Here is a 115,343-nt window from a genome sequence, read left to right as displayed (position 1 = left end):
GCCAGCGAGGTAGGCTCTCAGCATGATTTAATTTCTTCGGCCAATAAGTTTGGCTTTTCAGGTCTGGCGTCAATGGCTATTGTACACACTGTGGCTTTAGCGCATATTGTAGGCGGTCTGATGATCGCATTCGGATTGCTTACAAGACTGGCTGTAGTAATACAAATGCCTATTTTATTGGGTGCGATATTTTTTGTAAACCTTACCCGGAACTTTACATTCTTCAATTCTGAATTGTGGCTGTCAATTATTGTGTTTATGCTTTTGGTGTTGTTTTGGATAGTAGGTTCAGGTCCATACTCAGTTGATAATATGATTAAGCTCGACCGGCAACGCTAACACTGATCTTTCAGTCTTCCTTACAATAATAAAGAGCCTTAACGGGCTCTTTTTGTTTGTGATAGACAAAACGTCGCAATCTTCATAGTATTTAACCTTCCGCCAAATAATATTTATAATTTTCCCGAAACGCTGATGTTACATTCTGAATTTTACCAATTGAATAAATTTAAGTACGTTTGGGATAATATTTAACTGACTATATGCGATTTAAAAAACCACTTGATCTACTACTACGCGAAGCCGCGGAAAGCGGCGAAGGCACATTACGCCGCACGCTTAGCAGCTTCAACCTGGTAACAATGGGAATAGGTGCCATTATTGGTGCCGGTTTATTTTCGTTAACAGGTTTGGCTGCGGCTAATAATGCCGGTCCTGCCGTTACCATTTCATTTGTTATTGGCGCTATTGGCTGCGCTTTTGCAGGTCTTTGCTATGCCGAATTTGCCAGTATGATTCCTATTGCCGGCTCGGCTTATACTTACTCATACGCCACCATGGGCGAATTTATGGCCTGGATCATCGGCTGGGATCTTGTGCTTGAATATGCGCTTGGCGCCGCAACCGTTTCCATCAGCTGGTCACAATACCTCGTAAAATTCCTTCATTTATATGGTATAACCATTCCCCCTGAGTTTACTATGTCCCCCTGGGAAACAGTTACTCTTGCAGATGGCAATATAGTTCATGGTTATTTTAATCTTCCCGCTGTATTTATAATTGTTTGCCTTTCATTATTGCTTATCCGCGGTTCGAAAGAATCGGCATTTGTAAACAATCTGCTGGTAGTATTAAAAGTTGCCGTAGTACTGGTATTTATAGGTGTGGGATGGAGCTATATCAATCCTGCTAACCACGTGCCTTACATCCCTGAAAACACAGGCGAATTCGGTCACTTCGGCTGGTCGGGCGTATTGCGTGGTGCAGGTGTGGTGTTCTTTGCTTTTATTGGTTTTGATGCCGTATCAACCGCCGCTCAGGAAGCTAAAGACCCGAAAAGAGGCATGCCTATCGGTATCATTGGTTCATTATTAGCATGTACCGTGCTTTATGTACTTTTCTCACACGTAATGACAGGCTTGGCCAACTATACCGAGTTTAAAGACAGCGCAGCCCCGGTTGCCGTGGCTATCGCTAAAACTCCTTACGCATGGTTACAAAAAGCTATTATCGTGGCTATACTTGCAGGTTACACTTCAGTAATCTTAGTGATGCTAATGGGCCAATCGCGCATATTTTATACCATGTCGAAAGACGGTCTTATCCCGAAAGTATTTTCAAACGTACACCGCAAGTTTCAAACACCATACAAATCGAACCTGTTTTTTGCTGGTTTTGTTAGCTTGTTCGCTGCGTTTGTACCCGTACATGTGGTAGGCGAAATGGTATCAATTGGTACTTTATTCGCCTTCGTACTGGTATGCGTGGGCGTTATGGTGATGCGTAAAAGCGACCCAAATACTCCACGCCCGTTTCGTACGCCTTGGGTACCTTTCGTGCCAATTGCCGGTATATTAATTTGTATACTTATGATGGTTTCATTACCGTTAGATACCTGGTTACGTTTGGCAATTTGGATGATTCTTGGTCTGATCATTTACTTTGTGTACGGTAAAAAACATTCACTGATTAGACACGGTGTGGTTAACCTGCCAAAAGACCCGCCAAATCCACAATACACTGAATAACAAAGTATCAATCATAATAAAGAAGGCTCTGTGAAAACATTCACAGGGCCTTTTTACTTATATATGCATGCCGGGTAAACGAGAAGGACATGGAAGCAACCATTTATGGGTACTTGTAATAATTTGTGTGATCAACTCCATGGGGTTTGGTATTATAGTACCGCTCCTTTACAGCTACGGCAAACAATTTGGCATTACCGAACAAACACTTGGCCTGCTTACGGCGGCGTTTTCAGTCGCGCAGTTTTTTGCCACGCCGTTGCTGGGTTCCCTTTCTGATAAATGGGGCCGGAAACCCGTACTGGTAATCAGCCTTATAGGTACCTGTATTTCTTTTATCCTCTTCGCTCAGGCACGCAGTATCATTATGCTTTTTGCGGCACGGATACTCGACGGGTTAACAGGTGGAAACATCTCCGTCGCGCAAGCCATGGTATCAGATATATCCGACGAAAAGAACCGTGCTAAGAACTTCGGGATACTAAGCTCAGCATTTGGTTTTGGCTTTGTTGCCGGGCCTGCCATTGGCGGCGTTTTAAGCAAGTATGGCCAGCACACGCCATTTTACTTTGCTGCCGGCATCGCGTTAACGGGTGTATTGCTTACGTTGTTTTTTCTAAAAGAAACCAACACTCATAAGGATGCTAAACAGAAATATCATTTTAATTATGCCTGGCTGGCTACCATTTTTAAAGAAAAAGTAATAGGCATTTGTATACTGATAAGCTTTTTGCTCACCATGGCGCAGTTTGCTATGATAGTAGGCTTCCAAACCTTTACTACCGATGAGCTAAAACTCTCGCCTACCCAAACCGGATTATTTTATGCAGGCTTCGGTGTAACTGGGATCATTATGCAGTTGCTGGTACCTTTCTTTACAAAAACATTAAAATCAAAATCCTTTATTTTGTTGCTGTCAACCTTGGTATGCCTGGCTATGATGGCCCTTAGCGGATTTGCTAATGGATTAATGCTGTTTGCCATAGCGATAGGTATTTACGGGTTATTTAACGGCCTGCGCAACCCCATGCTGAACGCCATTATTGCCGATCATACTGCCGAAGATGAGCAGGGAAAGGTGCTTGGCATTAATCAGTCGTACATTTCCATTGGCCAAACGCTTGGACCGGTTACCGCAGGTTTTATCACGGCTATATCGCTGCACAGTATTTTCTTTTTAGCATCTTTGTATATTCTTGCTGCCTTTTTGCTGAGTTTCCGGCTCAGGTCGCAGGAGCCTAACTAAGACCTCATATACATATGCCGCCACTAATTTTTAAAGAGATCCTATCGGTAACCATGATCCTCTTTGCGATCATTGATATCCTGGGTACTATTCCTATCATTATTGATCTGCGGCGACGGGCAGGACATATCCAATCGGAAAAGGCAAGCCTGGCGGTATTGGCGCTTATGATTGCTTTTCTTTTTATCGGTAATGAACTACTTGATATTATAGGCCTTGATATTCAATCGTTCGCAATAGCCGGTTCAATAGTGATATTTATTATCGCCATGGAAATGATATTGGGCGCACGATTCTTTAAGGAGGATGATATGCTGCCCCAAACAGTATCAATCGTTCCCCTTGCGTTCCCGCTTATTGCCGGCGCAGGCACCATGACCACCCTGCTTTCGCTGAAATCACAATATCAAACGCAAAATATATTGGTGGGTATCGTTATCAACACAATCATTGTTTACCTGGTACTTAAAAACGTAAAATGGCTGGAGCACCTGCTTGGTAAATCAGGCTTAAATGTTTTGCGTAAAGCCTTTGGGGTAATATTGTTAGCTATCGCGATAAAATTATTCAGGAGTAACTCCGGGTTGTAACGGAGCGGTGAGCCTTGCCACAAACATCGTATCTGCCTTTCGCTCGTAGCCTTTCAGCACTTTTTGCTCTTCCAGTTTCAGGCCAAGCTCTGATGTCAGGAAATCAAACATTTCTTCATTCTCGGCTTTAAAAACAGAGCAGGTGATGTAAATAAGCGGCTTACCGGGTTTCAGGTATTTAACCACATTGGCGGCAATGCTTTGCTGCAGCCGCTGAAAAAATGCAATCCGTTGTGGATTGAACTGGCTTATCATTTCAGGTGTACGTCCCCATGTTCCTGAGCCGCTGCAGGGAGCGTCGAGGATGATACCATCAAACGCATAATCATGCATTTCCTGCTCAGGGTTTTGGGTAAGATCGAGTATCTTTTTCTGATACTTCATCAGTCCGGCTTGTTGAAAACGCTCGTCGAGGTTGGCAAGAATGGACTCGCGCACGTCTGAAACTACCAGTTTTATGTTGGGTTCAATTTGATGTAACAGTAATGATTTGCCTCCTGAGGCCGCGCAGGCATCCCACCATTTGTCCCATTTTTCAGGACGAAAGTATTTGGCGGTTTGCTGTGATGAGTAATCCTGCACTTCGAAAAAGTGCTGCTTGGGAAAGATATTTTCAAGCCTTGTACCATTGGGCATGCTCAGGCAGTTGTTGCCTTCATCTTTAAACGGTATCTCAGCCTTGTTTAAACCTGCTTTTACCTGCTGCTCATATCCTTTTATCACACGAATGTACAGATCAGGCTGCATAAAGAAAGACTCAAGAAACTTCTGCTTATCAATATCCGCTGATAATTCGGCATGCCATGGAAAAACATCGTTCAGCTTAAAATCAGGGTAGGCAGCTTTTATCATGGCTATCTTTTCCTTTATGCTGAAATTAATGCAAGCAGCCCATTCAGGCTTGAAATGCTGCAGAAAAGAGTTGGTTTGGGTGTTGCACAAAAATTCGGCAACCAGTAAACGCTCCTCAGCGGGCAGATCAGGCAGTGCCCTGCCTAACCGGAAGTAATTATACACTAACCTCCCCGCTACCTTACGGTCGGTTGAGCCCATTTGCTTATTTTGACGGTAAAAGCCGGGCAGAAATTTACCTAAGGGCGTATCAGCCGGATATTCATCCAATATACGTGTGAACGTTTTTAGCTGATTTAATGCCTTCATTCTACCAGTTTTAGCTCAAAGTTAGCATACTTTAACACGTCGACATGCGTATTCACCCAACCCTGATTGCCTTTTTTAATAAACTTGAAACTGTTGTGCAAGCCGGTAAAATCATAGTCATCCAGCTTTTCCAGTTTCTTAGGATCATCAGCAAGTATCTGACCAAAAAATAAACCTTCGTCAAAAGCTTTGATAGCATAGTCAGACGGTTCGGCATGATAAGCTTTACGGTAGTTACGGATAAAAGTTATGGCTGATACCGATTTATAATTCACATTATCAGCCGAAGTAATATGCGCGTTTAACCGCTGCATTTGCTCAGCTTTTAAAAAGGTAAACTTCTCCCATTTTGGGTGACCAAATAATGCCATTGGGTACTGCCGAGAAAGTGTGTCGAGCGAGTACAGTGTTACTTTCAAAAAGTTCTGCTGCGTTGAGGGAATAACCACAAAGTTTTTATTAAACTTGGTCATTTGCGGGATAAGCGGCTTTAGATTACCACGCGATACGGTGTATTGAATAACCTTGATCTTCTTTTTACTCAGACTGTCTATGGCCTTTTTAAAGTAGCTTATATAAGCCTGTTCATCGCTGTAACCGGAAGTTAGGATAAAAACCTTCTTGGTAACGGCTTTATCATTAACAAATTCGGCAGCACGGCGGGCATGGTACTCAAGCGGCGGGATAATGGTAATTACCCTTGAATCGTTATAAGTTGCCGGGGCAGCCGGAGATAAAGGCGACAGGATAAGTTTTTTGCCCGGATTAGGTACCGATACAAACGACTTCATGCCATCAGGAAATACCGGGCCAACTACAAGATCACTTGTACGTATCTGCGGGTTAAGCGCCAGCGCTCGTGATTGAGCGGGCTCATCTTTCGAATCGTTAACCAGTACACGGAAATTAGCGCCGTCGGCAGTAAGCGAATCAAGCGCCAGTTTAAAGCCCCGGTAATAATCGAGTGCGAGCGAGGCTTTTTTTAACCCGGCAGAACTATATTTTCCGCCGGGATTTAAATGATCAAGGCCAAAAGGCAATATCAGCGCGATGGTTGAATACCTGTCTGATGCCTTTTTAACCGGCTTGGAGACATCCTTACCGGCTTTATTTTCAGTTTGTTTATTAGCAGTATTATCAGCTGGTTTGGTGGGTATTTTGGTAACCGGGCTTGTTTTTGGCGAACATGACCATATTGCTATAGCCATCGTCAAAAAAAGCGTCAGTTTATTCCCACTCAATAGTAGCCGGCGGCTTCGAGCTGATATCATATACTACCCTGTTGATCCCCTTTACGTTATTGATGATCTCGTTAGAGATTTTAGCAAGCAATTCATACGGCAAATGGCACCAGTCGGCCGTCATTCCGTCTAATGATTCAACCGCACGAAGACATACCACATTTTCATAAGTACGCTCATCGCCCATTACTCCTACCGATTGTACCGGAAGGTAAATAGCGCCTGCCTGCCAAACTTTATCGTAAACACCGGCAGCCCTTAAATTGTTGATATAAATTGCATCGGCTTCCTGTAATATCTGTACTTTTTCGGGGGTGATTTCGCCTAATATCCTGATAGCCAATCCCGGACCAGGAAATGGATGGCGGCCAAGAATATTCGGGTCGATGCCTAAAGCCTTCCCAACGTTGCGAACTTCGTCTTTAAACAAGGTGTTCAGCGGCTCAACAACTTTCAGCTTCATAAAGTCGGGCAACCCGCCTACGTTATGGTGTGATTTTATAGTTGCTGATGGCCCTTTTACGGATACCGATTCGATAACGTCCGGGTAGATAGTACCCTGTCCAAGCCATTTCACATCCTGCACTTCGTGAGCGGCATCGTCAAATACCTCTATAAATACACGGCCAATGGCCTTGCGTTTTTTCTCAGGATCAGTTAAACCAGCAAGTGCGTCATAAAAGCGCTGTTTAGCGTCAATGCCTCGTATATTCAGACCCATGTGTTTGTAAGAATCAAGCACCAGCTCAAATTCATCTTTACGCAACAGGCCGTTATCAACAAAAATACAGTGAAGATTAGCGCCTATAGCATGATGCAGCAATACAGCCGCTACCGATGAATCAACACCGCCCGAAAGACCAAGCACTACTTTATCGTTACCCAGTTTTTCTTTCAGCTGCGCGATGGTGGTTTCGATGAACGAATCAGGTGCCCAGTCCTGTGCGCAGCCGCAGATGTCAACTAAAAAGTTATGCAGCAGTTGCGAACCGTCAACACTATGCGTCACCTCCGGGTGAAACTGGATACCGTATGTTTGTGAACCACGTACATGGTAAGCGGCCACACGCACGCTGTCGGTACTGGCTATTACCTCGTAATCGTCTGCCAGGCTGGCTATGGTATCACCGTGCGACATCCATACCTGCGAATCTGCAGGGATCATTTTCAGCAACGGGTTATCGTGATTGATATATTGCAGATTTGCTCGTCCATACTCCCGTGTGCTTGATGGCAGTACTTCGCCCCCGTTAAAATGCGCCAGGTATTGCGCACCGTAGCAAACACCCAAAATAGGCAGCTTGCCATGAAACTTCCTGAAATCGAAATGCGGGGCATCGTCCTGACGCACCGAATAAGGTGAGCCCGAAAGGATAATACCTTTTACGCTGCCATCAATTTCCGGAAAATTATTGAAAGGGTGGATCTCGCAGTAAATGCGAAGCTCCCTGACACGGCGTGCTATAAGCTGAGTAAACTGCGAGCCGAAGTCAAGAATTAGTATTTTTTCTTGCATGGGCAAAGATAGGAATTTGCCTCCATATCTAAGTTAAGAGATTAAGATTATAAACCGCAAAAGGTTAAGGTCGATATTCAATTGTAAGCCAAGAAATAATTCAACTATGACCACCAGATTTCCATTGCTGATATGCTTCGCGCATACAATGTCCGCAAGGACGATAATTGTTTCCAAGCGCTTCTTCAATTGTGCTAAAGAATATCCGATTTTCAGCTTTCATGCGCTTGCCCGATGAACAATTAAGCATACCATAAATTTTAAGCCTTACATTGCCTGCACATGTAATTAAGCCATCATCAATCAATTGTTTAAGTTTTCGACTTCTCCGGAAGGATGTTTCGCCGAGTTTAGTATGGTTTATCATTTAGCATCATGAAATATCACACCCAAAGTGTAACGGCTTCCTGAAGTCACTTCGCTTACGCCATGGCGCATGTTCACCCGGTGATAACCCCGGCTGCCCTGCACCGGCCTGAAGTTGGTTGTGAAAACCAGCAGGTCACCTTTAGCAAAGTTTACCACCATAGCTTTCGACTGTGCCCTTGGGCGCTGCTCAACCAATACAAATTCACCGCCGGTAAAATCACTGCCGGCTTCGCTTAACAACACAACCGCCTGCATAGGGAAGAACACATCGCCATAAAGGTCCTGATGCAACGCATTATAGCCGCTTTGTCCGTATTGCAATATCAGCGGAGTAGGCTTTACCTGTCCGGCCTTATGGCAATGTTCAATCAACTCTTTATGCTGCTCAGGAAATTGCTTTTCAATATTCAGCACCTTCATCCAGTTATTAGCTACAGGCGCAAGCAAGGGATAAATGCTTTCGCGTAACTGCTGTATTACATCAGGCAATGGGTAGTCGAAGTATTTGTATTCCCCTAACCCATACTGATGGCGTTCCATGATAACTGTTTTGCGGTATAGGCTTTCGGTTTTATAGTCACCGATCAACCTGTCACATTCCTCGGCGGTAAGCAAGCCTTTTACCAGCGCGTATCCTGTTCGGTTAAGGTCAGCTGCCAGGTCATCTTTATTTATGCCGTTTATTTTTTGCTGTATGTTCATGATGCCTTTTCGATAACTGCTTCTACACTTGCCGCCTCCCAGCCTATCATAGCCGATTTGCGTGTCGAACCCCAATGGTACTGCCCTGTTTCCCCTGTTGATTTAATTACCCTGTGACACGGAATTAAAAAGGCTACTGGGTTATCACCTACCGCGCTGCCAACTGCTCGGCATGCCGTAGGCAATTGTATATCCTGAGCTATTGTTGCGTAAGTTGAAAGTCCGCCAACGGGTATTTTCAATAACGCGTCCCAAACTTTCAGTTGAAATGGCGTGCCTTTGAGGTGCAGCTTTACCTCATTAAGTTCAGCCCAGTCTTTTTTAAAGATAAACAGCGCGTTTTGTTGATGCACGTCGGCAAACTGGCTGTAAACAGCATTTGGAAATTGCGCCTGCAACATTTTTAATGCGGCCTGTCTGTCATCGGCGAAAGCCATATGGCATATACCTTTTGTTGTTGAGGCCACAATGATATCGCCAAAAGGCGTTTCGGCAAAGCTGTAATTGATGTTGAGCGCAGCGCCGCCATTTTTATACTCGGCAGGCGTCATACCTTCCAGGTTGATAAACAGATCGTGCAGACGACCTGTACCACTCAATCCGGTTTCGTAAGCCGTATCAAACAGTGTCGCCTGCTTTTGCTTAAGGATGTTCTTAGCATGTTCGATACTTAAATATTGAATGAATTTCTTCGGGCTAACGCCTGCCCAATCGGTAAACATCCGCTGAAAGTGGTACGGACTAAGATTTACTTTTTCGGCTACTTCATCAAGCGATGGCTGCGCTTTAAAATTGGTTTTGATGTAATCAATAGCATGGGCTATGCGTTGGTAGTTAATAATTTCCTGCGTTTCCATTGTCGTATTATTTACATCAAAATTACCTGTAGGCGGCAGGCAATAAAACCCGTATCTTGCTCAGTTACCTTGTTTAAAAATACTATTTTTGATATGAATAACAGCCTGAAAAATGAAACACCTGTATAACTTGTCGTTAGCGCTTTTGCTGCTTACTGCCTCATGCGGACCAGACAAACCGGCCAACGAACTTAAGTCGGCCACAATGGAAGTTGTTGCCTTTCAAACCGAAACCATGTTCAACGTTACGTGTGATAAGTTCGATTACTATTATAAAGACAAATGGCACAGCAAAACGATTACCGATAAAGCACAGCTGGACAAACTAACCAAGCTGATTGACGCCTTATACCGTACCGACAATAGTTATGAGCCTGATGTGCGTGGAAAAATACTGCTCACCAATACTGATGGCAGTGTTGATACTGTTTGCATGGACAGTAAAGTAACGCGGTATAAAGGTGTGAGTTATGAAACAACGACTGAATTGGCGAATTTTGTGCAGCAGCAGTAATTTGGGAGTAATAATGTCGAAATTTTTTAAGCTCAGTTCTCCGTTAGGAATGGCAGAGTGATTTATGCAAGCCAGTGGATGTTCATTTTCTTTGTCATAGCCACAAAGAAAATGAACCAAAAGAAAATGCCTATCCGGAAAAAACCTACCAAACACACAGGCAAAACTCCCGGCCACGGTTTTCCGGAGGGGCCTTTGCCCGCATTTTAAAAGCAAATCCACTTGTTAAGTATTTACCCTTTCTGGGTCGAGTAAAACAGAGCCTGATAAACCTTTAATAACCTGAACAATGCGGCATCAGCATGGCCGGGAAGTAAAGGCCAAGCCATAGCACTAACTTCAAAAGGCCAGGGTGCAGCCGCGAGGTTTCTTTCTTGGTACTTCTTTCTTTTACGGCAAAAGAAAGAAGTACATCCACTAACATTCAAGAAAGCACACCCCCTTCCTAACGAAGCACGAAACTTAAGCAGACTACTTCGTAATGACGTGTGACAATAATTATATCACTCCATACAACTCACCACCCTTTTCTCCCATTTTATCAACCAGTTTCTCAACGGCAGGATCTCTTTCCAACACAGGTGCGTGGTGCGGTTTAATGCGCGCGTCAATAATCAGCGGACCGGTACAGCCCCAGTGCTTATGTTCAGTAACGCTACCTATACCATAAATATCGTGTGATGGGTTGCTGCGGGTAAAGGTTACCCAAACCAGGTTATTGATGTTTTGCGCGGTGAAGCCGGCATCATCACAAAAAATAATCAATGGCAAGCCGTTTAAGTTCATACCGGTGAAGTGTTCTTCCAGTATCTCTACCATCAGGCTGATATCGCTGCTTTTTATGTTGGCAGGTACCTCAACCGCCAGTACGCCCGGCATAGCCATTTTAAACCCGGTAAATGGCCGCGGCAGGCTGAAACCAACCGGCAATTCATTCCACAGCTCACGTTTTATATCTCCGGCTACTGTAATGGCTACTTTGCTGCCGCTATTTAGTCCGCTGCCACTGTAATCAAGTGTATCAATGGTGGTTTTGGTATAAAAATGTAAGTCGCGGGTAAAGTCGGCGCGCTGCAATATATGTTTCAGGAAAGCACCTATATCGTGTATGTCCAATAGAGGATTATCCTCATGGGCGGCTATCAAAAGGTATTTTGCAAGGCTAAGTTGATTTTTGCCCAAAATATGGTTAGCTATTGTTAATATTTCCTGCGGGCGGCGTTCTTTTATATAAGGTGTATAACGCTCACTGCCTATGGCGAACAACAGCGGATGCACCCCTGCAGCATCAACAGCGTTTACTGCATGCAATCCGGGTATTTCTTTGGGTAAAGCCGAACGGGCTATCTCATGTATCAATGCGCCAAAGCTGGTATCTTCCTGCGGCGGGCGGCCAACTACCGTGAACGACCATATTGCATCCTTACGGTGATACACATTATGCACCTTCATTAATGGAAAATGATGCGTTAAGCTGTAGTAACCAAGGTGATCGCCAAACGGGCCTTCCGGTTTATTTTCATGTGGATAAACAGTGCCGGTTATCACAAAATCAGCATTGGCACTTATACAAAAGCCCTCGTCATCATAAAAATAACTGAAACGGCGGTTACCCAAAGCTCCCGCGAAAGTCATCTCCGACAGACCTTCGGGCAAGGGCATAACAGCAGCTACCGGGTGCGATGGCGGACCACCAACAAATATGCTCACCTTAAGAGGCTGACCTTTTGCGTTCGCTTTAGTTTGGTGTACGCCGATACCACGATGCAGTTGATAATGCAGGCCTATCTCTTGGTTTTGAACATACTCGTTACCGGCAAGCTGGATGCGGTACATACCAAGGTTAGCGTTCATGATGCCGGGTTTATCAGCATCTTCGGTATAAACCTGGGGCATGGTAACAAACGGACCACCATCCATGGGCCAGTTCACAATTTGCGGTAATTCGCTTATTTGGGTACGGCCATATTTTATAGGGGCATCGGTACCCGACCGCATAGGCAAGGCCGATAACGCTGTAAGCGCTACATCGGCATACTTAAACGGCTGCTTTATTGCTTTAAGCGGATCATTTTTTATGTCGACAAGTTTTTTAACCTTTTCAAGCGTATCACGAAAAATGAATTTCGACCTTTCTAACGTGCCGAACAGATTTGATACAGCCGGAAACTTGCTCCCTTTTACGTTTTCGAAAAGTATCGCCGGACCATTATTTTCAAACACCCGCAAGTGTATAGCAGCCATTTGCAGATATGGATCAACCTCTTGTTTTATACGCACCAAATGGCCATGCTTTTCCAGATCGGCAATGCAGGCTTGTAAACTTTTATACCCCATTGCCGCTAAATTACGCACAAAATTTATAATGCCTTTAACAAATCCATTATGGCACAGCCTGAGGCATTCCAGTTAAGGCGGGTATCATATTCGTTAAACGATGAGAGGCAAAGCTGCTGATAGGCGTTATAATTGAGAAACTGATTATGTATATATGCCGCATATTCAGCCGCATTAGTTTGCAAAGTGAACATTTTGCCGTTTATATCATCTTTTATAACCGATGAGATTCCGCCGGTATTAGTTGTAATACATGGCATGCCAAATGAATTGGCCTCCGGAAAAACAACCGGCGTACAATCGGCACGAGTGGGCAATAGCAGGAAATGGCATTGGTTGAACAGGTTACATAATTTGTTCGCGCCTTCAACAGTATGTTTACTGATGAAGCCATGATCAATAATATATAGCGGCTTGTTGTGCAGGACATTTGCAGGTATACCTGCCACATGCAAAACCGTCGGCAATCCGTTTTCATTAAGTAATCTGGCAACTTCAACAGCAATGTTGCCTCCCTTGCGTTCCCATTCAACGCCTAAAAACAACAAATGGCACGTTGTGGTGTCCCTTTTGTGAACTATTGCCCGGATATCGCTAAGTACACGACTATCATCTACATTGGCTCCAAACGGCATAACTTTAACTTTTGCAGGATTTACATTATAATTTTCAACGGCCGAACGCGCCGCCCAATCAGATGAATAGAAAGCCAGCGAACAACTATCAAGCGCGGCTTGTTCCACCTCGTTTCCATGCCTGATGCTTTCAGCACAAATATTGGTAAGAAAGGGATAGTAATCAATCATACCGGCAAAGGTTGCATCGGTATAAAATACTTTCGGCCTGTTACTTTTTATATAAGCCAATGGTATTGTTGAGGGAGAAAAGATTATATCGGTTGAAAGTTTTATACGGCTTTCTGCCTGCCGTGCTGCCTGCTTAACAAGCCGTGGCTCTCTTTCAGGCAGAAAGCGTTTACCTAAACGGCCATATATCTTACTCTTAAAATCATAATATTTCGGTACCTGAATATTTATATCACCCACCATGTCGAGATCAGCTTTCTGCTGCCTTAGCGCTGATGCTATATAGTACCCAAGACCCGACCATTGGTGAACATCTTCGGCATTATAGGTGGTGATGTAACTAATATTCATTATAATTGTAAATCAGACAGTTAACCTAAATTATTTTCAATTAACAAAATGACCGAAAATACCTGCAAAACCATTTAAAATTTTTATTATTGCCGCTGATTTGTTGAATTATTGATAATTGAAATATTAATAACGATTTAATATAATACTACATCGACCTTAACATTAACTAAACAATTTCGGCAAAAAAACATTTATTTAGTTTAAACCTTACATCACTTGTAAAACCTTTAAAAATACCATAAAAAATGAAACCAACGCTACTGATATTAGCCGCAGGCATGGCAAGCCGTTACGGAAGCATGAAACAGGTTGATGGCTTTGGCCCGAACGGCGAAACCATTATTGATTATTCTATTTATGATGCTATTAAAGCCGGTTTCGGTAAAATCAGCTTTATCATCCGCGAGGAGTTTGCCGAGTCGTTCAAGGCTATATTTGAGCCAAAACTTAACGGACGCATTGAAACAGATTATGTATTTCAAAGCTTCGACCTGAAACCTTTTGGTATTGATAAAGAAATTGAACGCGCTAAGCCATGGGGTACAGCTCATGCCGTATTAGCAGCCCGTAACCAGGTAAAAGAGCCATTTTGTGTAATTAACGCTGATGACTTTTACGGTTACGACGCTTTTGAAAAAATGGCAAAATTCCTCACTACTGAAGTTGCTGACGATAACTACTCGCTTATTGGCTACCAGATAGACAAAACCTTGTCAGACAATGGTTCAGTATCGCGCGGTGTTTGTAAAGTTGACGAAAACGGCAACATGGTTGGTATTAACGAGCGTACCGAAGTTTATTTTAAAGAAGACGGTACCGTTGCCTATAAAGAGAATGGCGAAGAACACCCGCTGCCAAATGATGCCCGTGTATCAATGAACTTCTGGGGCTTCACTCCTGCGGTTTTTGAGCAAAGCGAGCCTATGTTTAAAGCGTTTGTTGAAGCAAACGAAAGCAACCCTAAAGCCGAATTTTTTATACCGCTGGTTGCTGATGAACTGATAAAATCAGGTACCGCTAAATTTAAAGTGATTCCTACCGCTAACAAATGGTTTGGTGTTACTTATAAAGAAGATAAGCCAATTGTACAGCAAAGCATTTCTGACCTGTTGGCACAAGGTGTTTATCCTGAGAATCTTTGGGCGTAAGCTTTAGACCACTCTATAAAAATCCCGCTTTAATATTAAAGCGGGATTTTTTGTTTTAAAGCGCCATTGCGAGGAACGAAGCAATCTCTACTCACGCAAACCTGCCTAAAAGCTTAGAGATTGCTTCGTTCCTCGCAATGACGCTTTATATAATAACTATAATGTTTGTTTACGCCTGACCAACCGGTCCGCCGAAGTTCATCGGGAAGCCGTTATTTTCTTCAGGGATGCGAATGCGGCCGTTGATATTTTCAAATTTGTTAATGTTATCTTCCAAAGCCGTTAACAGGCGCTTGGCATGCTCAGGGGTAAGTATAATGCGTGATTTTACTTTTGCTTTAGGCACACCAGGCATAACCCGTATAAAATCGAGCACAAACTCTGAGTTTGAATGCGTGATGATAGCCAAGTTAGAGTACACACCCTCCGCAATTTCTTCTGATAGTTCTATGTTAAGCTGGTTTTCGTTCTGTTCTTCCATAGGAGCTAAAATAGTAAAGGTTTTTATTTTAATAAATCTGCAAATGAATTAATGTAGCTGCCCGAAAGGCCGCTTACATGCTGGTTATTGTATCCGCAAAAATCAATCCCATTTGCAACGGCTGCATCAAAATCATTTACCGAATCACCTATTAAAACCACATCACTTTTCTTGTAATCGTTAAAAGCAATAATCTGCCGCACCAGTTCAATTTTAGAAGTAGGCGAACCATGTATTGATTTAAAGTATTGCTGAATATCAACCGCACCGCAAATGGTACGCAATTCGGTTTGATCAGATCCGGATACAACGTGCATGATGTATCTGGTAGCATTTTGTTTTATAAACCCTAAAGCATCAGGTATCAGCAAAGTCTCATCCTGTAGTAATGACAGCATGATCACCGAAAACTTTTCAGCCAGGGCAAGCACTTGTTCTTCAGTGATCTCTTCATTACGGATCTTTTCAAAAAAATACCTGAACTTATAGTAGCGGGATAAACCACCATTTACTTCATGAAAATCAAGCAACTGCTGTACCTGTTCAGTCGGGTAATCTTTTAACACTTCGGCAAAGCCTTTGGTACGGACAGGCATCGAATCCATAATCACGCCGTCAAAATCCCATAATATAACTTTATATTTTTGCAGCATTACAATCGTTTAAGTACTTCTTCAATATCCTCGGGTGTATCAACAGCTACCGAATCGGCTGATAGTTCAAGCATACGCACATCAAACCCTAGTTCGATAAATCGCAATATTTCAATATCTTCCTGTTCTTCAAGCGGTGTTTTGTGATAGGTTGACGCAAATTGCTGAAGAGCATCATACGGAAAAGCATAAATACACACCTGCCGCCATGCTTTAACAAAACTACCCGCCTTGTTACCCGGTATGGAGCTGCGTGACATATAAAGCAAACTGCCATCAGGTTTAAAAACAACCTTGGGCACCGACAAGCTACGGTACTGCTTTTCGGTATTAATAGCACAATAACCGTTCAATATTTCACCAGGATACCCTTTCAGGCTGACGATGATCTTTGTGATATCATCAGGGTTAAATACAGGCTCGTCGCCTTGTACATTTATGTAATAATCTGCTTTTATTTGTTTTGACACTTCGGCAATACGGTCAGTCCCGGTTAGGCAATTGTCTGAGGTAAGCAGTACATTCATATCGTGATCTTTGCAATGCTGCACAATACGTTCGTCTTCAGTAGCCACATAAACTAGGCTTTTGTCAACCGCTTTAAGGCACTGCTCATAAGTGCGCTGCAACATGCTTTTCCCTTTCAGATCAATAAGCGGCTTACCCGGAAAACGCGACGACTTGTACCTTGCCGGAATAACAACGATATATTCCATTTATATAAACGTGTAAACAGATGAAACGTTTAATTTTTTATAACGCGTAGGCGTTAACGATTGCAGTTTGATGCCGGCATACTTTTCAAATTCACCAAACAGATATTCATTTTCCTGTATCAGGGTCATTTGAGTTTCGTTTATACCACCGGCATAACCATCGTAACCGATAATAAATATTTCGTTGGGTTTTAATTCGAGCGCTGTTTGCAATGCCAGCGCCGCATGCGAATCAGTCACTTTATCAGTAAAAGTTACTTTTTCCACCTCAAAAGCTTTTTCGCTAACAAACGGCGGCACATAGGTGCCCATTTTACGGGGATAAGGCGGCAGCACACATGTACCGTTAAACGGTGCCCGGGCGAATGCCTTTTCCAGCCTGTCCCCTTCGTTACCTACCAGACAATAAAACTGATCTACATCCAAATCCTTATACGATGCTGAATTTTTTGAACTGGCATGTACCAGTGCTATATCATCAAACCGGCTGATGAATTGCTTAACCGCGTCGGCATGGCTGGTAGCCGAGGGCCCTCCGCCAATAATGAGTACCTTGCTGTATTGTTTTTGCGGTTTAAACAACTCGCACTTTTGATTGTCGCTGATGTTATTCTTTTGATTTTGAAGCGCACGTACAATACTATTAAACGAATACAGCCGTGTAGTTACCCAATCCATAACATCTTTCTGCGGAAGCGAATTGGTGCCCGATATCATATATGGCACGTTGGTACCCCATTGGTGTTTTTGCAACAAAGGTTCAAAGCAATCAACCGCGTTGCCCAGTGCATTAAAATCAACCTGAAGCTGATGCTTTGTGTTGAGTACGCTTAAAAGCAGTTCGGTTTTCAGGTTACCGGCTCCCCTGCCCATTCCTAAAATGGTAGCATCAACAATGTCAGCGCCGTTATCAATCGCGGAAAGCGTATTTATCAGCGCCAGCTCAAGGTTGTTATGCCCGTGAAAGCCAATTTTGCACAAGGTATGCTCACGCACCATGGCTATAGTTTGCTTAACGTCCTCTGGGTAAACACCACCGTATGAGTCAACCATGTAAAAGTAATCGGCAAGCCCGTCAAGCTGTTTCAGGTTTGTCGGCAAGTTATTTTGTTGCGGCCACTTAGACATGTACATTACATTCAGTGCAACCTCAAATCCTACTGTTTTTATCTTTTCTGCAAGTGCAAGGCTGTTACCTAAATTTTGCGGAGTAACGGCGATGCGCACCAGATCAACCAAACCTGAGCAGGGTTGCAGCAAATCACCAACATTTTGAGCGCTTACTTCTTTTTCATTAAGTATAACAGCAAGTTTTTTATTACTCAACTTTTTTATGCGTTCAAGCTCATACACCGGGCAGTAAAAGTACTTGCCGTGATAAGCTTTCATCGGGTGGCTCCGGTACCCTAACTCTATATATTCAACAGGCAAGCGGTTTAACGATTGGATATAGGTGTCAACCTGCGCGGTATCAAAGTCCCAATTGGTATAATAACCGCCGTCGCGCAGTGTACAATCTAAAATTTTAAACATCCGCCTAAAGTTTAATTTAAGTGTAATTGGCAACTAAATATACAATTTTATTTCATGCGGCAATAACCACTTGCAAGTATAACTGCCAATATGTAAGTTGCATAAACTTTTGATTAAACATGACCTCAACACTTACCGCAACGCCTAAAAAGCGCATCGAATCAATCGATATTTTGCGTGGCATCATTATGGTGATTATGGCGCTCGATCATACCCGTGATTTCTTTATGCCGCAGGAAGGCCCGCATGCAGTTAACCCAACCGACTTATCCCGGGCCTCTGACGCTTTGTTCCTTACACGTTTTATTACTCATTTTTGCGCGCCGATATTTGTTTTTCTTGCGGGCGTAAGTGTAATGTTTGTGTTAAGCCGCCGTACCAAAGCGCAGGCTTCCGGTTTTTTGATCAGCCGCGGTTTATGGCTTATTTTGCTTGAAGTTACTGTTATTGGTTTTGCCTGGAATGTTAGGATTGACCCTCACTTTGTATTCGTACAGGTAATTTGGGCTATTGGTGTAAGTATGATTGTGCTTGCAGGGCTTATCTGGCTACCTAAACCGGTGATAGCACTTTTTGGTTTGATATTAATATTCGGTCACAACGCTTTCGATAAAGTAAAAACCACCGACTTTAGCGAAGGCGGCGCCATATTATGGCAATTTTTGCATGTGCAGGGCTTAGCCGATTTCCATAACGGTTACAGGGTATTTGTATTATATCCTCTTATTCCGTGGATTAGCGTAATGGCTGTAGGCTATGTTTTTGGCAGTATATTTAAAATGGATGCAGCCAAAAGAAAAAGGTTACTACTTACTATCGGAACCTCAAGTTTGATATTGTTTGTAATACTACGCTCGGGTAATTTCTATGGCGACCTTTTGCCCTGGAAAGAGCAGGGGTCACTGGAGAGAAACCTCCTGTCGTTTATCAACGTAACAAAATATCCGCCATCACTTGATTACCTGCTTATTACCTTAGGCGTAGCTAACCTGGCGCTTGCCGGACTTGAAAATGTAAAATCGCGCTTTACCGACTGGATGCTTGTATACGGGCGGGTGCCGCTGTTTTATTATATACTGCATTTTTACCTGCTCCTCTTCTTCGCGGGCATTGCATACTTCGGCATAAAAATCATAACACGCGATGTAGGTGTACCGTTATATGGTGTGTACTTGATATGGTTGACTATTGTTTTTATTCTCTACTTCCCTTGCCGCTGGTACATGAAATATAAAATGACGCATAAGCAATGGTGGCTGAGTTATTTGTAAAGAGTGTTTAATCGGTACCGGCACTTAATTGGGGAATATGCCTTTTAAGTATTTTATAAAGTTTGTCTGTTTCATCAGACATTCTGCTCCAGTTACAAACTGAAGAGTAGTTGCACGTACGCTCTAATTGCTCACCGTAAAAAACAGATAATTTTAACTTACCTACAAATTCAGTACAAAATTTGTCTGTTTGAGCCGGACGTTCAATTAGGCTATTTACAAGATAGTAGATGCTGTCGCGTTCATCATTTGAAAATTTAAGTCTTGTTGTATCAGGCTTAACATAGCTTGTATCAGATGATAACGCATAACGGTGATGAAGATTAACTAATCTGCTAAAAGCACTGCCATTTACAATAGTTATTTGCCAATTGCTCTCCGAAGTTATCTGTAAATATGTCCAATCAACATTATCACTTAAATCCTTTTTCGGCGAATTACAACTTGCGAACAGAAATGATATGCAAAATAATAACAGACCAGACAATTTCATGGTAAGGATTGGTTGGTTAATTGAATCTAACAATAATATTCTAATATTTGTTAAAAACAAAACTACCCTGCCATGCCCGAACTACCCGACCTGCAAGCCTTCAGCCATAATCTGAATAAAATATTAGCCGGTAAAACTGTTAAGGAACTCAAGTCAGATTCAGCAAAGCTGAATATTTCTGAAAAGGAATTGAATGAGACTCTTACAAAGCAAGAAGTTAAAAAGGTTTACCGTGAAGGCAAGGAATTATACATTGAATTTTCAAAAGGCGATATACTTGCCCTGCACCTGATGCTGCATGGTAAGTTGTTTTTATTCAAGGGGAAGAATGATAATAAGTTCGCTGTTTTGGATATTCTTTTTACTGATGATACCGGCTTAACACTTACTGATTTTCAAAAAGCCGCGAAGCCAACACTTAACCCGGAACCTAACGAAGCGCCCGACGCATTATCAGACAAAGCCGATGCGGAATACTTTAAGGCTATTTTAGGCAAGAAACGTACGAACATCAAAACAATCCTGCTTGACCAGCACATTGTAAAAGGCATTGGTAATGCTTATGCCGATGAGATTTTGTGGCATGCCAGGATATCGCCGTTTTCAGTAGCCAATAAGATTCCTGAAAGTAAAATAGAAAAGCTTGTAAAAGTAATCCGGAAGGTGTTAACGGATGCCGAAGAGCAGATATTGAAAAAGCATCCGGATATCATAAACGGCGAAGTGCGCGATTTTATGCTGATACACAACGCTAAAAAGAAGCAAAGCCCTAACGGCGCCGAGATCAAAATAAAGGAGGGCACACGCAAAACATATTATACCGACGAACAGGAGTTGTTTGAATAATTATTTATTAAACCATTACCCATTCATAAGGTTATAGATTCAAATAAGGTTATCAAATGAAGATCAGCAAATACTTACATTCGTGCCTGTTGTTTGAGCAGGACGGTTATAAACTGTTGTTCGACCCGGCCAAATTTTCGTTTGCCGAAGGGCGGGTTACTGCAGATATGTTCACAGGTATAAATGCTATAGTAATCACACATATCCACCCCGATCATTACGATGCGGAAATTTTGAAAAGTATCCTTACTTTGAATAATAACGCTGTTGTTTATACTAACAAGCAAGTAGGCGGGCAAATGGATAAAGATGGCATAGCCTATCAAATAGTTGAAACAGGTGATTTAACGCTCGGCCCGTTTGCATTAACCGCTTTCCCGCTCACCCATGAACCTTTGCTGGATAATCCGATACCCGAAATGACCGGGTTTGTTATTAATGGTAAAGTACTGCACCCTGTAGATGCCTTAAGCGATGAAATGCCACAATATAAAGGCATTGAACTGTTGCTACTGGTAACCATGGCGCCATTTACCAACGAACTTAAAATTGCCGCTTTTGCTGATAAGATGCAGCCAAAACAGATACTACCTGTACACGACGGTTACGCGCGCGACTTTTTTGTTAAACAGCGTTACGCCAACTACAAAAAGCATTTCGATAAGCAGGGCATCACTTTTCATGAAATATTAGATGTAGGCGACGGCATCGAACTGTAACTACCAGTCGCCGCCCGGCACCAGCGCGGCAAAGTTGGTTTTATACTCGTTCGCTTTTTTCTCAAATTTTGCGGCTAATGATTTTTCGCCGTAGGCTTTGGTGTAGTGGGTTATGTTATCTAATATATGCACACCAAAGCGTACCATACGCTCGTCAATTCTACTCGGGGTATCTTTAAATACGCTGTAGTTGTAATCAATCTCGTCAGTTAAATAATTATAAATATAGCCCGTAAATTTGTTGCCCAGTTTATGATCTCCAAGGCGGTAAGCGGTTTCGGCCATAAATGATTTTCTTGCTGCCACATCAATAAACGGGTTAATATCAGGCATCACCTCATCAAACTTGTTCAGCACTTTCAGCGCCATGTCATTGCGCCCTTCGGCGGCAAGGCCTTCAGCAAGTGTCAAGAATGTAGTCACCATCACCGGGTAAAACATAGTAACTGACTGCTCGTCCAAAAAGCGGGCATGTTTGTAATTTCCAAACTTGAATTTGTTCATTACATTATTATACATCACCAACGTGTTCACTTTGCTGCCCTGGTCATCAAGCGTAGTATCAGGTTTTAAAGGAAGTAAACGATAGGTAAATCCCTCGCGATATAAGTAATCATCAAGTCCTATCAGGTTACCTAAACCGGCTGTAACGGCAAGGCATACCGGGCGTTTCCAATTGTTGTGCGCCAGTATATCCAGTATGGCCAGGTTGTTTTTAAGTATCAGGTTTGAATTATAGGTCCAGGTCAGGCTGTCGGCCATCATACCTTTTTGCGCAGGTGTTATCACTTTGTTACGCATTACATCATCAGCATTTACTGTTAGCTTTAGATGTTTTGTAGGGAGATAGTTTGACACCATGCCGCTTTGGTATTCAACATGTGTTGCAGGATCGTCAGACGTAATAAAATCAAACAGCTCTTTAACTTCAGTATGACCTTTTATTCCGGCATCGCTAAAATAAATCACATCACGCACACCATCTTTATACTTATCAAACGGCATAGTAATAGGCAGCGGGTCCGATTCATTTATTTTTCGCTGCATTTGGCGTACCAGCCAGTCGCCGGTAAGCAGGCTTAGGTTAACCAGGCGCACGTCAGGGCGTACATTTTCCACTTCCTGAATATACCACAATGGATAAGTTTCGTTGTCACCAAAGTTAAACAGGATAGCGTTTTTAGGGCACGATATTAAAAAGTTGTAAGCCATATCATGCGCTACCATTTTGGTAGAACGGTCGTGACCGCGCCATTCTTTGCAAGCGATTAATACCGGTGCGCAGATTAAACAGGCAGCTATGGCTATATAAGCAGCTTTCTTTTCATCAAGCTTGCTTTTTAGCAGGTGCGCCAATCCCACTACACCTAACCCTATCCATATACAAAATGCGTAAAACGAGCCAACGTATGAGTAGTCACGCTCACGTGGTTGTATTGAAGGCTGGTTTACATATAATACAATAGCAATCCCCGTGAAAAACCATAGCAATGCTATAATCAGCGCATCACATTTTTTATGTTTAAAATGATAGTACATACCCAGCAGGCCTATAATAAGCGGAAGGCCATACAGCGGTGAATATGATGTGCTATGCGTTACCGACTTTGGCAAATGCTTCATCCCGTCAAAGATTCCGCTGGTCCAGTTTCCATCAAGGGCTGTCATGTTTTGCTGTCCGTCCATATCGTTATAACGGCCTACAAAATTCCACAGGAAGTATCTCACATACATCTGATAGATCTGCCAGCTGAACATAAAACCAAGGTTATCGGCAAAGTTTGGCCGGTGATCTTCAGACATGTTCATCCACTGCTTATAAAACTGCGGGTCGTCGCCATCGTTACTGAACATGCGCGGCAATATGGTATTATGATCGTAAACGTAGGTTTGCTTTTTACCGGTTACCTCATACTTTTTTTCACCTTTACGATATAGGGTTTCACCATCTTTAGCCTCAACAAACTTGCCGTCAAAATAAGGCCCGTACAATAGCGGACTTGGTGTGTATTGCACGCGGTTAAGGTAACCTGCAAGTGTAAAAGCATTATCAGGGTGGGAGTTATTTAATGTTGGATTAGCAGTAGCCCGGATAGGCACATATGCAAAATTGCTGTAACCTAAGTAAAGAAATGAAAGACACAACAAGCCCAAATTGAGGTAATACTTTTTACGGCGAATACTGTAAAATATCCCCCAAACAATAGTGCCTATCAGTACAGCGAAGAATACGAAAGCCCCACTTCCAAAACCTAATCCAAGCGTATTGACAAAGAAAAGATCGAACCAGCCACTGAATTTTACTGTGTACTGGATAATGCCATACTGCACAAAAGCAAGCAGCACAATAGCCAGCAACAGCACACCAAGGCCTTTTTTAAAGGTGATATCTTTACCACGGCGATAATAATAAACCATAGTAAGCGCCGGAATGGTCAGCAAATTAAGCAGGTGTATGCCGATAGATAAGCCCATTACATACGCAATAAACACCAACCAGCGGTCGGCGCCCGGCTGGTCGGCACGGGCATCCCATTTCAGCATTGCCCAAAAAACAACGGCGATGCACAGCATGGATAATGCGAAAACAATTGTTTCAACCGCCGAGAACCAGAAAGTATCTGAAAAAGTAAAGGCCAGCGCTCCCACGAGCCCTGCTCCCATCACAACTATATATCGGGCTTTTGAAGTAACACGGTATAAACCGGCTGTAAGCTTTTTAGCCAGCGCGGTGATGCTCCAGAACAAAAACATCACCGTTGCTGCGCTGGCAATAGCTGAGCACAGGTTGGTAAAATAAGCCACTTTTGTACGGTCGCCGAATGATAACAGCGAGAACACTTTGCCTATCATAGCAAAAAGCGGGTAACCCGGCTGGTGTGATACCTGCAAGCGGTATGCACATGAAATAAACTCGCCGCAATCCCAAAAACTCACAGAGGGTTCAAGGGTTAGCGCATATGTGATGGCTGCAATAATAAAACAAAGCCAACCAAGCAGGTTGTTCAGTTTATTGTATGACATGTTCAGGAGTTGTAAAAATTATTCAATGCGGTAAATATCCTGTTTTTTTAAACGAATACCTTTGAGTTAACAATTTTTAACAACAATTAACAAAAGCAAAAAATCCCTATGGCAATGCCATAGGGATTGAATTACAAATGCAAATAAAGCTATGGTTTTGTATAATTTTGGTTACTATTTTCTATCTTGTGCCCATATTTATTGCACATGCAAGCTACCCGCGCAATTAAATGCCGTAAAATAGCCTTAGCTGCTTTTATGCTGCTTATTACAGGCGTTGCCTATTCACAAACCACACAGCTACCTTACCAATATCAGTTTTATCAAAAATTTAACGCTGATGTGTTTTCTGTAAATAACAAGGCACACACTGCTTTAAAACCGTTTTTTATTGACAGTGCCCTTACTCCACGTTATGACTCGATAATGAGTTCGGCTAAATATCCGAACCTCAAAAGTTGGTTTTTAAGAAAGGTATTTAACGAACATGTGTTCGACGTAAAAACCGATGATTTTACTTTCTATGGCGATTTCATGGTCGATCTGTCAATTGGCCGCGACATTCAGGGTAAACGTACCACCTGGCTTAATACACGCGGTTTTCAGGCCGGTGGCACCATTGGCAAAAAGTTTTCCTTTTATACCAGCGGATATGAAAACCAGGGACGCTTTGCCGGTTATTTAATGGATTATGTTGATTCATTACATATAGTTCCGGGCCAGGCTTATGACCGCGAACCTCAGTCACAAACAAAAGACTGGTCGTACGTCACCGCGGTGATCACCTATGCGCCAATTAAACAGTTGAGCTTTACGCTGGGACAAGACAAGCATTTCATAGGCGATGGTTACCGCTCATTGTTATTATCTGACTACGCCAGCCCCTACCCTTTTTTCAGGGTAACTGCTGATTTGGGACCTGTACAATATACCGCTATATGGGCACAGATGCAGGATCACAACGCCATAAAAACCGACAGCCATTCGGGTCTTCATACCAATAACCGCCGCAAGTGGACGGCAATACATTATATTGACTGGAACATCACCAGCCGCGCCTCATTAGGTTTCTTTAACGCTTATGTAGTGCCTGAGTCTGACGATAACGGTACTCGCCGTGGGTTCGACGCTAACTTTATAAATCCTATCTTCTTTGCAAGCTCAATTGGCTCATCAAAGCAGCCGGGCAATAGCATTGCAGGCTTTAATGCAAAATACAAATTTCTTGACAAGCATGCCGTTTACGCGCAGCTTTTACTTGATAAGGTACAAGGCCTTGAAGGTGGTGGCTCACGTACTACCAAGGGCTATCAGGCGGGCGTACGCGGTGCTGACATTTTTGGCGTACGTAATCTGAATTACTTATTCGAGTACAACACTGTTGATCCATACGCTTATACCGGCGCTGAAAGACTAAGCAGCTACAGCTCATACGCCGAACCGCTGGCCCATCCTTATGGAGCTAACTTTAAGGAAATGCTTGGAATACTTAACTATTCAATAGGAAAGTTTGACTTTCAAGGTAAAATGATCTATGCAAAATACGGCATTGATGTTACCGCTACAGATAACTACGGCAAAAATGTAACCCGGCCATATAATTCGACTACTGCAGCCGGTACATCTGTGGGACAAGGCTTTGATACCAGCCTGAAGTTTGCCGAAGGTACCATATCATACATTGTTAATCCGCGCTATAACCTACGTGTTGAGGCCGGAGCAATTGTTCGCCAGCAAACAAACGATGCGGGAACAGTTAATACAACCTGGCTTACCTTTGGCGTGCGCACCAGTTTCAGAAATTTATATAACGACTTTTAATTCCGCAGCAGTTACCACTCTACATTATGTGTTTCTGTTTCAACCAGTTGTGTAAGCACAGCTTTTAACATAGCCTCGCGTGCCCAAAGCTGTTCGTTGGCACTTGCGTCATGATTGTACCAGGTTATAGGTTCATTGATTTCGATACGCGCCTTGTACACATACTGCTTTTTAGGATGCGTTTTTGTCCCTTCGTAACTGTTAAGCCCTTCCGCTTTTATAATCTTTGCAAAATGCCTCAGGGGCAAAGTTAATTGCAGGCACTCGTCAAGAGTGTTCTTAAAATCCTGCTTATCTTCCAGCCAAAGCGTTAACACTTCATCGGTAATATCATAATCGGCAATAGAGATACGGCTATAATCATAGTCGACAGAGATAATGAGCCACCAAAGCTCATCTTTTAGTTTTTGAGATAATTTTATCATGGTTTAATTTTTATACTTATTCAAAGCACACAGCTTTTGTGAGGACATAGCAGTTCCCTCCGGTTAGGTTAGCCGGCTTGTTTTGATTTTAAATAGACTTAAGCAGTTTTAGAACTCAGGCAGCCAACCGGGAAAATGCTGTTGAATAGCAGCAATTTCATGGCGGTATTTAGCACAGGCTGCTAAATAACCTTCAAGCTTTGCATCATCGGCCTGTGAACACTGATTGGGTTTATTATATATGTCTTTAACTTTCGGTTGTAATTCTGCTTCACACAGGGCTGAATAGGCGATGTACATAATTGGTATTGTTAGTTTCGGCTTGTTTCTGGATGTATCTGTACTAAAAAGTGACAAAATCTTTATTTTCTGTATTTTTAATTTGCGATTCTAATTGAACATATTTAATTTAGCATCGTTTAACAATGCAAATATAAAGAAATATCTTTATTATAAATCAAGAAAAATCTTTAAATATTTTTTACATGGATACATCTTCAAAGCCTGGAAAAATTAAAACAGTTCGCCCGGAGACGTTAGAATTTATTATTCTATATACTCAATTAAAGGGCAAAGCATTTCAAAACAATGCACAATTAGCGGAAGCACTGGGCTATAATTCGGCAAGTACAATCACCGAAATTGTAAAAAGCAGGCAGAATATCGACATAGAAAAGCTAAAGGCGTTTAAAGATATTTACAGAGATTTTATTGACACACCCAAGAGCAAAGAAAATACAGAAGTAATTACAGAAAGAAAGAAGTTAGTGGAGGGAATACCGATGTATGAAATAATAGCGACAGCAACAGGAGTAGAAGTGTATAATGACATTAATGATACCCAGCCCGTTGGGCACATGAATTTCCCGGGTATTGAAGACTGTGATTTTGCACTCCCTGTTTGGGGTCATAGCATGTATCCTTACCTTGAAAATGGCTGCTGGGTTGCCCTAAAGATTATTCATGACAAAAAGATACTGCCCGGTGAAGTTTACTATATTGAATGGGGCGACTACCGCATGTACAAACGCTTGCTTGTTGGCGATAGCCCGGATGAAGTAATAGCCCATTCAGACAATGTAACAGAGATGATAGGCAGCCGCTTAAAGTATGCCCCCTTCCCTATCAAAATAGCGGAAATAAAAAAGCTTTGCCTGGTAAAGGATATTCATAAAAAGCACAATCATTAACAGTTTGACGCAAGGCGGACGTTTATAATGTACCTGCTTATTATTTTCGCCCGATGATACTTCGCCTCGCTACATTAAATGATATACCGGCTATAATGCAGATTATTGCAGAAGTTGTTCCGATGATGAGAGTCTCGGGTAACCTGCAATGGGATAGCAACTATCCCAATCCCACTATATTCCGGCAGGACGTTAAGCTAAACCAGCTTTGGGTGGCTATGGTTAATGATACAGTTGCAGGTGTTGCCGCTTTTACAACCGGCCCCGAACCTGAATATGCAGCAGCCGGAATCGACTTAAATATACCGGCAGTAGTAACGCATCGTCTTGCAGTTAGTCCACGGTTTAGGGGCATGGGTATAGCTGCTGCGCTATTTAAACAAGCTGAAGTAATAGCATCAGAAAAAGGTATAAATTACGTTCGGACAGACACAAACGTTAAAAATCAGGCGACAACAAAACTATTCCCTTCGTTAGGCTATGTCAATAAAGGCACAATAACCCTTGCATCACGCCCGGGGATGCTTTTTTACTGCTACGAAAAGCGCGTTGACATGTGATTCGCACTACAGGACAGCAACTTATCCACAATTTGTTGATTTTTCAACATTCTATTGCATTTATAAAAAACATCTGATTAAATTGGGTAATATAATCAACCAAATTATAAGCTGCGAACCTTTCCCCTAAAAAAGGCGCAACCTAACTTATGAAACAACCGGTATGGATGCTTTAACCATTACAGTTATTGCCGCATTAATTTGTGCAATAATTTTATTTGAAGTAAACAAAAGACAAACCTCTAAAGGAACTTTGTTTCTTAACGGCAACAACATCAATACGCTAATTGATGCCGATAAAAAAATAAGGGCCATATTATACAGTATTGATAACGCCCATATACAGGGGGTTGAAAGTGACTGGCCTGATATGATAGCCGAACAACTGATGTATATCACCGATCAGTATATTAGCAACAATGTGACTTTGAGCGAGTATAATGCCGCTCTTGATGAGTTACTGAACGCAAGGTTTGCATATATCGCTTAAGTTGTTATAATGTAATTTGTAACATCTATTTTGCACAAACATTTAAGTTTTTTGAGCAACATTTCTATTTACAATTGCATACAACAAATTAATTGTTAGCAATTTGCAACTTGTTACTACCGATTATCGTAAAACAAAAGAAGCAGTTCATAGTTGTGTATTCAACTTTGAAAAATAGCATAAAATTTGCCATGGATAATTTATACCTCTTTGTTATTGCCGGCGTAGTCATCATAATTTTGATGATACAGTATGATAGTATTCAGCGTAAGCGCCTTAAGAAAGTTTTAAAACAAACGAATAACGTTGAGCCGCTTTTTATGATGAAATCGGCAGGGCAACAACTTAATACACTTAAAGCCACAATGGCTGAGTATGAAAAGAATTTAGCCAACATACAGGACAACGGCGTACTTGATAAAGTAAAAGCCAGGCTTGAAGAAACCATGCACGCTTACAACGAAGGCAGGATGCCGCTTCAACAATATTATGATCGTTTAAGTAACATGAATGACGTTTTGATAAAACATAGCGCTAAAGAGAAAAAAGCGATAGCTGTATTTGGTAATTGAATATTATTACACCTGATAACAGAAAAGCCCTTTCGCATTGAAAGGGCTTTTCTGTTTGTTTTAATTTATAAAAAAAGGTTTATTATACTTGCAGTGTAATGACAGATGAAGGCATTGTAAAACGGTTAAAAGTAATTGTGGGCGAGAATGGCGGCCAGGTGGGCCTCGCCTCTGCAATCGGTGTCGACCAAGGTTTTATAAGCAAGGTAATTAACCGGAAGCAGGAAATGAGTTACTACCTTATCCGCAAGCTTTGTTTTCAGCTTAAATACTCTCCCGAATGGCTGATACTTGGCACCGGCGATAAAAAAATAAATAAGCCCGATAGTGCTAAACTAATAACCGAAATACAAATGCTGCGTACTGAAGTGGATATTTTACACGCACGCATGCGCACTTACGAAATTGAAATGGCCGAGCTTAGAAACCATATTTCTGATAAGCAGGCAGGCTAATCATCTTTTGAAATTTCTTAATTTTAAGGCAAAAGGCGGCCTGCCCCGGTCTGTTTGTATTGTTACCGCCCTTTGGTTGGGTACGCCAACCAGTATCATAAAGTTATTATGTTACACAGCGAAGAATGCCGCTGGTAAATGCAGAGAATTTCCGGGTGATATAAAATAAAAAAGCCGATAAACGGCTTATATTTTATAATTCGAATACCGGAGTATTATTAGTACTGCCATTTGGCTCGGCAGTAATTTCATGTTTACGTTTATAATATGTAATTCCGGCAGTTAATACTGCTATACATATTAATAATGTAACAACTATAATGATATGGGTACCAGGCATTGCAAATGATGCGGAAGCGCCGGTTAAATACAAACCCATATCGGGTATAAGCAATCCAAAAAGCGGGAAGCTTAAAAAAATCCTGAATTTTATGATATCTTCCATAATCACACTATTTTGTTACTACTTTGCAAATATATATAATAAATTGTTGACATATATACAATAAAATTGTTTTATTGTAAAAAGGGCTATTGTCTCCCTTTTGTCCCCGTGTTTTCACTGTGTTATTGTAGATCAACTATAGGTTAAATCACCTACACTGCAAATATCAGATACCGGTATTGCGTATTTGTTAAATAATCCTAAACAATGACCCCTTATTTTACTTTTATAATTATTGCACTATTACAAATGGTACCCATATTTTTTACAATTGACAACGATTTGCCGGTAATGATAATACCTGATACCCAAGCCCATGTTGATGGTCATCCTGTACTCACATACCGGTACAATGTTTACTATGACGAAGGATTTAATAATAAACAAGAAGAAAGGGAGGATTCACTTCTATTGCAAAGCAAAACTGATCCGGGATACATGGGGCAAATAGTGATTGAAGACCCCGGCCGTTTATTTACTTATATTGCAGACGGAAAAACTGAACTGACAACTGAACAAGTTGAGGAAATCATAGAAAATATCAACCATTACCGCGATCATCCCTCATTATGGCAATATTAATTAGATAAGTTATGAGCACATCATTCCTGGGTTTACGCACTACTATTTATAAGGTACCTGACATGGCTGCAGCTAAAAAGTGGTATAACGCAACTTTTGAAACAGAACCGTATTTTGATGAACCTTTTTACGCAGGTTACAACATCGCCGGTTACGAGTTAGGCCTTCAGCCCGATGAAAGCAGTTCAGGAAATAACGTTGTAACTTACTGGGGTGTAAACGATGTGAATGAGCAATATCAGCGTTTATTATCACTTGGTGCCGAAGCGTTTGAAGAACCACAAAACGTCGGCGGAGAAATTGTTGTTGCTGCAGTAAAAGATCCTTGGGGAAATATTATAGGCCTAATCTATAATCCGGAATTTAAAGTTGCCGGCTGAATAAGGTTAGAATTTAAGGTCGAAACTGCCTGTAACTTTATACATCACCGAATCCTTTATCGCGCCTTTTTCTAAGAAGGTGGTAAATGACCCTTTTGCTTCGATACCTTTTTCCTCTTCTTCTTTATACTTTTTAAGATTGAGTTTACCTAAATCGAGCTTATGAGCTTGCCTGCTTAAGGTGTAGGCTACGGCTTGTGAATCCAGTTTAAAAAGAAGTTGCCCGCCTGCCACAGTAGCTTTGGTTTTATTAACCGCCGCTCCGGCGCCGCTGATTCCAAAACTTACAGTGTGCGCTTTATTTATGGCGGTAATACCAAAATATTCGCTTCCGGCAGTATCAACTTTTATGAATGCAATGCTATCAACAGCGGCATCAAAAGTATAAGTGCTGTCTTCAAGCACTACTTTTAACTTACCTTCGGTAGCTAAAAAACTTCCGATGGAAGATGAAATAGCAGTTGAATCAGTTTTTTTATCAACAAAAGCATTCAGGTCTTCATCTTTACGACAAGAAGAAAGCACTGCTGTACCCAGCAGAAATATTGTCAGCATAAAATGAGTAAACCTCTTTATATTCATACCTGCAGATGAATTTCTATAAAAGTAACAATTACTATCTGACATTAGCAAGCAAATTATTTGCCAGCCTTGTTTTTAACATTATTTAACGAGGATATTTCTGTTTCAATAAAATTTTCTTTGAAATGCCAAAATCATTAGCAATTATTCGTATATTTGTATTCCTGGTTGTTCAACCGATAATCCTTTACCTTATGAATTCTTGTTTTACTTCTGCAGGGAAACTGCGGACAAAAATTTGCGCCTATTTTAAAAACCTGAAAAAGGCATCTCCTGAAATTAACGATACAAGTACCAAAACCAACGCTTCAGTTAAAGCTGACAGTCCTGCAACCATTAGCGGACTAATGCTGCATTTAGGTTTTAACAGCCGCAAAGAATATGACGAATATGAAAAGAACGGCGAATTTAGGGATATATTGAAACGCGCACGCTTACGCATAGAAGCTGAATATGAAAAGAAGCTTCATTATCAATCATCAACCGGGGCCATATTTGCGCTTAAAAATTTAGGATGGAATGACCGTGAAGAAAATGAGAGCTTTAATGGTGCTGTAACCCTGAGTATCGAAATAGTGAACAGCCCGCATAACCCGGCCTCTGCCGAAAATGAAGTGGCATTATAATATACCTGCAAGTTAAATCTTAACGAACACAATAGTTTCATTTTTCACATATTCAACACCTTCAACTATATAATTTGCCGAAGTGTATACTGTTAAAGATGTGGTGCTAATGCTATCAATTGTATACTTTGTTGTAACTGTAGTATTACCTCCATTCTGGTATTGAATAAGCGTAATTGTAGGGTCATCATAAACAAAATTAAAATTACTTTTAAAGTAATCAAGCTCAGGCCTTGAGGTTGATGCGCCGCCGGTACCGTCTGCATTAAAAATAATATAGTCGGCTGTTGTGAAGTTTCCGTCACCCAAAGCTATTGATGATATTAATGCATCATCTTTAAAAATCTTTTGAGTATAGCTCTTCATTTGCCATTTACCCAGTATAGTAACGGGCTGAACCGTTCTTTTTGAGCAAGCTGCAAGCAAACATATAACCATCATGGCTAAAAAGGCTTTGTAACGCATAGGTTTAATATAAATTGGTTTTGTTTGCAATATACTCATCAACCGTAATAAATTAAAATGCTAAAAATATTTGCAATCAAATCTAAGTTTTTGTATCTTTACATGAGTTGTATGCCAAAAGGCATATTAAACATAAACCCATTTATCACTCTTACCTGTGAAAACTTCAATCGTATTTTCATGTAATTACTATGCGCATTCGCACGTGGTAGTTAATCAGGGTGGTACCAACTCGGGTAAAACATATAGTATATTACAAGTACTGTTTTGCAAGGCTGCCCTTGTGTCTAAATCAATAGTAACTATAGTAGGTCAGGATATCCCTAACCTTAAAGCCGGAGCTATTAGGGATGCATTAAACATCTACTCAAGCGAACCTGCTTTTATAAAAGCGGTAAAAAATCATAATAAAACCGACAGAATATTTGAGTTCCACAATGGTAGTATTATTGAGTTTAAAAGCTATGATAATGCACAGGATGCCAAGTCGGGTAAGCGCGATTACCTGTTTATTAACGAAGCCAACGGCATAAGCTGGGATATATATACTGAGCTTGCATTACGTACAAAGCGGCGCATTTATATAGACTATAACCCTAACGCCGCCTTTTGGGTGCATGACAATTTGTTAGGCAAACCTGATGTACAGCTGATTATTTCAGACCATCGCCATAATCCATTTACTGATGAGCATGTACGCCATAAGGTGGAATCTTTAAAAGAAACTGATATTGAACTTTGGCGAGTATATGCCCGGGGGCTCACCGGCAAAATAACAGGGCTGATATTTAAAAACTGGAACATATGTAACCAGATTCCACCGAATGCGAAACTTATAGCAGCCGGGCTCGACTTTGGTTTCACAAATGATGAAACCGCTTGTTTACAAGTTTTTAAGCAGAACGGCGAACTTTGGGTTGATGAAATATTGTATGAAACAGCGTTAACAAATATTGAAATAGCTGAAAAATTGTACAAAGCAGGACTTCAAAAAAAACATGAGCTGATTGCCGACAGCGCCGAACCTAAATCAATAGAAGAACTGCGCCGGCTTGGATGGAACATAACTTCCGCCCGCAAAGGGCCCGATAGTGTAAAAAACTCCATTGATATTTTACAGCGTTACAAGATCAACATAACCGTTCGGAGTATTAATTTACGTAGTGAGCTAAGCCGGTATAAGTGGAAAACAGACCGAAGCGGAAAAACACTTAACGAACCCGTTGACGCGTGGAACCACCTTATTGATGCGCTGCGTTATGTTGCTCTTAACAAATTGCGGATTAGCGGAAATGGTAAGCTACGTACCAGGCTACCACAAACAATCGGTGACAGCCACTTCGACGATTTGCAAATTAAAGGTATGCTGTAAGAATGCACTATTCCAACTAACCAATTAATTGGGTAACACATTATGATAAAAAAAACAGTTAAAACCATTACCGGGAAGCTTTCTATAAGTATTCCTCAACATTTGGGCGATATAACACTTGGCCAGATGATAGCCTTACAGGAACTTACAGATTCTGACGACATAAAAACGCTGAGTATACTTTCTGGTATACCTGCCGATGAACTTAAGCAGGTGAACAATGCTGATGAACTGAGCGATTTAGGAAGCCAGGTACTATTGTTAGCATATCAAATGAAAAACTTATATGATAGCGAGGCAATACCTGAAAAGATCACTTTTTTATTTGAAGGAAAAACTAAGCACATCAATGTAATCAAAAACCTTTCTGTAGAGCCTGCAGGTGCTTTTATGGCAGCCCGTGATATTATATCAGATGAGATATCTGCCCATATAAAAAAGTATGGAGAATATAACTGGGAAGAGAACTTTAATCCTTCGTTAAACACTTGCTGCCAAATACTGGCTCATTACTTTTATTGCCGTGTTACGGATAAACCATATAATGAATACGCCATTGAAGCCTTTACCGAAACCATTAAAACTTTACGGGTAACGGAGGCTCTGCCCATTTCAAAGCATTTTTTTACGAGTTATCCCGGCTTTTTGAAACCGAAAACCGGCTTTTGGCATCGCGCCCGACAGCTATGGAACAACGCGCGGGAATACAATCGTTTGAAAAATTTAAATACATCAACACAATAAACGCGCTTGCCGGAGGAGACATTACCAAATGGGATATTATTTTAAATACCCCATATAACCGTGTACTTACCAAGCTTTTGCTCAACAAAACTGAAGCCGAGTATCAGCGTAAATACAGTGAGCTAATAAGCAGCAGCTAATAATTATCCATTAAAACTATACCTATGCCTATACGTAACCATGTAGAGGCCATTGTGCATTTGCTTAACGAAAATTTGGGCTTTGCATATGGCACTGCTAATGAACTGAACTTAACAGCCGATTCAACAATCTTTCCATGTGCGTTTATGTACCCGTTACAACCGGTGATACTATCACCACAAATTAACGGCGCTGTTGACAACACTTATACTGTTAGTGTTTTACAAAGGGAAGTCACTGAAATAAAAAAAAATAATTTTTAAGCTTTATTAATTTTCAAAAAGCTTTTTAACCTTATTTGAATTTCAAGCTTATTCATCGTTGAAAGCTTTTTACCAAACTTCAGAACAGGATTCTCAATAAAATGCCATGACAATGCTCCTAAGACAATAACAACCGGCATTGTTATAAGCAAACTTTTAAACGGAGTTATTGCGGGCAAATAACATGCAATTGTTTGTTGTACTAAAAATCCATAGATATAAATTCCGTAGGAATAATCGCCCGGGAGATTTATATTTTTTAGAAAATTAGAGGCACCAAGTGTTAACACGTTATAAATTATAGCAATTTGTGCAAATGGAATTACATACCTTAACGCTAAATTTTTGTATACAATAATAGATATGATCAATAATATTATGGCTACTTTGTAATCAAGATATATATATTTTTTAAAGAAATAGCTAACGCTTCCCATTAAAAAAAGCATATAAAGTATTATACTATTTGGATTAACTTCCCAAAAATTTAAAGTAGTGCTAAACAGGTACAGAGCTACCAATATATAGCTTACAATCATTAACCATTTATTTTTAAAAACACCTAAACAACCTAAAATAAATACAATTGAATAACATTTCAATTCCATAGGTATTGTCCAAAGTGAGTTGTTAACAATTCCAGGTACGTGGTTCTCAGTAAATACACCCGGTAAATAATATTTTAGATTAAATATCAAACTATTACTAATCATGTATTTCCATGTAATTATATCGGTAAAATATCTATATAAAGAAACTTTAGTTACAATAGGACCTATTAAAAATACTGTAAATAAGGTACAAACAATAAGCGCCGGCCATAAACGACAAACACGCATAATAATAAATGAAAGGCGTGTTTTGGAATGATCAAAACTTGAGGTAATAAACAAGCCACTTAAGAAGAAAAAAACCCATAATCTAAGATAGCCTGTTTCAATCATTTGAAAATTATTAGGAAACAAAACCGTCGAATGATTAACTATCACCATAGATGCAGTAATCAGGCGAATTAAGCCATAATTATTATTACCTCGGACTATAGCGGTAGATAATGTTTTCATTATTATGATTGATAACTGGCGAATCCTAATATAAGATTATATCTAATAATTGACAAATTAGCCTCAACTCAACATCTCTTATTATAGAGAGGTTTTTGCTCTTTAAAATAAGCTATTTGCCTTATTTCTCAAATTTATATTTTGGATGTTTTCAATCACATAATGGCTTTAGTAGTCAAGCAATAATATAAGGCTGCAAGTCCATTGTTTATCAAACCAATTAAGATGAGGTATGGGATTAAGCGCCGGATTAATTCCCAACTAAACTATGTTAACTTACTAATGATTAAAATAATAAATACTGCCTAGCCAGCTCATCATTCGGAATTGCAATATGTTCTACTGGAGCCTTACCAGACACTTTATAAACCTGAGTTTCTTTAAACCTTGATGCCACTACAATTTGCGTATTACCGGCATGCTGAGTAAATAGTTGATGTACCAAGTCGGGGCAATTGTTATCTTTTGAAAGGTGCGCCAGTAGTAAATGGCTCATAAAAGAAGGCCGGTGATCTAAAAATAATCTTAGCGCCTGCGTATTTGAAAGGTGGCCTTTACCACCGCTGATGCGGCGTTTTAAAAAGTAAGGGTAGCGTCCGCTTGCCAGCATCTGCTCATCATAATTGGCTTCAAGAAAAGCGGCGTGGCATTGTTTAAAGTAGCGTACAAGATTATCGCAGGGTGCGCCCAAATCGGTAAATACACCTATGGTTATGCCATTGCAGGCTACGGTAAAACTATGCGGATGGGCGGCATCATGCAGCTTAGAAAAAGGTGTTATCACCAGGTCGCCGATGGTTATGGGTACATGGTCGGCAAAATTTACCACACAATCAAGCATCAGCCGGCCGTGCAGCATGGTTGCAGGCGTAATGTAAACAGGCAATTTATATTTCCGGCACAAAACGGCTACGCCGCTTATATGGTCGCTGTGCTCGTGCGAAATAAATATCGCCTTAACCTTATTCATGCTGAGGCCGATGCGTGCCATACGGCGTTCAACCTCGCGGCAGGAAATGCCCACGTCAATCAGCACCGCCTCGTTGCTGTTGCCCACATAGTAACAGTTACCGTTACTGCCCGAATTCAATGATGCGATAAATAATGACATGCGTACTGCAAAGTAACAGTTTTTGCAGTTATCGTGATAATAATTTTAGCAAAAAGAAAAGTGTACCTAAAGGCGTTTATCCTAACTTAATGGTACCATAATACATCTTGTTATTTAGTATTAGAGATGTTGAAATAAATTCAGCATTACAGCTTTATTTCTTTTCGGCAACAAGTATATAGTGGTTAAATAAAAATTCTTTTTTGATAAGCTCGGTTTGCATAATAGTGCAGCCTAAGCGGGTAAGCATTTGCTCATATTCAGCCAGATCATACTGATGGGGGTGAAGTATATCGGCAGGCTGCATCCTGAAAATGTGTTTAAAAAACTGATGATTATGCGCGTCAATAGAAACCACGATCTTGCCGCCCGGTTTGGCGCATTTGTAAAGCGTTAAAAATGCTTCATCCAACTGCGAAACATGGTTTATGGCATTCATGCAGAACACCACATCAACCGGTTCGGTACAGGTAAAGGCCTCAAGCGTTTGAGTATGGAAGGTTGCATAAGGGTACATTTCCGGCTTAAAATGGGGCAGGGTAGCGCTATAGGTATCAAGCAAAGGGTCAACCGCGGTTACTTTGTATTTATCAAGCACAATAAAGATACCTGCGGGGCCGCAGCCGGCATCCAGAATTGACTGACCAGGCTGCATACCTAATTTGCCGCCAATACTGTCAAGCACATTCTTCCAGTAGTTTTTTTTCCATTCAAGGTATGTGGCAACGTCTTTATGGGCGAGGTACTTTTTCCACCAGCGGGCTTCAAATAGCTGGGCAACACGCCAGCGCAATGTTTTTACCATTAAGCAGGATTATCCGGTTATCAAAAAGCCGAAACTACATTTTTTTATCAACTAATTGCAACCGGGATAATGTTTTTACAATGGAATCCGGAAGATTAGTGTTATTTCGCTTTTTTCTTTTTTGCTGAAGCTTTTTCCTCGTTTTGTTTAGCTCGAAAGGCTACTGCTTTACGTATTAGTTGCTCGGGTAGTGCGTCATCAGGTTCAAAGTGGATGGTGGAGCCGGTGATCTTTAAGTCTTTAATGTCCGCCTTCAATTGTTTAAGCAAAGGCGGACTCATAGCGTATAAGCTGCAATATTTTTTGGTTACGCCAATAGCCATCAGCATATAATAATGGAAGCATGGCACACCGTAACTCATCATCTCTTTTGCATCAGGCAATTCCGATTTTATGATAGTACGCAGCTTTTCCAGCTGCGGTCTGAATGCGGGAGCTTGTTGTGCAATATACTCATCAACAGTGCCGGGGGCTTCAGCTGCTTTTTTCATCGCCATAGTAATCAGCTGTTATAGGCTTCTTCAATTTTAGCTATGTCTATCTTGCGCATCTGCAACATGGCTTGCATCACTTTTTTCGCCTTTTCCTTGTCTTTATCCTTCATCCGGTTTATCAGCGCGGTTGGTGTTATTTGCCATGATAAACCAAACTTATCTTTAAGCCAGCCGCACATACTTTCCTGACCACCGCCCGCTGTAAGGTTATCCCAGTAATGATCTACCTCTTCCTGTGTATCGCAGTACACCACAAATGAAACCGACTCGTTAAACTTAAAATGCGGACCACCGTTAAGCGCCATAAAGGTGATATCATTAAGCCTGAATTCAGCCGTCATTACAGTACCTTCGGGCATGGGACCATTGGCCGGGTAACGCGATATATTTAATATCTCCGAATCTTTAAATATTGATGTGTAAAAGTTCATGGCTTCTTCGGCTTCGTTATTAAACCAAAGGCAGGCTGTCATCTTTTTCATAGGTATGATTTATAATGGTTTTTAAATTTCAACTATACAAACATACAAGTGAATAAGTACTTAAGCCATGTGCAAAAGCGACAATTGAAGGGGTGTGTTGCGACATTATGTTTTTAAAACAACAAAGCCCCGGGTATGCAGGGCTTCGAACATTAAATAATAAACAATCACTATATTAATTATAACCGGTATTTTGTGTCAAATTTGGATTAGCAACAAGGTCTGACAGCGGAACAGGAAATACATCACGATACTCCTCAAAGCTTTTGCCCTCTTTTACATTGCCCTTCCATGGCCACATATAAGCGCTGCCGCTGAACTTTTTAAAACGGATCAGATCGGTACGGCGCTGTCCCTCCCACATAAACTCGCGGCCTCTTTCCTGAATCATGAAATCAAGCGTAAGCTGACCGGCGGTAATATTGCCTGCTGTATTACCTTTAAAAGCGCGGGTACGTACAAGGTTCACATATTCAATGGCTTGTGCGGCAGAGCCCCCGGTGCCGCCACGTAATACCGCTTCGGCATACATAAGGTAAGCATCAGACAAACGGAACATTGGAAAATCAGTATCTACAAACACTTTCGCAGGATCTGACCCTGGTGCGCCGGTTGAGGTAACATTTTTCCACTTGGTTATCGGATAACCATCAGCGAAGTTTGAAATAGTAGTTATGTCGATATTCTGTCCGCTTGAATGAAATAACGCGCGGCTGTCGGTAGTATATGTCCCGGCAAACTGCTCAACTACAGGCCTTGTTGTACGCAAGCCATACCATCCGCCATCGATACCAAATGTTTTAACATCCATGTTACCTCCAACAGGAGCATGTACCAGGTAGGTTGTACCGTTATAGGTTTTCATGTTTACAGCATCAGCCGGAATGGTAAAGATGATTTCGTTTGTACGAAGGTTGTTATCGGCCAAAAATAAGTTCTGGTACGTAGGTTCAAGGCTGTAGCCTGCGTTTATTATTTTGGTGCAATAGGTAATGGCATCGGTATATCGGGCAGTGCCTGTGTACACCGCGGCGTTCAGGTAAAGTTTGGCCAGAAGCATCCAGGCGGCGGCCCTGTCAACGCGCGGATACTCATTAGTGCGCGGCTCAGGCAGTTCATTTTCAATAGCTTTAAGCTCGCTTTCAATGTAGTTAAATAATTCAGTACGGCTGCCCTGTTTGGGAAAGAACGCTCCCACCGGATCGTTTTCGGTTATAAACGGCATTTTGCCATACATATCAATGCCATGCCAGTAAGCGAAAGCACGTAGAAAACGGGCTTCGGCACGAAACTCATGCGTAGTTTCCACATCAGCACCTGTAATACCATTTGCAGCAAGCTTTTCGTCGGTAGTATTACGTAAAAACTCATTTGAATACATTATCTGGAGCATAATACGGTTGTACATCGCGCCTATAAGCAAGTTTTGGGATGTCCAGTCTGACTGATGCAATGGGAGCAGGTAATTGTCATTCCAGGCTATTACAGCCTCATCAGTGGTGAGTTCCTGCATTTGCCACCAGCCACGTATATAGCCAACGTCAACACCACCAATATCAGGGTTGCCATCGCCCGAGCCTTGCCCGGTTAAAGCCAATGCACCATAGCATTTTGCCAATACGCTTTTATAATTTTTAAAATCGGTATACACACTTGCCGATGTTACATCGTAAAACGGCTTGCGGTCAAGGTCTTTTGTACATGATGACAACATTAACAATGTCGCTCCCGATAATATTAAGGTTTTTATATAATTGATTTTCATTGCTCTTCTGCTTGTATTAAAATCCAACATTTACTCCAACCGAGTATATCCGCGGACGGGGATATACATTTACATCAATACCGTTATTGGTAATCTCTGGGTCGAGGCCCGAATAGCCTGAGATCAGGAACACATTCTGCACGTTTGCCTGCAGCGCCAGTGTTAAATTATTGCTTACTTTACCAAAGTTGTAAACTAAGTTTGCGTTATCTATCCGCAAAAAAGAGGCTTTCTCAACATAGATATCTGAATATTGCTGGTTGGTTAAAAAGCGGGTATCCCTTATGCTGCCCGATGCATTACCCAAAAAGTTGGCAAATGCCAAAGCCGAACCATTGCCTGTACCCGCGGCTATACTGTTATAATTATAACCACCCAGGTTTGAGCGTAGGGTGAACGATAACGTGGCTTTTTTGAAAGTAAGATTATTGGTAAAGCCCAGCAGTACGTCGGGGTAATATGATTTATAGTGATAAAAATCGCCTTCGCCGCCACCCTTGCCGTCACCATCCAGATCAGCGTATTGGCCTTCAAGTGGTTTGCCATCTTCGCCGTAAAGCTGTTTTTTTACATAATAGGTAAAAGGGGCATAGCCAACAGTATTATATTGTAGTGATTCACCCGTAAAACTGGTAGATATTGGCACCCCAACCGGGTCATCAACCCCGGTAAGGGTAAGATTGGTTACTTTGTTGTCGTAATGCGTCGCGTTAAAATTGAAGCTCCAGTTAAAGTTTTTGGTTTTTAGAGCATTTACATTTATGTTAAACTCAATGCCTTTTGCTTCAATATTACCAACATTGGTGGTCAGCAGGTTTTTAAAGTTTGAACCTGCCGGTGGGGCAACCACGCTTATCAGGTCATTGGTTTTTTTAATAAAGTAGTCGATGCTACCATATATCCGATTGTTTGCAAAACCATAATCAAGCCCTATGTTATATTGCGAGGTTTCTTCCCATTTTATATTTTCATCATAGGCATCGGGACGTAGCATGGTGTACCAGGTATCGCCAAATGGGTACAAAGAACCTGTAGCACTTTGGTTGTATTTGGCCAAATACGGATAATCGTTACTTACAATGTCCTGCTGGCCGGTTTTACCATAACCAAGGCGTAATTTCAGGTCAGATACTGTTGTTGAATTCTCCAGAAATGCTTCTTTATTAACACTCCAGGCAAAAGCTGCTGATGGAAAATACCCCCACCTGTTATCCTTACTAAACCTTGAAGATCCGTCGGCACGCATGGTTGCAGTTAATGCATAACGGTCTTTAAAGCTATAATTTACCCTACCAAAATACGAAATCATCGTGTTTTGTGTTTTGGAGGGATTTGCCACTACGTCAGGGTTTGTATTGGTTTTTATAACCATGCCCGGGGTATTGCGCAGCCAGTCCTGGTAGCTGTAACCTGCCGTTACATCAATATGGCTTTGTATAGCCGACAGGTCTTTTGCGTAGTTCAGGTAAAAATCCATCAGCTTATTCTTTTTATCCTGCCAGTAATAAGACAGCTGACCCTTTGTTGCGTAAACTGATGCCAGGGTTGGGTAAAACGCGTCGCGGCCATCACTTTCAGAAATATCATAGCCCAAATTCAGATTAGCATGAAGTTCAGGCAGAAAATGGAACTTGTAATCTAACTGAAGATTACCCAGGCTGCGGTTGGCTTTGCTGGTGTTTATTTCCTGCAGAAGCATGCTTAATGGGTTTTTAGTTGCCAGTAACACCGGCGTACCGTTCGGGTCAACCCATTCAAAATAGCCGCCCAGGTGATAATTGGTTGCTGACGTTGGCTGAGACGCATCATAAACGTTAGGTGCATAAACCGGTTGTGTTGGGTTAAAGGCGATGGCCGCTCCGATGGCGCCGTTGTTTGCAAATCTTGATTTGGTTAATGTACCCTTAATGTTTATATTCACGCTAAGGTGGTTGTTAAAAAATTTGGGGTTGATATTCAAGGCACCACTTATACGGTTGAAGTTTGAGGTTTTTAATATCCCATCTTCATCCAGGTAACCAACCGATAGCCTGTAAGGCAACCATTTTACACCACCACTAAAGCTTACGGTATTATCAGTTTTAAAAGCTTGCTGATAAATAGCATCCTGCCAGTTTGTGTTAGCGTTACCTATATAAGCCAAACTTGCCGGGTTACCCTTGCCCGATTTTACGTACTCGCCCAGCGCGTATTTATACTCCTGTGCGTTAAGCACATCCACTATACCGATTTTGTTTGAAAGCGATTGCAGCGTATTAAACTCAGCCTTTACATTACCACCTGAAGCTCCTTTTTTTGTAGTGATGATAACAACACCATTTGAAGCACGGTTACCATAAATGGCAGCTGCCGATGCATCCTTTTGTATGGTTATCGATTCGATATCCTGCTGGTTGATGGTGCTTAGAGGGTTTGCCAAACCCGCAATACCGTTGTTATCAACCGGTACCCCGTCAATTACAAACAGCGGATCGTTACTTGCATTTAGTGACGCACCACCCCTAATAAGGATACGCGTGCTTGCGCCGGGCGCACCACCGCTTGACAGCACCTGTACACCAGCCACTTTACCCGCAATTAATTGCTCAGGGTTCGTTACCGAGCCTTTATTAAAATCTTTGGTTGTAACGGTAGATATTGAGCCGGTTACATCAGTTTTACGCAACGTGCCATACCCTACAATAACTACCTCATCAAGTGACGTTGCCGACTGCTTTAGCGAAAAGTTAACGATTGTTGCAGCGTTGTTTACGGTGACACTAAGTGTTTGCGTTGCAAAGCCTATAAACTGCGCCTTTAAATTGTATGTCCCGTTACTTATATTTTTAATGATATAATAACCGTTACCATCGGTGGATGCGGCAATTGAGGTACCTTCAACAGCTATGGTGGTTCCGGGTACGGGCAAGCCTACATCATCAAGAACGCGGCCGGTTATGCTTCCTGTTTGCCCAAACACCGTAACAGCGCTAAATATGAGCAAACACAAAATACAATAAATCTTGTAGTAGATTTTCTTCATAATTTGATTCTGGTTTGTAAAAGTTTTATAAATAACCCGGCTACTTAAACCGGTTATGTTTAGCTTTAATTGGTTGGATATGAAATCAAATGTATGCGGACTTGTATATGCAAAAAATGCTTAAAATGGAATTATAGTGGGGAATATTGGACAGGAACCACTGTTATAGAGAAATAACAGTTAATATTATCAAGTTAAGCAAAGGTGCTATTAATTTAACAATCTAATGTTATAACACGTAAAGTGATAATGGACTAAGTGAGATGGGATCTTTAAAAACAATCACATTCAAATCATTAGAAAGAGGCTATTGTTTAAAGTGGTGCCCGGGACGAGATTCGAACTCGTACATCCTTACGAATGCCACCCCCTCAAGATGGTGCGTCTACCAATTTCGCCACCCGGGCTTTACTTTGTAGAATGTTTAATGGGGTGCCCGAGGAGAGACTCGAACTCTCAAGAGACAATTCTCAACGGCTTCTGAGACCGCAACGTTTACCAATTTCGCCACCCGGGCCGGTTGTAAAAGACATAAGCCTTATGCAACGGGCTGCAAATATATAAGTTTTACAATTTCGACTGAAATTATTATTAAATTATAAGATCATGATTAAATTGCTTTATGAACAATTTTATAAGAAACTCTATAACTATATTTTTTATTGTTATAGTAATTAAGTCGGAAGCACAAAAAATAAACATTTTACATACTAAAACCGGTATAAGCCTAAGGGGCTTAACAGTTGTTGATGATAATACTGCATGGGTAAGTGGAAGTAAAGGTAGCGTTGGTTTGACTACCGATGGCGGAAAGACATGGCGTTGGCAACAGGTAAAAGGCTTTGAAAGTGCTGATTTCAGAGATGTAGATGCATTTGATGATAAAGAAGCAATTATTATAGCTTCAGGCTCTCCTGCTTTAATCTTAAAAACCGTTGATAGCGGAGTGAATTGGAAAGTATGCTATCGAAATAATGACAGCTTATACTTTTTAGATGCTATGGACTTTATTAATAAAAAGCATGGATGGGTTATTGGCGATCCGGTAAATGGAAAATTTCTGTTGCTTGAAACAAAAGATGCAGGTAATAAATGGGTTGAAAGACAAGATATCTCTCCTGAAGCAATTACCAACGAGGCTGCTTTTGCTGCAAGCGGCACTTGTTTTAGGGCTGATAAATCCAACTTGTATTTAGTTACCGGAGGTGTAAAAAGTAGGCTGCTTGTATTCAATTCTTTTGATATAAAGAACTTTAACATTCCAATAAAGCGTGGTAAGGCCAGCCAGGGAGCTTTTTCTTTGGCAATTCATTATAATAAATATGTTATTGTAGGAGGTGACTATGCGAATGATAAAAATACTGACTCAGTGGCGTGTTCTGTAACGAAAGTTGAAACAGTGCTTTCCCGGAAAGGCCCACTTGGTTATCAATCATGCGTTGAGTATTGTAATGGCACAACTTATTTAGCTACAGGCACTTCAGGAAGTAATTTGAGCATAAATGATGGAAAAAGTTGGGAGCAAATAGATAACAGAAGTTTTAACGTATGCCGTAAAGCCCGGAAGGGAAAGCTGATTTTATTAGCCGGTAATGATGGCCGGATAGCTGAATTTAAATAATAGTGCATTGACAATTAAGGCATTATTAACTGTTTTAAAATAAAATGAAATTTGGCTTGCGCACTTTGTATAATACTTCTATATTTGCACCACTTTAACGGAAACGGTAAAGGATGATTCCGTAGCTCAGCCGGTAGAGCATAACACTTTTAATGTTGGGGTCCTGGGTTCGAGTCCCAGCGGGATCACCGGAAAACAAAAATCAGAGAGTAAGGCGCATGCAAATGCGCCTTTTTTCGTTTAAAACGCACTTTTTACAAATTAACAAATCAATTTTTATCAAATAAAACCAATATTCCAGGTGCCCAATTAGTTGGGCACCTGGAATATTAAATTTGGGCACCTGGAATTGTGGGAATGACTTGTGAGATAGTATTTTAAATAATCTGCGTATCTCCGGTAGCTACCGGAATAACTCGATTTATTAACTTAAAATGGTGCCCAATTGTGAAAAATCACCAAAATTTAAACCTGTTGTTCTGGCACAGGAAATCAAAAGCCGATAAAAATGGCTACGCGCCGGTAATTTGCCGCATAAGTATCGATGGAGAACTTGAAGAAGAAATATCCATAGGTAAGAAGGTCCATATTAATGAATGGTGCCGCGAAAACAAAAAAGCATTAGGAGACACTATTGCTGCGAGAGAGACAAACTTGAAAATTATCGAGTTGTCAGTAGACCTCAATCGCTATTTCATTGTGTTGCAGACTCAATATGAGAGAATTACTCCGTTAATGCTAAAAAATCTCTATTGTGGAAAAGAAGTTGGACAGCGAAAGCAACAAAAAAAGCGCCACGTGGGTAAAAGGAAAGAACCTTTGCCAACGCTTCTTCAAGCCACGGACATACACATTGCCAACTTTGCAAAAATGGTTGAGAAAGGTTTGCGTTCAGCTGAGACGCTTAAGCAATGGCGTGCTACCCGTAAAAAGTTAGTAAATTTTTTACAATTTCAGTACCGAGCTACTGACTTAGAGTTGGAGGAAATTGAATTTGTTTTTGCAAAGCAGTTTTATCATTATCTAACAGTAGAGAATGATAAAGTTATCGGTGAAGCAGCAGCAAAAAAGCAAATTAAAAACACCAAGGAGATATTGACGTTCGCGGAAACGAGCAATTGGATTCATAAGAATCCAATTCAGCGCTTTAAATGCGGTGGCGACGAAACAGAAATTCCGCCGTTGGAAATGTATGAGGTTAATAAAATCTGGCGTAAGGACTTGCCTATACAGCGTTTGTCAGAAGTCAGGGACGCTTTCATTTTTCAATGTTTTACCGGGTTTGCGTTTCAGGATGTGTATGCGATTAGCACGGAGAATATTATACCTGTTGGGATTTCAGGTGAACGCTGGTTAATCAAGGACCGTGGTAAAACGAACGTTGCTGAGATGGTTCCGATTATGCCAATCATCGATGTGATTTTAAAACGATACGAAGATCACCCATGCCGGACTAAAAAAGGCCTTTTGATACCGGTCAACAGCAATGCTCGCTATAATGGTTATCTGAAAGAGCTGGCGGTCATATGCGGAATTAGGCGGGAATTAAATACCCATCTGGCAAGGCATACATTTGCAGATATTATGCTTAATGAGATGGGGTTTTCACTTGCGGAAGTTAGCAAGATGCTTGGCCATAAGTCAATAAGGACAACCCAGCGCTATACCCGGGTGAGAAGGCAGCTTATTAGTAAAACGTATTCGTTAGTAAAACACACGTTGTTTACCGAGGACGGTGAACTTCGGCAAGTGGCACTTTAATAAGGCACTAATCTATACTGCCCCAGTAGTTAGACACTCTCCGGGTATTTTTTTGATTAAAAGCAGGCGTCAGAATAAAGATTAAGACTTAAACTTGTTATCATTTTCCAGAGTATAAATCAACAATTCTTTTTGATATCTGATGTCAACCGTTTTACGATTTTGTAATTGTAGATGAGTTTTGGTGTGTTTTAAGTATAATGTCAATTAAACCGACTTTCTAGTTTGATATCATTTTGTACAAGTCCTATTTTATAGCTATTGTACAGTCTGACAAATACCTGCAACAAAGTGTGACGGTAAGCTGTATTGTACGAGAGAGTCATGCAAGTTCTTCATGGCGAAGCTGGAGTGGTACAGCTTTTGAAAGCGTCTGCTTAAAGCATATAAAAGAAATTAAAGCGGCATTGGGCATCGCAGGCTGATCGGCTTCGACAGGTAATCGTCCATTCCGGCGTTTATATACGCTTCTTTGTCTTCACTTAAAACATTGGTCTTGCCGAATCAGCTAACGACCGGATACGCCGGGTAACACCCGAGGGAGTTATTACAACCGTAAACATCCCCAACGCACGCATTTCAGGGCTAAGTTGAAATTCAACAAAAACATTTTTTTTCGAACAGCGGCACGCTTAAATCAATTTGACCTGTAAAGAGGTTTAAAGGAACGTTATTCAATTTACTAAATGAATAACTATTGGGTGTTTGCCCTATGTAATTGGGAGGTATGTTTGGATCATCCTGGCTATAAGCTAACTTTATGTTAAGACAAAAAAAACTTAATATAGATAAATAGTAAAATAACTTCATTTTTTAATCGTGTTGGAATTTCATTTATAAATGGTAGTTGAAGAAAAAGGAAGATTACAATACCGACAAAGGTGCTCTGTGAACAGGAGCATGCTAAACAACAATGCCGCGAAAGGTAGGAGCAGTTTAGGGAAACAGTACCAGCTAATCATCTACTCTTAATTTTATACGCTAAAAACCTCATCAGAAAAACTATACAGGTCAATACTCCTATAGTTAAACCAAATGATATGTCGGTTCTCATAGGTATTTTATGCCCACTTGCATGATATATAATCCACATGAATATTGTTATACCTAGCAATACAAATGTAACCACTCTAATAATTTGAATTATTAAACTCATATTAATTCATTTTAATCGTCCCTTGAAACCCTGCACCTATTAGTAACTTTATTGCCTGACTGAATTGATCTTTTGATATGCCTTGAAGATTCAATTCTTCATCTTTTTTAAACGCTACTTTTTTACCTGCCATCAAACGTGTTATAATACCTGCTGAACGGGTAAGAATTGATGCCGCCATAGTAGACCCCCACAAATCATTTAGCATTTTACCAGCTGATGGCAAGTTAAATCCTAAATGGTCATTAGTCTTAACCCCCATGTGGGCTGTTGCGTCCTGTAAGGCATGGATGCCTTGTCCTAATTTACCTAAATCTTCACCACCATTAGAAGCAAAAACATTATCCCAGCCAAATTTCAATCCCCTTAAAGTAGCTTGCTCTTCGGTCATTCCAGCATCCGCTTCAGCATCACTCATCATTGAGTGCCACATACTGTTCTTTTCATCTTGAGATTCCGCAGTTTTACTGTAGTCAATTCCAGCTCTATATCCATTAAAACGTGTATTTGTTGTATGTACCCACCAATCCATATACAGTACTCCGAAAGAAGGATGGTCAGCATACGTACTTGAATAATGAGCCATCACATCAGCATCCTTTTTTGAATAGCCTAATGCCAATAAAGCTTTGTAAGTGATATTATAATGAACTGAAACCGCATACCTTCCATCATTATCCATCATTTTTATTGGATTGTTCAGCACGTAAGTGTACGAACCTATATCATGGGTTTTTTCAGCAAGCGGATCTATTGTAACCAAACGTGCAATTACCGGATCATACAACCTTGCGCCGTAATCGTACTGGTCAGTTAAGTCAGCCATCAGCTTTTTGCCGTTATAAAGATAACGGTTATTATCCGGATTTTGTCTGCTGCGGCGAAGGCCGAATGCGTAATATTCGTCTTCCTGAATGAGCTGCGGTACTAGCATGGTGGTATTCGTAGGGTCGCGCTGGAAGGATGCCCTCGTGTTGCCCAGGTAGTCCTTCAGATCGTACTGGTAATAGTAGATATCCTGTACATTTGGCCCAGGCGCCGGCAGCAGCGCTCTACCTTCTTCCGTTTGTATGTATTCGATGTTACCACCATTGTAAACAATGCCATCTACGTAGTCCCTGGTGCCGTCCGCGGTGCTCACCGTACGCAGCTTCCTGCCTGTCGCGTCATAATAGATGGTCGCTGTCTGCGAACCGTTTAGCGTATACGTTATCTTCTGCGGCAGGTTTAGCAGGTTGTAAGCGATCGTCCTGCCCTCGCCGTTCGTCTTGGCATTCCCGTTCGCGTCGTAGTTCGTCCCGTATGTCCGGAAGGCTGCCGTGTTTTTGGTCACCGTGTTCAGCCGGTTTGTGTTATTGCTGCTGGTATAAGAGTAACCGAGAGTATAGGGGCTGCCACCCGGTACTGCTCGGGTGAGTGAGGTGATATTGCCGTTAACGTCATAGGCAACCATTTCGTCAAGCCCCGTACCACTTACAGCGCTGGTCAACCTGTTCAGCTTGTCATACTGGTATTTAAACGATACATTGCCGCTGTTTACCCCGTTATAATTGAACTGCGAGATATTGCCGTTGTACTGACGCGGTGAGGCTGTCTCGTTATCCGGGTCCTCGTACTTCAGCGACTCGCTGAATGCGCCGCCGAGCCCTACCGTGCCTAGTGTTTTTAACCAGCCCCGCTCGTTGTAGCTGTAGGTCTGCTGTCCCAGGTAGTTCGTGCCGTCTGTGGAGTGGTAACGCTTGGCTGTTACCTGTCCTATCTCGTTGTATTCTGTTTTTGACAGGTATACCTGTATGCCGCTCGGCGCGCCAAGCTTGGTGATCTGCCTGCCGATCTTCGTTTTGCGTAGCGCATGGTCGTATTCATACTGCATACCTATATACTGCTGGTAGGCGCCGTTCACATAATGGCGCCGCTGGCTGGTGTTCAATTGCCCGGTAAAGCGGTAGGTGTTGTCATAGGTGTCATAATTACCCTCAGCTACCGCGCCGCCTACATAATGCTGCTTGTAAGATTTGATGACCTGTGCTTTGTTGTCATAATAGTTTACCGTTAACAACATTGCCAGCTGCGTACCTGCGGCTGTTGCCGGGTTCAGTACGGCTACCTTGCTGGCCAGCAGAAGGCCGGTCGTCATGTTGCTGGCGCCTGTCGGTGCTGAATATGTTGCCGGCAAGCCTAGTATATTGCTGTACCGGTCATAATAGTTTACCGTCAGGTAAGTAAGGCCTGCTGTTGTAGGAAAAGCGCTGCTGGTATAGCCTGTCCCTGAAGCATTGGCTACATCTGGTGTTTCCCAGTTCGTAGCGATACCGTCGATCTCGCTTTGGATGCTCTGGCGAAGCGTCATGCTGGGCGAGTTCTCGGCGTTCGGGTCAGCAGCTGTTGCATATATCTTTGTGCCGGTCATCACTACCCTGCCCATCGCGTCGTATTTAGTAAAGGTGATCTCCTGGGATGTCTTGCTCCGCTGAACGGCGTCCTGTGTCGCCACCACCTGGTCAAGCGTGTTATAGAACATAAACTCCCAGCCTTTGCCGGGCAGCTTCTTCTGGGTCAGGCGCTGCCTGCCATCATAACGGTACTGGTAGCACAGGTTGTCCAAAGTAGCCTGCGTAAGCGTGCCTGAAGCAACATCCCCGTTCGCTTTCGGTGGGATCACAAAGCTCAGGTTACCAAAGTCATCATATACATAGTATGTCGATAACATTTGTACCGTACTGCCGCTTTTGTTGTACGTCCGCTTTAATACTACATGATCTTCCTTGTCCTTATACTCTTCAACGGTACCTACGCAGCCGTCCGGATCAACATTCGCAATACCAGCTGGCTGCCAGTTCTCGTCTTTGGTGATCGTTACATACAGCTCTCCTGCATCATAGTAGGCTTTGTTTGTCACCCGCTGCAATGAGCGCACCTGGTTGGTTCCGATAACCGCTTGCCATAATACCACACGCTGTGAGCCTCGATTGATATCAGCCGGTGTTGTATTAAGCGCTGTAAGGTTGTTTGTGGTATACGTAGTCATTACCGTACGGCCTGTCGTTGCCGTACGGTTACCTGTTACCGGCTGCCATACCGCTCCCGGGAACCCTTGTTCAGCTACCCTGTTGAGCGGCGAGGGCTCGAAAACCGTTACCCCGTACGGATACGCTGTCTGCACTACACCGGGGTTAGTTCCGGAATAATAGGCCGACTGGCCGGTGTTCGGCAATAATGCGTCAGGCCTGTATGCGCCTGTCGCCATTGGTGTCGCGTAGGGCAGGTACTTCTTCGCTTCTCTTCCATACTCGTCATACCCGAACGGCTGAATGATATCCTTGCCTGATGGCGACTGCTTGAACTGCACTGTCTGTAGCGGACGCCCAAGACCGTCGAAATACTGGATGCTGATCACCTGGTCCGCTGTGTCCGGGTTCACGCTCGTCACTCCGCCAAGCCTCGTCTTGCCCGCTACCTTGATGTCACGCGTGATAATAAAGTTCTGGTTCGTCGATATCTGCGCAAATACCGGTGTTATACTAAATACCGAAATGATCGCTACTGTTATAAGCCTTGCTAATGACAGGTTAGGTTGTTGGTTTAAACGCATCCGGCTTATTGCTTGATTAGTTGATATAATAAAACGCTCATTTAGGGTACAATAACATCTATCGGATTTGAATCTATCGGACTGGCATTTATGAAAGAACGAACAAAAACTCTGTAAGTCTTACCTAATGCCGGAACTGTTATCACGCGCGGCGAGGTACAGTCTCCACCTGAAAAAACGACGGATGCATTTGGATTGGCGATATCAAGATAGCCTATAGCGCATCCCGGTGCACCTGCAAGCGGTGTGAAATCGACCGTGATGTTGGCACCGTTAACGGTTGCTGAATTGACAATAGGCGTAGAAGGAGGGACATTTATTTCTTCAGGCTCCGATTCTTTAATTACACCATTACTGTATTGATCACCCAAAGCCTGTAGAGATGCCCGGATACCGGAACTGTTATTTGCTGTGGGCTGCCACAAGCTGAATTGAGTGTCGTTCTGACTGTAGCCCCCGCAGTTACATCCAGATATTGGATCTGACAGGAACTACTACCTGGTACACTTTCAAATGCGAGGTCTATTTTACCGTTGGTTACTTTAAGCGTTGTAATCGTTGGCTCGGTAATAAAGCCGCTGTTGACAGGCCTATAATTATAGACAAAAGCTTTAGTAGTGTTCCGGTTTTGATCCTTAATAACGGTTAGCCTGCCGGACTGATCATAATTGTAAAACACAGGCGATCCGTTTGCACCCGAAATTGTCGTCGCACCTATAAGCGGGTCGTATGTAAAAGTAGTCATTTGGGCGTCATCGGGATAAGCCCTGAGTTCATCAATGTAACCGCTGCCTGATATCGCAATAACGGATACCCCCGAAACAGTGTGATCGTAAAATGTCCATCCGTCAACCGTTGTTTCGCCTTTAAGTGCGGCTCCAACAGTTCCGCTTACGGCAAATGGAGCAGCATTCTTTGTCCAATATGTCACCTTGAATGTTTCTTCGTGGTTAGCATTTTTGCTTAATGGTACTGAGTTTAACAAGTAGCTTTTTTTACCCGTAAACGCTGTTGAGGTTGTCACCGAACCCAACGTATAGTTCCAGCCGGAATCATTCCCTTCAAAAGAAGTGTACGCTACCTCGCCTGCAACGGCATTCTTAGTTTCGGACACAGGCAGTTGGTGTTTGTAGTCATAGCCTTTGACCAATTGGGCAAGGTCGGCGATGGATATGCCTTCACCGATGCCGATGCTCACCAGGCCTTCCTAGGTAAAAATTCTGGATCAGTTAGTAGCAAGCGTCGGCAAGGTCGTCGGCAAAGAGGAACTCGCATTTTGGCGAGCCGGTACCCAATATGGTTACTGATGGCAAGCCCTGTTCCTTTTCTTCGTAGAAGGAGCGTATTAAGGCCGGCAGCACATGCGAGTTTTCGGGGCGATAGTTATCGTTATAACCGTACAGGTTGGGTGGCGTTACTGATATACTTACAGCCGTACTGCGCACGATAAGCGCGGCACATTTTATGCCTGCAATTTTGGCTATCGCGTAGCGCTCCTTGGTTATTTTTTTAGCGCGCCTGTGTGTTTAACTAAACAAAAATGCATACATAGCAAATGCCGCCACCTAAGATGAGTAACACCATTCCTAACACAAAAGAACGACGCATGAAACGCAACTCTTTGTATTGGTCCGTGCTATAATCATCCGCTAATCTACCAATGGTGGCAATAGTCAACATAAAACCAATCAACACTAATATTAGGCCAAGTATTATCATATATCCTTACAAGAAGAACTATCCGTACGCAAAGTTTAAAAATTTCACTGAGCAGTTGTTATATTTAAGCAATTAATTATGAATGCAAAAAGTGAACTACCTGAGCTAGCGGCTTTATACAAAAAACGTGAGGAACACCAGGCCATTATCGCCGCGCTTGATGCTGAAATCCGCGTATTAGAAGATAAGCAGAAAAAACCTGTCGATTGGAAAAACCGGGCGATTGATTGCCTTCAAACACATAATCTTCCGCTTAGAACATTAAATATCCTGGACTATATAGTTAGCAATGAGCCGCAATTAAACACAGCAGATCCTTATAAACGACGCTTCCAGTTTCAGGCTGTTTACGCCACCTTAAACGGACAATGTGAACACGGCACGTTAAAAAGGATAGCCATCCCAGGGTTTAAAGGTTATTTTTATGGATTAAATACCTGGTTTAACAAAGACGGCAAACTTAAGGCTGCTATCAACCAAAAACTGCAATATGAATTATGGAGCAATCCTCATAGCATTTTTAAAGCTGGCAAATGAAAATAAGATGGTTTACAATTTCGAAATACAAGATCCAAAATAATGCAAATTTAACACCACCCGCAAGGATTTTTTGTTACATTTGTAATAGATAAGCCTATTACTGGCTATGTCACTAAACCCATAATAGCACTCACTTTATATCATATGCGGATTTTAGTTTTTGGCATCAATTACGCTCCGGAACTTACAGGTATAGGCAAATATACAGGCGAAATGTGCGAGTGGCTTGCCAGCCATGGTCATGAAGTGAACATGATCACCGCAATGCCTTACTATCCCGAGTGGAGCGTACATTCATCGCATAAAGGCAAATGGTGGCATACCGAAAAAATAAACGGTGTAAAGGTTCACCGCTGTCCCCTATACGTGCCTAAAGAAGTTAGCTCAATGAAACGCATTATCCATGAGTTCACCTTTTTGCTTAGCAGCCTGGTTTACTGGTTTAAGTTCCTTTTCGGCCAAAAGCAGGATGTGGTGATGTGTATAGTACCGGCTTTCCACCTGGGCTTCATGAGTTTGCTATACAGCAAAATACGCGGTGTTAAAATGATCTACCACGTGCAGGACCTTCAGGTTGATGCCGCCAGGCAGCTTGATCTTATAAAAAACAAAACTTTCCTGAACCTACTGTTTAAAATGGAATATTTCATTCTGAAACACAGCAATTACGTATCAACCATTAGCAAAGGCATGCTGAACAAGATATTGCAGAAGGGCATACCGGAAGCAAAAACCTTTATGCTGTATAACTGGGTTGATACGCAGCATATCAGGCCATTGTCAAAAGAGCAATCGTTACGCAGTAGACTGGGACTTGCGGAAACAGATAAAGTGGTGATCTATTCGGGTAATCTGGGCGAAAAACAGGGGCTTGAGATCATTGTGGAAGCCGCTGCCGCCTTGCCAGATGTTAACTTTTTGATATTTGGTTCGGGCGGTGGCAAAGAGAAGCTGCAGGATTTGGTGTACCATAGCGGCGTTAGCAACGTAAGCTTTCATCCGTTTTTACCGTATTCCGAATTGCCGAATTTGCTTGCTACTGGCGATATACACCTGGTACTTCAAAAAAGCTCAGCTGCCGATTTGGTGATGCCATCAAAACTGACAAGCATCCTTGCGGCGGGCGGTTGCCCACTTGTAACGGCCTTGCCGGGTACCAGTTTATATGATATCATCCACGAAAATGATATGGGCCTGCTCATTGCGCCTGATTCAGCAGCGCTGCTTACTGACTGCATCGCGGAAGCCTTTACCAGCGAACTGCAAGTAATACGGGCCAACGCAAGGGCGTACGCACGTCAAAGCCTTGACAAAGATTTTATCCTAGCCCGCTTTGACAAGTTTTTAAGCACCGGTAAAAAGGATGCGCAAACCGAGGCTGTTGCCGTGTAATACACCTTGATTAACGCATCTCTTGTGCTTGTAACTTTTTTGTTATAGGGTTACCATGATAATCCTATCAGAACCTGTCATGCGTAAAATCAATGTGGCGACTATCACCATTCTCTTGTATTTCTTCCTTGCCTCAGCCAGGAAGCAGCCATTGAACCGGATACAGACGACAACAACGACACGACTGAAGTTGCGCCTAAGGCAGGTCTCAACTTAAAAATTATCCAAGTACCGCACTCCGTTGGACATTCGCCTTCTCTCGACTGATAAAGGTTATGTCGTTGGCGGACAGTAGCGGAGCTGCCGGCAACAATACCACTGAAGTGTTTCAGTATAATCCTTTAACTGATCAATGGCATCAGATGAATGACTATCCTGGTAAGGGAATGGGACTGATCGCGGGTTTTTCGATCAACAATAAAACCTACCTCGGCACTGGTTTTAACTTTAGCAGCAACACAAAGCGATTTTTGGTAGTTCGATCCCGCTGGCGATACATGGACTCAAAAGGGCGACTTTTCCGGAGGTAATAGACAGGGCGCCGTATTTTTTACCATAGGTAGTTCCGGATACTTGCTCGGTGGGCTTTCGCTACCCAAACAGGACCTGTGGAAATATACACCCGCAACCGATCAGTGGACGCAAATGGCCGATTATCCCGGAGCCGGGATCGCCGAAATGATCGGCGCTTGATTATTTGCTTTATTCATTAAGCCCTTTCTTTATATTTGGCCAATTATCCAGTCGTAATAGGTTAATTAGTTGCTTTGTTAGTGTTACCTGTTAATTTTGTGCACGTTAGCGATAAGCGTAGCAGGTAGTTTTTTTATATAAAAACACCAGATCCTGCAGTTTATATTAGCCTACATTTGTGAATGATTATAATCTACCTTGTATTCTTAGAGTTACTATGTTTTTTATAAAACTTTTATTGTTTGACGATAAATAAATTATAATTTTTTTCGTTTTTAAGCGATTTGATTAAGCGTCTAATTAATATTGATAAGGTTAAACCTTACGAATGTTTAATAGTCATACCAATCATTCGATTGTATATTTATGAAAGTCAGTGTCAAAAAAAAATGCTTTGCCGTAGCTATTTTAATAATTTTTGCATCCTCCTCTTCATTTGATATCAATCATCGAGCGGTAAATTATGCAACTAAATTCCCATTCCAATCGGCAGGATTAAATGAGCGGCAAGCAGCAGTGCACTTGCTTAGCCGATTTACCTATGGAGTCACAACAGACCAGATTGACGCCGTTGTAAAAACAGGTCTTGAGGATTGGTTTAAACAGCAACTAAATGGCAATTTACCAGATGACTCATTAAATCATCTGATCAGTAACATGGATGCAGTTGTTATGACCAATACCCAATTGATTACCAAATACCCCCGCATGAGTCAAATTATCAAGTTGGCTGTGCGAGATGGTGTTATAGAAAAAGATTTAATCAAAGCAGACAATGTCAAAAGTCGCGCGCTCTTGCTTAATTATTTACATCAAAAAGATATGGGCACACAGCAAGAACTCTTTCAGCAGTTTATCAGCCAAAAAATTTTAAGGGCTGCTTATTCACAGAATCAGTTGCAGGAAGTAATGACTGACTTTTGGTTTAATCATTTTAACGTCTCAATCACTAAAGGTCAATGCGCAATATTTATACCGGCTTACGAGCGTGATGTGATACGTCCGAATGCCTTAGGCAAATTTAAGACGTTATTAATCGCAACTGCTAAGTCACCTGCTATGTTACTTTATTTGGACAATTTCTCAAGCTCCAGTTCTAACATAACAGATATCAAGCCCATAAGTAACCGCAAGCGTAAGGAACTGGTTGCTGGATTGGATAAAAAGCTAGACACTGTTGATTCAAAAAAAATAAACGAATACAAAAATCTAAAGCCTCAGAATGTAAGAGGTTTAAATGAAAATTATGCAAGAGAAGTGATGGAGTTACATACTCTTGGAGTAGCAGGAGGTTATACTCAACGTGATGTTACTCAAGCAGCCCTTATACTCACTGGTTGGACAATTTATCCAATTGGCGATGAAGCTAACTCAAACGGCATACGCAGACTAATGAATGGTTTGCGACCTGAACAACTTGATAATGAAGGGTACGTGCACGATGGTGATTTCCTGTTTACACCTAGCCGCCATGACAAAGGGAAAAAAAATGTGTTAGGTGAACAATTTGGTCCCGATAACGGTTATCAGGAAGGGATAAAGCTTCTTACAATGTTAGCCGGCCATTCATCAACTGCAAAATTTATTTGCAAGAAATTGGCGATTCGTTTTGTCAGTGATAATCCTCCTAAAACACTTATAAACAGAATGGCAACCACATTCAAACTTAAGGATGGAGACATTAAAGAGGTACTATTGACCATGGTTTCCTCGCCCGAATTCTGGAGCACAAACTCAGTACGTCAAAAAATTAAATCGCCGTTTGAGTTAGCTATTGGGGCAACAAGAACTTTAAATGCCAAAATTATTCAACCCTATCAACTTTACAGTTGGATAAGTAAAATGGGAGAAAAAAGATATTATTATCAAGCACCTACAGGTTTTCCAGACAAAGGCAATTACTGGATAAACGCTGGCTCCTTACTTACTAGAATGAATTTTAGCATAGCACTGGCATCTAATCGTATCCCTGGTGTTAAGGTAGACTTGCCTGCGTTGAACAACTACCATGAGTTTGGAAATCAACAAAACGCCCTAATACATTATAGCAAAATCATATTGCCAGAGCGCAATTTAAGTGAAACTATTAAGCGAATTACACCCATTCTCAACAACTCGCAGTTCACGCGAAAAGTTGAACAAAGAAACCCTATAATGATCAAGTCAGAAATTCAATCAAAGGCTACTGGTCACACCATATACGAAAACGCAGAAGCCAAAAAAAATAAAGATATACAGCCTAACGCAGGCAATAACTCTATATTATCAGAGTTAGTAGGGTTAATACTTGGATCGCCAGAGTATCAGCGCCGTTAATAAAAATAAAATAAGTTGACTTATGATAAGCAGAAGAGGTTTCCTTAAATCAGGCGGTTTAGCCTTGATGGGAATAAATTTGATTGGTGGCATACCCAGCTTTTTAGCGGAAGCTGTCGCTGGCGAGCAAATTATAAAGCCGTATGGCAAGCGTAAAATATTGGTTTGTATTTTTCAACGTGGCGCCATGGATGGACTTATGGCAGTTTCTCCATTTACAGACCCTTATCTGAGATCCGCACGACCCACCCTTTTTATGTCAGCAGCGAAAGGAAGCACTGTAGGAAAGCCCCTGATCGATTTAGATGGTCATTACGGCTTACACCCAGCTATGCGGGCCTTTGAACCGATGTTCCGTGAAAAACGGCTTGCGATTGTACATGGCATAGGATCACCTAATGTAACCCGTTCACATTTCGATGCTCAGGATTACATGGAATCAGGGACACCATTCAATAAAGGCACAAAAAGTGGATGGTTAAATCGGGCAGTGGGCCTATTAGGCCATGACGCAGTAACTCCCTTTACCGCAGTTAGCTTAACTCAAAATATGCCTCGATCTTTCTATGGCGATAATCAAGTTGTAACGGTTAACAACTTGCAAGACTTCGGCATTCAATTGAAAGGCAATGTCACCGGCGCAAAGGTAACAGCCAAAACTTTCGAAGAGGTTTATGATAAAGCATCTGCTGGGTTACTTCACAATACTAGCAAAGAAAGTTTTGATGCTGTCAAGATGTTACAAAACGCCGACATTAAAAATTACAGACCAGCGAACAATGCGAAATATCCGTCTTCGGCACTAGGTAAATCACTTAAGCAAATAGCGCAATTAATTAAGATGGATGTAGGTCTTGAGGTTGCCTTTACGGAATCTAATGGATGGGACACACACTATAATCAAGGCACAGAAAACGGCATCTTTGCAAGCAATGTAGCTGATTTGAGTAATAGTATTAACGCTTTCTGGAATGACTTGAGCGTATATCAAGATGATGTAACGTTGATGACTATGACAGAATTTGGCCGAACAGTACACCAAAATGGTACCGGAGGAACGGACCACGGCCGGGCTTCTTGTAATTTTATATTGGGAAATAATGTTAATGGAGGCTTAGTTCATGGAATTATGCAATCGCTTTCAGTAGAGACCTTAGAAGACGGCCGCGATTTACCGGTCACAACAGACTTTCGAAGTGTATTCAGTGAAGTAGCTGACCAACAATTAAAAATAAAGAATGACCGCGTCCTGTTTCCCGGATGGGACGGAAAATCTATCGGAGTAATGAGTAGAACTTAGCAATGTACATTAAACGTAAGTTTTAATTTCTATGCACGATTTGAACATTAAACAATAGAACCTACTTAGATTTATATAAGTTACTTATTTTTGTTTTTTAGAAGCAATTCTTTTGTCTTAAGTATGATGAAATACTCGTATATCGCCTGCAAAGTTGCATATGTTATACCAGCTGTCCCATCCAAAAACGCTCTCCGCCATATAATCATGTAAAACCATTTAATGATATGACGCCCTGGAATCTTAAAAAAAATTCCTTTCTGATGAAACCTTTTTTCTGAAAAATCTTTACTAAACAAAGCTTTGTTGAGTGAAAACTTGACATTATTGTTGTGCTCATATATCCATCGCTCAGCTTCCATAGATGAATATAAGTTGTGCTTATCTAACCAGTGACGATAACCTTTTGAAAATGGATAATGGTCAAAGAATCCATCTAGCTGTTTCACATTTCCTTCCACTTCAAGTACTTCATTGATTTCACGATGATATTTAGCCTTGCCACGTCTTATCAACCGCACATAATACGGGGAAATCTGCGCATATTTTAACCACTTAGAATTTAAAAAATCTCTACGTCGTATTCTGAATCCGTTTACTCCAGTGGTTGTGTTCGCCAATTCGGCTTCAATGATCTCAACTAAATCTTTGGGAATACGTTCGTCCGCATCTAATATAAAAACCCATTCATATTTGAACGGAAGTGAAAGGGCGGCATTTCGTTGCGTCGCATAACCGTCGAAAGCTCTTTGCGTAACTGTTGCTCCTGCTTGAAGAGCTATATTAATAGTTTGATCCGTACTAAAAGAGTCGAATACATGAACATCATCACTCCAATTAACCGATGCTAAGCATCCCGGCAAATCTTGCTCCTCATTCTTTGTTAGAATAACGACTGAAAACATTTAACAAGCTTTATTTTAAAATCTTTCTATCTTTTATGAATACCGCAGGGTTACCGCCAACAACTGTCCAATTTTGAACATTTTTATATACAGCCGCTCTTGCACCTACCACCGCTCCTTCACCAATTGTCACGCCGGGTCCAACAAATGCATCTGCCGCAATCCATGCCCTATCCATTATAGTAATCGGCTTCAATACCAAGGTGTGATTAGTATCTGTAAAATCATGTGTTGATGCACATAAGTAAGCTTTTTGCGAGATAGTAGCATTGGAACCAATGACAATCTTTCCTTGGTTGTAACAATCCACTGCAGGTCCAATACAGGTAAAGTCTCCGACTTCTAAGTTCCAGGGTGCCCAGATTTTAACAGAAGAATGAACCGTACAACTCGATCCAATTTTTGCACCAAAGCATCTTAATAAAAAAATCCTCCATTTTCTAAAAAGCCGAGGTGAAAATGGTCTAAAAAGAAAAAAAGAAATAAAAGCCCATAAGACCCTGCTTAACTTGTTTTTCAAAGAAAAGACATGCCTTACCTCGGTCATATTTACACTAATATCTTCCATACAAAGAAATCTAAATTATTTGTTGACCTGCTTTAGCCGGAAGTAAGAGATTTTCCTTTTGATTATCCTTGATGCAGAACTCGAAATTTCAAGCAACCTGAGTAATTTTAACTGAACTTGCATTCTCTGCTTATAATAATTATAATCATTTCTTTGCAATGCAGTTTTAAAATTTTCCCGAGACCTTAACGTTACATCAAATCTCATGGCGTATATCAACTTTCTAAGTGGGGGCATGATGAACTCCCCAGGTTTTACTCTTTTTATAGGCCGCCATAAACCTTTCCTATCAACCTTTTCTAATCTATAGGAGAGTCCATCACGCCTTTGCCGAAATCCCCCCGATTGGGCACTTATAGCATCTTTTTCCGTTAAATCCTCAAGATAAACCCTATCGGTGACTTTTGCAGCATTGACTAGATCATTCAATTCTGAATTGCGTACTATAAGTAAATTAGTGCCGCTAGAATCAATTTCAAATTGAGGGAGCCAAGCATCACCTATTGTGAGATCAGCCGTTTCACCAACAACATCATCACAAAAGTTACATGCAGGAAGCATAAGCGCTCCTTGGTTAAACTTTCCCCCGACCACGTTCCCTGAATCCTCTCTTATTTCATAATCACCTGCATAAGCTGTAAAAACGTAAGCCCTAGCAGGGATATCATCTGCTTTAGTCCTGTATTTAAACCTAACGGCATTTTCAGGTAGAATACCTTTCCCCCAGCCTAATGATAATGTCCAGTTAATACTTTTTAAATGCCCGCATACTAGAGCAGCTGTATATATGATTGAGTCTTTAATTACAGGATCTACTAACTGGACTCGCCTAATCGCTTTTACCATGCATGGCAAACCGATGAACAGATACTTACCAGGTTTATCTTTGATCATTTGTAGTATTTCGGAAACTTCAATTACATGATACTTAGTTCTTGCACCTTTTGTAATTTCCTCTATTGTAGTACTTATACCATACTTAAAGAAAGGGTCAAGGGCACCTTCTCTTTTGTTCTCCTTTACATGAATTACACCATCAATCATACCCTTCATAAATAGCTCCGCGCCTACCCAAGTGCCAAAACCTCCAGAAGTCCCATTGTTTCGATATTGCCCTTCTTTGACGTATCCAGCATACACGTCTTGAAATGGGCCTATATATTTACTCGGATTGTCACAGTTATTTAAAAACGAAGCAGCCAAGACATTTTCATTAAATTGTGGGTTCAATGAAGGACAAACAAACTCCATCTTTTCAGTCGTTGCTGTGTTATTTTCAATTGAAAAGCTACTCAAGTCTGGGTAATATTCTCCATAGTCATTAATCTTCATTTCAGTGCCCCCGACAAAAGAACATGCGCCACAACCTACGCAATAACCGCCCCTTACTACTTTGTTTAAGTTCTGTATGTTAGATGAATTAGCTTCCATTTGATTATTTATTAATTGCTTCTTCCAAATAGGCCAAAGAAGCTGTTCTTTTTTGTTCTAAAATTTTTTTCACGTTCACGTAATCTATGACTAAGTCTGGAAGTTCCACAAAAGGTCTACCTTCTTCAATTAATCGATCATTTAATCCTACCATCGATAAAAGGCTTTGCTGCCTGCTATTATTGTTTTTACTACCCGGTGTAATGGTGTAAAATGGCTTCTCAAAAATCAATGAAAATATTGTCCCATGGAATGAAGTTGTAATTACAATCGCTGCATTTTGATATAGACCCAAAAATTCACGGGGTCCCATATCTCTGATATTAAGTATCTCAGAATCCGGTTCTACTCTCATTTCATTTTTGCAAACGCGGATAATTTTAAATCCAGTTTGTCTTTTTAAGTGCAAAGCCAATTCCTTTACATAAGGAGAGTCTTTAAAGACGAATAACAAGATATATGGTTCAGAACTTTCGAAAGGCTCTAAAACTTCGGTCCATTCTTGTCTAGATAAAAGCAAGGTAGGATCTAACACATGCACGGCATCTTTCCCGGAAATATCTTTTATAATTTTTACACCGTCAGACTCTCTCGTTGAGATAAAGTCTAAGTTGTTTAGCAACGTTGCATACGTTTCATGATAGGCTTTATCAATTGAGCCAACTCCGAAACTTGATGCGTAAGATATTTTTTTTGCGTTCTTCGGCGCAAAAGTTAAGTAGTATGGCTCAATGCTCGTATGATTATTAGGATTCCACACTTGATCGCTGCCTACAATAAATATATCATATGGATGTTTTGCATTATATAGTTCCGAATAACTACGATAGGTTTGCGACATACAGGTGTATTTCGAATGGAAATCTGAAAACCTTCTTTTCCTAACCTTTGCGATTCTTGGGTTACTAAGTGCACTGTATCTATCAAGCCATTTCAGCGCAAACTCCTTTAGTTTGCTATATACAGAACGCTTGAAAAGCGGAAGAGATTTAATTTCAGAACGATGTTCAGGATTTTTGTAATATAAATAATTAATCACTTCATTCTCATAACCAAGCAACTTTAACTTGTGATGCAACGCAAATGCTTGTAATTCTGCACCATAATTATTGACGTTCAGAATCGTGATTATACCTATTTTTTTCATCAAATTATTGTTAGCACTTATAGAAGTCTAATTCAGATATTTCTTAATCTAGTTTTTACTGAGCAACAAATGGCAAACGATACCACCTCTCAAGGAATACCCCTCGAATATCTAGCTAAATCAAATGCCTTCTCTTAACACCTATTATTCCATTCTTAACCGTGAAAAACTTCATTATGAACATTGTGAAACCACAGTCATATTAAACGAGCAGAGTTACATTTTAAAAAAATCACTGCAATCATTAAATATATGTAACAAATATAAAAAAAAACCGCCTTTTTTTTGAAATGTTTTCGATAATTAGCTTGTTAAGGTATTATTATTTTAATGACAAGAAACTATTCTTAAATACGACAAGACTTAGCGAACTAATATGTAAGTTCATACATAAAATGCCATTAAAGTAGACGTATTCGATTACACATAATTAATTAAACATTGCATTTTGAAAATCAAGTGTAGATTTTATAAATAGGTTTAATTTATATTACATTAAAGTGAACTAGTTCTCCTTGACCTTAATTATGCTGTTACGAAAGTGTAACATCGTGGAATTAAGCGAAGTAAGGTTGAGAAATATTATAGTACCAGGTGCAAATTAACATTCCATAGGCAGCAACTTTGATAACCTTAAAGTAAGCAGCATGTATCTCATAACTATTAGGGTTAATAGTTCAAATATCAGTTAAACGTCTGAGACTATTCTATCATACAGTCCTAGTCTTTTCCAATAATTCAAGCAACCGCACAGAAACTTTGTCTATAAAGAAAAGTTCTTTAAAGGCAGTTTTAGCATTATTAGACATTTTATTTTTTTCTTCCTGCGGAAGCTCAAGCCATTTTCTCATGTTTTTGAAGACCCCGTTGTTAGTGTCCTCATCAACAAAACCACTACCAGATGCCTGAATTTCACGCCAAATATTTACTTGATTCGAAATAATTACCGGCTTTCCGCAGGCCATAGCCTCAACAACAGCTACACCAAAATTTTCCTGATGGCTATGTAGTATAAACGCTTCAGCATTATAAAATGCGCCCCATTTTTGATCCCCGAGTAACAATCCTGGAAACTGAATACTTTGGCAGCTTGCAGCTTTTTTTATCATCTCCTTACCATATTCAGTATCACATCCAGGCCCCGCAATGACAAGTTGAGGTATATTCTGATACTCGCTAATTAGATTTTTGTATTCATCAATTAATAAATCTACACCCTTTTTAGGATCTATTCGTCCAATAAAAAGGATGTATCTATCTTTATAATTTCTTATTTTCCTACCCACTTCATTGTCCATCGTAAGTGAGTACCGAGGCGGTTCTTCCACACCTAAGCCAACTACATTCTCAGTTTTAGGCCTATAACCCTTAAATGTAGTTCTAGCTAATAATTTTTCAGTTTCACAAGTAAAAAGCAGGCCATCTGCCTCGTTAACTACCTTTGATTCAAGGAGACGCCAAAAAAGTATGTTTCTTAGTGCCTTTATTTTTCGCCCTTTTGCCTTTTGAAAATATGGATCCAGCATACCATGTGGCATGACAAACAAACGTGCTCTTTTGTTTCCAAACTTTTTCCAGACAGAGTAAGTACAAAATGAATGATACTGCCAAAGTCCGTGTATTATAATAACGTCAAATCTTACTATATTATCTCGCATCCATGCTTTGAACTTAACGGAGTACCTCCAAGGATTTTTTGTAGGACCGCATTTATGGATTTCAAAATCATCTCTTATCGCCACCTGTTCTTCTGGATTATCTAAACAAACTACGGTATTTGACGCTCCTTTCGAAAGCCCCAAAATCATAGTTCTCAACGCCTGGCTTACCCCTCCCGCTTTAGGATCTATACTTGATACAACATGTAATATATTCATTGTGGTGATTTTAAGATTGAATTAACTCCACTGCTCGTTTAACCATATCATTTAACAGTAGATTTTTTTGAACATAGTTTTTGGCTTGTTTACCTAAGAGGCTAAATTCTTCTAAACCAATTGCACCCAATTTTTCGATCATTTCATCAACATTTTCAAATGTAAAACCATTTGTTCCATGTTTTATATAATGGTACTCGACGCACTGTTTGATGTTCTCTGAACGTTTGAATGTAAAAATTGGCTTTCCGTAAGCCATTGCTTCGACAATGGATAATCCTACCCATCCCGGTTGGAAATATATATCAGCAATTGAAAATAGTTCGGCCTTGATTTCATTGTTGTATAAACCACCGAAATCATAAACATTTTTATAACTCGAAAAGTCCGGCTTCAAACGCCCATCTCCAATTATTATAAATCCATATCGATTTTGATCAAGTGCGTGAATTGTTTGTACTAACAAATCCACACGCCTATCTTCGGAATTAAATCTGGCAGCAAATATTAATACAATTTCTTGGGTGATGTTGTATTTATTCTTTAAATCATTTTTAGGCTTAAGAGCTTTGCTTAAGATTTCGTCAACATCAGATATTGTATTATTCAATGCGGCATACTTTAAATTCGGAAATTTTTCCTTCCAGATCAAAGCTTCTTTTTCTGTATAAAACCAAATTCCGTTTGCAAGCTTGATCATATATTTTAGGCCGATACTTGGCCTTTGCTCTTCCTTAATATATCTTTTTACTGAAATACCGTGTCCCCAAAGTATAATCTTTTTCCGATGGAATATTGTGGTTAGTAATAAAATCCAAGTCGAAATATGTGACATGTCTAACATGAGGACAACAGTTTGACTATCACTTTTTAAAAAAGGGAATGGATTGTAAAAAAGGAAAGGCCCAATTTTAATTTTGCGAAGTGGAATTATTTTCACATCCCCTTTTTCAAAATTATTGTCCACTATTGCTTTTACTTCATAGCAGTAAATATTTACGGGCATCAGTTCTTTGATTCCATTAAAGAACTTTTCTCGATAATGAGGGACAAATGGTTGAAGTATTGGTAACATTTTATCAACTATAATAGATCATGCAAAAGACAATATCGCCCAAAACACAAATACAGGAATGCTTACATTATCCAAAAGCAGTCCTTCAAAAATAGCTCCTGTCAAAAAAAAGAAAATGAGCCCTCCATACGCCGCAGTGGCATGACGCAACTTTGCCCCGCCAACAAAATGTAAGATAATAAGTTTTCTAATTCCTAAAATCAGTGAGGCGAATAAAAAAAAACTACCTACAACGCCTGCACTTACAAATGCGAACATATACGAATTTGACGTTGGAATATCTTCTCTTCCATAACCAAAGATTGGAAACGTCTTGGCATAAGTCTCAAGGGTTTTCCAGGTACCTTCACGTGTATTTCCACGGTCAGTATAGTCATAATCTGATATGTTCACGTTAAAATAAAGAAAAACAGCGATACAAAAACATGTCAATATGCTAAAAAAACGCACATGCTGATTCTGTAGTGACATAATGGCTATGAACGCACAACCCGTAAATGCGGAGAGCATTGATGACCGCGATTGAGCTAAAAAGGCAAGTAAAAAACCGGCGAGTATAGCCAAAGACAATAGGAACTTTTTGTTGAACGTTTTGCTTTCAATAAATAATGCACTGGCAAGTACACTCATGACTCCACCGCACATACCAATGAAGTTTGGCTGACTAGTTAATCCAAAAAACCGGCCTTTCCAAACCATTGACCCGATATTAAAAAGGTATAATATTAAATTTAGGCCAACAAAACATAATATGCCATAGAAAGAAATATTTAAAAAGGCAACCCCCTTGCCATTAAATTTATATGAACTGATTATGTAGGAGAAGTAATAAAATATAATGAAGTTAAATGAAAGATCTAAGAGCATTGGCCCGACCTTAAACGAGTAAAAAAAATCAGTTAACACCAATATTTGACCAAAGATAAGATAGCAGATTGAAGCGGCTGAAGGTTTCTTAAAAAAAATGCGATCTTTGGTGATTAATATAATAATAAAAGTCCCCAATAAAGCCCCCCCTATCAGAGATAACGACACACTCTGAATAAGGCTAAAAAGTGTTGGTATCGAGTAAGTTGGAGCAGTATTAGTAACACCAGGAGCCCGGAAAGACGCAAACGCAAATATTAGCACCCCCAAAATGGGAATCCACTTTTGCGCCCTTGAAGTGTTAATAAGAGAATTAGTCATTATAGACTTCCACTTTAACAATATTTAACATTTGATTTGTCACCGCGGCCCAAGAACGCTTTCGAACTTCAAATCTCGCTTGTACTGAGATTTTCTCATATAAGTTGTTATCAGCTAAAATCTCTTTCAACGCTTCATATATAAATATTCCTTCGTTATTTTTTATAAATATGCCAGTCTTTTTATCTTCGATAAGGTCCAATGTGCCAGGATATCTTACAGATATGGGAACGAGCCCTAGAGCTTGATACTCTCCTATTTTTAGCAAATGATTATATATTAAATATTTAGACGCAGAATAAGCATGTAGTCCAATTTCACATTCCGCGACAAAATTCATTGCCGATAGGAAAGGAATACGCCCAGTGATATGGATTCTTTCAACGTATGGGTGCGTCTCGACTGCTCTTTTTATTTTTTCCTTCTCACTGCTAGTTCCATCAATTTGCCCCACAAATTTCAATGTCGCATTGGGAAATTCTGCTCCAATAAATTCAAACGCCTTTAATATCTCCATGCACCCTTTATCCATTCGAACCCTTCCGATATTACAAATCGATTGTTTTCTTTTCAAAATTTGTGTCTTAACAATGCTATCGATAAGACTTAAATCAACGCCGTTTTTTAATTGATGGAAGCGTTTAAATTTAAGTTGCTCTTCCGCTAAAACTCCGCTGTTTATAAAACATAGTGCTGTAGCATCCGCGATTGTATTGTTATAAAGTCTTAATCGCAATGCTCGCTCTAATTTCCAAACTAAGCCAGTTTTAATCTCGTACCGATTATAAAAAGGCGGATCCCATAAGAGAACGTACCAAGATAGATTGAATATTTTTTTTAGTTGTTTAGCAATACTGGTTGCCCATTCAGAGAAGTCACAAATTATGACATCGAAATCATCATGTTGCTTAAAATATTCGTTATAGAATCTTTTGACCTTTGACGTCGAAAATCGCGACAGACGGGTGTCATATAAGTCTGTATAAATTATTCTGTGAGCTAAATTTTTAATTTCATCATTGATTACTGCTTTTGATTTGGCAATGATTGTACAAGAAGAGTTTAAACAAAGATTGTAAGGCTGTTGATAGGCATTACTATTTTCAGAAAACGTAGCAATATTTGCGGAACAAATATATAAGACTTTCATTATTTGAGTTTTAGTTTAAGATAATAATGTTTTCTTAACGGAAGGGTAAACTCTCTTTAAAAATACGACACATAAACTAAGCAACCACGCTAAACCAGCTATAATAAATGCAGTACTAAACTGAAAATTTCTGTTTATAAATGCCGGAAAATCATTGTTAGTGGTTAATATGGTAATTAAAAGCAGCGTCCATCCAAATAACATCGGGGGTAACACTAATCTTAAAAAGGCCTGAAACCGACCTTGCAAAACCTTACACCATACAAAATACATATAGGGAAAAAAGATCAAATGACTCATAATCGAATAAGCTCTTGCAACACCGACAATACCATATGGCAACCCTAATATAATTGCAAGAACTAACAAAGCTGTTGTAACGACTCCACAATAGAACTGGGATTTCGTTTGAAATCTTGATGCAAATACTGCTCCTAACGTAATGTACACGGGTTGGTGCATGCCTGCTAATGCTAGCCAAAAAAATGATGGAACAACTGAATGCCAGTTCGCGCCCCAAACAATGTGTATAAACTGTGGAGCAAAAGCAGCACAAAGACCCATAACTGGGCACGACAACCACAATATGTATTGAACAATCTCGCCGTATCCTCGAGTCATAGCTGCTATGTCGTCCTGCTTTTTGGATAATGTAGGGTGTAAAACTGATGATATGACACCGCCTATTGCACTATTAAATGTTGTCATTATTAAATATGCACGTGAATAAATTCCTAAGCTAGCTGCGCCAAAGTTTCTACCAATAAGAATGTTATCAAGATTTCTTTGGAAGTAATTAACAACTTGAAAAAGTGTAAGGTTACCAGTAAAGTTGTAAATTTTTTTGTAAAGGCTTGGAGTCCATTTAAGAGAAATAGCCTGACGTGAAAAATATATACAAAAAGTTAACAACAAAAATGCACGTAATAGTAGTTGCATAATTAATGACCAATACCCCCAGCCAATATAAGCTAAGTACACTGCTATAAGTGATGACAGCAGAGCAGATGAGACAGTGGCTATGGACAACAATTTAAACTTTAATTGCTTTTGCAAAATTCCCTGCGGCACTTGTGTTAATGCAGTTAGAAGAAATGTAGGAGAAACGCTTAAAGCCACCATGGTAAGGCGGTCATCCTTATAGAATATTGCAATCGCAGGTGCAAGTAAAGCGAGTATGCTAGAGGCAATAACTCCCGATACTAAACCTAATGTAAAAAGAGAATTATGTTCATCTTTTCCAAACTCTTTATGCTGTACAATTGTCGTCGAAAGTCCGGTGTTAGCGAATATTAGTAAGAACGAATTTATTGTTACGATCATTCCTACAAGTCCAAAATCTGTTGGAGCTAACAAACGTCCCAATACAGCAGCGGTCAAAAATGACAGTCCCATATTGACATATTGGCCCAAGCCGCTCCATAAAAACGCAGTCACAGACTGTTTCCGTATATTTGCCATTAGTTCTTCTTTCTGAACTTATCAAAAAATGAAGTCTTATTCTTAGCTTGGTCATCGAAGTATCCTTGTCCACCATAGCCATACCCGTAGCCATAGCCGTAGCCATACCCATACCCATACCCATAACCTCCGTTGGATTGCTTGATGTCGTTGACAAGAATTGTCAGTCTTGGCATTTTTTCAGAAAATGATAGGTCTTGAACTATTTCCAATTGCTTCTTAAAAGTATATCCATGACGGACAACATATATAGTCATATCTGCCGGTGAAGCTAGTAGTTGAGCATCAGTTACCAAACCGATTGGTGGTGCATCCATTATAATATAATCGAATTGCAACTTTAATTCAGTCATTAATGAAGCAAATCTTTCGTTTAATATTATCTCCGTTGGGTTTGGTGGTGTTGGACCTGAACTAATAACGTACAAGTTGTCATTGACAGTGGATGGTCGAATTATATCCTTTACTTCAATTGAAGGTGTTATTATATAATTTGTAAAACCAAAATTATTATCTATACCTATTTTTGCAGAAAGACTTGGTTTCCTTAAATCCATTTCCATTAATAAAACTTTTTTTCCGGAAATAGCCAATACGACACCAAGATTTACTGCGGTGAAAGATTTCCCTTCTCCTGACATGCTTGATGTAACTATTATGGTCTTTTTATCATTACCCCCAAGGAAAAATTGCAAGTTAGTCCGAAGCGCCCTAAATTGTTCTGAAATCACACTCCTTGAATCTTCCTTCAATACAATAGATGTTAAATTCGGGTTATTTATTATTTCACCAATGATAGGCACGTCAGTTGCAGTGGTAATGTCTTCCTTAGATGAAATTTTTGTGTTTAATAAACCTAGAATATATATGGTTAAAAAAGGCACCAAAATACCTACAATGATTCCAATAAAATAAACCAACTTTTTAATTGGACTTTTGGGTGTACTGTCTGCTTTTGGAGGGTCTATGAGTCTTGAACTTGAAATATTTGATGTTTTTGAAATTGCGGTTTCCTCACGCTTTTGCATTAAAAACACATACAAATCCTGTTTAATTTGTTGCTGCCGGGCCAAGTCTAAATATGTTCTTTCTCTAGCAGGAACTGTACCAACTTGGGATGAAAGTTGATTAATATTTTTTTCTAAATTGCTTTTCGTTAATAAATACGAGGCTCTTGCAGTAGATAAATTTGCTAACATATCCTGCCGTAAGCCTGAAATTTGTTGATCTAAATTTTTGATGAACGGATTATCCTCCGTAGTCGCTAATAACCTCCGCTCCCGTTCAATAATCAGGCTATTATAACGCGTTATTAAAGCGGCGAATATTTCGTTGTCTACCATCCCACTCGGAAATACTCTCTTATTTTTCTGTTCATCTTTCAGATAAGATGTCAACTGGTCCAAGATGCTTATTTGCAAAATAACCTTACCTAGTTGATCCTCATATTGGCTAGTATTCTGAACAAGCAATCTTCCCTGTTCCGTCATATCCGCAAGCTTACTTCTTTCTTTGAACGATTGAATGGTTCCTTCTATGTTTCCAAGTTCTGATCCAACTATCGATAAGCGGTCTTTAATAAATAAAATTGTACTATCTGCAACTCTATTTTTGTCATTAATATTTTCTTGCTGATAAACTTGTATAAGTTTATTGATAATATCCTCTCCCTTTTCTTTTATAGCATGATTTAAACTTAAATCAATTACGGATACCATTTTGTTAGGCACCGCTATTGTTAAGCTATTCATCAAGGCGTTTACTTTATTATCAAAATTTTCAAACTGAACGGAAAAGTCGCCGTCAGGAGCTACATTTGATTTGGTCAAAAGAATTCTGATAGTTCCGATATCATCTAATGTAAAGTACTCCCCAATTTTAACATCCTTTTTTATATCGTCGTTAAAAATTGACGCGCCATTATTTTTAAATACTAAATTAAGCTTTGAGGACTTTATAGATTTCACTTTTTTAAGAAATTCAACCCTAAATGGCGGGTTATAAAGTTCTGATGCGGAAACATGACCCTCCAGACGATAAGTGATGTCTAAATTCAGAGACCGCACTACTTTTTCCATTAAATAACGGGTTCTTAAGATTTCCGCTTCATTATCTACGGTACTGGTAGTGCTCAATAACTCATTTAAACCTCCTATCGAACTCATTCCTTGACTTCCTTTATTATCGTCATCTTTGATGAATAATTTTGCATCAATGGAATAAACGGGAGGTGTATATTTAAGATACAAGGATGCCGCAAAAAGGCTAACTATAAGTGAGGCCACGAACCATGGCCACCTTGATATAATTCCCTGAACGAAATATAAGCTTTTTTTGATTTCTTGTGGTTTTGATGTTAAGTTGCTTTGAAAATTCGAAAAATTATCCATCTAAGTGTAATTGTTATAGCCGGGTAACCAAAAGTACTAACAACGATAAGGCTGATAAGGAAATTGTTATCGCTTGTGTTCTCGGAGCGTTGTTTGACGCTATTTTTGCTTTATTAGGCTCTATATATACTATATCGTTCTGTTTTAAATAGTAATGCGAGGATTTGAAAATACTTGCGGATGTTAAATTTAGACGAGTAGCTTCTTTTTTCCCATTATTCTCTCTAATCACTAATACATTTTCTCTTTTACCATAAATTGTTAAATCGCCGGCTAACCCGATTGCATCAATGACTGAAACTTTTTCATTAGCTACTGTAAAACTTGCAGGGCGGTTCACCTCTCCTAATACGGTAATCTTAAAGTTAGCGAAACGTACTTGTACAGTTGGCATCTTGAGATATTGTGAGGCTCTTTCAGCAATTATATCAGCGGCCTGATGAGTAGTATAACCAGCGACAGTAACTTTGCCAACCATTGGAAAGTTTATACTCCCATCCTTTCCAACTAAATAACCGGGAGTTGTTTGCTGAGATGATGCTACACCCATACCTGTACCTCCAGATGTAGTAAATGATGGTGCCTGATTTACAATTCCTGTGACCTCTGGATCTATTGTTTGTATCGTAATGCTCAAAATATCATCAGGTGCAATTAATGGCTCTTTAAAAGGAGTAGTTTCAATATCTACTATAGAACCAGAGTCAGGAATATTCTCAAAATAAGGAATATTTTTTGGAGTAGAGCATGAAGTTAAAAGAAGGAATAAAAGTACTGCATTAACGAGGAAAGCGGAGCCGAATTTGAAAATTTTCATTACCAAGTGTAGTATATTAGAGCAAATTTAAAAAAAATAAACTTATGTTGCCATTTTTATATAATCGGTATTACGATTTAATAGAGGCACTGGGCCAAGTTAAACAATTAATGATACTTTTAAATTACTATAATTTAATTAAATTAATAGCGACATCATTCGCAGGACTTATAAGGCGAGCAGTGCACTAATTACAATTATAGTGCCAGCACAACAGCATCGAATTTTGCACCTACTTTTATCTTGAAGACTAGTTACCGATTTATACCCCCCCTTAAAACTTCGCATATTCATGAATATATTCCATCATACATGCACTGAAATTGATTTCGTTTCTAGTCGGAAAGCTTGAAACGACAACAACGTTAATCAATTCTTAGGCAAATAAATTTTTGACTTAAAATCAGATTTAATGTTTAACATCAAGATGATGTTTTTTAGGGATAACGTTTTTTAAGAAAGGTTTTTCAGCAACTAAGTAAAATAACCAAGATACCGTCAATATTGCTGGAAGCCCTATCAGTAGTATTCCAATGATGCTTGGTAAAGCACGCAAATGAAATGGGAGTATTATGTAGCGCATAAATATCTCGATAATAGGCGCGTGAATAAGATATATACTATAGGCAAAAGTTCCGATAAAAACTAAGGGTTTAAATGACAATATCTTCTTTAAAAGTGGCGCAGTGTTTATTGATAAGAATATCAATAGTAAACATATAAATAATGCCATCAGGAAGTCAGTAGTTAACGAGCCAGAAGTGTAAATGGGACTTTCATATCTCCGTAATATATATTTAAAGTGCTCACAAGCAACGATCAGGCCAGCTAAAATCGGAAGAACAAGGATTGAAGACTTATGTTTAATAAAAAAAAGGCGTATCTTATTTTCAGAAAATGAAAGGTGACAGGCTAGCATCCCAAGAGCAAAACAGCTGATAAAATTAGGGCTGATGGCTTGAAAATCTAAATTCAATCGGGAATGTGCCAGCACAATACATAACGCCAAGGTTGCTGCAAACGATATTAACATAGCTTTCGCAGCGCCCAATCTTCTCCAAAAAACCACCAGTGGCGGAAATAGAAAGTATATATACCATTCTACGGCAATAGACCAGAAACAGTAATTTATAGTTCTTGAAGTATCGCCAAAAATGTTATGAATAAGCAAAATGTGTGTTATCAAAACTTTGGGATTCAAAATCGCAACACCATTCCACTGAGTAGCGGAATTGTTATCAATTACGGAAACAATAAGTACTATTGCGAAAAGCATAGCCAGGTAATAGGTCGGTAGAATCCTTTTTGCACGTTTGCGAATAAAATTCCCTGTTGTCCCTTTTAAATAATTATTATTTCTAGTTACAGGCAGCATTAAGCAAAATCCCGAAAGCACAATAAAAGCTACAACAGCGCTAGGCCCGTAAATAAAAGGGTATGATATAAGCCTTGCGACTAAGTTGGTTTTGACATCAACCTCTCGCATAAAGTGATATAAAAGAACGTACATGGCTAATACTGCCCTTAGACCGTCTAAATAGTTTAAATGAATTTTGGTTTCGTTTCGGTTTATGGTTTGCTGTATAGTAACAGGCGCTTCAATAATAGACTCCATTTATATAAGATTAGATACGGAATTGGCTAAAGTAAAAGTTAATATGACAAAGAGTATCAGCGTTAAATAATCAAGACGGCATTCACCATCTAAAAAAGAATGTAAATTAAAATGGGATATCTAAATCTTCCGGGTCCCAAGCCTGGTTAATGTCAATTAAAAAACCGTTGCCTGGCGATGCGGATTCTGACTCAAACAATTTTCCCGTGAGAACTGTTGTCTTATTGGCGCCAACAGTCACATCCCTTACCAGTGTTGTATTCTGATAGTAGGAACTGCCTTTTTTAACAGCTATTTCAACATTGAAAGATTTCAAAGTATTTAACGTCACAAACGAAAGTGAATAACCGGTAAGACCAACACTCGACGTTGGTAGTTGGACAGTCGTTCCAGCATATAAGTCTGTTGACAGCGTCAGAGGTATACCAGTGGCTATCTGAACCCCATCATAAATATTTGTGGTTTGTCGAATAGTTATCGATTTTATATCCAATGGAAGAGCGTCCTCAATCACCACTCGAACACGTCCCACCAGTCTTTCGAGGATTATAGAACTATTATTATTAGCGCCGTCAATTACCAAGGCAAACTTTTTATAAAATGTATCCGAAAAAGAATCTGCGCCTGTTGATCTTGTGTAAGAAATTTTGTCCTCTGATAATCGCTTAGGCTTATAAATTAACCCAGATTGGCCTCCTACAAAAACAACTGTGTAATTACCATTAGGAAGATTAAGGTTAAGGTTACCAAAGTTAGCTTGCGATGATAATTGCTGGATCGTCATCGCCGGCTTACCGTCATTACTGTATACTACACAATATAGAATGGAAATCACATCCTCAATAGGAATTGCTTCTGGCGTGTTATGTGTCGTTAGTTGGCTAGTTGAAGTATTATCAAAGTCAGTCTCTTTTTGGGTAAAGTCACGTACATCAAAGCTGACTTGATATTTTTTTCCATTCTCTTCATCTTTTATTGACTGGCTTTTTTTACAAGAAAGCACTACAAAAAGGATAATAGAAATACATAAAAAAATTTTCATACAACTTGTTATATGCAGTTATTATAAACTAAAAGGGTACTAATAATTTATTACCTTAAATATCTCATCGTCCCAATCTTTGACGAAATTGACGTTAACATCGTTATTATTTGAAAACATACTTCCTGATAAAACGGTGCGTTTATTTTTAACCAACTTGATGTTATTTATCGTCTTATCCGCTAAAGTATCCCCGCTAGCAGATAGACAAATTAAACGAATTTTTATTGGTGCATATGTGTTTAATATAATGTACCCAAAATTGTAGTTTGCTTGCCCTAATCTATCAACGGGTATAATATTATTAAACCTTTGTGCCGCAGGACCCGATGGTTTTTGTGTATGACAATCATAGTATCTATATTCATTGGTAACCGTAATTGCGAATGAGTGAGCATTACTTGGCAAGGCGTCGTTGATATTTACTTGAAGTTGGGCGACAATCCGTTCTAACGAAACTGACTGGTTTACGTCTGCGTTTGTTATTGTAAGAGGAACGCGGGCGGCAAACGTGTCAGACCACGCTATATTAGCAGAATTTGTTGCATACTGCACCGCAGTTGAATAAAGCGATAGGCCCTGCTGGCCTGCTACAATATAAACCATATAATGTCCAGCAGGCAAGTGATCTACAATCATCCCAAAATTATTCGACGCGCTGTCCTGACTTATTGTTCTCAAAACCGTCGGATTGAGACTTGCAGTATCTGTTACTATGTAGTAAAGTGTTGATGCAGCTGCACTCGCAGTAGAATTCTTTCGTAATGCTTTTCCCATTAGCTTTTGATTCCCATCACTGTTTTGAGTGGTGTTAAAGGTTACTGTGTATGTTTTATCAGTAGACGTAGGCCTATTGCTTTCATTTTTTTTACAAGCAATTGAAGTTAAGATAACAGCTAACAAAAAAAATAAAAATTTATTCATGCGAGGATTTTTGATAAAGTTAAAAAATATATTTTTATAAGGATAAAAATTTAAAATTCAAGAAGTTTCAAATTAAGCTGGGCAATTACAACCAGAAATGACACAGCTGCTATTATTTATTTCTATAAGGCCTGAAGATAATTTTAAGACTCGTTTTACAAACTCCCGTTGTTAATTATTTTAGATCTCAGAACTCGCTAAAAGGTATGTCGCAACAAAACATTAATGTTTTAAGAATCAGTTATAACCTCGTTGTCTATAATCAATAACGCATTCAGATACTGAGAACCAAATATTCCACAACCTCGAACTCCTCACTTTTACACAAAAGCGACACAATCCCTACTGTTTCCGTTCGGTAGTAAACTGTTATGTTCCAGAAAACGTTAGAATATTACCTTTATGAACCGCTAATGTATTTTTACTTGACATTGTTGTTGCCGATCTGCTTACTAGCGGCGGCGATAAAAAACTATAATGCACACGAAAGATTACAAGGCTCTGGAAACCTTCCAGATCTTTTCAGGACGAAAAGAAACTATATGACATTTTCTTTTTTGGCCGCTCTATCCGTCCTGTTAATCGCCATTATTTCATTTATGAGATAAATGATTCCTCGTTATTTGATAGAAATAATTTAAGATCAATAGCAACCTCTATGTCTTCTAGTAACAATCAATGTGATAGCTCATCAGGCCAATTTTCGACGGATTTCGCCATGATTTCACTGTGACGCGTTATTTTACTTACTATTAAGCCAACGTTGATGGCAGCAAGGGTAATAATTAAAATTAACATAATTAAGGTTGTGTGGCATGCGTTGAAATTTAAAGCGATTTTAATGAATTACAAATGGTTGTTTATAAGTTATTGCATTTAATAATAATTTCCTGCTAGTTTTATCGCAGCACTAATGCTAATCGTGATCTTACTTGAAGGTTTTCAAACGATCGTACCCTAAATTCAACAGGCCTTACCATCAACAATACCACACTTATCTAAGGTTAAAATAGGAACTCAGAATGACTGACTTAAAATAAACGGAATCGAAATAAACGATCACCTGGTTAACACGCCGAGATGTACTCCAATGAGTGAAATTACAGTATGAGCCCCATCTTATCAAGCAGCAGTCTCTCTTTACTTATAATAAGAAAGCCAGGTTCACAAACGGCTCTTTTATTTATTATAACCGTTTGCCTTAAAATATTTATAAATACGCTTAGCGATAAGTTCATTGCCAGTATCATTAAAATGAGTTGCATCCCGCCTTAGGCCCTTTGGGAAAACCCCATTTGCAATATAAACCCGGTCTTCATCAGTTGGTCTATAATTGACTGCTAACATTTCCTCGTCCGTTGGAGGCGTCATTGGCACAAAGTGTTGTCCGTAGATTACCTCAAGCTTTTGATTGGTTAACATAGCTCTGTTATAGCCTCTTGTGCCTTTAATCTCTCCAATAGAATTGAGGATACCGACCACTAGATATTTACCCGATTTGTTGTAGGCAACCATCTTTGCTGCGATCTCTATTACACCATAGATAGTGCTATCTGAACTCGGTTTCAAATTAATATTATTACGACCAATCCAATAAATTCCGATACAATTATTTTGTTTGCGTCCATCATCCGGAATAAACAAAGCCCGGGGTTGAATAACAAGTGATGTCTTGTCAAGTGATCGAATAATATACTGAGAACCCTTACGAACTATTTCGCATGCAACTCCATTGACAGTCCCACGCATTCTTGCTGCATCACTGCTCGAATTTAAAAACCAATTAGGGACAGTTTCGCCGGCTATCTCAGATGTTATTTCGATCACATTCACCTTTGATCCGCCGTCTATTTTATTATTTTCTATAGTGATATTCAATGGCAAACCACCTTGTCGTCCTGCTATCTGTTGCGCGGTTTGTCCGCCAATGCCGTTGTTATAAATTGATACGTTGAGTAAGCGACCAAGGAACCTAGGGTAGTTGGAAGTAGCAGAACCAGATGTTAGGCTATCGCCATCGGAATTTATCGGCAATCCTTGGATAAGTTCATTTGTTTTTCCGCAAGACAAAATAAGCAGAATCAAAGTAAGAAATATTAATCTCAGCTTAGTGTGTGTTAAAGGCATATGCGCAATAAAACGCAAATGTATGGTAATAGTTTTTGACAAGAAAGATTTGTAAATGGCTGAAAGCATAAACAAGCTTAACAGTTCGCGTTTTCTGAAACAAATACATACCGAAGAGCCATATGTAATGGACGCAGAACTAACTTCCAAAACATTTCTACAATCACTTATATTTAAGATAACGACTCATTTTACTGATCCTTGACGTGAATCCTCAAAAAGGTGCATTCAGCTGTTGATCTTCTAATTAAGAAGCAGTGCGCGACTCGCTCAACACGTGCATGTGATTATGAGTATCCACATTTGAACAACGTGCTGACGAAGCTTGTAATTGTTTAAAGCAACAGGGGCCTTTACGACTACGCAACAGCTATTGAACTTACCGAAATTCTTGATTTGAATTAAAGCGGATAGCTTAATCTGTGCGACTGATATTTTTTCAAAATAGCTGATCCAAAGCGGCTTTTTGCTTGCATCTGTATAAAAAATCAGTCTAACGAACGCAAGCAAAAGAGCAAATTTAGTGACCGTTCCAAAATACTCAGACGAATGATCGTTAACTTTTGCTAACGACATGGTGTGCCAGCGCGGGATCGCTCAGTAATTTTTCCATTTTTGGATCAATAATATCGCAAATGTCATGTTTGATTTGCAAGTAATTGCGCTCAACGATACCGGGGGTCATTCGCCTCAGATCCGGCAATGGTCTGTATCCATTGATTTCTTTCCTGAGAATAACATGGTCATTTATAACATCACAATGAATGGCCTTTACCTCAATCTTGCTTATTATCTAATGCAACCATTAATGCCAGATCTTAAACCACAGTTACGCTGCAGAAAGTGTAACAACTTGTTCCATTACCGTAAAAAAACAACCGGTATTATGAAAGCCATTTTCCTGTTTTTCCCAATAAAAGCATTCTTTTGCGCCAAGTGCCTGACGACAGGATATCGTATCCTTTCCGATAAACGATACCAAAAATATGAACAGATATTATGGTTACGTGCTATTTCTTAGGTTTCGAATAACAATTCATTTCGAAAACAACAGGCTATTGTTTAGCTAACCTGAGCGGTATTGCTGAGCTAATCCCTTAAATACTTTTATTGATTGATCTTTACTCTTTCAATCAACAAAGCATGGTTCTATTAGGACGTTCAAGAATTTTGGGGTATTAGAAGCGTATCAATAATCTATTAGTAAAGTTAAACGACCTTTACCTGTCAATTACGACGCTATCATAGTTGTACTCAACCTTAAGGACAGCCACTCCGCTGTGGGTTACGTTCATCTGCTTAGGATATCCATTATTTATTATACGTGTGATTATAGAATTCCAGGTTATTATTGCTGATCCGCTTGTTGACCGCGCTGTATATATCGTTAAAGGCCTGCGTCAATATGTAAAAATAACCATTAAAGCCTGAAAGAGGACTATTTTTTTTGTCGTAACCAAAATTCACAATGAAAGTTGGAACATTAGGATTATCGTTATCATATAAGCCCCGCTTTGCGATATTATCACTATAGTCATATTCAAACTGATATTGCTGTTGCCGGCCAACTACTTTTTCAATACGCCCATGTGTATCTATAGTAGTCGTCAGCGTTTCATCATATCCTTCAGGGTAATCGTAAACGGTCGTAACCATATTGCCTGAATACGAAAATGTCAGTTTTGCCAAGGATAATATTCCTTGCCGATTTTAACTACTTCCTTAACTTTTGCGTCAGCATTGTATTTTATTTCAAAGTAAACAGTAAAATTTCCTGAGGCGGCTTTATATGATACCGTATGTTTAAATAATTGTCGATCAGTAATAAATTCAAATGTTTCCGTCTTTGTAACTGGTGATGCGCCATGCAGGTTGCAACTAAGGGACTAGAAAAGGTCAAATGGACCGCAAATGTTAGCAGATAGGATTTGTGATTGAGCATTTATCTATTGAAGGCAAAACACGTTTGTAAGGATGAGCCTCAGATGCTTAGGTCGCTTTCATCGGGTGTTTCAGCCAAGTTAAATCAAAAGCAAACAGCTTGTGTAAAACTTTTTTTTTAGTAAAAGCAAGATATCTTATTGTGTCACAAAAAGTTTTTCTTGCTCTGCCAAGGGCAAATTCACAACTCGTTTTTAGGGATTTAGATATTTTTAGAAATGTGTGGCAGAATGTCAGTGAAAATCATTGCAACAGACAACATTTTCAGACTGAATATCTTTTCAAATCTTGTTAAATTTAGCTTATTGCACTATCGTAAAAGACAACTGTTATTATGAAGCCGCTTTCTGCTTCTCCAAATAAAGGCTTTCTTTGCGCCAAGGCCTGAAGACAGGGTATCATATCCTTTCGGATAAACAATACCAAAAATATGAACAGGTATATGGTTGCTTGCTGTCGGCTTGGGTTTAAATAACGATTCATTTCGCCGAATAACCAACAAATCATCAACAACAATCTAAGGCTAGATTATTTATATTCTTAATTAAATTAGTATATTACTTTTGTAAGTGTTTATTTTCAAATAGATTAAGGTTGTTGAAGTGTTTTAAAAAATAAAACAACTTATAAGAACTGGCTTTGTAAGGCATGCTTGCCTCAAATGCATGTGGCGCTGTTGCTGTTGATTTTGTAAAACACAATATCATATACATAGAAATGGTAAGAGAGCCGGTAGGTAATCGTCACCGTGTTTTAGTGCGCAATCACCTATCACTGCAGAGCTCTACAATCTTATAATTTAATGTATATGAACGCCTGTTAAAAAATGTGCGGTTGCCTAAATCACTGCCTTTTCAGCTGTTATTTGCGAGGAAAAGCCCGTAGCCATTTTATAAAGAAAGCCTGTTAATTGGTAAAAGGTCCACAGTATTCTTCGCCAATGAAGACAAACCAAGCGTAGCTTCAGGAACAGCAACTTGGGCTGGTAAACAGAGTGTAGATTGGAACAAAGGGTGAATTACAGGAGTCATCATCTCGTATCCAGCCTTACTATCAATACATAAATTCTAACATCAAATATTATGGACAAACAAAAAACAATTGGAGAACTGATTCGTGTTCAGCGAGCGATAAAGGGTTACAGCCAAGAGTATATGGCTTTCCAACTGGAAATATCCCAGCCGGCCTATTCGAAAATCGAACGGAATGAATCAGACATCACAGTCACACGGGTATTTGAAATTGCAGAAATTCTTGAGATTTCGGCTTATGAGCTCATGCCCAAACCAAAATACGGATGCACGATTAATTTTACGAGGATCAGTCAGGTTTTCAGCAAAGTGAGACAGTTGTTTCAGGCTTTCCGCAAGGTGCAACTTAACCCGTAATAATTGCATCGATCTTGAACGAGTAGTTGGAATACAGAATTCTCATTGGTCCTACATGTCTGATCAGAGGGAAGCCGGATTCAATTTAGTTTTCCTAAATCTCGAAATCTAAGAGGATCTTAGGTGCAACGTTTAAACCTTTTGCGAGTTTAAAAATTGTCAAAAGCTGAATGTCCTTTTCTCCCGATTCAATTCTGGAAATAAATTTTCCGTCTGCCAGTTCTGATGCCACCGCAAGTTCGTCTTGAGTATATTTATTAGACAATCTCAGACGCTTGACATTCTGGCCAAACTGAATTTTAAATTTTTTGAAATCAGCTTCCAATGTTAGAGTATAGATTTATACTGCAATATCAGCTATTAAATATTTAAAAAATCGTACGATCGTACAACCTATTGAATTATTTTTTATATTTGTTTTGCGATACTTAAATATCTTATTGATATAAGCACTCGCTTTTTTGTCTCGACTTTGAAACCTGAGAAATTTCCAAAACCAACGAGACCAAGAGTGAACTGCCCACGCCATAGGTGTGGGCCTCTCTTGCCGTTGGTTGGGCCTTCTCAGGTGCCCTAAGTCGGTAAGTTGGGTCCACGCCTATGGCGTTTTTATTTTCTTTGCTATTTGCGTGACTCGCTTACCATCCTAAACTTTTTGTTTTGTTATATGGAAGCTGCACTGTCTAACTTTTCTTTTCCTGACGATCTGCCCTTGAGGGATGCGCTGTCAAAGTTTTTTCTTGATAAGACGCCGCAATCGGTCAATCTGTTTTTCTGGCGTATATTTCAATGCTGGGTGACCAAGGAATGTTATATAAAGGACGTGATGTCGGATGAAGAAGTGGCAATGGTGCTTGACCAGCTTAATGTGCTGGTCAATGCGGCGTATAAAGAATTTTGTGTAGTTGGTTCTGTTGATTTACCCAAGAAAGGAGAGCAGGATGGTTAAGCTCCCCGTTTTCACCTGGCTCCTATTAATCAGTCCGCCTGAATGACGGACGAAAGCGGCAACCTACAGTTAATAGTTTATGGGTTGCCGTTTTCTGTTCTTTTCTCGCCGAATTAACCTCTTTTTTTAATTTATCACCCTCTTTAAATGAAGCACAAAATTCGCTTCCCGGGATCCCTATTGCCTTTCCGGAAGCAGCTATATTACCCATTAACCGATCACTTTTATCGTGTAGGTAAGCGATTTATCATTGAGAATCTATACCGTATAGCTATATTTTTCCTTTGGCTGCTGGTTTGGTTTATCATTCCTGCCAAATGCGGTGCTCAGCAAATAACGCCCGTTAAACAGGGCGAAAAGGTGCCGGAAATGCTTCTTGAAAACATCATCAACTTTTCTGGTGCAACAGCTAATATAGCCGACTTTCGTGGCAAGTTGTTGATACTCGACTTCTGGGAATCATGGTGTAAGGGCTGCCTTCTCCTTATGCCAAAAGTCAAGTCATTACAGAAAACTTATGGCGACCGCATACAAATCTTGGCGGTTAGCGCACAATCTGCGCAGGTCATCGAAAAAATTGCGCAGGTCAACAGCCTTGTCAAGGATAATCCGATTCCAATGATAACGGGCGACCACAAACTGGCAGCGATGTTTCCGCATAAGCTGGTACCGCATCTCGTATGGATCGGAACTGATGGTATCTACCTGGGAGCGACAGACCAATCTGAACTGTCAGCTGTCAATATAGACCATATCCTTTTGAATGGCAAAGCCGCGTTCTCCGAGTACAAAAATGACCTTTTGACCTTTGATGCCGATAAACCGATATTTAACAGTTCAGGTTTCGGTGACAATTTCTTGTTCAAGTCGGCCATTTCCCCTTATCAACCTGGCGTTCCGGAGCAGTCGGGCCTCGACAATATGGGCAAGCAACTTCGTATGTATGGCATCAATACCGACCTGTTCCGCTTGTACTGCCTGTCGTTACACCTGATGTCAGATAGCTTCCCTCCCAACCGCATCATCTATTCTGACACTACGCTTCACCGCAAATTCCGTTATGATCCAAAGCTGAGGAACCGTGAAAGCATGTACTGTTACGAACTGATCGTGCCGGCCGAACGTAAGGAGTTGCTGCGTCCGCTAATGCGCAGTGATCTTTTACAAGCTACCGGCATCAAGGTGAGTTTGCAAAGACATCAGATGAATTGCTACATATTGCGCCGGAGGCGTCAGTCAACACAGGTTACAGCGCCGCATGTTGCAGTCATAGCGGACGACATTCAGCCCTTCAAATGGACCAATGAACTGACGAGCTATTTGAACAACCTGCGCGGTATGCCTCCGGTCATCGATGAGACGGGTGGCGATGTAAAGCTGAATGCAGTAATCCGCTTTGACAATATCAGTCTTGAGGCGCTCAACGAGAAGCTCAGGCCGCATAACCTGGTTTTAAGTTCGGAAAGCAGGGAGCTCGACATGCTTTTCGTGGACACCCTTCATAACCAATCTTCTCAATTAACAGAGTAAATCGAACCCAAATCCTTTGACATGAACAAACAATTCCTCCTTTGCCTCCTGGCACTATTATTCTTTTTTGACGTGAGCGCTCAGCGACTTGTCACCGGGCAGGTACTGACTGACGACGGCAAGCCAATTGCCGCCACTGTCGCATTAAAATTATCGAAATCACAAAGTGCAGCCGGCGCCGATGGTCAGTTTATCATCTTACTATCACGCCAATCCGACACGCTGGTCATATCGCACGTTGGTTTCCGTTTGGCCCGTGTTCCTGTCAGCTGGCCGGTTACTAGACCTTTAACTATCGTACTCCAGTCGTCTGCCACAGAATTGGAGACTGTTGTGGTTTCGACTGGTTACTACCAGCTGCCCAAGGAACGGGCGACGGGCGCGTTCTCACAGATCAGCGAAAAAACGCTTAATAACAGCGTCAGCACCGATATTCTTTCGCGCCTAAAGGGAAACGCCAACGGCATTTCTTTCGATGAGCGGAATGACAACCAGCGTCAGATCAGCGTGCGTGGTCTTAGCACCATTAACTCGAACACTCAGCCGCTTATCGTACTAAACAATTTTCCATACGACGGGAGCCTTAACAGTATCAACCCGAACGACGTGGAAAGCATCACCGTCCTTAAAGATGCCGCCGCGGCCTCAATATGGGGCGTTCGCGCAGCAAACGGCGTAATCGTAATAAATACGAAAAAGGGCTTAACGAATCACCGCGAAATCAGTTTCAACAGTAACCTGACTGTCGGACGACCACCTGACCTGCGTGAAATACCCGTGATGGCGTCAAAAGATTATATCTTTTACGAACGCTACCTGTTTGACAACGGCTTCTACAATGCTACAGAGAACGATCCGACACATCCCGTGCTTAGCCCGGCCGTGGAACAGATGATCCTCGCCCGTGACGGCAGTATTTCCGCAGGGGAACTCGACAGGAGGCTTGCGGAGTTGAGTAGCTATGATGTCCGTGACGATTTCCGAAAATACCTTTACCAAAACAGGATCAACCAGCAATATGCGCTGAATGTCCGTGGCGGAACCGACAAACAAATTTATTATTATTCCATCGGTTACGACCACAACAGTGACAACCTTGGTGCTACAACAGGCAGGCTGAGCTTGCGTACCGATCACCAGTTGAATTTCGGGCGTCTGACAGCGAACCCGGTGCTAGCCTTCAGCCGCTCACAGCTGGATAACGGCAGACCGGTATGGTCCGCTGTAAAACCGGGGCTAAGTTCTTTCATTTACCCCTATGCCCGGCTGGCCGATGGTGCAGGCAACCCCGCGCGTTTGTCAAGGGACTTTCGTGACAGCTATGCAGACGCGGCGGTTGCTAACGGGTTAAGTGACTGGTCTTATTACCCTTTAAATGATTTTAAAGAGCGGCAAACAGCGACAGCGATAAACGATCTGGTAGCCGGGTTAAACCTGGATTACAGGCTTACCGGCGATCTCCATGCTCAAGTCCAATACCAGTATGAATGGGTAGACACCGAACTTTCCGACCTTTATACAAAAGATTCTTATTACAGCCGCGATCTCAAGAACCGCTTCACCCAGGATGACGGTTCAGGTAACCTCAGCTTCCCCGTGCCCGAGGGTGGTGTCATGTACAAGAACAATGAGGGCTTACGTTCGCACAGCGGCAGGGCGCAACTGAAGTACAGCCGCAACTGGGGCGCACATGACATGAACATACTCGCGGGTACTGAACTGCGCAGTATCAATACCGAAAGCTTCGGCAATACCGTGTACGGTTATATGGTAAGTTACTTTCAACAATACTATGATCCGGGAAACTACCAGGGCATTCCCTATCAAACAGGTTTCACGGAGCTCAACAACCGGTTCCGTTCATATTATGCTAACGCCTCCTATACCTATCTTGAACGGTACACCGTATCCGGTAGCCTGAGAAAGGATGCATCCAATATATTCGGGGGCGACGCCAACAAACGTACTGTCCCCCTATGGTCGGCGGGCGTAGCCTGGAATATTTCCAATGAAAAGTTCTTCCCTGCCGGACCGCTGAACTACCTGAAACTGAGAGCGACATACGGGTACAACGGGAACCTTCCCCGGAATCTTTCTGCAAAAGCGACCCTATCTCAGGACCAGGGCAATTACAATAACCAGCCATACGCCTACATTTCCAGCTTTCCGAATGCATCGTTACGATGGGAAAAAGTATCCGTCACCAACATCGGCCTGGACTTCGGCACCAGCAACAACCGGTTGTCCGGGTCGGTGGAGTATTACTATAAAAAAGCCACTGACCTGATCGGGAGACAACCGATCGACCCGACGGTAGGCATCCCTTCGGCATCGGTGGTGAGGAATATCGCTGATATGCAAACCAAAGGCTGGGACGTCCAACTCAACAGTCTCAACTTAAATGGCAACTTTCGCTGGCAAACCACGCTTATCTGGAACTATAACCGCGATAAAGTAACCCGTTACAGCAGTACTAATACATCCGGTTACAACTTTATAACCGGCGGGTTCGGCATCAACCCCATAGAAGGGAGGCCGGTGAGCAGCGTGCTCAGTTATAAATGGGCCGGCCTTGACCCGGAGACAGGTGACCCGCGGGGTTTCGTTAACGGTCAGCCAAGCCGCGACTATGCGGAGATTATATGGAACGGGCAGCTAAGTGACCTGGAGTACCACGGACCAGCCCAGCCGGTACACTTTGGCAACCTGAACAACACATTCAGTTATGCGGGCTTTTCCCTTTTTGTAAATGTTACCTACCGCTTCGGCTACTACTTCCAGCGTCCGACGATGTCTTATTACTACTTTGTCAGGAATGGCCGTAACCACAAAGATTTTGCACAGCGCTGGCAGCAGCCCGGAGACGAGAACAGGACGAATGTCCCGTCGATCCCTACATTAAGCAGCAACACGTATGAACGTGACTATTTCAACTCCTACTCATCGGCATTGGTGGAAAAAGCGGATAATATCCGGCTTCAGGACGTAAACCTTTCCTGGTCACCGGGACTCGGAAAAGGAAGCAAGCTTAAAGCTATCGGGCTTGAGCAGGTTACGTTTTACATTTACGCCCGCGATTTGGGAATTCTGTGGCGGGCGAATAAATCCGGGCTCGATCCCGATTTCGGACCGGAAGCGCTTTCTCCATCGCCGAGTTATTCGTTCGGCATCCGGGCTAAATTCTGACGATCACCCATGCGTCATTCTTACATATTTAAAAAGCACACAATGAAAAAATACCTGATATTATTGATACTTGCATTCGCTGTTGCGGGATGCAAAAAATTCCTGGACGCAAAACCTGATGGCAGGCAGATCCTCCCCGAAGACGACCTGCAGAACCTGCAATACTTTTTGGATGACACGTACACCATCAATCAGCGGATTCCCTCTGCAGGTGAGGTTTGTTCAGACAACATTTATTTCACCGATGAACTTTGGCAGGGCCTGTTTCAGTCCTCAGCGACTTCGGCCAACCTGTATATCTGGTCACGGAATGTATTCAACGACAATGACAGTAATGACTGGACGGTTGGTTACAAGATCGTCTTTAATGCGAACGTGGTATTGGATGCTATCGATAAGACACCTTATAAGTCCGCCGCAGAAAGGGACGACGTGAAGGGACAGGCATTGTTTTTCCGGGCACTGGCGTTTTACCATCTGCTGCAGGAATTTGCGAAGCCTTATAACCCGGCGACTGCATCTGCGGACAAAGGAATCGTCCTGCGTCTTTCAGCGGACATCAGCAAGCCATCTTCCCGGGCGTCCCTAGCGCAATCTTATGAACAAGTGATAGCCGATTTGCAGTCGGCCGTTCAGCTGCTCCGCGTAACGCCCAAATTTAAATCCAGACCGTCCAAAACAGCGGCACTCGGCTTATTGTCGCGGGTCTACCTTGCGACAGGTGATTATATAAATAGCCTAAAATACGCTAACGATTACCTCACGATCGCCCCGGAACTAATCGATTATAACACTCAATCGCCATCGCCGTCATACCCATTTCCATCTTACAATAAAGAGGTAACTTTCGACGCAAGACTGTTTCCGCACACCGCTTTCAGTGCCGCGTACTTCCGGGTCAATAGCTCGTTGTTTAACAGCTATGCCGCCAACGATCTGCGGCGCACGCTTTACTTTCAGGACGGCAGCGACGGCAACATTATGTTCCGCGGTAGTTATTATGGGTCCCGTCAGTTGTTTGGCGGCATAGCCACCGATGAAATTTATCTGAATGCTGCGGAAAGCAGCGCAAGAGTTGGCAACACAGCCCATGCCATGGCGCTGATAAATGAACTGTGTGAAAAACGTTACCGCTCCGACAACTTTACGCCGTTCGTGGCGGCGGATAGTAAGTCGGCCCTGGAAATCATACTGGCGGAAAGACGGAAGGAACTGGCTTTTAGGAACCTGCGCTGGATGGATATACGACGGTTATCCCGTGACCCTGATTTCGCTGTATCGGTAAGCCGTACGGTCAGCGGCACAACCTATGAGTTACCGGCCGGAAGCGAAAAACTGGTGTTGCCGATCCCACAAAAGGTTATAGACTTGGGTGGTATCGAGCAAAATTAGGCTAAAGTTAGGTTGGACTGGGTTATAGCAAAAGGGGGAACCGATGGTTCCCCCCTATTTTCGCTGCTAATTAAACTTTCTTCTTTCAGTGTCAGGATCGGTTAGAACCGATGCCATCGGATGGCCGCTGGTTCCGTCTTCCTCACCCCTGATCGCACAAAGGGCGCCGTTGCCGTTACAACTCGGCGTGCCGCTGGTTTTGTTATAGCTGGATGCCTGGTTTGCAGGGCCGCCGTTATATAAGAACCAGGCTACAGCAAATTTGCCGTGTTTAATAGGAGCCGGAGCTTTGAAGGCGAAAGAGGCGGTGAGGCCTAATACTGCCGCTAGCAGCGACAAACTCAATTTGAACTTTTTCATGGTATTGGAATTATGGTTAAAAATTATGGATATGTTTTTTCAGTACTGGTTCTGCACAGGCTCCTTGAACCGGGGCAGATGATTGCGGTTAATTGGCTGTTGACCTCCTTTCTTTTGCAATTGTCAATATGGAGATGAGGGTCAGCAATAAAAACGACAGATTAAATAGCAGGTGCTGCAGCCAGCTTAACTCGCTGATCAGTCCGCCGCACGGGCAGGGAATTTTTGGAAACCAATGCAAAAGGACCGCGGCGCTATAGCCAGTGAATGCCAATAGCAGCATTGCCGACAGGGCCAGCCCCGCAAACACGGTTGATTCGGCGATCAGCATAATTACGGCCAACAGCTCCGCCAACGGTAATGCATAAGCCAAAAACGTAGCAAGCTTTGCACTGAATACCTGCTGTTGCATTTCATAAGCATAGCGCTGGAAGTCCCGCATTTTAGCGGCAACGGCGTAAACCCATAGTATAATGAGGAGGAAGCGTGCAACAGGTGTAATCCATCGAAAGTTTGCTAATCCAGGCATAAAACAAAATTGTATACCCTATAGTGCCAGAAGGTGTCCCTTTGAAATTTTCTTCCTTTTTTTAGAATCAGCGTTTGGTCGTTCTGTCTTTGGCATTTGCGCCATCATCAGAGTTGGCAATAAAATAGCGCTTTTCCAGGCGGTCATAACGGATGTCATGACCCTTCTCACGAAGATAGGCGAGCATGCGCTTTACCGTTCTTATGCTGCAATCAAACCGTTCGGCCACACCGGCGATATCGCGCAACCGCTTTTTCCCGATCAGTTCGAGCAGGTACTGCAGTCTTTCTTCATAGGTTCTGAAGTTCATAGGCCGTTAGGTTTGATAAGGCATGAAAATTCAGGTAAAAGGAAATGATATACTAATACTTGCAGTTATACTTTATCTGCTTGTATTTATGGCAGATGTCCCTATGACAATCATGTATTCATAGGCAGTTTATTGAAAAAAGTCGTGCAAGATCATTAAGGCGGAAATTGATTCAGGAAATTATGCTATATACAAACGTTTTAAATTATTCCTAAAAGTTGTTATTAAGCAGCGGCAGAAGATGGAATTTCGGGCAATCCTTAATATTAAGGAGAAACGCAATCATCGACTTATGAAAGAATTGACAGATGAGGACGCCGGGAAACTAACCGGCGGCGACGCAGCACCGAAGGCCGCATGTGCCGCCGCAATCGCCTTTAACGCCTCGCTTGGCGGCCTGTTCGGCGGAGCGGGTGCGGTGCTCGGCGCGGCTGTCGCTGCAACCGGCCCGGCATGCCTGGGCTGGTGGTAAAATCAGCAGGGTTGTCTCAGGACAACCCTTTTAACACCTCCGGAAATAGCCCAACTGTCACGGTGATGCCGCCAAGGGCACCATAGAAATGCTGTTCGTGGTTCATTCTGCTACTTATATCCTTCTTGCCCACCCACCACAATATAACCAGGTAGAATAATCCACTATAAATGTTCGATACAGCACCTATGCCCGGCACGTAAAAAACTATCCGGTCCGGAAGCATCAGCATACTGCTGAACATACAGGCCATAACACTTCCTGAACAGCCGGCACTTAAATAACCGCGATCATTCCGGTGATGAAACGCAACCGCAACGCCTCCTGCTAATAGCCCCGAAAAATAGACCAGTACAAAAATTAGCATGTGTCCTGCAAAGCGGAGCGATTGTTCAAGCGGTGCACCGAAGATATAAAGCATACCAAGATTTACTGCTACATGTGGCCAGCTGTTGTGGACGGCATCAGCGGTAAACAACCGGTAATATTCCTTTTTGTGTATGATGCTGTACGGGGCTAATAGTAACTGGTGAAGGAGCGGACGGCGCCACATACCAATCGCACTGGTTAAAGCGATAATAAAAAGAAGGATAAAAGTCAACGGCGACTGGGAAAACTGTTCGGAAAAGGCAGGTGTCATAAATAATATTCTTCGTTTTTTTCATAACTCCTCCTAATAACTTATATCTATAATTGATAGGTTTCGGCACGATGGCTACAGATTTTTGGAGAAAAAACAGCCTGCCATGCGTTTAAAAGCAATATACACAAATTTCCCTGCAATCATTTGCCTTGCCGCACCGCCCGTCCTCGTTTGGATTTCCGGGCGCCTCGTCCTCACTCCTGCCATGTTCGAGCGAAGCGGCTTCGGCACTGGCGGAGAACATTATCACTTTGCGATTTATTATAATATACAGCGCTGGGCGTCCGCAACCAGCGAAATACTGCTCGTACTGAAGGTGTTGGCGGTCAGCTGTGCCCTGGACGCAGGAGCTTACCTGCTTGATCTGCCGGTTAGCTTTAAAAAAATTTTACGCCCTGTACTTTTCGCTGAAGTCAGCTTTTTCGTCGGCGCGGTGGTAAAGCTGATCTGGTTTAAAATGGCTTACACAAACGGAACGCTGCAGGACTGGCAGGGGTTTCATCCCCTGTCGCTTGCCATGCTCTTTCCAACAGCAAATGTTTACCTGACCGGCCTGCTGGAAACACTGAGCGTTTTCGAAGTGGCGTACTGGTATCTTTTGGCGGAAGGCATCCGGCACGTATCCGGCGGGACATTCGATCGTTGCCTGCAACTGGTCGTCCGGGCTTACCTGCCGGCCCTGTTAATCTGGTGGTTGCTAATTTCTTTTCTACGGTTAACTCTTTTGTCAAACGCATAACATGATCACCATGGATCACTTCCGTCACATCCGTCAAGCTTTCCAGCCGCAGCTGGGGAGCAACGACTGCGGACAAGCCGCCCTGCAAAGTCTGCTCAGCTATCTCGGCATTAACATCAAGTATAACGAACTGCTTAACCTATTACCGCCTGATAAAGGAGGTGTTTCGCTGCTTGACCTCAAACGAACGGCAGGGCTGGCTGGTATGAACGCAACATGCCTGAAGGCAGAAATAGACGACCTTGAGCGCCTCGAACTGCCTGCTATCCTACACGTCTCAAACGAATTGCGTGCCCATTTTATGGTCTATTATAAACGACGCTACTCTAAGGGTGTTGTGCAGTATATGATCGGAGACCCATCCGGCTACATTTCATTCTTTGACAGGGAAAAGCTGGAAGCATTCTGGCAAGTAAATGCAGTGTTAGTCGTTAAAGACACGAAAGCAGGGTACACTGCTTACAGCAAAACACTGTCCGTTAGAGACCTTTTTATGCTACACGGACGCTTTCCGGTAATACTGACGACAGCTATCATTTATATGCTGCTTTCCCTGCCCGTCTTCGTTGCGTTTACACTGGGCCACAAACTTATCCGGACTGGGGATAACTATATAATTTGGATCATGATTTTGGGAGGGAGTGCTGCGCTTGCCAAGACCGCTCTTGCATGGATTAGTAATGCATTAACGTCGAGATCGGAGGAACGCGTTCAGGATGCGCTAAAGACCGGATTTGATTATATTAAACATAGCAAAGAAATCCCCTTAGTTGCCGACGAACCAACCCGGTTGACCGCGGCATTCCGTTCGCTCACAGCTACTATTCTTCCGGACCTGATCTTCCTGGCCGTATTGATCATATCGCTAGGCAGCTCAAACTGGTACATACCTGCAGTCATCGGAATTTATGTTACAGGCATTATGTCCTTACGATGGCGCGCAAGATACGCCCTTTTGTATAACCACCGGCAGTTGGCCGATCTTAACTATATAGCAGATACCGCGTTTGCCTCCGGGCGTAACGCAACGGCTCCCGCTGTTTATAAACGGCGCGTGGCTGTGCTCGACAGATGCCAGCGCGCATTCAAAGCTACCGAAAGGCGTAACCAGGTAATAATAGACCTGTTCGGGATAAGTATGCTGTTGGTCACCCTGCCCGCGCAGGAAAAACTTTTCGGTGGCCCGTCTATTGTGACATTTCTCTTCATTATCTATGTATTTACCGGCAGGCTGTACACCGAATTGCCGAAATTTTTCCAGGGCGTTATCGCCCTGGAGGATTACCATCGCCGAATGCATATTATAGCATGCTGTGATCCGCAACAGGCATACTCGCATGCTGAAGATGGTCGGTAACATTCGACACGACACTGCATTTCTTGCCCAATTTCATAGGTGATACTTCCCTCACCTTTCCGGCTTTCGACACATCAAATCCCCTGCATATGAATACAATAATTAAAGCCCTGCCCGGCAAGGTCAGGCAACGTATTGAAGCCGTCAGCCGATCCGCTGAGCCATTGTCACGCCTCCAAGAGGCATTATCGGTCATCAATCCCGCCCTGCAGCAACTGGAGCGCTACCTTAATGAAAACCCCGCACTGGCAGCCGAGGACGAGATCATAGTCTTCCGTGAGATCCGGCCACAGTTGGTCGCCTCCCTTGTGGAAGAACAACTTCGCTACCGCATTGCAGTCAACAAGCCTATTGGCACACCTGCTTCACAGGTCAGCTACCTGGAAGACGAAATAGAAGCTATTAAAACCTATTTCCGTCAGCATGGCTTCCACTATCAGTATTACCGGAACGGTTTCCATGAGCTGGATGATCTGTTTTTCCGGCAGCAAATATCCTACAGCGCCACACCGATCATCCCCGATAGGTCAGCAGCATTCTCTACATCCGTCAGTGAGCTGTTCGCCAGGTTTATCGCCTATGAGCTGATACAGGAAGAACTGGTAGGCGAAATCAACCGGTTACAGTCGCCGGTTAATCGTCCGGGTAGCCAGGAGCAATCCCAGCTGATATGGACGGGGGAAGTAATCAACGTGGTAGAGCTGGCCTACGGGTTATGGCTTACCGGGCAGGTTAACAACGGCAGCGCCAGCCTCAATCAGATCATCTGCTGGCTTGAAGATAGCCTGCAGGTACGCATAGGAGTTGCTTCCAAACGATTTGCTGAAATCGGCAGGCGAAAGATCCGCAGCCTGACACGCTTCCTTGACCAAATGAAGGCCGCGGTCTCCAGAAAAATCCAGGATGATTTCGGCGACACATGATGAGCGGGGCCGCGGCGAAAGCCCCGGCCCCGCATTCGTCAGTACGAAAACTACCGAAAAAAACATGAATTACCACCGCTTACGTTGGTAGCCGGGACTATTCAGCTTCGGGAAGAGGTCAAACTCAATTCCTTGATGGCCAAAAAAAATCGTTCGGTAGTACGAATGGCTACTGAAAAAATCTCCATCGTTCGACGGAATTTTGGGTCATGGCATTACCGGGTTATCCGGTTACGCCATGACAAGATCTTTGACATGCGGGGATGAAACATTATCCGGTTAGCACCCGGAAATATTGCGAAGGTGAGATGGCATCAACATACCGAAAACGCATAGGCAGACGAGAGTCCGGTTCGTAGGAACCGACGTGGGTAGTCCCGAAATATTAACCGGCAGTAGCGAATAACCTCGGGACCGTTACCCGCTGCCGGTGCAGCAATTCCAACTTTAAATATTACAATATTATGTCAAGTTTACTAAACGCAAAAGACCTGAAGGAGCGCGCGTCCATCAATGAACTATTGGAGCGGCTCGGATTCAAACCGGTGAGAAAGACAGGTAAAGAACACTTCTATGTCAGCATGCTCAGGGATGACGATCATACGCCATCCTTTGCTGTTGATGATGCGCTCGGGGTGTGGTTCGACCACGGAACAGGAAAAGGCGGGAACATCATTGATTTCGGACTCGCATTCTGGCAAGAACTCACCTTCCATGAAGTGGTACTAAAGCTACAAGACAAAAGCCTTCTCAGTCTTGCTTCATTGCCGCTGCCACGCAAGCACCTTTCCGAAAAAATTCCAAATTATGTCGTTGAACAGATCAAGCCTATTGGCAGCCATCCGGCTATAACGGGATACCTGAAAAGCCGCGGGGTGTTGGAAATGGCCCGCAAGGATATGAAGGAAGTGTATTACTATATCGAAAACAGCAGCGGCCAGCGCCGGCGTTATTTTTCAGCAGGGTGGCAGAATAGCCTCGGCGGTTGGGAAGTTCGGAATAAGTATTTCAAAGGCTGCCTCGGGCATAAATCAATCACACGCCTGCCCGGCAACCAGAAGAAGCTGGCCATGTTCGAAGGCTTTATCAATTACCTCAGTTGGAGGACGGAAAACGTCCTCGCCGACGACAGCGTCATCGTGCTCAACTCACTCTCCATGCTTGGCATCGCAAGGCAAGAGGCGATCAACTACCCCGACATTAACATTTACTTCGACCGGGATAACCAGGGTGTGCTGGCCACAAAAGACCTTATCAAAAAACTGCCCTACGCCCGTGACAAATCGATGGTATATGATGGGTTCAATGATTACAATGATAAAATTATGCAGCAGGAAAAATTGTCACGGGCACGTACAGCGCAGGTTTTCTCAGGCAGCTCCCTTAATCGTTAGGAGGCGCATGACATCTCCAAAGTACTTAAACAGCATATAGGCCTGGAAGTTATGAATGAAATGCCTTCCAATCATCGGCATAATGTTTTATTGACCTGCCCTACAGTACCACTAACGATGCATGGGACGTTCCCATCGATTTTTGTTAAAAACTGGCCGTGAGAGAATTGACGCACAGCCGATAGGCATACCAATAAGCTGAAAAACTCGCCAATCCTTTCATCAGCGCATGCAAAAAACCGTTTATTTTTCCTGCGGCGGCAAGATGTCTTTTTGTCCGACAAAAAGTCCCTTGCCTTACCGCTCCTACGTTAAGGTGTCAAACTCGCGACTCGTTATCTTATGGCAAAAATCCCAAGGCTACAGGGCCGGCCAAAGCTTGAGGGCGGCCACCGGAATAAAAAGATCGATGCACGTTTCACTGAAGAGGAGTATGCACTTATCCTCGCCATGGAAAAGACATTCGGCATCAGCAAAACTGAATTAGTACGAAAACGGGTACTTGAAGAAGCGGCAGCCATTATCGTCAACGCCGCCGAACTGATCCGCGAATTGCACAGCATCGGTATTGAACTGGGCAGGACCGGCAACAATATCAATCAGCTGGCCCGGTACGCAAACCTGCTTAATCTGAAAGGGATTTTGTCCCCTGTGGTCGCCGAGCGGTTCCTGCTGTTGATGGAACACTACCAGGCGAAGCAGAAAAGTCTGGAAGTGACTTTACGGCAGGTTGTGCGCAGGATGGGTAAATGACTATATCCCGTTATATAGTTATATAGTTATATAGCTATATAACTATATAACTTGTTACAAAGCGTCTTATATGATCGTTCGGATCCTTTCTTCTGCAGCCACCTTCAACGGCGTCAGCTACAACACCGGCAAGATAGGACGCGGAAAGGGTGAATTGATGAAAGTGGCCAACTTCGGCGCCTTTCAAGCGCTAAGTACCTTACGTCCGGAAGATTATAAGCATTACCTGAAAATGCATTCAGCACGGAATAAGCGCGTCAGCGCGCCCCAGTTTCATGCGGTCATCTCAAGCAAAGGCAAAACATACAGCGCGGCTGAACTCGCAGGCATTGCCACTCAATGGCTTGCTGAAATGGGTTACGCCCAACAACCATATCTCATCGTCTATCACAACGACACGGATAACAACCACGTGCACATCGTGTCCACACGGGTCACCGCTGATGGCAGGAAGATTAGCAGCGCATACGAGCATATGCGTGCGGTACGCTCGTTGAACCGGGTTATCGGCCTGAATGAGAAACAAACGGTAAGTTCCGAGCTGCATAAGGCACTGGCTTACCGTTTTTCAACGAAAGCACAATTCGCTCTGCTCCTTGAAAGAAAAGGCTATGTCGTAAAAACCATCGCCGACCAGTTATCGCTGATCAAATTTGGTAGTGTACAGGAACGCGTGCCGGTCGATATCGTCGAAAAGCGCCTGTCCGCGTATGATAAGGTCAGGGCAGCACAGCTGACCGCTATCTTTCATAAACTGTTGCGCGCTGGTGGGGAAAACTTTACCGAAAAGCTCCATTCGCAGTTTGGCATCGAACTGATTTATCATGCGAAGGACGGCAAACCTGCTTATGGGTATACCGTAATTGACCATGCGCGCAGAGCCGTCTTCAAAGGCAGCGAGATTATGCCGCTAAAAATGCTGCTGTCCGTTTTATCAGCTGACAGGGAGAGCGAAAAAATTGTCCAGCTTAGCAGCTTCAAACCTGTTTTTGATGGTGAATATTACTATGATGAACCTGTCGTTTACGATGACTTTAATCGCATTGGTATCGCTGACGATATCGATGACGAGGCCATTCACGGCCCTAACCGACGCCGGAAACGGCAGGTCGGGATGAACACACGTTAACCTTAAAACTCAATTTTCATGGTCATACTTATCGGCAATCAGAAAGGCGGCGCCGGTAAAAGTACATTAACATTACTGCTGGCAAACTACCTCGCTATCGACAGACATTGCATGGTAACCGTTATCGATATGGACTACCAGCAATCGCTTTATCAAAAGTTCGAAACGACAAAGGTATTGGAGAACATCGAGCCGTACCAGGTCATTCCGGCGTCCCTCGACGAATACCCGCTTATACGGGACACCATTGAAACCAGTAACGACCAGGTCGTGCTTATTGATCTTCCCGGCAAACTCGACGACGACGGCCTGCTGCCGGTCTTTCGCGCTGCCGATCTGGTCATTTGCCCGTTCGCTTACGACGAGTTCAGTTTCCGGTCGACCATATTGTTCTCAGTCGTTCTCCGCAAGATCAATGACAACGCTGTCATTATCTATATCCCTAACCGCATAAAGGCGAACGTAAAGTATGAAACGCTTGCTGACGTTAACGAACAACTGACAAAGTTCGGTGAGGTAACACTGCCGGTACCGGACAGGATTGACTTCCAACGCACCAGCACTTTTATGACCCTGCCATCCATTTTGCCGGTGATCCGCCCTGTATTTGAACACATCTACCAGCACTATTTAATCCATTTACATCATGAGTGAGATCAAAAGTCTTGCCGACCAGCTGCGGTCCAAGATCGCGGGCGGTTCGCCAAATCCACCTGCAATACGGCCGGCTGCCCGCGAGCCGCCCGCCGTTCCTGCTATACTCGAACAAATGAGGATGTTCAACACCGCCCTGCACAAAAACATGGTGCATGTCCGTTTCGACGCGAAAACGGTTAAGGCCATGAACAACTTCAAGCTGGCAACGGGCGTCGACCTGAACCGCTTTATTGCTTTTTCCGTCCGCCATTTCTTTGACACACATCCGGAACTTACAGACATCATCAAAGATTACATTCAAAACCTTGACCTATGACCTGGATACAATTTACAGGCTGGATATCCAGTCTTTACATATGCTATTATCTTGTTATCCTTGTGCTCGACAACCGCCGTTTACAGCACAATAAAACCGGCGAAGCCATGAGTGAGGTACTGACCTTTCCGGGCGAGGAGATCCCGCAGGTCGTTTCACCGATTGAAACACCAGCGCAGAAGGCACAGCCAGATGTGATCAGCAGCGGGGGCGTGACCCTGAAAAGCCTGTTCACCCTCGCGCGCGAAGAGGCGATTATCTATACCAGGCCGGTAAGCTTTTAATCATTATGATTGTCTTTATCATACTGGTACAACCGGGCCTTTCCGAAATGGCGCAGGTCCGCAGCGATCTCAGCCGTTCTTTTTTCTCTGCTGTCAGCTGCGCGTATATTCTCGCCGCCATCTTTGGCATCTTAAGTGCCTTGCGCATTTATCATAACTGGCAGATGGGGCGTGAACGGATTACTTCAGATGTAGCCGCCTGGTTCTATGCCTCGTTATTCATGGTGCTTGCAGGCACTTTCATCAGGTTTCTTTACGGCCTGTGACCCTAATTTCATTTATCCACTTATTTAGTTAACAAACATGAAAAGTACAAAACCATGGTTCTTACTGGCCATAATATGGCTCATTACACAGGTGCAGGCATTTGCCCAAAGCGGCGTAACCGGCCTGAATACTGCAACGACAACGCTTAAGACGTACGTTGGCCCCGTAACCAATATCTCACTGGTTATTGGCGGTATCGTCGGAATCGTTGGCGGCATCCGCGTTTATTCCAAGTGGAACTCGGGCGACCAGGATATCAATAAAGAGCTTATGGGCTGGGGCGGCAGCTGTGTATTCCTCGTCGTATCTTCTTTGGTTATCAAAGCTTTCTTTGGCCTTTGATGGGAAGACAGTATCCGGTTTACAAGGGGCTTCAGCGGCCCCTTGTCTTTCGCGGTTTCAAAGGCAAGTTCATCTATTATGGTGTCGGCTGCCTGCTTGCCGGGCTGGTCACCGGTGCGCTCGTTATGGCGCTCGTCAATATGTATGCGGGCGTCGTCGTGCTTGCCGCCATCATAGCCGGAGGACTGATCGCCATTGCTCAGCGGCAGAAGAAGGGGCTTAGCGATAAGTCGCGTACGTCCGCAGTACAGGTTCATCGGGTTAACTTGACAAAAAGGGGGAAACATGTTACTTAAACAAGTGTTCAAGCTGCCGTATATCGGCATGGACGAGTACGAGAACCTGCCGTTGATTTACGGCGCGGACGGTTCATATTCCGTTGTACTACGCCTAGTAAATCCTGTTATGCCTTACGGAGCTTCCGCATCTGCCTATGATGAGTTTCACCAGTTGTTTACCGCAATCGTAAAAACCATCGGCAACGGTTATCTCCTGCAGAAACTGGATGTTTTCAGTCACACGGCATACCGTTCCAAACCGGTGAATGAATATCTGCGGCAGAAATATAACGGGCACTTTGAGGGACGCGAACAGGTTATCCTGCAAACGTATATGTGTATTTCACGTCAGGTAAGAAAAGGGCGCTTTTATACATATGACCCGAGAGAGATCAATGCATTCAGGCAGGTGCTGGGTAAAGTGACCGATTTGCTGGAAGCATCAGGAATGTCGCCTGTATTACTGATGGAAGAGGAAGTGAACCGGCTGGTCAAACAAATGCTTTGCATGAACTTCGGTGACAGCCCGCTTGCACTGGATAACATACTGCCCGGTGACACTGAATTGAAAATGGGCACCCGTTCCGTTAGATCCCTTACCCTTGTGGATACCGATAATATTGACCTCCCGCAAAAAATTGGCACTCACATCGAACGGAATGACAAGGATGCATTACGCGGTTTTCCCACAGATGTTATGAGCTTCTTGCTGAACGTACCTGACTGTGAGACGATCATCTTCAACCAGGTGTTCGATATCCCGGCACAGCCCGACATGCTTAAAAAACTTGAGCTTAAACGGAAGCGGCATTCCGGTATTCCCGATCCGGCTAACCTGCTTTGCGTGGAAGATATCGACGCACTGCTGAACGATGTGGCCCGTGATAACCAGTTACTGGTCAACTGCCATTTCAACATCGTAATTGCCGCGGAACAGGCAAGGATGCAGCGGGCGGCAAACTTTGTGGAAAGCGCCCTTTTCAATCAGGGTATCGTTATCAGCAAAAACGCCTATAACCAGCTCGAATTGTTCCGCACCATCTTGCCCGGCAACGCTGTTGAACTGAAATCCTACGACTGGTTTCTCACCACCTGCGATGCGGCCCTGTGTTTTTTCTTTAAGGAACGGTTGCTTGAGGATGAATCATCTGACTTCCTCATCCGCTTTACCGACAGGCGCGGTATACCGGTAGGTATTGACCCGTCCGACCTCCCTATGCGCAAGGGACGGATCAACAACCGCAACCGTTTTGTTCTGGGTCCGTCAGGTTCCGGCAAAAGCTTTTTTATGAACGCCCTGATCGAGCAATATATGGCCTACAATATGGATGTCGTGATCGTTGATACCGGGCATTCATACTCCGGTCTGTGCGAGTATTTCGGCGGCAGATATATTACGTACACAGAGCAGTGTCCGATCACCATGAATCCCTTTGCCATTACTGCCTCAGAATACAATATCGAGAAAAAGGATTTTCTCGTTACGCTGATATTCCTGCTTTGGAAGGGAGCCGATGGCCAGGTAACAACCGTCGAGAGTGATGTGATCAGCCAGGTTATCAGCGCATATTATGCGCAAGCCTTTTCACAACAGCTCGGCAGCAAGCTGGGATTTGATGGCTTTTACCAGTTTGCACTGGAACGGATACCGCAGATAAAGCAACAGGAAAAAATTTCTTTCGACCTGGATGAGTTCCGCTTTGTGCTCAAAAAGTTCTGCAAAGGCGGTGAGTACGGGACGATCCTCAACGAGGATGCAGATCAGTCACTGTTCAGCGAACGGTTTGTCGTGTTTGAGATTGATAATATTAAAGAGTCGAAGATCCTCTTTCCGATTGTAACGCTGATTATTATGGACGTATTCATACAAAAAATGCGTCACCGCAGCAGCCAGCGCAAATGTCTGATAGTGGAGGAGGCCTGGAAAGCGATCGCCAGCCCACTTATGGGAGGCTACTTATTATTTCTTTACAAAACGGTCCGTAAGTTTTGGGGAGAAGCGATCGTGGTCACACAGGAACTGGGGGACATCATTGGTAACCCTATTGTCAAAGACAGTATTATCAACAATTCCGATACAATCTGCCTGCTCGATCAGACCAAGTTTAAAGATAATTACGATGAAATCGCGGCGTTGCTGGCGATCAGTGAAACCGAACGCAAAAAAATCTTTACCATCAACCAACTGGATAACCGCGATGGACGTGACCGTTTCAAAGAAGTATATATCCGCCGTGGCTCCATAGGTGAAGTGTACGGCGTCGAAGTTTCCATCGAACAGTACCTCACCTATACCACCGAAAAGCCCGAAAAGTCAGCCGTAAGTATCTACACTTTGCACTTTCAAAGCTATCCGGCCGGCCTTGATGCGTTTGTACGTGATATGAAGACTAGCGGTCTTCCGCTCCATGCCTTTATATCTGTTGTCAACAAGGCGGGACATCCGGTTAATCATTCAACTTAATTTTATGAAAAAACTATTTTTTCTTTTACTGTTCTTCGCTTGCGCTGGTTATGCTTCTGCACAGGTGCTGTATATAGACCCGGCAACATCTTCTGCCATATTTGCCCATAGTTCTGCTATCAATGGCCAGCTTAATACCACCAACAATAACCTGACTGCCATACAGCGCGGGCAGCTCGCGGTATCCGGCCAGCTGACAATTGTAAACGACCTGCAAAACAAAATTTTAAAGGCCTGAGCGAAGTAGGGTCTATCGTGCGTAACCTGAGTACCGTAAAGGAAATCAGCGATATCGGTATCGGGATTGTCGAAGATGTCGGCAGGGCGGTTATGATCGCCCGGTCCGATCCCGTGCTCTTACTGTTCGCTGAAGAAGGCGCCCGCGAGTTCCGGTCACGCGCCACCTCCCTCGCGCTGGAGGTAGGTGCTTCCGCATTACAGGGGGGCAGGAATAACCTGATGGACTCGGGTGAGCGGACAAAGCTGATCAACCACATCGCTTCCGAAATGCGCATACTCCGCGGTCTTGCCTATGGCATGGAACGCGCCATGTATTGGGCAAAGATGCGCGGCATATGGCGTTCACTCAACCCTTTCGACGAATGGGTGAATGTCGACGTTCAGATTGCTAACGGGGTATTATCCGAAGCCAAGTATCTTAAGAAATGAAACAGGTTTTGGTTTTCCTCCTTACTATGATGGCAGCATCCGCGGCCTGTGCACAAAAAAGCGCGCTGAATATACCGGGACTTTGGCAGCTGGCCGGTGACTCCAAATCTGAGTATAAACTGCAGGTCAGTGCGCGCGACCGGCAGTCGGTCACCACTGCCAATGAAGCGGCAAACAAAACACTGCTGGCAAAGCTCGGCGCCACCTACCATGATCTGCAGCAGCGGTTCCATACGCTAGGCACACTGGTCAATATAGCCAACATCGGCCTGCAGGCGCAAAGCATGGTCAGCCGCATTGCAGTTAACCAGCAGGAACTGCTGCGGCTGGCACGACAAAATACTGTGCTGATGTCGCTCGCGTACCGCTCGGAGGCAGCTTTTGCAGATAAAGCATACCGGCTGCTCACTTATGTGACCGGCCTTTGTCTTACTATAGGTGATGTCAACCGGATGAAGGCCGCCGACCGTAAAATCCTTTTCGATTTTGTATTGTCCGAACTTTCGCTCCTCCAGGACATGTCAGGTAACATGCTCCGCGAATTCCAATATACCAACGTCGCAGCGGCGATGCGCTCATCAAACCCTTTTCAAAACTATATCGATCACGACAAGTCTGTCGCCACTGAGATCATCCGAAATGCCAAACTGTTAAAGCAATGAAAAGAATCTTAATTGTTTTGCTGTTGGCATCGTCATGTGCCGCCTTTGCTCAACGGGTAGTATTTGACAGGGGGCATTTTACTGCCGTTAATGAAAACGCGGTCGTCCGGCAGGCTGCTGAACTTACCCATAAGCAGTACCTCGAGAAGATCAATGACAACCTGAAGACGATCAATGTTAACGTTGGTACCGTCGCGCTGGCACAGACGATGATTTATGAGGCCCTTTCAAATGTGAACTCCGCGTTGAAGAACGGCCTGGCCTTCAGGCAGCTCGGTTCGCTCGTCGCCGACATTACCCATTACAGCGATCAGGCGACAACGCTGGCAAGGTCCGATCCCGCCTTACTTTTGTTCGCGCAAGACATGGGAAGCGAGATCCGCGCAAGAGCGACCCGGCTTGTCACTGATGTCTCCGCGGTCATTCTGAAACAGGGCGGCAACATGCTTGCCGATTTTAATGCCCGTGATCAGCTGATGCAGGAGGTCATCAAAGAGCTGCGGATCATCAGCGCGCTTGCCTATGGCGCATGGAAAGCCATGTTCTGGGCGAAACAACGCGGCATCATCGCTTCTCTCAATCCGTTCGCCGCTTACATCAATACCGATAAACAAATGGTCAGTGACATTATCAGAAACGCCAAATACTTACATCAATGAAAAGTCTTCTTTTAATAATCCTGACACCGCTGCTTTTATGGCAGCAGGTGTTCTCTCAGAAAATGATAAAGGACGAAGCCATGCGCTACCAGCAGGAACGTATGGTCTTTAAGCAATGGGACAAGAATAAATTTAAGCCCACTGCAGGGCTGCTCGGTGTCAATCCCTATTACTGGGCAACATGGGGATTGATGCCCTCCTATAAGAAAAAAGATCTGCGGCCGTTGAGCGCCTCCGGGCCGCAGACACAGCGGCTTGTACTCGCAGGTGCCATGAACAACACCAGCAACGAATATAAAAAGCAGTCCGACGGCATCAGGAACACCGCGCTTTCCGAGATCGCCGGTCAATCCGGTGCACTAAGTGACTTTGATCCTTTGTGGCTGCTCTACTATAGCCGTGAACTGAGGCCGGTGCTCGAGTGGTCGCCCGAGGCGGTGCTTTTGCCGCTGCCGACCGCCATCAGAACAAAGGTCGTCTGTGAAGGCCTTTTCGACTGGTATACCGCTGAACTGGCCTCGCTCAAAGAACGGCTCCTGGCGGCGCGGTCCGTCAACCTTGATCGCGGCACACGTATCATAGCCTGGCACCGCCTGCTGTTGCAGTACCGTCAGCTGGAAGCGGCATGGAGTACGCGCACCGCCAACGGGGTGCACAACGCCGACATGCTGGAACGGCAAAGCCGGGTAAAGTCCATGCAGGTTAAAGCCGATGGCTGGAGCCCGTACGCTGACGTCGAAATTGCAAAGCAGGTGCTCAAAAACCGTAAATACTAAGGTATGGATACTGATTACAAAAAATCGCTCGAATTCCTACAGGGAAACGGCGTCTATGAAGAAGGGATGATGGTCTTCCTCAAAGGGCTTAAAGACAGCATCTGGACGCATTTCGACTTGTTTATTACCGACGCCAAAGCGCTTGCAGCTATCTTTATGATCATTTACTTCGCTATCCGTTCTTATGAAATGATGGCGGGAGATAAGCAGCTGGAAATCATGCCGCTGCTACGTCCGTTCGGACTCGTCATGGTCATCATGTGGTGGAGTGCATTTGCAAAAGTCGTCGCCTTCCCGACTGATCTTGTCGCGCTTAAAACCGAGGAGATGTTCAACAGCGAGCAAACCAACGTCAATAATCTGCGCTATACCCGCGCCGATTATATGATGAAGGTCGCCAATGCGCTTTACACCTACCAGGCGCAGACTGAAGTCGCCGAGAAGGAGTCTGACAGCTGGTACGGCCGTGCATGGGAATCTGTGACGAGTTCTGTCAAAGAAGGTATTTCCACTGTTGTAACGCCCATAATGGAGCTGAAAAACCGGCTGGCCGTTGGCATGCAGTTGCTCATGACGCAACTGCTTGAACTACTGGGCATCTGGATTCTCCGCATTGCCGTTTACATCATCTTTATGATCCAGATCATTTACTCCTCCCTGCTGGTTATCCTTGGCCCCTTTGCCGTTGCGGTAAGTATTCTACCGGCGTTCCGGGATAGCTTCAGCACCTGGATCGCCCGTTTTGTGTCCGTCAACCTGTATTCCGGGATTGGTTACCTCATTATGTACCTGTGTTCGCTGATGCAGAAATATGCGCTTACCTCCGAGATCATGAAGTATAAGGAACTGATCGGCGCTGACGGTTCCAACGCTAACCTTGAAAAGATGGCATGGTTTGCCGGGAACGGCGTTCTGTCATTCGGAACCGTGATCGTGGTTTTCCTAATCGGTGCCATCTGTATGTTCACCGTACCCAGCATATCCACCTGGATCATCTCCACATCGGGAATAACCTCGGCTTCATCAAGCTTCGGCCGTAACGCCTCAACGGTTCTTGGTGCCGCCAAACGTGCAGCAGGCAGCATTTTTTAATCACTAATGATTACTGTATGATCAGAAACATCGAAACCAAAATCCGTCTTGCCACTTTCGTCGCGCTCGGAAGCCTCGCGGCCGCCGTTATCATCTCAGTAGGCGCCTGCAGCTTTGCCTACCGGCAGGTATCGAATGCCCGGAAAAGCGTGTACATACTGGATAATAACATACCTGTACTCGCTAAACAAACAGATGTCGAAATGAACCGCCCTGCCGAGTACCGGGCGCATATCGACCTCTTCCACGCTATCTTCTTTTCGCTGACTCCCGACGACAAATACATTGAATATGAACTAAAAAAAGCGATGTATCTCATTGATGAGTCAGGGGCGAAACAGGTAAATAACCTGAAAGAGAACGGCTACTTCAACTCTATCCTCTCTTCGAGTTCTGTATTGACCTTGCAGACAGATTCCATTGCGCTGGACATCCCACGGAAGTACTTCCGGTTCTACGGAAGACTAAAGATTGACCGCCGGAGTGCCACCGTTATCCGTTCGCTCATCACCGAAGGTTACCTGAAAGATATCCCGCGCAGCGACAACAACCCGCATGGGGTGCTCATCACCAACTGGAAGACCCTTGAAAACAAAGACCTCGATAATGTTCAAAAAGCTTCGTTCTGACCGCGATCCCGCACGGACGGTTTTTGACGAGGTCAGAAACGAGTTCGGCAAATACGTCACAAAAGCCGGCGAAGCATTTCAAAGCTTTATCCTGAAATACCCTAAGATGGTGTATGTCTTTATGGTGGCGCTTATCCTTATTTCGGCAGCTTTCATGTTTACAGATACCCTGCACAATGTCAACGATAAGGTTGAGACCAACCAGCCGGTTCAAAAGAACGCATTCTCTCCGCTTGGCGGATTCGGGCAGATCATGGAAACAACAGATGCCTTACAGGAGACCTACCGGCTGAAAAGCACCGTTGAAAGGCTGCTGCATAAAAACCATCTAAGCGCACAGGACAGCCTCATACTCGAACACGCGCTCGACCGGATGAACGAGATCGACGGGCAATTAAAATTAAAACCATGAAGATCAATTTTAAACAACCCAGGTATATCCTCCCGCTTATACTCCTACCCTTCCTGTACCTTTTCTTTTATGTATATAAAAGCAGTGCAAAGCGACCGGTGATGGAAGATCAGCCGCCCGGCATTCAAACCAGCGTAGGTGACGTATCGCCGGATATCCGCGACAAACGCCTGTCTGATAAGCTGGATGCGTACCGTAACACGTATAAGGAAGCCGATGGCTCCACCGCTGTTAACCCGATTGTGGAAGAAAAGACGCTCGATTCCATTGATCAGGCTATCAAACAGCGCTTCCAGGCCGGTGCTGCTGTTGAGTCGCCCCTGGCTCCGCTATATCAACCGCCTGCAGCAGTCAGCGTGCCTGCTGATCACGGAGTAAAAGAGCGGGAACCGCCCGATCCGATGACGCTCTTTAAAGCGCAGATGGCCTATATGGACAGCCTCAGCAAGGCGGCTGACCCGGAGTACCAGGTGGCTAAGCAGCGCGAGAAATCCCTGGCAGACCGGACTGAAGCCCAATTGAAAAATCCGCCGCTCCCGGTCGCGAAAGCCATCAGCAGTTCTCCGGGCTTCAATACCGTTATCGCAGCAAGAAAGGAACAGCAGTTCATTACTGCCATTATCGATTAAGATATTACCGGTTATGCGGGATCGCGCATACGCTTACGCCTGCTCGAGGACATTACAGCGGGCAAAATCCTCGTGAAAAAGGACACGTACCTGTACGCGCTGGTCACCGGGTTCACCGGACAGCGTGTAAGCCTTACGGTGGAATCAGTGCTTCAGGAAGGGAAGATCCTGCCCATTAAGCTGGAAGTTTACGATCAGGACGGGCTGGCTGGGCTTTACGTGCCCGAGTCCACTTTTCGTGACTTTACAAAAGAACTCGGCGGCAATGCTATGCAGGGTATTAATATCGACGGCAGCGGACAAAGCCAGTTCCTCATGAGTACACTCGACAAAGTGTTCCAGTCTACCTCATCAGCCATCGCCAACGCCATACGTAAGAACAGGGCTAAGATCAAATACAACTCTTACATCTTTCTCATCTCAACCAATTAATTATTTATGTCACGATTCATCATTTGCATAGCAGTCATTGCCATGACTGCTGCCCGGGCAATTGCTCAGCATACAGGTGGGATCTCAAAAGAAGAGCTTCCCGCTGTCGCACTCCCGGCAAACATGACGGTTCATTTTATATCCCCAGAACCCATAACCTACGTGGACATTTCTGACAAAGCGATTATCGGAGATCTGCCCGTAAATAACATACTTCGGATACGCCGCAATGATTCTGCTGGTGTCTCGCTGCCTGCTGACGCGGTGGTTACCATCACAGGCGAGAAGTTTATTGCACAGTACCATATATTGCCCCAGGGAACAGTGACTACACAAGTCAACGTATTGCCGGAGCATTGCCGTCCGCTCGACATCACTCGCTTAATCTTGAGCACCGCAGAACTTAGAAGCTATGCATGTAAACTGCTCTCACGAAAACCCCGGAAGGCGATGACTTCTGAGCAGGCCTTTAACTTAAAAGGTATGGTCAACCACATTTATACTTTTGGTGATTATGTGTTCCTTGATATCGGGTTCGAGAACCGGACAAACCTGACCTTTGGCATCGATGAACTGCGCTTCAGGATCGAGGATAAAAAGATCAGCAAGGCGACTACTGTGCAAACGCTGGAAATAAAGCCAGAGTTTACGTTGTTTAACACTTCTGTTTTCCGAAAATACTATCGCAATATTTTCGTGTTTAAAAAATTCACTTACCCGGGTAACAAACTGCTTACGGTCAACCTCAGCGAGAAACAGCTTTCAGGCCGCTTTCTCACCATGCGGATACCTTACCAGGCATTACTGGATGCTGACCTGATCCCGGCCAACTAAGCATATGGAGGAATCACGCGAGATCCAAAAGCTGCACGGCTTCCTGCAATGCGCTATCTACTTTTCGGTAGCGCTGGAGGCTGTGCTGTTCGTTTACCTGCATGCACCGTTTTGGGGTATTTTCGTTCATGCGCTGGCAAGGATCAAAGCGATACCGGTCTATGACAGCCTCCTGTACAGCAAACTGCTGACCTTTCTGCTGATCTGTCTGGTAAGTATTGGGACGCTTTCCAGGAAGGACAGGGATCTTAAACCAAAGCGGCAAATCATTTCTCCGCTGTGTACCGGCCTGCTGCTCTTCTTTGGCAGCATCTTCTTTTGTGGACGGGTGTCGGTCATCATACTGCCTTATACCAACTGGACTGATCTGGTGTATATGTCCTGTTCGTTGTTTGGCGCCTTGCTGACCAGCCTTGCCATGGACAACGTTTCAAAGATGATCCGTTCCAGCTTTGGCAAGGATAAATGGAATACTGAGCGGGAGAGCTTTCAGCAGCCACAGACGAAGATAGATACCAAATATTCTGTCTGCATTCCCATGCTGTTCTACTACAAGAACCGGGTACGTAAAGGATGGATCAATATCGTCAATCCTTTTCGAGGTACCTTGCTGCTTGGTGTACCCGGTTCAGGCAAGAGTTATGGTATCGTCAACAGCTTTATCCGGCAGATGATCGCCAAAGAGTTTTGTGCCGTGATCTATGACTTCAAATACCCGGACCTTGGCCGGATCGCTTATTACCACCACCTGCTTGCCCACAAACAGGGTAAATGCGCCGGCTTTAGCTTTCATGTTGTTAACCTTAACGAGGTGGAGAAGAGCAGGCGGGTCAATCCATGGAAGGCGGAATACTTGCGCACGCTGGCAGACGCCTCCGAAAGCGCAGAAGGACTTGTCGAAGCGATGAAAAAGGGCGACCGCTCCAGTGGCAGCGATCAGTTTTTTACGCAGTCTGCCATCAACTTTCTTTCCGCCTGCATCTACTTTTTCAGCAAGTACGACGCTGGCAAGTACTCAAGCTTTCCGCATGTGCTGGCATTTCTGAACCGCTCTTATGAGGAGATCTTCAATGCTTTGTTTTCCATGCCCGAACTGGCGTCTTTGCTGTCGCCCTTTCGCAGCGCCTATCAGCAGCGGGCATTCCCGCAGCTCGAAGGACAGGTCGGCACCCTCAAGATCTTTATCAGCCGCCTCGCCACAAAGGAAAGTTTCTGGGTATTTTCAGGCGACGACTTCAACCTGAAGGTGTCGTCTAAAGAAAGCCCTGCAATATTGATATTGGCAAACGATCCGCGGACTCAGAGCATTAACTCCGCAAGCTACTCGGTCATCGTTAACCGCGTCACGCAACTGATCAACACCCGCGGAAATCATCCTGTTGGTCTGATCATTGACGAAGCGCCAAGCCTGTACACGCACAAGATCGAGCATCTTATTTCGCAGGCCAGATCGAACCTGTCCGCAGTGTTGCTTGGCCTGCAGGAATTGCCGATGTTGAAACAGCAGTATAGCCGCGACACAGCGGAAACGATTACATCTGTGGTCGGCAACATCCTCTCGGGCGCAGTACGCAATAAGGACACCCTTGAATGGCTTGAAAGGCTGTTTGGTAAATCCAACCAGGTGGCTGAAAGCCTGTCCATCGACCGCAACAAAACATCCACCTCGCTCAGCGAAAAACTGGAAGCGCTGATACCAGCAGGCAAAATCGCCTCTTTAGGCGCCGGGCAAATGGTTGGTCTGCTCGCACCGGACGCCGACGATTTTACGGGGCGGTTTGAAACGGCCGCTGTGCACTGCAAAGTCCATTTAGACCGGAAAGCGATCGCTGCTGAGGAAGCAGGTTACCGGGAACTGCCGGTGTATTACGACTTCGGTGATGACAAAGAACAAACCCTGACACAGAACTTTGCACGAATCCACAGTGAGGTGGAAGCCATTGTCCAGCAGTTCACCTGAACTACAACTACTTAATTTTTTTATGGATTACACTACAGAGGTTTCGCTGACCAGAAAGCTGCGGCTGCTGATCAACATGCCCGAGATGGCGCTTACACCTGCCGAAGCCGAACTCTTTGATATTGGAAGCATCGATGATGCCTACCAGGTAATGGCAGACTGGGAAGGAGACGAAAATAATGAATAACAAAGCACTGCACGAACAGATCGCCGAAAAGCTGATCGACGCGCTTGAAAAAGGTACCTCACCCTTTCAGCACCCATGGACGGATGACCACACGGCCGGTTTCATAACGCCGGTTAACCCGACCACGGGTAATAACTATCGCGGCATGAACGCCCTTTGGCTGGCCATGCAGGGAAGAAGTGATCCGCGCTGGCTAACACTTAACCAGGCATCGCGCGCCAATTGGTCCGTTGAAAAAGGCGCTAAGGCCGTTCTCATTAATTTTGTTAAAACAAATGAGCTACAGCCTGTCCTTAACACTAGCGGCGAAAAACAGCTTGATGAAAATGGCAGGGTGAAAATGCATTCGGTAAAACTCGATAAACCTGTCATCACAAAAGCATGGGTGTTTAATGGCGAGCAGATCCGCGGGATACCTGACTGGCGCCAAGTGTATCAGCAGGCGCAGGCCGAACAAATCTGGTCGCCCATAGACCGCGCCGAGTTAATCATAAAGCAAAGTAACGCCGAGCTTCGCCATGGCGGTAACGAGGCTTTTTACAGTCCGCGCTACGACTTTATCGCTGTGCCACAAAAAGAACAGTTCGATTCCGCCGCGAAATATTATGCGACCGTTCTACATGAACTCGGTCACTGGACCGGGCATAAATCCCGTCTCGACCGCCCGTTAGGCGGTGGCTTCGGCAGCGAAGCATACGCCAAAGAAGAATTGCGGGCCGAAATCTCCTCCCTTATGGTAGGCAGCGCGCTGAACATCGGTCACGATTTTGGGCAGCATGCGGCATACGTTGACAGCTGGATCAGGATCCTTCGGCACGACCCGCTTGAACTGCACAAGGCTTCAACTGATGCGCAAAAAATCACCGACTACCTGCTAACCTTTGAACGCAAACTTGAGCAGCAGCAGTCAGCAAGTCTTCCTGTCTCAAAGTATCTGGAAAAAGGTGAGGTGATCGGGTATAAAGATACCCGTTACGAAGTGCTTAATGTGCATAAAAACAGAACAGCCGAAGTACAGGATCTTAATACTGGCCAGAAGATCAAAGTGGGTGTAAAGAACGGTTTATATGCCTCCTTGCTCGATGCACGGATCAAACCTGCTGATATTGATCGCAAGAACGACCAGCCGGTAAGAGAAGTGGCTCCGGACAACCAATTACAACGCTAACAGTTACCACAATGACAACACAATTGTATGAGCAGCATGAGCTGCCACTTGCTGATATCGCCCGCCTCGGGCTTAGCAACAATAAGGGCATCAATCTACAGGAAACCGATTTGCAGGCCTTGCTTGCCGGCCGTCGAACCGGTATTATCCGTCTGGAGAACCTGCAGGCAGAGGGCGTGCACATCCCCGCGCTGGATGCCAAACTTTCTGTGCAGCCGGCAAGCGATGGTAGCCTCGAACTGCGCATCCATCCCATCTACAAAGAAGCGCCATACCCTGAGTACCTTACCGATGTAGAAGCTGAAAAGTTACAGCGGGGCGACACCGTGAACATCAGTAAAACGATCTTCAGGGACAACAGTCCGCTCGATATACTCGTCGAGTTTGATAGGGAAACAAACGAGTTTATCATCACTGACACGGACAAGATCATCATTCCTGAGACCGTCAACAACCAGCCGCTGACTTACGAACAAAAAGAGCACTACCGAAAAGGAAAAGAAGTTCAGTTAAATGACGAAACGACGATTCAGTTTACAGGAACCGACCGCCAGGGCGTACGATCGAATAAGCTCGCGCTTGTTGCTTCGATCATCGTCGACGGAGGGGTAAGCTTTATGCTGTACAAAGGCCTGGAAGCGCTATTCAATAAGCCTGGGCATAATAAAGAAGAAGCAAAGGAACATCAAAAGACCTACGGTCAGCAGTTAGCCCGTTAGGAATACTTCAAACCATGACCCTCATGCCTTAGGTAAACACCTAAATGATGCCACGGAGGCGATTCTTTCCTGGCTTTTTTCCATTTCCAGTAGGGGTAGTTTAAGTATACCAATACAGACGACGTTAAAATTGTTCAGTACACTCAGGACCAACAGCGTTAAAAATAATCTAAAATAATAAGCAAAAACAGTTACTAACAACTAAAGTTATTAGTATATTCAAAAACTGATTATGAAAACCGGATTTTACTTTTCGTGCACTTGTGTGATCTCTACAGCCGCGTTTATGTCTGCCTTGAATATGAAAAATCCTTTCCCGGCATTTATAGTTGCATTTGGGGTATGGATATTATTCACCTGGGCGCTGAGCAGGCGGGTAAGAAAACAGGCCGAACGGCGGCGCAGAGAGATTGAGTTTCAACAGTACATGCGCATGCATTACCGCAACCGCATCTAAACTGGCTTTTGGGTATTTTTTAGTATAATTGCAGTATATTCAGAAGGCACTTCACCTTCTAATGTGATAAGGTTTCCTCTAAAAATAATGAACTTTGCTTGAGGTCAAGGTAGAAGCCAAAAGCGCCACCCATTCCAATATGCGTCATATTGTGGGTAAAAAGTTTTGAAATCATTTACCACTGGTAA

At 42.7% G+C, this 115,343-nt stretch carries 115 protein-coding genes, 3 tRNA genes and 1 pseudogene (1 of these 119 running past the window's edge); 66 read left to right on the top strand and 53 right to left on the bottom strand.

Annotated features, from left to right (window positions below; genetic code table 11):
* From EOD41_RS15350 to EOD41_RS15335, 4 genes are all read left to right on the top strand, one after another.
* Positions 1 to 339, top strand: the 3' portion of a protein-coding gene (locus EOD41_RS15350; RefSeq protein WP_127706500.1) for a DoxX family protein. It extends 111 nt beyond the left edge of the window; 339 of the gene's 450 nt are visible here — the last part of the coding sequence; its start codon lies off the left edge, out of view; the stop codon is at positions 337 to 339.
* Between the two features lie 203 nt (positions 340 to 542).
* Positions 543 to 2,027, top strand: a complete 1,485-nt coding sequence (locus tag EOD41_RS15345; RefSeq protein ID WP_127706498.1) for an amino acid permease — start codon at positions 543 to 545, stop codon at positions 2,025 to 2,027.
* A gap of 67 nt (positions 2,028 to 2,094) precedes the next feature.
* The gene (locus EOD41_RS15340) at positions 2,095 to 3,273 is read left to right on the top strand and encodes an MFS transporter (RefSeq protein ID WP_127706496.1); all 1,179 of its coding nucleotides are present in this window, start codon (positions 2,095 to 2,097) and stop codon (positions 3,271 to 3,273) included.
* Between the two features lie 14 nt (positions 3,274 to 3,287).
* The gene (locus EOD41_RS15335) at positions 3,288 to 3,863 is read left to right on the top strand and encodes a MarC family protein (protein WP_127706494.1); all 576 of its coding nucleotides are present in this window, start codon (positions 3,288 to 3,290) and stop codon (positions 3,861 to 3,863) included.
* On the opposite strand, the gene EOD41_RS15330 is transcribed toward EOD41_RS15335, so the two are convergent.
* The 6 genes from EOD41_RS15330 to EOD41_RS15305 form a co-directional block, all read right to left on the bottom strand.
* Complete coding sequence (locus EOD41_RS15330; RefSeq protein WP_127706492.1) at positions 3,837 to 5,024, bottom strand: RsmB/NOP family class I SAM-dependent RNA methyltransferase; 1,188 nt, start codon at positions 5,022 to 5,024, stop codon at positions 3,837 to 3,839. The two genes, EOD41_RS15335 and EOD41_RS15330, sit on opposite strands and share 27 nt — an antisense overlap.
* On the bottom strand, positions 5,021 to 6,232 hold the full coding sequence (locus tag EOD41_RS15325) for an ABC transporter substrate-binding protein (RefSeq protein ID WP_127706490.1): 1,212 nt from the start codon (positions 6,230 to 6,232) through the stop codon (positions 5,021 to 5,023). The genes EOD41_RS15330 and EOD41_RS15325 overlap by 4 nt, the downstream gene beginning before the upstream one ends.
* Positions 6,233 to 6,251: 19 nt before the next feature.
* Positions 6,252 to 7,781, bottom strand: coding sequence for a glutamine-hydrolyzing GMP synthase (guaA, locus tag EOD41_RS15320; protein ID WP_127706488.1), 1,530 nt, complete (start codon positions 7,779 to 7,781; stop codon positions 6,252 to 6,254).
* A gap of 100 nt (positions 7,782 to 7,881) precedes the next feature.
* Positions 7,882 to 8,148, bottom strand: a complete 267-nt coding sequence (locus tag EOD41_RS21165; RefSeq protein WP_127706486.1) for an Ada metal-binding domain-containing protein — start codon at positions 8,146 to 8,148, stop codon at positions 7,882 to 7,884.
* Positions 8,145 to 8,852, bottom strand: coding sequence for a 2OG-Fe(II) oxygenase (locus tag EOD41_RS15310; protein ID WP_205780572.1), 708 nt, complete (start codon positions 8,850 to 8,852; stop codon positions 8,145 to 8,147). The genes EOD41_RS21165 and EOD41_RS15310 overlap by 4 nt, the downstream gene beginning before the upstream one ends.
* Complete coding sequence (locus tag EOD41_RS15305) at positions 8,849 to 9,709, bottom strand: bifunctional helix-turn-helix domain-containing protein/methylated-DNA--[protein]-cysteine S-methyltransferase (protein WP_127706484.1); 861 nt, start codon at positions 9,707 to 9,709, stop codon at positions 8,849 to 8,851. Before EOD41_RS15305 ends, EOD41_RS15310 begins: the two co-directional genes overlap by 4 nt.
* 112 nt (positions 9,710 to 9,821) lie before the next feature.
* Here EOD41_RS15305 and EOD41_RS15300 point away from each other — a divergent pair, with 112 nt between their 5' ends.
* Positions 9,822 to 10,223 carry a hypothetical protein gene (locus EOD41_RS15300; protein ID WP_127706482.1) on the top strand — a complete coding sequence of 134 codons (402 nt, stop codon included), beginning with the start codon at positions 9,822 to 9,824 and terminating at the stop codon, positions 10,221 to 10,223.
* 498 nt (positions 10,224 to 10,721) lie between these two features.
* Here the strand turns inward: EOD41_RS15300 and EOD41_RS15295 are convergent, their stop codons facing one another.
* Complete coding sequence (locus tag EOD41_RS15295; RefSeq protein WP_127706480.1) at positions 10,722 to 12,560, bottom strand: UbiD family decarboxylase; 1,839 nt, start codon at positions 12,558 to 12,560, stop codon at positions 10,722 to 10,724.
* A 23-nt stretch (positions 12,561 to 12,583) separates the two neighbouring features.
* Positions 12,584 to 13,717 carry a glycosyltransferase family 4 protein gene (locus EOD41_RS15290; RefSeq protein ID WP_127706478.1) on the bottom strand — a complete coding sequence of 378 codons (1,134 nt, stop codon included), beginning with the start codon at positions 13,715 to 13,717 and terminating at the stop codon, positions 12,584 to 12,586.
* A gap of 248 nt (positions 13,718 to 13,965) precedes the next feature.
* Between EOD41_RS15290 and EOD41_RS15285 the strand changes: the two genes are divergently transcribed.
* Positions 13,966 to 14,868, top strand: coding sequence for a nucleotidyltransferase family protein (locus EOD41_RS15285; RefSeq protein WP_127706476.1), 903 nt, complete (start codon positions 13,966 to 13,968; stop codon positions 14,866 to 14,868).
* Between the two features lie 169 nt (positions 14,869 to 15,037).
* Here EOD41_RS15285 and EOD41_RS15280 read toward each other — a convergent pair whose 3' ends face one another.
* The 4 genes from EOD41_RS15280 to EOD41_RS15265 are packed head-to-tail and all read right to left on the bottom strand — an operon-like array spanning position 15,038 to position 18,251.
* Positions 15,038 to 15,349, bottom strand: a complete 312-nt coding sequence (locus EOD41_RS15280; RefSeq protein WP_127706474.1) for a DUF3467 domain-containing protein — start codon at positions 15,347 to 15,349, stop codon at positions 15,038 to 15,040.
* Positions 15,350 to 15,372: 23 nt separating this feature from the next.
* Positions 15,373 to 16,002 (bottom strand): HAD family hydrolase, encoded by a 630-nt coding sequence (locus EOD41_RS15275; RefSeq protein WP_127706472.1) that lies wholly within the window; start codon positions 16,000 to 16,002, stop codon positions 15,373 to 15,375.
* Complete coding sequence (locus tag EOD41_RS15270; protein WP_127706470.1) at positions 16,002 to 16,718, bottom strand: 3-deoxy-manno-octulosonate cytidylyltransferase; 717 nt, start codon at positions 16,716 to 16,718, stop codon at positions 16,002 to 16,004. The genes EOD41_RS15275 and EOD41_RS15270 overlap by 1 nt, the downstream gene beginning before the upstream one ends.
* Positions 16,719 to 18,251 carry an aldolase catalytic domain-containing protein gene (locus EOD41_RS15265; protein WP_127706468.1) on the bottom strand — a complete coding sequence of 511 codons (1,533 nt, stop codon included), beginning with the start codon at positions 18,249 to 18,251 and terminating at the stop codon, positions 16,719 to 16,721.
* A gap of 119 nt (positions 18,252 to 18,370) precedes the next feature.
* Between EOD41_RS15265 and EOD41_RS15260 the strand changes: the two genes are divergently transcribed.
* Positions 18,371 to 19,522 carry a DUF1624 domain-containing protein gene (locus tag EOD41_RS15260; protein ID WP_127706466.1) on the top strand — a complete coding sequence of 384 codons (1,152 nt, stop codon included), beginning with the start codon at positions 18,371 to 18,373 and terminating at the stop codon, positions 19,520 to 19,522.
* A gap of 7 nt (positions 19,523 to 19,529) precedes the next feature.
* On the opposite strand, the gene EOD41_RS15255 is transcribed toward EOD41_RS15260, so the two are convergent.
* Positions 19,530 to 20,015, bottom strand: a complete 486-nt coding sequence (locus EOD41_RS15255; protein WP_127706464.1) for a hypothetical protein — start codon at positions 20,013 to 20,015, stop codon at positions 19,530 to 19,532.
* Between the two features lie 72 nt (positions 20,016 to 20,087).
* Between EOD41_RS15255 and EOD41_RS15250 the strand changes: the two genes are divergently transcribed.
* Together EOD41_RS15250 and EOD41_RS15245 are read left to right on the top strand one after the other, a co-directional pair.
* Positions 20,088 to 20,861, top strand: coding sequence for an Fpg/Nei family DNA glycosylase (locus EOD41_RS15250; protein WP_127706462.1), 774 nt, complete (start codon positions 20,088 to 20,090; stop codon positions 20,859 to 20,861).
* 56 nt (positions 20,862 to 20,917) lie between these two features.
* Positions 20,918 to 21,580, top strand: coding sequence for an MBL fold metallo-hydrolase (locus EOD41_RS15245; protein WP_127706460.1), 663 nt, complete (start codon positions 20,918 to 20,920; stop codon positions 21,578 to 21,580).
* Here the strand turns inward: EOD41_RS15245 and EOD41_RS15240 are convergent, their stop codons facing one another.
* Positions 21,581 to 24,604, bottom strand: a complete 3,024-nt coding sequence (locus EOD41_RS15240) for a glycosyltransferase family 117 protein (protein WP_127706458.1) — start codon at positions 24,602 to 24,604, stop codon at positions 21,581 to 21,583.
* 207 nt (positions 24,605 to 24,811) lie between these two features.
* Between EOD41_RS15240 and EOD41_RS15235 the strand changes: the two genes are divergently transcribed.
* A complete protein-coding gene (locus tag EOD41_RS15235; RefSeq protein ID WP_240663436.1) occupies positions 24,812 to 26,425 on the top strand; it encodes a capsule assembly Wzi family protein in 1,614 nt (537 codons plus the stop codon).
* 11 nt (positions 26,426 to 26,436) lie between these two features.
* Here EOD41_RS15235 and EOD41_RS15230 read toward each other — a convergent pair whose 3' ends face one another.
* Both EOD41_RS15230 and EOD41_RS15225 read right to left on the bottom strand, forming a co-directional pair.
* Complete coding sequence (locus EOD41_RS15230) at positions 26,437 to 26,850, bottom strand: hypothetical protein (protein WP_127706456.1); 414 nt, start codon at positions 26,848 to 26,850, stop codon at positions 26,437 to 26,439.
* Between the two features lie 108 nt (positions 26,851 to 26,958).
* On the bottom strand, positions 26,959 to 27,150 hold the full coding sequence (locus EOD41_RS15225) for a hypothetical protein (RefSeq protein WP_127706454.1): 192 nt from the start codon (positions 27,148 to 27,150) through the stop codon (positions 26,959 to 26,961).
* Positions 27,151 to 27,335: 185 nt separating this feature from the next.
* Here EOD41_RS15225 and EOD41_RS15220 point away from each other — a divergent pair, with 185 nt between their 5' ends.
* The 5 genes from EOD41_RS15220 (at position 27,336) to EOD41_RS15200 (ending at position 30,117) form a co-directional block, all read left to right on the top strand.
* Positions 27,336 to 28,040: a S24 family peptidase gene (locus EOD41_RS15220; protein WP_127706452.1), complete on the top strand. Its 705-nt coding sequence runs from the start codon at positions 27,336 to 27,338 to the stop codon at positions 28,038 to 28,040.
* Between the two features lie 53 nt (positions 28,041 to 28,093).
* The gene (locus tag EOD41_RS15215; RefSeq protein WP_127706450.1) at positions 28,094 to 28,600 is read left to right on the top strand and encodes a GNAT family N-acetyltransferase; all 507 of its coding nucleotides are present in this window, start codon (positions 28,094 to 28,096) and stop codon (positions 28,598 to 28,600) included.
* Between the two features lie 163 nt (positions 28,601 to 28,763).
* On the top strand, positions 28,764 to 29,090 hold the full coding sequence (locus EOD41_RS15210; protein ID WP_127706448.1) for a hypothetical protein: 327 nt from the start codon (positions 28,764 to 28,766) through the stop codon (positions 29,088 to 29,090).
* A 191-nt stretch (positions 29,091 to 29,281) separates the two neighbouring features.
* Entirely contained in the window at positions 29,282 to 29,662 is a 381-nt protein-coding gene (locus tag EOD41_RS15205; protein ID WP_127706446.1) for a hypothetical protein, read from the top strand.
* Positions 29,663 to 29,760: 98 nt separating this feature from the next.
* Positions 29,761 to 30,117 carry a hypothetical protein gene (locus EOD41_RS15200; RefSeq protein WP_127706444.1) on the top strand — a complete coding sequence of 119 codons (357 nt, stop codon included), beginning with the start codon at positions 29,761 to 29,763 and terminating at the stop codon, positions 30,115 to 30,117.
* A gap of 193 nt (positions 30,118 to 30,310) precedes the next feature.
* Here the strand turns inward: EOD41_RS15200 and EOD41_RS15195 are convergent, their stop codons facing one another.
* Complete coding sequence (locus tag EOD41_RS15195; RefSeq protein ID WP_127706442.1) at positions 30,311 to 30,562, bottom strand: hypothetical protein; 252 nt, start codon at positions 30,560 to 30,562, stop codon at positions 30,311 to 30,313.
* Between the two features lie 249 nt (positions 30,563 to 30,811).
* On the opposite strand from EOD41_RS15195, the gene EOD41_RS15190 reads away from it, so the two are divergent.
* Together EOD41_RS15190 and EOD41_RS15185 are read left to right on the top strand one after the other, a co-directional pair.
* A complete protein-coding gene (locus EOD41_RS15190; protein WP_127706440.1) occupies positions 30,812 to 31,144 on the top strand; it encodes a hypothetical protein in 333 nt (110 codons plus the stop codon).
* Between the two features lie 11 nt (positions 31,145 to 31,155).
* Positions 31,156 to 31,524 (top strand): VOC family protein, encoded by a 369-nt coding sequence (locus EOD41_RS15185; protein WP_127706438.1) that lies wholly within the window; start codon positions 31,156 to 31,158, stop codon positions 31,522 to 31,524.
* Positions 31,525 to 31,530: 6 nt separating this feature from the next.
* On the opposite strand, the gene EOD41_RS15180 is transcribed toward EOD41_RS15185, so the two are convergent.
* Positions 31,531 to 32,079 carry a hypothetical protein gene (locus EOD41_RS15180; RefSeq protein ID WP_127706436.1) on the bottom strand — a complete coding sequence of 183 codons (549 nt, stop codon included), beginning with the start codon at positions 32,077 to 32,079 and terminating at the stop codon, positions 31,531 to 31,533.
* A gap of 221 nt (positions 32,080 to 32,300) precedes the next feature.
* On the opposite strand from EOD41_RS15180, the gene EOD41_RS15175 reads away from it, so the two are divergent.
* Entirely contained in the window at positions 32,301 to 32,732 is a 432-nt protein-coding gene (locus EOD41_RS15175; RefSeq protein ID WP_164849950.1) for a terminase small subunit, read from the top strand.
* A 12-nt stretch (positions 32,733 to 32,744) separates the two neighbouring features.
* Here the strand turns inward: EOD41_RS15175 and EOD41_RS15170 are convergent, their stop codons facing one another.
* A complete protein-coding gene (locus EOD41_RS15170) occupies positions 32,745 to 33,197 on the bottom strand; it encodes a hypothetical protein (protein ID WP_127706432.1) in 453 nt (150 codons plus the stop codon).
* A gap of 157 nt (positions 33,198 to 33,354) precedes the next feature.
* Between EOD41_RS15170 and EOD41_RS15165 the strand changes: the two genes are divergently transcribed.
* From EOD41_RS15165 to EOD41_RS15150, 4 genes are read left to right on the top strand one after another with little or no spacing between them, the layout of a single operon-like run.
* Complete coding sequence (locus EOD41_RS15165) at positions 33,355 to 34,569, top strand: PBSX family phage terminase large subunit (protein ID WP_127706430.1); 1,215 nt, start codon at positions 33,355 to 33,357, stop codon at positions 34,567 to 34,569.
* Positions 34,570 to 34,611: 42 nt separating this feature from the next.
* Entirely contained in the window at positions 34,612 to 35,313 is a 702-nt protein-coding gene (locus EOD41_RS15160; protein ID WP_127706428.1) for a hypothetical protein, read from the top strand.
* Positions 35,256 to 35,453, top strand: a complete 198-nt coding sequence (locus EOD41_RS15155; protein WP_127706426.1) for a hypothetical protein — start codon at positions 35,256 to 35,258, stop codon at positions 35,451 to 35,453. Before EOD41_RS15160 ends, EOD41_RS15155 begins: the two co-directional genes overlap by 58 nt.
* Before the next feature lie 24 nt (positions 35,454 to 35,477).
* Positions 35,478 to 35,717, top strand: a complete 240-nt coding sequence (locus EOD41_RS15150; protein ID WP_127706424.1) for a hypothetical protein — start codon at positions 35,478 to 35,480, stop codon at positions 35,715 to 35,717.
* Here the strand turns inward: EOD41_RS15150 and EOD41_RS15145 are convergent.
* From EOD41_RS15145 to EOD41_RS15105, 9 genes are all read right to left on the bottom strand, one after another.
* Positions 35,714 to 36,781, bottom strand: coding sequence for an acyltransferase family protein (locus EOD41_RS15145; RefSeq protein ID WP_127706422.1), 1,068 nt, complete (start codon positions 36,779 to 36,781; stop codon positions 35,714 to 35,716). The genes EOD41_RS15150 and EOD41_RS15145 overlap by 4 nt on opposite strands.
* 286 nt (positions 36,782 to 37,067) lie before the next feature.
* Entirely contained in the window at positions 37,068 to 37,892 is an 825-nt protein-coding gene (locus EOD41_RS15140) for an MBL fold metallo-hydrolase (protein WP_127706420.1), read from the bottom strand.
* Positions 37,893 to 38,046: 154 nt separating this feature from the next.
* Positions 38,047 to 38,697 (bottom strand): class I SAM-dependent methyltransferase, encoded by a 651-nt coding sequence (locus EOD41_RS15135; protein WP_127706418.1) that lies wholly within the window; start codon positions 38,695 to 38,697, stop codon positions 38,047 to 38,049.
* Positions 38,698 to 38,798: 101 nt separating this feature from the next.
* A complete protein-coding gene (locus tag EOD41_RS15130) occupies positions 38,799 to 39,188 on the bottom strand; it encodes an iron chaperone (protein WP_164849949.1) in 390 nt (129 codons plus the stop codon).
* An 11-nt stretch (positions 39,189 to 39,199) separates the two neighbouring features.
* Positions 39,200 to 39,673 carry a VOC family protein gene (locus EOD41_RS15125; RefSeq protein WP_127706414.1) on the bottom strand — a complete coding sequence of 158 codons (474 nt, stop codon included), beginning with the start codon at positions 39,671 to 39,673 and terminating at the stop codon, positions 39,200 to 39,202.
* A gap of 175 nt (positions 39,674 to 39,848) precedes the next feature.
* Positions 39,849 to 41,438: a RagB/SusD family nutrient uptake outer membrane protein gene (locus EOD41_RS15120; protein ID WP_127706412.1), complete on the bottom strand. Its 1,590-nt coding sequence runs from the start codon at positions 41,436 to 41,438 to the stop codon at positions 39,849 to 39,851.
* Between the two features lie 16 nt (positions 41,439 to 41,454).
* Positions 41,455 to 44,460 (bottom strand): SusC/RagA family TonB-linked outer membrane protein, encoded by a 3,006-nt coding sequence (locus tag EOD41_RS15115; RefSeq protein WP_127706410.1) that lies wholly within the window; start codon positions 44,458 to 44,460, stop codon positions 41,455 to 41,457.
* Between the two features lie 320 nt (positions 44,461 to 44,780).
* A tRNA-Leu gene (locus EOD41_RS15110) sits at positions 44,781 to 44,867 on the bottom strand.
* 26 nt (positions 44,868 to 44,893) lie between these two features.
* Positions 44,894 to 44,977, bottom strand: a tRNA-Leu gene (locus EOD41_RS15105).
* Positions 44,978 to 45,082: 105 nt separating this feature from the next.
* Between EOD41_RS15105 and EOD41_RS15100 the strand changes: the two genes are divergently transcribed.
* The 3 genes from EOD41_RS15100 to EOD41_RS15090 all read left to right on the top strand — a co-directional run bounded on the left by EOD41_RS15100 (position 45,083) and on the right by EOD41_RS15090 (position 47,842).
* On the top strand, positions 45,083 to 46,081 hold the full coding sequence (locus EOD41_RS15100; protein WP_127706408.1) for a WD40/YVTN/BNR-like repeat-containing protein: 999 nt from the start codon (positions 45,083 to 45,085) through the stop codon (positions 46,079 to 46,081).
* 115 nt (positions 46,082 to 46,196) lie between these two features.
* A tRNA-Lys gene (locus EOD41_RS15095) sits at positions 46,197 to 46,269 on the top strand.
* A 259-nt stretch (positions 46,270 to 46,528) separates the two neighbouring features.
* Entirely contained in the window at positions 46,529 to 47,842 is a 1,314-nt protein-coding gene (locus EOD41_RS15090; protein WP_127706406.1) for a site-specific integrase, read from the top strand.
* 1,157 nt (positions 47,843 to 48,999) lie between these two features.
* Here EOD41_RS15090 and EOD41_RS15080 read toward each other — a convergent pair.
* From EOD41_RS15080 to EOD41_RS15065, 4 genes are read right to left on the bottom strand one after another with little or no spacing between them, the layout of a single operon-like run.
* Entirely contained in the window at positions 49,000 to 52,590 is a 3,591-nt protein-coding gene (locus tag EOD41_RS15080; protein WP_127706402.1) for a DUF6443 domain-containing protein, read from the bottom strand.
* A gap of 41 nt (positions 52,591 to 52,631) precedes the next feature.
* Positions 52,632 to 52,961 (bottom strand): hypothetical protein, encoded by a 330-nt coding sequence (locus EOD41_RS15075; RefSeq protein WP_127706400.1) that lies wholly within the window; start codon positions 52,959 to 52,961, stop codon positions 52,632 to 52,634.
* Entirely contained in the window at positions 52,934 to 53,788 is an 855-nt protein-coding gene (locus EOD41_RS15070; RefSeq protein WP_127706398.1) for a hypothetical protein, read from the bottom strand. The genes EOD41_RS15075 and EOD41_RS15070 overlap by 28 nt, the downstream gene beginning before the upstream one ends.
* 31 nt (positions 53,789 to 53,819) lie before the next feature.
* Complete coding sequence (locus EOD41_RS15065; protein WP_240663433.1) at positions 53,820 to 54,035, bottom strand: NAD-dependent epimerase/dehydratase family protein; 216 nt, start codon at positions 54,033 to 54,035, stop codon at positions 53,820 to 53,822.
* A 352-nt stretch (positions 54,036 to 54,387) separates the two neighbouring features.
* On the opposite strand from EOD41_RS15065, the gene EOD41_RS15060 reads away from it, so the two are divergent.
* The 5 genes and pseudogenes from EOD41_RS15060 (at position 54,388) to EOD41_RS15045 (ending at position 60,550) form a co-directional block, all read left to right on the top strand.
* Positions 54,388 to 54,846: a hypothetical protein gene (locus tag EOD41_RS15060; RefSeq protein ID WP_127706394.1), complete on the top strand. Its 459-nt coding sequence runs from the start codon at positions 54,388 to 54,390 to the stop codon at positions 54,844 to 54,846.
* Between the two features lie 147 nt (positions 54,847 to 54,993).
* A complete protein-coding gene (locus EOD41_RS15055; protein ID WP_127706392.1) occupies positions 54,994 to 56,241 on the top strand; it encodes a WcaI family glycosyltransferase in 1,248 nt (415 codons plus the stop codon).
* Positions 56,242 to 56,784: 543 nt separating this feature from the next.
* Positions 56,785 to 56,934, top strand: a pseudogene (locus tag EOD41_RS21275) (hypothetical protein); the annotation flags it as partial.
* 366 nt (positions 56,935 to 57,300) lie between these two features.
* On the top strand, positions 57,301 to 59,250 hold the full coding sequence (locus tag EOD41_RS15050; protein ID WP_127706390.1) for a DUF1800 domain-containing protein: 1,950 nt from the start codon (positions 57,301 to 57,303) through the stop codon (positions 59,248 to 59,250).
* Between the two features lie 22 nt (positions 59,251 to 59,272).
* Positions 59,273 to 60,550, top strand: a complete 1,278-nt coding sequence (locus EOD41_RS15045; RefSeq protein ID WP_127706388.1) for a DUF1501 domain-containing protein — start codon at positions 59,273 to 59,275, stop codon at positions 60,548 to 60,550.
* A gap of 80 nt (positions 60,551 to 60,630) precedes the next feature.
* Here EOD41_RS15045 and EOD41_RS15040 read toward each other — a convergent pair whose 3' ends face one another.
* From EOD41_RS15040 to EOD41_RS14970, 15 genes are all read right to left on the bottom strand, one after another.
* A complete protein-coding gene (locus EOD41_RS15040) occupies positions 60,631 to 61,455 on the bottom strand; it encodes a glycosyltransferase family 2 protein (protein ID WP_127706386.1) in 825 nt (274 codons plus the stop codon).
* A gap of 10 nt (positions 61,456 to 61,465) precedes the next feature.
* Positions 61,466 to 62,023, bottom strand: coding sequence for an LbetaH domain-containing protein (locus EOD41_RS15035; RefSeq protein ID WP_127706384.1), 558 nt, complete (start codon positions 62,021 to 62,023; stop codon positions 61,466 to 61,468).
* Between the two features lie 15 nt (positions 62,024 to 62,038).
* Complete coding sequence (locus EOD41_RS15030) at positions 62,039 to 63,454, bottom strand: Coenzyme F420 hydrogenase/dehydrogenase, beta subunit C-terminal domain (RefSeq protein WP_127706382.1); 1,416 nt, start codon at positions 63,452 to 63,454, stop codon at positions 62,039 to 62,041.
* 4 nt (positions 63,455 to 63,458) lie between these two features.
* Entirely contained in the window at positions 63,459 to 64,601 is a 1,143-nt protein-coding gene (locus tag EOD41_RS15025) for a polysaccharide pyruvyl transferase family protein (protein WP_127706380.1), read from the bottom strand.
* Positions 64,602 to 65,311: 710 nt separating this feature from the next.
* Positions 65,312 to 66,478 (bottom strand): glycosyltransferase, encoded by a 1,167-nt coding sequence (locus EOD41_RS15020; RefSeq protein WP_127706378.1) that lies wholly within the window; start codon positions 66,476 to 66,478, stop codon positions 65,312 to 65,314.
* Between the two features lie 10 nt (positions 66,479 to 66,488).
* Positions 66,489 to 67,553: a glycosyltransferase gene (locus EOD41_RS15015; RefSeq protein WP_127706376.1), complete on the bottom strand. Its 1,065-nt coding sequence runs from the start codon at positions 67,551 to 67,553 to the stop codon at positions 66,489 to 66,491.
* Between the two features lie 18 nt (positions 67,554 to 67,571).
* On the bottom strand, positions 67,572 to 68,741 hold the full coding sequence (locus EOD41_RS15010) for an O-antigen ligase family protein (RefSeq protein WP_127706374.1): 1,170 nt from the start codon (positions 68,739 to 68,741) through the stop codon (positions 67,572 to 67,574).
* Positions 68,734 to 69,891: a glycosyltransferase gene (locus EOD41_RS15005; RefSeq protein WP_127706372.1), complete on the bottom strand. Its 1,158-nt coding sequence runs from the start codon at positions 69,889 to 69,891 to the stop codon at positions 68,734 to 68,736. The genes EOD41_RS15010 and EOD41_RS15005 overlap by 8 nt, the downstream gene beginning before the upstream one ends.
* Positions 69,892 to 69,906: 15 nt before the next feature.
* Positions 69,907 to 71,352 carry a lipopolysaccharide biosynthesis protein gene (locus tag EOD41_RS15000; RefSeq protein WP_127706370.1) on the bottom strand — a complete coding sequence of 482 codons (1,446 nt, stop codon included), beginning with the start codon at positions 71,350 to 71,352 and terminating at the stop codon, positions 69,907 to 69,909.
* Positions 71,352 to 73,742 (bottom strand): GumC family protein, encoded by a 2,391-nt coding sequence (locus EOD41_RS14995; protein ID WP_127706368.1) that lies wholly within the window; start codon positions 73,740 to 73,742, stop codon positions 71,352 to 71,354. The genes EOD41_RS15000 and EOD41_RS14995 overlap by 1 nt, the downstream gene beginning before the upstream one ends.
* Positions 73,743 to 73,755: 13 nt before the next feature.
* Entirely contained in the window at positions 73,756 to 74,559 is an 804-nt protein-coding gene (locus EOD41_RS14990) for a polysaccharide biosynthesis/export family protein (RefSeq protein ID WP_127706366.1), read from the bottom strand.
* Between the two features lie 409 nt (positions 74,560 to 74,968).
* The gene (locus EOD41_RS14985) at positions 74,969 to 76,174 is read right to left on the bottom strand and encodes an acyltransferase family protein (protein WP_127706364.1); all 1,206 of its coding nucleotides are present in this window, start codon (positions 76,172 to 76,174) and stop codon (positions 74,969 to 74,971) included.
* Between the two features lie 106 nt (positions 76,175 to 76,280).
* Entirely contained in the window at positions 76,281 to 77,216 is a 936-nt protein-coding gene (locus EOD41_RS14980; RefSeq protein WP_127706362.1) for a FimB/Mfa2 family fimbrial subunit, read from the bottom strand.
* Between the two features lie 39 nt (positions 77,217 to 77,255).
* Complete coding sequence (locus EOD41_RS14975; protein WP_127706360.1) at positions 77,256 to 78,140, bottom strand: FimB/Mfa2 family fimbrial subunit; 885 nt, start codon at positions 78,138 to 78,140, stop codon at positions 77,256 to 77,258.
* Positions 78,141 to 79,319: 1,179 nt separating this feature from the next.
* Positions 79,320 to 80,336, bottom strand: coding sequence for a hypothetical protein (locus EOD41_RS14970; protein ID WP_164849948.1), 1,017 nt, complete (start codon positions 80,334 to 80,336; stop codon positions 79,320 to 79,322).
* Positions 80,337 to 80,907: 571 nt separating this feature from the next.
* Here EOD41_RS14970 and EOD41_RS14965 point away from each other — a divergent pair.
* Positions 80,908 to 81,288, top strand: coding sequence for a hypothetical protein (locus EOD41_RS14965; protein WP_127706356.1), 381 nt, complete (start codon positions 80,908 to 80,910; stop codon positions 81,286 to 81,288).
* 290 nt (positions 81,289 to 81,578) lie between these two features.
* Here the strand turns inward: EOD41_RS14965 and EOD41_RS14960 are convergent, their stop codons facing one another.
* Positions 81,579 to 81,956, bottom strand: a complete 378-nt coding sequence (locus tag EOD41_RS14960; RefSeq protein WP_127706354.1) for a hypothetical protein — start codon at positions 81,954 to 81,956, stop codon at positions 81,579 to 81,581.
* 1,334 nt (positions 81,957 to 83,290) lie between these two features.
* Here EOD41_RS14960 and EOD41_RS14955 point away from each other — a divergent pair.
* On the top strand, positions 83,291 to 83,596 hold the full coding sequence (locus EOD41_RS14955; RefSeq protein ID WP_127706352.1) for a helix-turn-helix domain-containing protein: 306 nt from the start codon (positions 83,291 to 83,293) through the stop codon (positions 83,594 to 83,596).
* Between the two features lie 94 nt (positions 83,597 to 83,690).
* Here EOD41_RS14955 and EOD41_RS14950 read toward each other — a convergent pair whose 3' ends face one another.
* Positions 83,691 to 83,921 (bottom strand): helix-turn-helix domain-containing protein, encoded by a 231-nt coding sequence (locus tag EOD41_RS14950; RefSeq protein WP_164849947.1) that lies wholly within the window; start codon positions 83,919 to 83,921, stop codon positions 83,691 to 83,693.
* A gap of 342 nt (positions 83,922 to 84,263) precedes the next feature.
* Here EOD41_RS14950 and EOD41_RS14945 point away from each other — a divergent pair, with 342 nt between their 5' ends.
* The 4 genes from EOD41_RS14945 (at position 84,264) to EOD41_RS14930 (ending at position 90,653) form a co-directional block, all read left to right on the top strand.
* On the top strand, positions 84,264 to 84,545 hold the full coding sequence (locus EOD41_RS14945; RefSeq protein WP_127706348.1) for a hypothetical protein: 282 nt from the start codon (positions 84,264 to 84,266) through the stop codon (positions 84,543 to 84,545).
* A 147-nt stretch (positions 84,546 to 84,692) separates the two neighbouring features.
* Entirely contained in the window at positions 84,693 to 86,075 is a 1,383-nt protein-coding gene (locus tag EOD41_RS14940) for a TlpA family protein disulfide reductase (protein ID WP_127706346.1), read from the top strand.
* Positions 86,076 to 86,147: 72 nt separating this feature from the next.
* Positions 86,148 to 89,261, top strand: coding sequence for a SusC/RagA family TonB-linked outer membrane protein (locus EOD41_RS14935; RefSeq protein ID WP_164849946.1), 3,114 nt, complete (start codon positions 86,148 to 86,150; stop codon positions 89,259 to 89,261).
* 42 nt (positions 89,262 to 89,303) lie between these two features.
* The gene (locus tag EOD41_RS14930; RefSeq protein WP_164849945.1) at positions 89,304 to 90,653 is read left to right on the top strand and encodes a RagB/SusD family nutrient uptake outer membrane protein; all 1,350 of its coding nucleotides are present in this window, start codon (positions 89,304 to 89,306) and stop codon (positions 90,651 to 90,653) included.
* Positions 90,654 to 90,719: 66 nt separating this feature from the next.
* Here EOD41_RS14930 and EOD41_RS14925 read toward each other — a convergent pair whose 3' ends face one another.
* The 3 genes from EOD41_RS14925 to EOD41_RS14915 form a co-directional block, all read right to left on the bottom strand.
* On the bottom strand, positions 90,720 to 91,013 hold the full coding sequence (locus EOD41_RS14925; protein WP_127706340.1) for a DUF6520 family protein: 294 nt from the start codon (positions 91,011 to 91,013) through the stop codon (positions 90,720 to 90,722).
* Between the two features lie 88 nt (positions 91,014 to 91,101).
* Positions 91,102 to 91,542 carry a MauE/DoxX family redox-associated membrane protein gene (locus EOD41_RS14920; protein WP_127706338.1) on the bottom strand — a complete coding sequence of 147 codons (441 nt, stop codon included), beginning with the start codon at positions 91,540 to 91,542 and terminating at the stop codon, positions 91,102 to 91,104.
* A gap of 67 nt (positions 91,543 to 91,609) precedes the next feature.
* Positions 91,610 to 91,852, bottom strand: a complete 243-nt coding sequence (locus EOD41_RS14915) for a hypothetical protein (RefSeq protein ID WP_127706336.1) — start codon at positions 91,850 to 91,852, stop codon at positions 91,610 to 91,612.
* 241 nt (positions 91,853 to 92,093) lie between these two features.
* Here EOD41_RS14915 and EOD41_RS14910 point away from each other — a divergent pair, with 241 nt between their 5' ends.
* Entirely contained in the window at positions 92,094 to 92,324 is a 231-nt protein-coding gene (locus EOD41_RS14910; protein ID WP_127706334.1) for a hypothetical protein, read from the top strand.
* 16 nt (positions 92,325 to 92,340) lie between these two features.
* On the opposite strand, the gene EOD41_RS14905 is transcribed toward EOD41_RS14910, so the two are convergent.
* Entirely contained in the window at positions 92,341 to 92,964 is a 624-nt protein-coding gene (locus tag EOD41_RS14905; protein WP_127706332.1) for a rhomboid family intramembrane serine protease, read from the bottom strand.
* 85 nt (positions 92,965 to 93,049) lie between these two features.
* On the opposite strand from EOD41_RS14905, the gene EOD41_RS14900 reads away from it, so the two are divergent.
* The 29 genes from EOD41_RS14900 to EOD41_RS14775 all read left to right on the top strand — a co-directional run bounded on the left by EOD41_RS14900 (position 93,050) and on the right by EOD41_RS14775 (position 115,155).
* A complete protein-coding gene (locus EOD41_RS14900; protein WP_127706330.1) occupies positions 93,050 to 93,706 on the top strand; it encodes a hypothetical protein in 657 nt (218 codons plus the stop codon).
* A gap of 1 nt (position 93,707) precedes the next feature.
* Complete coding sequence (locus EOD41_RS14895) at positions 93,708 to 95,063, top strand: cysteine peptidase family C39 domain-containing protein (RefSeq protein WP_127706328.1); 1,356 nt, start codon at positions 93,708 to 93,710, stop codon at positions 95,061 to 95,063.
* Between the two features lie 89 nt (positions 95,064 to 95,152).
* Entirely contained in the window at positions 95,153 to 95,986 is an 834-nt protein-coding gene (locus EOD41_RS14890) for an RteC domain-containing protein (protein ID WP_127706326.1), read from the top strand.
* A gap of 464 nt (positions 95,987 to 96,450) precedes the next feature.
* The gene (locus tag EOD41_RS14885; protein WP_127706324.1) at positions 96,451 to 97,380 is read left to right on the top strand and encodes a CHC2 zinc finger domain-containing protein; all 930 of its coding nucleotides are present in this window, start codon (positions 96,451 to 96,453) and stop codon (positions 97,378 to 97,380) included.
* Positions 97,381 to 97,722: 342 nt separating this feature from the next.
* The gene (locus tag EOD41_RS14880) at positions 97,723 to 98,133 is read left to right on the top strand and encodes a plasmid mobilization protein (RefSeq protein WP_127706322.1); all 411 of its coding nucleotides are present in this window, start codon (positions 97,723 to 97,725) and stop codon (positions 98,131 to 98,133) included.
* A gap of 70 nt (positions 98,134 to 98,203) precedes the next feature.
* A complete protein-coding gene (locus tag EOD41_RS14875) occupies positions 98,204 to 99,262 on the top strand; it encodes a relaxase/mobilization nuclease domain-containing protein (RefSeq protein WP_127706320.1) in 1,059 nt (352 codons plus the stop codon).
* Positions 99,263 to 99,280: 18 nt separating this feature from the next.
* Positions 99,281 to 99,916: a ParA family protein gene (locus EOD41_RS14870; RefSeq protein WP_127706318.1), complete on the top strand. Its 636-nt coding sequence runs from the start codon at positions 99,281 to 99,283 to the stop codon at positions 99,914 to 99,916.
* Positions 99,909 to 100,235 carry a hypothetical protein gene (locus tag EOD41_RS14865; protein ID WP_127706316.1) on the top strand — a complete coding sequence of 109 codons (327 nt, stop codon included), beginning with the start codon at positions 99,909 to 99,911 and terminating at the stop codon, positions 100,233 to 100,235. The genes EOD41_RS14870 and EOD41_RS14865 overlap by 8 nt, the downstream gene beginning before the upstream one ends.
* Complete coding sequence (locus tag EOD41_RS14860; protein WP_127706314.1) at positions 100,232 to 100,519, top strand: hypothetical protein; 288 nt, start codon at positions 100,232 to 100,234, stop codon at positions 100,517 to 100,519. Before EOD41_RS14865 ends, EOD41_RS14860 begins: the two co-directional genes overlap by 4 nt.
* A gap of 5 nt (positions 100,520 to 100,524) precedes the next feature.
* Complete coding sequence (locus EOD41_RS14855; protein ID WP_127706312.1) at positions 100,525 to 100,785, top strand: DUF4134 family protein; 261 nt, start codon at positions 100,525 to 100,527, stop codon at positions 100,783 to 100,785.
* Positions 100,786 to 100,822: 37 nt separating this feature from the next.
* On the top strand, positions 100,823 to 101,128 hold the full coding sequence (locus tag EOD41_RS14850) for a DUF4134 domain-containing protein (protein ID WP_127706310.1): 306 nt from the start codon (positions 100,823 to 100,825) through the stop codon (positions 101,126 to 101,128).
* Positions 101,128 to 101,424: a plasmid transfer protein gene (locus EOD41_RS14845; RefSeq protein WP_127706308.1), complete on the top strand. Its 297-nt coding sequence runs from the start codon at positions 101,128 to 101,130 to the stop codon at positions 101,422 to 101,424. The genes EOD41_RS14850 and EOD41_RS14845 overlap by 1 nt, the downstream gene beginning before the upstream one ends.
* Complete coding sequence (locus EOD41_RS14840) at positions 101,414 to 103,870, top strand: TraG family conjugative transposon ATPase (protein ID WP_127706307.1); 2,457 nt, start codon at positions 101,414 to 101,416, stop codon at positions 103,868 to 103,870. Before EOD41_RS14845 ends, EOD41_RS14840 begins: the two co-directional genes overlap by 11 nt.
* 4 nt (positions 103,871 to 103,874) lie before the next feature.
* The gene (locus EOD41_RS21065) at positions 103,875 to 104,108 is read left to right on the top strand and encodes a hypothetical protein (RefSeq protein ID WP_240663431.1); all 234 of its coding nucleotides are present in this window, start codon (positions 103,875 to 103,877) and stop codon (positions 104,106 to 104,108) included.
* Between the two features lie 17 nt (positions 104,109 to 104,125).
* On the top strand, positions 104,126 to 104,539 hold the full coding sequence (locus EOD41_RS21060; RefSeq protein WP_240663429.1) for a hypothetical protein: 414 nt from the start codon (positions 104,126 to 104,128) through the stop codon (positions 104,537 to 104,539).
* The gene (locus tag EOD41_RS14830) at positions 104,536 to 105,201 is read left to right on the top strand and encodes a hypothetical protein (protein WP_127706305.1); all 666 of its coding nucleotides are present in this window, start codon (positions 104,536 to 104,538) and stop codon (positions 105,199 to 105,201) included. Before EOD41_RS21060 ends, EOD41_RS14830 begins: the two co-directional genes overlap by 4 nt.
* Positions 105,198 to 105,860 carry a hypothetical protein gene (locus EOD41_RS14825; protein ID WP_127706303.1) on the top strand — a complete coding sequence of 221 codons (663 nt, stop codon included), beginning with the start codon at positions 105,198 to 105,200 and terminating at the stop codon, positions 105,858 to 105,860. The genes EOD41_RS14830 and EOD41_RS14825 overlap by 4 nt, the downstream gene beginning before the upstream one ends.
* Positions 105,857 to 106,636: a hypothetical protein gene (locus EOD41_RS14820; RefSeq protein ID WP_127706301.1), complete on the top strand. Its 780-nt coding sequence runs from the start codon at positions 105,857 to 105,859 to the stop codon at positions 106,634 to 106,636. The genes EOD41_RS14825 and EOD41_RS14820 overlap by 4 nt, the downstream gene beginning before the upstream one ends.
* A gap of 3 nt (positions 106,637 to 106,639) precedes the next feature.
* A complete protein-coding gene (locus EOD41_RS14815) occupies positions 106,640 to 107,728 on the top strand; it encodes a plasmid transfer protein (RefSeq protein ID WP_240663428.1) in 1,089 nt (362 codons plus the stop codon).
* Positions 107,729 to 107,745: 17 nt separating this feature from the next.
* On the top strand, positions 107,746 to 108,357 hold the full coding sequence (gene traK, locus EOD41_RS14810; protein ID WP_127706299.1) for a conjugative transposon protein TraK: 612 nt from the start codon (positions 107,746 to 107,748) through the stop codon (positions 108,355 to 108,357).
* Entirely contained in the window at positions 108,335 to 108,769 is a 435-nt protein-coding gene (locus EOD41_RS14805; protein WP_127706296.1) for a hypothetical protein, read from the top strand. Before traK ends, EOD41_RS14805 begins: the two co-directional genes overlap by 23 nt.
* Complete coding sequence (locus EOD41_RS21055) at positions 108,766 to 109,398, top strand: hypothetical protein (RefSeq protein ID WP_240663426.1); 633 nt, start codon at positions 108,766 to 108,768, stop codon at positions 109,396 to 109,398. Before EOD41_RS14805 ends, EOD41_RS21055 begins: the two co-directional genes overlap by 4 nt.
* A gap of 3 nt (positions 109,399 to 109,401) precedes the next feature.
* Positions 109,402 to 109,830, top strand: a complete 429-nt coding sequence (locus EOD41_RS21050) for a conjugative transposon protein TraM (RefSeq protein ID WP_262707679.1) — start codon at positions 109,402 to 109,404, stop codon at positions 109,828 to 109,830.
* A gap of 6 nt (positions 109,831 to 109,836) precedes the next feature.
* Complete coding sequence (locus tag EOD41_RS14795; RefSeq protein ID WP_127706294.1) at positions 109,837 to 110,664, top strand: DUF4138 domain-containing protein; 828 nt, start codon at positions 109,837 to 109,839, stop codon at positions 110,662 to 110,664.
* Positions 110,665 to 110,668: 4 nt separating this feature from the next.
* Entirely contained in the window at positions 110,669 to 112,624 is a 1,956-nt protein-coding gene (locus EOD41_RS14790; protein WP_127706292.1) for a type IV secretion system DNA-binding domain-containing protein, read from the top strand.
* A gap of 22 nt (positions 112,625 to 112,646) precedes the next feature.
* Complete coding sequence (locus tag EOD41_RS20765) at positions 112,647 to 112,811, top strand: hypothetical protein (RefSeq protein ID WP_164849943.1); 165 nt, start codon at positions 112,647 to 112,649, stop codon at positions 112,809 to 112,811.
* A complete protein-coding gene (locus tag EOD41_RS14785) occupies positions 112,804 to 113,979 on the top strand; it encodes an ArdC family protein (RefSeq protein ID WP_127706290.1) in 1,176 nt (391 codons plus the stop codon). The genes EOD41_RS20765 and EOD41_RS14785 overlap by 8 nt, the downstream gene beginning before the upstream one ends.
* A gap of 11 nt (positions 113,980 to 113,990) precedes the next feature.
* On the top strand, positions 113,991 to 114,698 hold the full coding sequence (locus tag EOD41_RS14780; RefSeq protein WP_127706288.1) for a DUF4099 domain-containing protein: 708 nt from the start codon (positions 113,991 to 113,993) through the stop codon (positions 114,696 to 114,698).
* Between the two features lie 232 nt (positions 114,699 to 114,930).
* Positions 114,931 to 115,155, top strand: coding sequence for a hypothetical protein (locus EOD41_RS14775; RefSeq protein ID WP_127706286.1), 225 nt, complete (start codon positions 114,931 to 114,933; stop codon positions 115,153 to 115,155).
* The last annotated feature ends 188 nt before the right edge of the window (positions 115,156 to 115,343 follow it).

It is taken from the genome of Mucilaginibacter limnophilus (assembly GCF_004005815.1).
Lineage (GTDB): Bacteria > Bacteroidota > Bacteroidia > Sphingobacteriales > Sphingobacteriaceae > Mucilaginibacter > Mucilaginibacter limnophilus.
Note: the sequence above shows the minus strand (reverse complement) of the source record. Positions and strands in the feature narration are given on the sequence as shown.

Bases quoted from the DNA above. Each gene is read 5' to 3' on its own strand.
- EOD41_RS15345 (WP_127706498.1), top strand. From the start codon at position 543: ATGCGATTTAAAAAACCACTTGATCTACTACTACGCGAAGCCGCGGAA.
- EOD41_RS15340 (WP_127706496.1), top strand. From the start codon at position 2,095: ATGCCGGGTAAACGAGAAGGACATGGAAGCAACCATTTATGGGTACTT.
- EOD41_RS15335 (WP_127706494.1), top strand. From the start codon at position 3,288: ATGCCGCCACTAATTTTTAAAGAGATCCTATCGGTAACCATGATCCTC.
- EOD41_RS15330 (WP_127706492.1), bottom strand. From the start codon at position 5,024: ATGAAGGCATTAAATCAGCTAAAAACGTTCACACGTATATTGGATGAA.
- EOD41_RS15325 (WP_127706490.1), bottom strand. From the start codon at position 6,232: ATGGCTATAGCAATATGGTCATGTTCGCCAAAAACAAGCCCGGTTACC.
- guaA (WP_127706488.1), bottom strand. From the start codon at position 7,781: ATGCAAGAAAAAATACTAATTCTTGACTTCGGCTCGCAGTTTACTCAG.
- EOD41_RS21165 (WP_127706486.1), bottom strand. From the start codon at position 8,148: ATGATAAACCATACTAAACTCGGCGAAACATCCTTCCGGAGAAGTCGA.
- EOD41_RS15310 (WP_205780572.1), bottom strand. From the start codon at position 8,852: ATGAACATACAGCAAAAAATAAACGGCATAAATAAAGATGACCTGGCA.
- EOD41_RS15305 (WP_127706484.1), bottom strand. From the start codon at position 9,709: ATGGAAACGCAGGAAATTATTAACTACCAACGCATAGCCCATGCTATT.
- EOD41_RS15300 (WP_127706482.1), top strand. From the start codon at position 9,822: ATGAAACACCTGTATAACTTGTCGTTAGCGCTTTTGCTGCTTACTGCC.
- EOD41_RS15295 (WP_127706480.1), bottom strand. From the start codon at position 12,560: ATGGGGTATAAAAGTTTACAAGCCTGCATTGCCGATCTGGAAAAGCAT.
- EOD41_RS15290 (WP_127706478.1), bottom strand. From the start codon at position 13,717: ATGAATATTAGTTACATCACCACCTATAATGCCGAAGATGTTCACCAA.
- EOD41_RS15285 (WP_127706476.1), top strand. From the start codon at position 13,966: ATGAAACCAACGCTACTGATATTAGCCGCAGGCATGGCAAGCCGTTAC.
- EOD41_RS15280 (WP_127706474.1), bottom strand. From the start codon at position 15,349: ATGGAAGAACAGAACGAAAACCAGCTTAACATAGAACTATCAGAAGAA.
- EOD41_RS15275 (WP_127706472.1), bottom strand. From the start codon at position 16,002: ATGCTGCAAAAATATAAAGTTATATTATGGGATTTTGACGGCGTGATT.
- EOD41_RS15270 (WP_127706470.1), bottom strand. From the start codon at position 16,718: ATGGAATATATCGTTGTTATTCCGGCAAGGTACAAGTCGTCGCGTTTT.
- EOD41_RS15265 (WP_127706468.1), bottom strand. From the start codon at position 18,251: ATGTTTAAAATTTTAGATTGTACACTGCGCGACGGCGGTTATTATACC.
- EOD41_RS15260 (WP_127706466.1), top strand. From the start codon at position 18,371: ATGACCTCAACACTTACCGCAACGCCTAAAAAGCGCATCGAATCAATC.
- EOD41_RS15255 (WP_127706464.1), bottom strand. From the start codon at position 20,015: ATGAAATTGTCTGGTCTGTTATTATTTTGCATATCATTTCTGTTCGCA.
- EOD41_RS15250 (WP_127706462.1), top strand. From the start codon at position 20,088: ATGCCCGAACTACCCGACCTGCAAGCCTTCAGCCATAATCTGAATAAA.
- EOD41_RS15245 (WP_127706460.1), top strand. From the start codon at position 20,918: ATGAAGATCAGCAAATACTTACATTCGTGCCTGTTGTTTGAGCAGGAC.
- EOD41_RS15240 (WP_127706458.1), bottom strand. From the start codon at position 24,604: ATGTCATACAATAAACTGAACAACCTGCTTGGTTGGCTTTGTTTTATT.
- EOD41_RS15235 (WP_240663436.1), top strand. From the start codon at position 24,812: ATGCAAGCTACCCGCGCAATTAAATGCCGTAAAATAGCCTTAGCTGCT.
- EOD41_RS15230 (WP_127706456.1), bottom strand. From the start codon at position 26,850: ATGATAAAATTATCTCAAAAACTAAAAGATGAGCTTTGGTGGCTCATT.
- EOD41_RS15225 (WP_127706454.1), bottom strand. From the start codon at position 27,150: ATGTACATCGCCTATTCAGCCCTGTGTGAAGCAGAATTACAACCGAAA.
- EOD41_RS15220 (WP_127706452.1), top strand. From the start codon at position 27,336: ATGGATACATCTTCAAAGCCTGGAAAAATTAAAACAGTTCGCCCGGAG.
- EOD41_RS15215 (WP_127706450.1), top strand. From the start codon at position 28,094: ATGATACTTCGCCTCGCTACATTAAATGATATACCGGCTATAATGCAG.
- EOD41_RS15210 (WP_127706448.1), top strand. From the start codon at position 28,764: ATGGATGCTTTAACCATTACAGTTATTGCCGCATTAATTTGTGCAATA.
- EOD41_RS15205 (WP_127706446.1), top strand. From the start codon at position 29,282: ATGGATAATTTATACCTCTTTGTTATTGCCGGCGTAGTCATCATAATT.
- EOD41_RS15200 (WP_127706444.1), top strand. From the start codon at position 29,761: ATGACAGATGAAGGCATTGTAAAACGGTTAAAAGTAATTGTGGGCGAG.
- EOD41_RS15195 (WP_127706442.1), bottom strand. From the start codon at position 30,562: ATGGAAGATATCATAAAATTCAGGATTTTTTTAAGCTTCCCGCTTTTT.
- EOD41_RS15190 (WP_127706440.1), top strand. From the start codon at position 30,812: ATGGTACCCATATTTTTTACAATTGACAACGATTTGCCGGTAATGATA.
- EOD41_RS15185 (WP_127706438.1), top strand. From the start codon at position 31,156: ATGAGCACATCATTCCTGGGTTTACGCACTACTATTTATAAGGTACCT.
- EOD41_RS15180 (WP_127706436.1), bottom strand. From the start codon at position 32,079: ATGCTGACAATATTTCTGCTGGGTACAGCAGTGCTTTCTTCTTGTCGT.
- EOD41_RS15175 (WP_164849950.1), top strand. From the start codon at position 32,301: ATGAATTCTTGTTTTACTTCTGCAGGGAAACTGCGGACAAAAATTTGC.
- EOD41_RS15170 (WP_127706432.1), bottom strand. From the start codon at position 33,197: ATGCGTTACAAAGCCTTTTTAGCCATGATGGTTATATGTTTGCTTGCA.
- EOD41_RS15160 (WP_127706428.1), top strand. From the start codon at position 34,612: ATGATAAAAAAAACAGTTAAAACCATTACCGGGAAGCTTTCTATAAGT.
- EOD41_RS15155 (WP_127706426.1), top strand. From the start codon at position 35,256: ATGGAACAACGCGCGGGAATACAATCGTTTGAAAAATTTAAATACATC.
- EOD41_RS15150 (WP_127706424.1), top strand. From the start codon at position 35,478: ATGCCTATACGTAACCATGTAGAGGCCATTGTGCATTTGCTTAACGAA.
- EOD41_RS15145 (WP_127706422.1), bottom strand. From the start codon at position 36,781: ATGAAAACATTATCTACCGCTATAGTCCGAGGTAATAATAATTATGGC.
- EOD41_RS15140 (WP_127706420.1), bottom strand. From the start codon at position 37,892: ATGTCATTATTTATCGCATCATTGAATTCGGGCAGTAACGGTAACTGT.
- EOD41_RS15135 (WP_127706418.1), bottom strand. From the start codon at position 38,697: ATGGTAAAAACATTGCGCTGGCGTGTTGCCCAGCTATTTGAAGCCCGC.
- EOD41_RS15130 (WP_164849949.1), bottom strand. From the start codon at position 39,188: ATGAAAAAAGCAGCTGAAGCCCCCGGCACTGTTGATGAGTATATTGCA.
- EOD41_RS15125 (WP_127706414.1), bottom strand. From the start codon at position 39,673: ATGAAAAAGATGACAGCCTGCCTTTGGTTTAATAACGAAGCCGAAGAA.
- EOD41_RS15120 (WP_127706412.1), bottom strand. From the start codon at position 41,438: ATGAAAATCAATTATATAAAAACCTTAATATTATCGGGAGCGACATTG.
- EOD41_RS15115 (WP_127706410.1), bottom strand. From the start codon at position 44,460: ATGAAGAAAATCTACTACAAGATTTATTGTATTTTGTGTTTGCTCATA.
- EOD41_RS15100 (WP_127706408.1), top strand. From the start codon at position 45,083: ATGAACAATTTTATAAGAAACTCTATAACTATATTTTTTATTGTTATA.
- EOD41_RS15080 (WP_127706402.1), bottom strand. From the start codon at position 52,590: ATGCGTTTAAACCAACAACCTAACCTGTCATTAGCAAGGCTTATAACA.
- EOD41_RS15060 (WP_127706394.1), top strand. From the start codon at position 54,388: ATGAATGCAAAAAGTGAACTACCTGAGCTAGCGGCTTTATACAAAAAA.
- EOD41_RS15055 (WP_127706392.1), top strand. From the start codon at position 54,994: ATGCGGATTTTAGTTTTTGGCATCAATTACGCTCCGGAACTTACAGGT.
- EOD41_RS15050 (WP_127706390.1), top strand. From the start codon at position 57,301: ATGAAAGTCAGTGTCAAAAAAAAATGCTTTGCCGTAGCTATTTTAATA.
- EOD41_RS15045 (WP_127706388.1), top strand. From the start codon at position 59,273: ATGATAAGCAGAAGAGGTTTCCTTAAATCAGGCGGTTTAGCCTTGATG.
- EOD41_RS15040 (WP_127706386.1), bottom strand. From the start codon at position 61,455: ATGTTTTCAGTCGTTATTCTAACAAAGAATGAGGAGCAAGATTTGCCG.
- EOD41_RS15035 (WP_127706384.1), bottom strand. From the start codon at position 62,023: ATGGAAGATATTAGTGTAAATATGACCGAGGTAAGGCATGTCTTTTCT.
- EOD41_RS15030 (WP_127706382.1), bottom strand. From the start codon at position 63,454: ATGGAAGCTAATTCATCTAACATACAGAACTTAAACAAAGTAGTAAGG.
- EOD41_RS15025 (WP_127706380.1), bottom strand. From the start codon at position 64,601: ATGAAAAAAATAGGTATAATCACGATTCTGAACGTCAATAATTATGGT.
- EOD41_RS15020 (WP_127706378.1), bottom strand. From the start codon at position 66,478: ATGAATATATTACATGTTGTATCAAGTATAGATCCTAAAGCGGGAGGG.
- EOD41_RS15015 (WP_127706376.1), bottom strand. From the start codon at position 67,553: ATGTTACCAATACTTCAACCATTTGTCCCTCATTATCGAGAAAAGTTC.
- EOD41_RS15010 (WP_127706374.1), bottom strand. From the start codon at position 68,741: ATGACTAATTCTCTTATTAACACTTCAAGGGCGCAAAAGTGGATTCCC.
- EOD41_RS15005 (WP_127706372.1), bottom strand. From the start codon at position 69,891: ATGAAAGTCTTATATATTTGTTCCGCAAATATTGCTACGTTTTCTGAA.
- EOD41_RS15000 (WP_127706370.1), bottom strand. From the start codon at position 71,352: ATGGCAAATATACGGAAACAGTCTGTGACTGCGTTTTTATGGAGCGGC.
- EOD41_RS14995 (WP_127706368.1), bottom strand. From the start codon at position 73,742: ATGGATAATTTTTCGAATTTTCAAAGCAACTTAACATCAAAACCACAA.
- EOD41_RS14990 (WP_127706366.1), bottom strand. From the start codon at position 74,559: ATGAAAATTTTCAAATTCGGCTCCGCTTTCCTCGTTAATGCAGTACTT.
- EOD41_RS14985 (WP_127706364.1), bottom strand. From the start codon at position 76,174: ATGGAGTCTATTATTGAAGCGCCTGTTACTATACAGCAAACCATAAAC.
- EOD41_RS14980 (WP_127706362.1), bottom strand. From the start codon at position 77,216: ATGAAAATTTTTTTATGTATTTCTATTATCCTTTTTGTAGTGCTTTCT.
- EOD41_RS14975 (WP_127706360.1), bottom strand. From the start codon at position 78,140: ATGAATAAATTTTTATTTTTTTTGTTAGCTGTTATCTTAACTTCAATT.
- EOD41_RS14970 (WP_164849948.1), bottom strand. From the start codon at position 80,336: ATGCTTTCAGCCATTTACAAATCTTTCTTGTCAAAAACTATTACCATA.
- EOD41_RS14965 (WP_127706356.1), top strand. From the start codon at position 80,908: ATGTTTGATTTGCAAGTAATTGCGCTCAACGATACCGGGGGTCATTCG.
- EOD41_RS14955 (WP_127706352.1), top strand. From the start codon at position 83,291: ATGGACAAACAAAAAACAATTGGAGAACTGATTCGTGTTCAGCGAGCG.
- EOD41_RS14945 (WP_127706348.1), top strand. From the start codon at position 84,264: ATGGAAGCTGCACTGTCTAACTTTTCTTTTCCTGACGATCTGCCCTTG.
- EOD41_RS14940 (WP_127706346.1), top strand. From the start codon at position 84,693: ATGAAGCACAAAATTCGCTTCCCGGGATCCCTATTGCCTTTCCGGAAG.
- EOD41_RS14930 (WP_164849945.1), top strand. From the start codon at position 89,304: ATGAAAAAATACCTGATATTATTGATACTTGCATTCGCTGTTGCGGGA.
- EOD41_RS14925 (WP_127706340.1), bottom strand. From the start codon at position 91,013: ATGAAAAAGTTCAAATTGAGTTTGTCGCTGCTAGCGGCAGTATTAGGC.
- EOD41_RS14920 (WP_127706338.1), bottom strand. From the start codon at position 91,542: ATGCCTGGATTAGCAAACTTTCGATGGATTACACCTGTTGCACGCTTC.
- EOD41_RS14915 (WP_127706336.1), bottom strand. From the start codon at position 91,852: ATGAACTTCAGAACCTATGAAGAAAGACTGCAGTACCTGCTCGAACTG.
- EOD41_RS14910 (WP_127706334.1), top strand. From the start codon at position 92,094: ATGGAATTTCGGGCAATCCTTAATATTAAGGAGAAACGCAATCATCGA.
- EOD41_RS14905 (WP_127706332.1), bottom strand. From the start codon at position 92,964: ATGACACCTGCCTTTTCCGAACAGTTTTCCCAGTCGCCGTTGACTTTT.
- EOD41_RS14895 (WP_127706328.1), top strand. From the start codon at position 93,708: ATGATCACCATGGATCACTTCCGTCACATCCGTCAAGCTTTCCAGCCG.
- EOD41_RS14890 (WP_127706326.1), top strand. From the start codon at position 95,153: ATGAATACAATAATTAAAGCCCTGCCCGGCAAGGTCAGGCAACGTATT.
- EOD41_RS14885 (WP_127706324.1), top strand. From the start codon at position 96,451: ATGTCAAGTTTACTAAACGCAAAAGACCTGAAGGAGCGCGCGTCCATC.
- EOD41_RS14880 (WP_127706322.1), top strand. From the start codon at position 97,723: ATGGCAAAAATCCCAAGGCTACAGGGCCGGCCAAAGCTTGAGGGCGGC.
- EOD41_RS14875 (WP_127706320.1), top strand. From the start codon at position 98,204: ATGATCGTTCGGATCCTTTCTTCTGCAGCCACCTTCAACGGCGTCAGC.
- EOD41_RS14870 (WP_127706318.1), top strand. From the start codon at position 99,281: ATGGTCATACTTATCGGCAATCAGAAAGGCGGCGCCGGTAAAAGTACA.
- EOD41_RS14865 (WP_127706316.1), top strand. From the start codon at position 99,909: ATGAGTGAGATCAAAAGTCTTGCCGACCAGCTGCGGTCCAAGATCGCG.
- EOD41_RS14860 (WP_127706314.1), top strand. From the start codon at position 100,232: ATGACCTGGATACAATTTACAGGCTGGATATCCAGTCTTTACATATGC.
- EOD41_RS14855 (WP_127706312.1), top strand. From the start codon at position 100,525: ATGATTGTCTTTATCATACTGGTACAACCGGGCCTTTCCGAAATGGCG.
- EOD41_RS14850 (WP_127706310.1), top strand. From the start codon at position 100,823: ATGAAAAGTACAAAACCATGGTTCTTACTGGCCATAATATGGCTCATT.
- EOD41_RS14845 (WP_127706308.1), top strand. From the start codon at position 101,128: ATGGGAAGACAGTATCCGGTTTACAAGGGGCTTCAGCGGCCCCTTGTC.
- EOD41_RS14840 (WP_127706307.1), top strand. From the start codon at position 101,414: ATGTTACTTAAACAAGTGTTCAAGCTGCCGTATATCGGCATGGACGAG.
- EOD41_RS21065 (WP_240663431.1), top strand. From the start codon at position 103,875: ATGAAAAAACTATTTTTTCTTTTACTGTTCTTCGCTTGCGCTGGTTAT.
- EOD41_RS14830 (WP_127706305.1), top strand. From the start codon at position 104,536: ATGAAACAGGTTTTGGTTTTCCTCCTTACTATGATGGCAGCATCCGCG.
- EOD41_RS14825 (WP_127706303.1), top strand. From the start codon at position 105,198: ATGAAAAGAATCTTAATTGTTTTGCTGTTGGCATCGTCATGTGCCGCC.
- EOD41_RS14820 (WP_127706301.1), top strand. From the start codon at position 105,857: ATGAAAAGTCTTCTTTTAATAATCCTGACACCGCTGCTTTTATGGCAG.
- EOD41_RS14815 (WP_240663428.1), top strand. From the start codon at position 106,640: ATGGATACTGATTACAAAAAATCGCTCGAATTCCTACAGGGAAACGGC.
- traK (WP_127706299.1), top strand. From the start codon at position 107,746: ATGATCAGAAACATCGAAACCAAAATCCGTCTTGCCACTTTCGTCGCG.
- EOD41_RS14805 (WP_127706296.1), top strand. From the start codon at position 108,335: ATGTTCAAAAAGCTTCGTTCTGACCGCGATCCCGCACGGACGGTTTTT.
- EOD41_RS21055 (WP_240663426.1), top strand. From the start codon at position 108,766: ATGAAGATCAATTTTAAACAACCCAGGTATATCCTCCCGCTTATACTC.
- EOD41_RS14795 (WP_127706294.1), top strand. From the start codon at position 109,837: ATGTCACGATTCATCATTTGCATAGCAGTCATTGCCATGACTGCTGCC.
- EOD41_RS14790 (WP_127706292.1), top strand. From the start codon at position 110,669: ATGGAGGAATCACGCGAGATCCAAAAGCTGCACGGCTTCCTGCAATGC.
- EOD41_RS20765 (WP_164849943.1), top strand. From the start codon at position 112,647: ATGGATTACACTACAGAGGTTTCGCTGACCAGAAAGCTGCGGCTGCTG.
- EOD41_RS14785 (WP_127706290.1), top strand. From the start codon at position 112,804: ATGAATAACAAAGCACTGCACGAACAGATCGCCGAAAAGCTGATCGAC.
- EOD41_RS14780 (WP_127706288.1), top strand. From the start codon at position 113,991: ATGACAACACAATTGTATGAGCAGCATGAGCTGCCACTTGCTGATATC.
- EOD41_RS14775 (WP_127706286.1), top strand. From the start codon at position 114,931: ATGAAAACCGGATTTTACTTTTCGTGCACTTGTGTGATCTCTACAGCC.